The sequence below is a fragment of the Stenotrophomonas sp. 17(2023) genome, from assembly GCF_030345315.1.
GTDB lineage: Bacteria > Pseudomonadota > Gammaproteobacteria > Xanthomonadales > Xanthomonadaceae > Stenotrophomonas > Stenotrophomonas acidaminiphila.
Genome location: NZ_CP128405.1, coordinates 297,672 through 413,014, shown reverse-complemented (window position 1 = coordinate 413,014; position 115,343 = coordinate 297,672). Strand labels below are relative to the sequence as shown.

Genomic DNA, 115,343 nt, shown 5'->3' with positions numbered 1-115,343 from the left:
GGAACTGGGTGAAATTTCCGCCAAACGCTTCCTTGAAAGACTCCGGAAGTCCTGAAAGTCCGTAGTAGTGCAGCATCAGGAAGAGCGTAAGTGAAACTTCGACGACCTGCGCATCAATCGATCCGTGCCCTTGCTTCGGGAAACTCTTGGCGAAGCCTTTAATTTCCGAGAAATGCTCGACAACGTAAGGCATCTGGCGATCGATCAGCTCGTCGATGAGAAGCGCCTCTTCCCCGAGCCCGCACTGTAGGGCCAACAGAGCTCGACGGTGGATACCCAACAGACGCTCCGCGCCAGAACCGGCATGACAGGAATTCGTTGTGCCGGTTGTGCTATCCACCGGTTGCGACGACGCCGATTTGAGTGCGGTCGCCAGGCGCGAGGCGAAGAGCTGAATCGCCACTTGGTCGATCACGACAGCCTTAAAGAACTCACTACCGTTGATCATTACCCGGCTGTCCGGCCCCGAATCCACCAGTCGGATGTCCCGAAACAGCATCCGACGCGGCGTTTCGAACTTTTGCTTGCAGTAGATTGCATCGCCGGTGACCAACAGGCCTTCCTTGGCCCCGCCGAACACGGTGTCGTCCAGCAGGACAAGAACATCGCGTGGCGCGACGCTCAGCGCATACGAGGAAATCGCCCCTTCCAGCTTCTTGAGCGGAATCTTGGGTCGCGCATAGACGTTGTCGTGGAACCACTCCCACTCTGGCTTCAACAGGATGGGTGCCACATCGGGGGCAGCGGCCTCGGCAGAGGGCTGTGCCTCGGGGGGCGGAGGCGATCGACTCCCAGAATGGGATGAGGCCTTTCTTTGATCGAACTGCGCACGCGCCTGCGGCTCGTTGAGCACCCGGTAGGCCTGGTTGACCTCCTGCATCTTCCCGGTCGCCCACGCTTGGGTTTCAGCGTCGGACTGGGCGTAGCGGTCCGGGTGGTACTGACTGCGACGGCCCTTGTAGGCCAACTCGATCTCATCGCGTCCGGCGTTCGGACGGACGCCCAGAATTTCGTAAGGATCCATGCTGACTTTCTTCCTCCCTGTTTCTCATCGCCCACATGGCTACAGCCATGCGGACCTACTAGCTTGACACGACCCGAGGCCTCTATCTAGAAAATAGAGTCTGCCACACCAATAGAGGCTTCGTCATGATCCAGAGCGTACCCATACCACCTGCGCTCGGTGCCCGATTCCTCGCCCCGCTCCCTGTTCGCCGCTCGCCTAATCCAGGCGCGGCAGCTGCGTGGCCTAAGCCAACGTGCACTGGGCGATCGCATGGGCTTGGGTAAGGACAAGGGCTCCTCGCGGATCAACCGTTACGAGCACCAGGTCACAGCGATCGGCTTCGACAACCTGGGACTGCTGGCCCAGTTATTAGAAGTGCCCGTGGCCTACCTGCTAGCCGACGATGCCGCCATGGCCGATGCCATCCTGGCGTTGGCCCAGGCCGATGAAGGCCAGCGCGATGTCCTGGCCACATTGATCCCAGCACTGCTTCAAGATCCAGCCCTGTTGCCCAAGCTGGCCAAGCTGCTGCAACTGTCGAAGCGGGATCAGGCCAAAGCACTGAGCGAGTTGACCAACAAGGACTGACGGCGAGTCAGCCCCCGTTCAATCGCGGCATCCACAATTCCGCGTGGGATTCGCCAAGCTTCCGCCGACTCACCACCCCGCAGCAGATGGGTGCCGTAGGTATTTCGGAACGGCTCGGCTACCTCGTAGCACCACACGCACGGGAACTACCCCCTTCTGTGGCTCCCAGGCCTGATCCAGGTACTCGATCCGATCGATGCATGCCTGGATGAACCCCAGCTCGCCCTCGAAGCGGGAGCTATCGATGACTCCATAGTCGACGAGCGCCTGCTTGACTCCTATGGCCACATAGGCCAGATCGATCGTATCGGCCACCTCCACCATCTTTCTCTTCCAAGAAGTGCCCGGCCCGCAGGCCGGGCGCTGTGCCATACCGGATTGCAGGCCTATATAAATCCTCGGGTCGCCATCGAGATCGCCTCCCGCGCCGTCACCACGAAGTGATCCAGCAGCCGGATATCAACCAGCCCCAAAGCCGCCTTCAGCCGGGTCGTCAGGACACGATCGGCCTCGGAAGGCTCGGCTTGACCGCTGGGATGGTTGTGGGCCAGCAGGACTGCAGCGGCGTTCAAAGCCAACGCTCGCTGGACCACGATGCGCGGATGCACCTCAGCCCTATCGATGGAGCCGGAGAACAGCCGCTCCACCGCGAGCAGACAATGCCGTGTATCGAGGAAGGCGACCTCGAAGTGCTCCCGCGCCTCACCTCCCAACCGCATGCGGAAAAAGGTGCTGCAGGTGGCCACATCACTCAGGCAGGCGCCTTGGTCCAGGATCCTCCGCTCCAGTAGCCGCAGCGCGCGGACGATGGCCCGGTCCTCCAGCGCCCGGGCCCCGATTGAGGAGACCGCTCGGGCCGCGGTCGGCGCACGCACACGTGACCGGGCCTGCATCAGGCCACCAGCTTCATCACTTCACCCCAGGCCCGCTGCTTGATCTGGGCACCGGCCCCGAACCAAGCTGCATCCCGTCGATGATCGTCGCTGCGTGCGCGGCGATGGTGGTCGACGTACTCGGTCACGCTGTTGAGCAGGCCCCACGCCGTACCGCGGCTGGAGGCCATCAGAGCACCCCGTCCACCGCCCTCGTACAGCGAGCGCACATTGGCCATGGCCTGCTCGTTGACCACTATGGCTTTACCGTCCGGTGCGGCGTAGGTGAGTACCCGGCGCAGCAGTCCTTCCACCGAATCCGGATCTACCGGCCGTTCCACCAGCACCTTCATCCGGGCCACGAACTCATCCCAGGAAGACACCGTGATACCCAGCTGCCGCTTCACCACATCCGGGTCGAACTGGCTGCGGTGCGGCACCTTGATCGCCCCGGTGGCGTTGCCCAATGCGATGGACAGGGTGTTGTTGCAGACCACCCGGACCGAGGTGAACTGCGCGGTGGTAGCCAGCGTGCCATCGCAGGCGGTGGCCAGCAGCAGGTAGCCGTCCACCTTGTCCCGGCCCTTGAGCGTGGTGCTCTGTCCGGTCCGGGCCAGCGCCCAGAACTTACGACCCTCGCGCAGCACGCCGGCGGTTTCCAGCTCGAAGCCATTGCTAACGGTCAGGTCCCGATAGAACTCCAGGATCTGGCCAGGCTGCACGACCTGGAAACGCTTGGACACCACCGACAGCGGCTTGCGAGTGTCGGAGCGGTACAGCACCTTCTGCTCGGGGAAGGCATGGATGACGCCGACGGAATTGTTGCCAGCCACGTAGCGCACCTCTGCTTCCTCAATCTCCCAGTCCATGCCGGACTGCTGCTTCCAGACCTCTATGGGCTGCTGCGGCGCGAGTCGGCTACCCAGACCATGCCAGGGAGTCCGCCCGACATAGGCCATTGTCTCGACCAAATGCATTGTAGTTTCCTTAGTAGATGTGCGTCATAAATGCACAAGGCCCGGACGATGTCGGGCCTTGTGCGGGACGCTTTGAGTGGATGGAATCAGGGGATCCGGGGACCTTTGCAGGTCGAGCATTTGGCGACGCCGACCAGCATCGCCGCCGCAACCATAAGGACACAGTAGATCGTTTCGACCTTGCCTTTGCTCACATCAATTCACCTCTGGCAGGCACATCAGTGCGGAGTGCCTGGACGCGAAACCAGGCTCCACCGGCTTCAAGGAGGTGTTATAGGTCTGAGATTTCGTTCAATCGTCACTGCCACCGGCTATGAAAGTGACGGTCACGCGGGAAACGTCCACCCTCTGTCCGAGGTGTAGTCGCCCCCAAAAGGATGGCATAGCGTAAGACTTTGCCTGCATATGACTGATCTTCCGGAGCCGAAGGCCGACCTGCTTGCCCCGTATTAGGGAAGGTCTGAACAACCTACCGAACCGCCTTGGTTTCGAGCTTCTCGACTCGAAATAGGGGGACGCGAGGATCGCAGCGAGATTCGGCTCTATTCGTCACCACTCGACCGATTTCGCCATTCAGCGAACACACTCATCTTGCCGCCGGCATCAATCACCGGCGCGACAGCCACAGATTCGATAGTGCGAACAGCGTCAGCACTTGCGCCGCGATCTTCGCGATGCCGCGATGGCAAACCTTCGCGTAGCTAAACTGCCGCCTGATTACCCGGAACGGGTGTTCCACTTCCGCGCGAACGCTGGAATTCAACCACTCCAGCCTGTGCACTTGCTTCTGCTCGCACAGGCTCTTCATCGCTTTGATCACAGACGGCTTCTCCGCGATCAGGCCGCGCTCGCATTGCTCAACTCATCGCACTTGGCGATGCCTTAGTAGCCACCATCTCCGGACCCCACATCCTCTCCTGCGTGCAGAAGCCTGTGCGCCTTCGACACGTCCAACATATTTGTCGCTGTGCATTCCACGCGGCGCACCAGCCCCGATACATCGTCGACCCCGAGTGCGCCTTCATACCGAAGAGCAACTGGTTCTCCTTCCTCACCTGATGCATCTCCGGGTCGCGCTCGCCATCCGCGCTATTCGTAGAGCTCGACGCGTCGACGATCGTCCCCAACCGCTGGCCCTGGCTCTTGCGCTGCAAGTGCATGTTGACCTGCTTGAAGATCTTCTTGGCCCGGCCGTGCATCTCCAGCAGGTGGCAGAAGCTCAAGATTGTCGCCCCATCCGGGATGTCATCCATACCACCCAACTTCGCGAACCGACGTATCACCAGCGTTTCGACCAGCACCTCTTCCATCCAAGGATCCCTCGTACTGAAGGAATTGAATCCGCAGCATCGTCGCCAAGTGGTACGACTGCCGGCCAGGCCGGGCCAACTTCGGGTAAGGTAGTTGCGAACGTCATTCCGGCGGACTGGACGACGCGATTGCTTTCCAGCCCTCGTCAAAGGTAAACGATTTAGCAGTACCCGCCGGGTTCCGGATGCGCAAGATGCGGCGCTGCTGGGGGATAGTGGCAAACTCTACGACATACAGCCAATAAGCCTCGTGCTTCTGTAGAGCGTGGCGGAACTGGGTATGCGACAGCGTCACAGGACGATGCTCCAGAGCGCCAGTCATGGCCTTGACTTCGATCCAGCGTACGGGCTGGTTACCCGTATCCTTCTCCAGCAAGTCGAAGCCTGCGTTACCGGCTTCAGTCGCATACAGGTACGGTTCTGCTTCAAGGATGTGCTTTATAGCCTCCGCTTCAATGTGCATACGCTGTGTCTGAGTGAGGCCATCTGGATCCGCCTCTTCCTCGTCTGGATGAGCCCCAACATAGGAAATGAATGGGCGACCGCCCACGCTGCCTGGCGTGCGTTTTCCGTATCCAGCCGCTGCCGGAAATGAGCTGCTACCAGAGGCGCTGGTCCAGCTTCCTCCACCTCCAGCACCACCAACTCGGCCATTCACCGACGATCTGTTTCCTGATTGTGCACTAGCACCACGACCGAAGCCGCTAGCTTCGGAATCCTGCAGATCATGCGAGCCCTCCGGGATGTCAGGCATATCATCGCCGTACAAGTCCTTGTTCTCGTCGTAGACGGAGCCTACAGGCGTGGGATTGCCCCCTGCATCTATGCCGGCCGGTGCTTCTGGTACTTGAACCTTGGGTGCAGCATCTACCTCATCGAAAGGCCGCGCGACACCGAACTTCTCGGCTACCAGTGCAGCTAGATCAGATTCTGTCAGCTTAAACTTTCGCAGCAAGTCAAGAGCGGCGGGGTCAACGTCTGCTTCCTTTGCTAACTGATCGAAGGCATTTGGCTTGAAGATGATCTTGGATTGAAGGAATGGATTCGCCTTCCAGCCAAGGCTCTCAAACACGACAAGCTGGGGTGGAACTAGGTCGCCACTCGCATCAGGAACCCATGATGCTTCATTGAGATCCCGCACGAACGAAGCGGGATAGGGAGGGGAATTTCGCTTGCCGCGATGCGTCCAAGTGTACGTCCCCTCAAAAACACCCCGCCCTCGACGCTCCTCCAAGTCACCGAGGCTCTCCCAGATCAAGCGAGCACGGTCGATACGTTGTTCTACTGAAAGGTTCGGCAGGTGTTCTATCAACTTTGCGAAGCCGTAAAGCATCCAGTCTTCGACATGATCGTTCTGCCCCGAGGTTTCCGGATAGCCTGAAAGGACACGAAGCGCCTTGAGTCGATCACTCCACCAGTGCTCACGAGACGTTCTCACGGGCCGCGGGTACCGTAATGCTCCGCACGCCTCCAAAAGTTCGCGAACATCCTCGCCTCTTAGGCAGTCATAGCTGTTATCCACAATGGACACGTCTTCCACGCCATCGAACAACTTGACCAGCCGATCAGTGGCGATGTAAATCCTTCCAGGCCGCTCAAGATAGTCGTCACCATTACTGGTGGAAATTGCCATGACAAAGCAGGATTTTTTTAGTTCTTCAGTTAAGAGGAAACGCTTTGACGCAGAATCCGTCTTGAACGCCGAAAGGATTCTGGCAATGTCTTCCTCGTAGTTGGAAACGTCAATTTCACCGTCTTCCTGGTACTTCGGCAGTACTTTCCGAATGACCGCATCAACCGGATCAGGCGTATGCAGCCCTAGTGATGTCAGGAATTCGATTGCCGCCTCGGAGGTGCAAGCCGAAGGCTTTACAGTCGGAAATCCGGTTTCCTCGCCTGTCGGCAGGAAGGCATTGAGTTGGCCATCCGTCTTGGCCGCAACATGTGTTCCGTCGAGCAGGCGAACAAGCGGCGTGTTCGCCAGCAGCGGCTTGATTGCGCTCTGATCCTTCAGGAACTCGTACACGCTTTCAATCCACTCGTCGGTTTGCGATTCAAGGAAGCTCTTGGTCAACATCGGAAAGATGTCACGAGGATGGACTTCCTTGATCTCCAGCTCCTTGGTGATGAACTGTCGGATGTCATTGGCACGATCCTGCGTGATTTCGCCAGTAAGCCAATGGGTGTTTTTTACACCGTACAGTGTCGAAAGCTGATCACTGTTGAACAGCTCGTGCAGCCCGGATGTGCGACCCAACTTCGATTCTTCGGAAAGCAGGTAGCCGCCATCGTTGTCAGGCAGGAAGCGCTGATCCTTGAACGCTTTCAGTGTCGCCTCAAACAACGGCGTGAACATGCCACCTTCGGAGAACTTGGCTCTGTCCAGGGGAAGGCAACGCAAGGCGTTTATGTCCAGCCGCTTATTGTCGCGCAGCCAGGTTATGGCCTCGACCAACAACGAGGCGGCTTCGGCGACCAGGTGATGGTTCCAGGGCTCGTCACTCCGGATATTGTCGCGGCTGGGGGTGCTCTGGAATGGGCCTTGCAAATAGAACCCAAGATTGGTGGCATGGGCCGTTGGGAAGAACACCACTAGAGGCGACGACGGGAGCGGCTGCACTGACCACTTGCCTTTGTTGCCTTTCTCCGTGACGACAGAGAAGGCTAATTCAACGCGTCCCTTGCCCACGTCGCGCTGGAACACTAGCCAATCCTGGTCGACATCCACCGACCCTGAGCCCTGACCAATGACCTTGATCCGGCTGACGTTGTCACCCAAAGCTTCCGGGTCATCGCGCAGGTACAAACCGGATTCGCCGCCTTCGATACTCCAGGAAACTTCCCGAATGTGGCGGAGGAAGAGCAGGGAGCTCGCACCTAACGCTTTGAGGCCCGCACTGATGCGGCTCTTGAGCGCGCCCCCACCAGTCTTCAGCGGCAAGAAGATCTGGGTTTCATCGCCGTTACGCCGCACTTTGTCTGCAGTTCTGGGGAAGACATAGTCTTCTATGACGAAGTCTTCGTCGCCAGAATGGATCTCCGGCAAATCTGATACCTTGTACACCGACTTGAAGCCCAGTCCGAAGCGACCAATCGAGTTCTCGTCCTTGGTGCTCTCGGAGATGTCGCAGACGCTTCGTACATCACTCTCGGTGAACGGGTGGCCGTGGTGGGATACTTCCAGCCGGGCATCGCTCAGGGTGAAGCTGACCTGCCGGGATCCTTCCCAGGACTCGCCACGGCGCTTGAGCGCATCTTCTGCGTTCTGGAGCAGTTCATAGATAAAGTGGGTTTCGGCGTCATAGAGACCGGCGGCAAGGTCGCCTGACTTTCTCGCCCCCTTCTTGCCGTAGTCCTCGCGATTCTGCCGGCAAATTTCCTCGTAGTTCGACGCCACCATATCTTCCTAAAAGACCATTCCCCGTTCCGATGTTCGCAAGGGTAACGGAGCGGTGCAAATTCTCACCACTTCATGCGACTATTGAGGCCTATTTGCCCACCGAGGGCGACGCCCCTATGGATGGCGGCGGAGCCGCCGCCGGGCTTGACTTTGAAAGCCAAACGGGGGCTTTGATGTCGTGGAACGAAGAGACACTACTTAGCACGGCCAATCCACAGCAGCGCGAAGCCATTCTAGCCACGGAGGGGCCCGTACTCATCATCGCCGGTCCAGGCTCGGGAAAGTCCTTCACCCTCGTCGAGCGCATCGTCTATCTCATCACCCAAAAGGGTGTTGCGCCGGAGTCGCTGCTGGTCGTCACCTTCACCGACAAGGCGGCGCGCGAGCTGACCACCCGCATCTCCAACCGGCTGGCCGACCTGGACATCAAGTTCAACTTGAACGAGATGTACCTCGGCACCTTCCACTCCATTTGCCTGCGGCTGTTGGAAGACCACCAAGAATACACGCGGCTCAAGCGCAGCTTCACCCTGTTCGATCAATTCGATCAGCAGTATTTCCTGTATCAGCGAATCAAAGAGTTCCGCGCCATCGCGGACGCCAATCTGGTCATGGGCGATGACTCCATCGGTCGCTGGAACCAGTCCGAGAACCTGCTGCGTTGGCTCAACAAGGTCAGCGAGGAGGCACTGGACGCGAACGTGCTGGCGCACGCCCCGGAGATCGAGGTGAAGGCGCTTGGGCTGTTGTTCTTGCGCTATCAGGAACTCCTAGCCGAGCACAATGCGCTGGACTTCTCCGGCATCCAGTTCGAGGCGCTGAAGCTTCTGGAACAGCACCCTCAGGTGCTGGAGGCGATACGCGCCAGGCTGTCCTACCTGATGGTGGACGAGTACCAGGACACCAACACTATCCAGGAACGCCTGCTCCTGCTGCTGGCCGACGAGAAACAGAACCTGTGCGTGGTCGGCGACGACGATCAGGGCTTGTACCGCTTCCGTGGCGCGACCATCCGCAACATCCTCGAATTCCCCAAGCTCTTCGCCGATGGCCAGTGCAAGCAGGTCAGGCTGGCGGTCAACTACCGCTCGCACCCGGACATCATTCGCTTCTACAACGCGTGGATGCGCGAACAGGCGTGGGATGACGGGGAGCGCAGCTTCCGCTACGACAAGCAGATCCAGGCGCGCGAAGCAGAGTTTCCGGACGTTCCGGCCGTCCTCAAGCTCCGGGCCGTCGATCCCACTGACGAAAGCGCCAACTGGCACGCCGAGGTGTTGAGCTTCCTCAACACCCTGAAGGACTCCGGCAAGCTGACCGACTGGAACCAGGTCGCCTTTCTGTACCAGTCGGTGAAGAGCAACCGCGTCCAAGACTTGGCTCGCTTCCTGGAAGGGGCCGGCGTGCCGGTTTACTCACCCCGCTCCAACCTGTTCTTCGAGCGGGAAGAAGTGCGGCTGATGATCGGCGCGCTGATCTTCCTGTTTCCGCAGTTCTCCAAGGTGCGAGTATGGGCGGAGGGTGCGACTCTGCCGATCTGGGACTACTACGACCAACAGTGCTTCAAGCCTTTCGCCGACGAGCTGCGCAAGCCGGAGAACAAGGCCCTTCTGGACTGGGCGCGCCCCTTGGCGAAGCACCACGTCGTGCTGGCCCAGAGTACGGACTATGCGTTCTCCAGCCTGTTCTACCAGCTGCTGCAGTTCCCGCTGTTCTCCCGCTATCTCCATGAGGAAGCCACCCAGGGCGTGGACAAGGGCCGTGCAGCGCGCAACCTCGCCACGTTATCCAGCCTGCTGACCAAGTTCGAGTACCTACACCACGTCAACGTGTTGAACCCGGAGTGGCTGGATCGGAATCTGGTCGCCCTCTTCAATCAGTACGTGCGCTTTTTGAAGGACGGTGGCATTGGCGAATACGAGGACGTAGCGGATTACGCGCCCAAGGGCTGCGTGAGCTTCCTGACCATCCACCAGGCCAAGGGTCTGGAGTTTCCGGTGGTGGTGTGCGGATCGATGGACTCCGTGCCTCGCAAGCAGCACAAGGACATGGATGTGCTGCTGGAGGAAGGCGGCTACCTGTCCAAGGCCACCTTCGAGCCCCTAGCGCACATCAAGACCTTCGACTTCTGGCGACTGTTCTATACCGCATTCTCCCGGCCGCAGAACCTGCTGGTGCTTGCCGCACAGCAGCGCGAGGGCAAAGGCCAGCGCCGAGCGCCGTCCAAGTATTTCGAGCGCATGTTCGATGAGCTACCGCCGTGGCGCAGCGTGGACCTGGGGGCGCTCAAGTACGAGCCGGTGAAGGAGATCAACCTCAAGCGCGAGTATTCCTTCACCTCGCACATCACCGTGTTCGAGAACTGTGCCGAGCAATACCGCTTCTTCAAGGAGCTGGACTTCGCGCCTATCCGCGAGAGCCAGATCCTGTTCGGTACGCTGGTGCACCAAACCATTGAGGATATCCACAAGACAGTGTTGCGCGGCGAGGAAAGCACGCTCAATGTGGGCACGATCGAGGGCTGGTTCTCGGCCAACTACGCCACGCTCTCGAAGAAGGAGCGCGTGTACTTGGCGCCCGGCTCGCAGCGGGCGGCAATGAACCACATCCTGCGCTACTACGAGCGTGAGAAGGGGCATTGGGACAGGATCAAGGAGGCCGAGGTCGAGATTTCGCTGGTCAAGGACAGCTACATTCTCAAGGGCAGCGTGGACTTGATCCGGGGCGAGAACGACACGGTCGAGATCATCGACTTCAAGTCGGAAAAGAAGCCAGACATGGAGAAGGACAAGGAACGGCTGAAGCAGTACCAGAGCCAGTTGGAGGTGTACGCCCATCTGGTCGAAGAGCGCACCGGGCAGAAGGTCAGCCGGATGCACCTGTATTACACCGGCGAGGAAGGCGGAAACCCTTACGTCTCCTTCCCCAAGGACGACCGCGCGATCGGCAAGACTATCGCGCGGTTTGATGACATCGTGGCCCGCATCGAGCGGCAGGACTATCAGATGGCGGCGCGGCCGGCCAAGCTGTGCGTCGAGTGCGATATGCGGGCCTATTGCGACAACAAGAATTGGAAGTTTAGGAAGGACTGATGAGACTCAAGCCAAGTATTATCGCGGTCGCCAGCACCTCAACGCTTCGACAGGTCGTTGACGATTACGAATTGAGTGTTGAGGACAAGCGAAAGCGTAAGGCATTGGCCGACGCGATCTCATCTGCGCGGCGCTGTACGCCGGAGGAACTACTTAGCTACCTCGGCGAGAGCGAGGTCAAGCAACTCTGCGAGACAGTCGGAGTTGAATCCAAGGGGAGAAAAAGAGCCTTGATAGACAGGCTTTTGGACGCGACTAACCCCGCACCACCCACAATGCCAAAGCCACTGCAAAATAGCCAAGCAAGAACAGTCAACCCGCCTTACGCGAGAACTCCGATGAGTAACACAAAACCCGTGCAGAACGGCCTGCCACTGCCCACGCCCGACAACGGCACCACCAACGTCGAGAAATATGAGTTTGAGCCGATCAAGGGTTATCCGATGTTGAACTGGCGTGGCAAGCGCCCGTTCACGGCAACGCAGTTCTATCCGGCGCAGTTGAAAGAAGTCCACGGAGAGGAAATAGATGGCTGGCGCAACAAGATTTTTTGGGGCGACAACCTTCAGGTTCTAAGTCACCTATTGAAGAGCCACCGTGGAAAGGTAAATCTCATCTACATCGACCCTCCTTTTGATTCTAAGGCGACATACAAGAAGACGATTGCGCTTCGAGGAAAGTCGATCCAAGCTGAACAAACTGCATTCGAGGAGAAGCAGTACGGCGACATCTGGACGAACGATGAGTATCTCCAGTTTATGTACGAACGACTGGTCATTGCGCGTGAGTTGCTTGCAGACAATGGCATTGTTTATCTGCATTGCGATTGGCATGCAAATGCCTATCTGCGGCTGATCCTTGACGAGATTTTCGGCAAAGATGGATTCGTCAATGAGATTGTCTGGCATTACTACAACAAGATGCAAGGTAATGTGGGCCGTTTTGCCGCAAACCATGATGTATTGATTTCGTACAAGATGCCGGGAAAGTTCAACTTCACACCCATTCGTGAACTTAGAGATCAACCAAAGCGTCAGCAAAAGCGAGTCTGGGATAAAGAAACGCAATCTTTGAAGCAAGCGCGCGACGAAAATGGTGAGCTTGTCTATTACGATGAGACTCATCGCACTCTGGATGACGTTTGGCGTCTTCCATACCTGATGCCTGCCGACAGAACTGAACGACTGGACTATCCGACACAAAAGCCGGAGGCACTTCTCGAGAGGGTCATTGAATCCTCCTCAAAGCCTGGTGACTTGATTCTTGATTTCTTTATGGGGTCAGGAACAACTCAGGCTGTCGCAATGAAACTTGGACGCCGGTTCATTGGTGCGGACATCAACCTCGGCGCAATCCAGACGACGACAAAGCGCCTGCTTGGTGTCACCGATGAACTGCGTCGGTCCGTGTTGAGCGGTGACGAGAAGCACTACACCGGATTCGAGCTCTACAACGTCAACCACTACGACGTGTTCCGCAATCCGTTGCAGGCCAAGGAACTGCTGATCGAAGCACTGGAGATCCAGAAGCTCGAATTCAGCACCGTGTTCGACGGCGAGAAGGACGGCCGCATGGTCAAGATCATGCCCGTCAACCGCATTGCCACCCGTGCCGACCTCAATGAACTGATCGCCGGCTTTGACTACAAGGCCTGGGAACGCCGCAAGGCCGAAGCGCCTACGCGTCCGGTCGAAAAGGTTACGCTGGTCTGCATGGGTCACGAGCCCGATTTGGCTGCCCAGTTGGTGCTAGCCGCCAAGCCCTACCTGATCGACGTGCTGGTGGTGGACATCCTGCGCGACAAGTCCAACCTGGAGTTCAAACGCGATTCCGAGGCCCAGGTCGTCATCAAGAAGGGAGAACTGGTCATCGAACGCTTCTACCCGATGAACCTGCTGCAGAAGCTATCCTTGCAGAAGGAATCAGCGGGCGACTGGCGCGAGTTGGTCGAGTCGGTGCTGATCGACTGGAACTACGATGGCGCAGTGCTGCAACCGGCTTCGGTGGACATCCCGGACAAGAACGAGCTGGTGGCCGGCAAGTACAAAGTGCCTGCCGACGCGGGCACCATTCGCGTGAAGATCGTCGACGTGCTGTCCGAATCTTGGGAAGGAAGCATCGACAATGGCTAAAGGCACGCGCAAGGCCAAGGAAACCACGACGAGCGTAACCGCCTCGCTCGACTTCGCCTTCTTCCGCTTCCTGTGGCAGTTCTACCAGTCGAACAAGGGCAAGGTTCGCCAGAGCTACCGCGAGCTTACCCGCAAGTTCCTGGACTTCAATGACCCGGAGAGAAACCCCAAGGCCTTCCTGCGCCAGCCGCAGTTCGAGGCCCTGGAAACGTATGTCTTCCTGAAGGAGTTTCTTGGCAACGCCAAGGTCGAAGAAGTCTTCAAGGCGTGGTACGAGCGCAGCGGCAAGTTCGAGGGGCGGCAGTTCGGCTCGTTCCGAGGCACCGCCGGGCAGGAGATGTTCCAGTTCGGCGACTCCGACGAGCTGGAGCTGACCTCGTACAAGGCCCTGTTCGACCGGATGCGCAGGAACAGTCGAATGTACCCCAACTACATCTTCGCGCTGACGATGGGCACCGGCAAAACCATCCTGATGGCGACGTGCATCTTCTACGAGTTCCTGCTCGCCAACAAATTCCCGAAGGCGGCCGAGTTCTGCCACAACGCCCTGGTGTTCGCGCCGGACAAGACGGTACTGCAATCACTGAAAGAAATCGAAGGCTTCGACCTCGCATTGGTCGTCCCGCCGGAGTACGTCGCATGGATGGCGACCAACCTGCACTTCCACTACCTGGAAGAATCCGGCACCTCGCTGGACACGATGGATAGGTCCAAGTTCAACGTCATCGTCTCCAACACACAGAAGATCATTCTCAAGCGCCAACACAAGGACAAGAACGCCACCGACAAGCTGTTCGGGGCCACGGCGGAAGTCCTCACGCCTTCGAGCGTGTACGACGAGAATGCCGACCTCTATGGCTTCGACCAGCCCGAGGATGAGGCCGACCTGACCACCAACCAGCGTTTCGAGAAGCTGCGCCGGCTGGAGCAATTGGGCATCTACGTGGACGAGGCACACCACGCCTTCGGCAAGACGCTGGCAAAGGACATGGGTATCGGTCAAAAGGAGAACGACACCAGCCTGCGCACCACCATCGACGTGCTGGCCAAGAGCCTGAAGGATGCCGGCACTCATGTCGTCGCTTGCTTCAACTACACGGGCACACCTTACGTGGGTCGCGACGTGCTTCCGGAAGTTGTCTATGCCTATGGCCTATCCGAATCCATAGAGAAGGGTTTCCTGAAGAAGGTCGTTCTGCACGGCTACACCAACACACGTACGAGCGAGTTTGTCGACATCGCCATTGAGAGCTTCCTGACCGAGACCCGGGGTCTCAGGCCGGAAGGGATGCTCCCGAAAATCGCGTTCTTTGCGGCGACGGTTGACGAATTGACACAGGAACTCCGCCCTGCCGTTGAGGATTCCTTACGCAGATATGGCATCCCAGCGTCTAGAATCCTAGTCAATGTGGGTGACGACAAGGTCACCTTGAACGACGACATCCGCGAGTTCAACCGACTCGATACGACCGACTCGGAGAAGCAGTTCATTCTCCTGGTCAACAAGGGTCGGGAGGGCTGGAATTGCCGGTCCCTATTCTCTGTTGGCCTTTTCCGTGAACCAAGGTCAAAGATTTTTATCCTGCAGGCCTCCATGCGCTGCTTGCGCGCCATTGGGGAAGCGCAGCACACTGGTCACGTCTATCTGTCCGATGACAACCTGAAAATCTTGAACGACGAGCTTCAGCAGAACTTCCGCATTACGGCAGAAGAATTGCAGAAGAAGGGCAAGGACAAGGAGGCGATTCAGGTGCACGTTGTGCCTCCTCCGGTCAAGATCAAGCTTGTTCGCGTGCGTAAGCTGCACAGCATCCGGGAGTTGGAGGTTAAACCGGGCCAACCGCTGGGCCTGGACCGATCCGATAAGGACGCATGGGGTTCCCTGATCGAGAAGTACCGTCTGATCGAAACCCAGCAGGAAGGCCTGACGGCTGATGACGCAGCTCGCGTAAAAGACAGCCGCACATTCGACCTGACTGACAGACGCGTGAAGCGTGCGTTCTCGCGCCTGACTTTGGTCGCCGAAGTATCTCGCTACCTGAATCGAAGCCCCTTGGAGATCGAGGAAATCTTGGACTCTACGCAGGAAGGCACGGATGAACTCGTCGCCATGACCAACGAGTTCAACGAGCTTCTATACGACGAGATCATTCCCCGCCTGTTTCGCCTGCTGTACGAGCTGGATCCGTCCGAAGAGAAAGAAGAGCACGAGGTTGAGCTCATCAAGATTCCCGACAAGGGCTACTACGAAGTCAGTGCTGCGAAGGACAAGATCGCAAGGCGCGATGACGCGTCCTTGTCCGATGAGGAAAGAACCAAGAGCTTCCACCTTGATGCCTATTGCTTCGACTCGGGCTCCGAGCGCCAGTTGTTCTGGGATCTTCTTCGGGAGAAGAAGGTCAGAAAGCTCTACTTCACCGGCATGCTTACGCACGGCCAATCCGAGTTCTTCGTCCAGTACATCGATCCTGAGTCCCGCACGGTACGTAGCTACTACCCCGACTTCGTTCTCCAGAGGGAGGAGCCGGATGGATCACTCAAGTACGTCATCGTCGAAGTGAAGGCCGACAACCAGATCGAAGATGCGGTCGTGCAAGCCAAGAAGGACTTCGCCAGCCAGATGGCAGTCGCCAGCGGCATGGAGTACCGCATCCTACCTTCGTCTCAGGCGGATTCTCGGGAGTACAGGGTGCTCCTGTAATGACCCAGTGATTTCCTGCTCAGGTGTAACCTTTTCAAGGAGACACCGATGAGCGCAGTAATGGAAGAAGAGATCAAACGTTGGACAGCACGGCGGAAGTCGGCGCTGGTGTTGGAGATCATCCAGGGCAAGACCACTGTGTCGGAGGCGAGTCGCCAGTTCGACTTGCCGCCATCAGAGATCGAGAGCTGGGTCGATGACGGGAAGCGCGGGATGGAGAACGCGCTGCGTGCCAAGCCGGAGGACGTGCGCGAGCAGTATGAGCGGCAGCTCAAGGATCTGCAGGAGGCGTATGGCGAGGCGATGCTGGAGCTACGTGCACGAAAAAAATTGGCGTCCCTGCTGGGCAAGGACGAGACCTGATGGTCACGATCCAGCAGGGACTGCGCAATGACGGCGTGGCGGTCTCGATGTCGCAGTTGTGCCGCTGGTTCGACGTGCCGCGTCGGACGGTTTACTACGGGCCAGTGAGAACTGCACCGGCGGTGCGGCTGGAGCTGGCCGGCCCGATCAAGCAACTGATCGAGGCCGAACCTTCGTTTGGCTATCGCACGGTCGCCGGATTGCTGGGCATGAACAAGAACACGGTGCAACGGATCTTCCAGTTGATGGGCTGGCAGGTACGCAAACGCGCTGTGGGTATGCGTCCCCGCATCCAAGCACTGCCCTCGGTGGCCTCGGCGCCGAACCAGCGTTGGGCGACCGATCTGTGCCGGATCTGGGGCGGCCGTGATGGTTGGCTCACATTGGCGCTGGTGATCGACTGCCACACCCGCCAACTGCTGGGATGGCATCTGTCGCGAACCGGCCGTGCGACGACGGCGGCAGCGGCTTTGGAGCAGGCGTTGATCACGCGCTTCGGTACGCTCGGCCGCGTTCCCGAACCGTTCCTGCTGCGCTCGGATAACGGACTGGTCTTCACCAGCCGCCACTACACGCGCCTGGTGCGCAGCTACGGATTGCGGCAGGAATTCATCACCCCGCACTGTCCACAGCAGAACGGCATGGTCGAACGCGTCATCCGGACACTGAAGGAGCAATGCGCACACCGGCACCGCTTCGAAAGCCAACAGCATGCGATGCGCGTGATCGGCGACTGGATCCAGTTCTACAACCACCCGCGCCCACATCTGGCGCTGTGTGTGAAGCCCCCCGCTGAGGCATACGTTTTGGCGGCCTGACCTGTGCAGAAGCCGCTGGGTCATTACACCGTAGCCTAGAAGCTGAAGAACCTCTGATGGGCCGTGGTCAGGACATCACGATAACCAATCGTGCTGGCGCGAAGTCTTCGCGCCCCTGTTGAGGAAGTGATGACAATTTCCTTGTGCGATACCAGTTGCTCCAGTGCCATTCGGTACTTTGCGCTGTCGGCTGGAGAGCTATTGCAGTGGCTGGAAAACAATTCCCCGAAGGAAATTCCTTCGGGACGTGTATGGACCAAGGGCGATATCTGATTGACCAGGGCATTGATGCTGGCATCGCCGGCGGCATCATCAAAGCAAAAGCCCAGCTCGTTCTGACCCGTGAAGGACCGATCGTCCCTGGTGCTGTATCCCAGGGCGCGGAACATGTCCAGCCCTGCACCGCCGTAGTGGATGAAGTGGTTGTTCTTATTCCAGTGAACGGTGGTCATGACGTCACGGGCGCGCGGATGCTGCGACAGATGAACCAACCAATAGTCCCCATGTCCACTGGTGCGAATGAAGAAGACCGTAAAGAACTTCGCACCACAACGTTCGACCAGGCCTTGATAGAGGCAACTTTGAATGTAGAGCCTGAAATCCCTCTCATTCTGTTTGATGTCGTCGAAAGTTCGCCCCTTGAGGACGTCGGGAAGGTCAAGCTTCTCAAGCTGTCGCTGCGTCGCCTGGGAATCGCTGGCAAAGTTGATGAAGGCGTCCACGGCAAAGGTCATGATTACTTCGGCGGTGGGTAGCGCCTGAAAGATCGATCGAATCTGCGAGGCTGGAACCTGCGCATAGCCATACTGATCGAGCAGAAAGATGGAGCGTCCCTTTCGCGGACTCTTCTGCCTGACGAAGCACATGATCTGTTCGACGTTGTTCTCGAACGCACCGCGGATGAGATGGATATCCTTGCCGACACGGTCACCATAGCCACGCCCGGTCAATTCGGACGTCAAGAGCTTATGGGCATTACGGTTCTTTTCGACGAAGAAGCAATCCAAATTCCAATGGAGGGGCTTGTTCCGGCCCAGAGCGATCAGTGCCTGGGCTTCCTTCGCAGCTTCGAGAAATACGAAGGGTGATCCCAGGACGAGTTCACGAGTGTCTTCGTGGATGTAAATTCCACCGCCTGCGAAGCCATCAACCAGTGTGACCGTCAGAATATCTTGGGCAGGTGAGACGACAAGGGTCTGAAGGTAAGCGATCAGGTACTCTCGCAGCACCTCATGCTTGGCGATACTGTGTTGCCGGATCGTGGCAGGCTTCCCTTCATCCCAGTGATACTGAGAAATTGCCATTGTTCCTCCCTACATTGGAGCGTGCGCTGGCATCTCGTCCCAGGTGCGGCCGTTGAGCAGCCTTCCGTTCTTGGCCTTGGCTCGGCGTTTGCCATCGGCTCCCCAGCCGCCCCACTGCTTGAAGAAGAAGGCCACCCCCTGCTCCTCGCATTGGATGCGAACCGCATCGGCCCACTCTGGTTTCATTGGGCGTGCCTTAGGGCCTGATTCGCCACCCACAATGACCCAATGGATATCGTTCAAATCCAGTACACCGACATCCTCCAGCAAGGGCTCCACTGACAGGAATCGGATCCGCGCGTCGACCGAACGAAGGTGGTCAATGCGCGGAACGCCATGGCGACGGTTCTCCACCGATACCCCGAGCCACACGTTCTCGGGCACCGAGCGGGCCTTGAAGTATCTGGCCATGCGGGCCGCACGCTTGGTTAGGATCTGATAGCTGTGCCAAGTGGTGCGCGCAATCACGTCCATCACCTGATCGATGTAGTCCACGGGGACCTTTTCGTGAAAGAGGTCGGACATCGAGTTGACGAAGTAGATTGTCGGCTTCTTGCGCTTGAGCGGGTCGCTGAGGCGCTCTGGAATCAGCCGCAGGGCGAAGCCGTTCTCATAGCCCGGGGTGCCCATGGCTTGGAGGCGACGGGCCATTAGCTCGGCATAGCAGTGCTTGCACCCCGCGGATATCTTCGTGCAGCCCACAATGGGGTTCCATGTTTGCTCGGTCCATTCGATGCGGGAAGACGTAGTCATAGCTGGACTCTCCGGTTGGAGAATAGTACTAGCGGCTTGGGTACAACGGGGACCGGCACCGACCAGCACACCTTAACGGCGGGAGCAACAACGACTGCAATCCGCACCCCGAACTGACGAAAACAGATCTAGAAATCAAAGCGATGTTGCGCAGTCACATTGCTGACCTTTCCCCAGAAGGCTTGACCCAAGGTGCTTTTCGATGCCAGCACGAGCCAGTACAGCGGCTGATTTTTGGAGCCGGATACGAGCTCGACATTGTCGCTCACGTCCTGATAACCCAGCCTCTTGATCAGTCCGCACCAATGCCGAAAGACAGCCAGCACGGCAACGTCGTTCCGCACAGCAGGATTCACGTGATCACGCCAGCCGGGGGCGAACACGTCCAGCTTGCCATTCGACATTAGTTGCTTGACGTTACGCTGCATGTCCATCGCACTGAAATGAATCAAAAGATCAATTTTTGGCAACTCTGCCAAGATCCGAATGACCTCGAATGGTAATGCCTGGACACTGTAGGGATCCAAAAACGCAAAGTGCAGGCCTGAAGGCGATAGCTTTGAGACAACCTGTCGCGCTGTCTCCTCTGCCTTGCCGGTGTAAGTGGAAGTCGGCCCTAGTCCTTCGCGGTTTAGTCGGTCCAGGCAGGTGGTGACATTGACGGCGTCAAGGTCGGCGATATGAATCGCTCCAAATGAGGCGTACCGCGCTGCCTCGACACCGGCTGCGATCGCACTGCCGGGGATCACCTCCCCCGTGTCCTTGACGACGGCCCGACCCGGCCCGCAGTACAGGTCGATGAAAGTCGAATTGCGGTCAAACTTGCGCCTGGCGGCTCGACTGATATCCACGTAATGACGCAGGCGCAGGTGCTTCTCCTGCGCCCAACTACCGACGACTTCACGCCGACCGCCGTCGACCGGATCTATGTCGTAACGTTCTTCCGGCCGTTTTGTCGGCATAGACGTCCCCTTCCCCCTAAAGGCGCACGCTGGTTACGGAATCAGCCTACCGCATGTCTGGCCAAGAATGAGCTGCCTTGGGTCAGAGTTTCGCCCTGCGTTATCCAGCCTTTTGCCTGATCGAAACGACCTTTCCCGTGCTTTCTCGGAGCTGATCAAGGTAATTGGCCCACGCCTGCATCATCTTCTTTCGCTCGGCCAAGTGTGCAGTGCGGTTGTAGGCACGCCCAAGCGGATCGCGGACCGCATGCGCCAATTGATGTTCGATGTAGTCCGGGCGGAAACCCAGAACCTCATCCAGAACTGTTCTCGCCATGGCCCTAAAGCCGTGGCCCGTAATGGTGTCGCCATCGAAGCCAAGATTCCGCAACGCGGCGTTGATCGTGTTCTCACTCATCGGGCGCTTCGAACTTCTTACCCCCGGGAAGACAAATTCGCTCCGACGAGTGAGAGGCCTCAGGTCCTCGAAGACTTCTCTCGCCTGGGACGAAAGGGGCACGATGTGGGGTGTTCCTGTCTTGCTGGCAACAAAGCGCCACTCCGCCTTCTCAAGATCAACATCCTCCCAGCGAGCCTTTCGCAATTCCCCAGGCCGCACGAAGAGCATCGGTCCCAGCTTCAGTGCCGCCAAGGTCACGGGCGACCCCTGATAGGAATACATTGCCCGCAACAGATCGCTGATCTGAACTGGGTCGGTCATGCTCGCGAAGTGCTTGGTCTGGGGTTGCTCCAGCGCTCCGATCAAGCTTTCGGCTGGGTTTGATGTCGCCCGTCCAGTGGCAATCGCATAACGAAACACACGGCTAGCAAGCGAGCGCGTCCTATGTGCTGTCTCGGCAACACCGCGCTTCTCCATCTTACGCAACGCTGCCAGTAGCAACGGCGCCGTTACGTCCGTGATCGGGATATCGCCGATGCTCGCCAGGTCCTTTTCGATCAGGCGGCGCTCGCGCTTTACCGATCCGGGAGTCAGCCCCTCCTTGGTTCGCTTCTCCAGCAGTTCAACGGCGACCACACTGAAGGTGGATTCGGCTCGCTCGGCCTGCGTAGCCCGCTCGATACGAGCTACCTGGGCGGGGTTAGCACCGCCCTTGACCAATGCCCGTAGCCGGTCCCGCTCGGCTCGCGCCTCGCCGAGCGACATGATCGGGTACTCGGCCAGCGTGATCATGCTTGCTTTGCCCGAGTGGCGATAGCGATAGCGCCACACCTTCGCCCCGGACGGCCGCACCTCGATGCACAGGCCATTCGTGTCGGCGACACGGTAAGCATCTTCGCGTGGCTTCAGGGAGCGCAGCTTGGTGTCAGTCAGCATGTGAGTCAGGCGATTGTGAGTCATCGAGCATAGATCATACCCTCTGACTCACAGCCTGACTCACTTCCATTCCGGATTCAAGTGGATCAGCTTGGACCGTGCCACACAAAACCCCAACAATTATCGGGGTTTATCGGGAACCGTCGGACCAACTCGGACAACTTTGGACTGCTTTGTGGTGGGCCCACCAGGATTCGAACCTGGAACCAAAGGATTATGAGTCCTCTGCTCTAACCGTTGAGCTATAGGCCCGCTGCCGGTGCGCAAGTGTAGTGGAGGCCGCGGCAGGCGGCCACCGCCGGCGGCTCCGGCATGCGCGGCTCAGTGCGTGGACTGCGAGTACGGGCGGGCGTCGGGCCGGGTGCCCCAGTCGCGGTTGGGCGTGGCCTGCATGGTGAAGCGCAGCTCGCCGCCGGCCATGATCTCTTCGTGGCGCAGGAACGCACGGTCCAGCGGCTTGCCGTCGAGGGTGGCGCTGCCGATGTAGGGATGGGCATCGTCCAGGTTCTCGGCGATGAGGGTGAAGTGCTTGCCGTTGGGCAGGTTCAGGCGCGCACGCGGCAGGAACGGGCGGCCGATGATGTACTCGTTGCTCCCCGGCGTGACCGGGTAGAAGCCCAGTGCGGTGAACACGTACCACGCCGACATCTGCCCGAGGTCGTCGTTGCCGGCCAGGCCGTCCGGGCGCGGCGCGTACTGGGTGTCCATGATCCGCTTCAGCCGGGCCTGGGTGCGCCACGGCTGGCCGGCGTAGGCATACAGGTAGGCGACGTGGTGGCTGGGCTCGTTGCCGTGCGCGTACCAGCCGATCAGGCCGGTGATGTCTTCCATGTGCTCGAACACCGCCGGGTCCACCTTCGCATCGAACACCTCGTCGAGCCGTTGCAGCAGCCTGTCCGCACCGCCGTGCGCGGCGGCCAGCCCGGCCACGTCCTGTGGCACGTACCACGAGTACTGCCACGCATTGCCTTCGGTGTAGTCGCTGCCGTAGCCGCTGGCGGCCGGATCGAACGGCTCGCGGAAGCTGCCGTCGCGCCTGCGCGCGCGCATGAAGCCGGTGGACGGATCGAAGGCGTGTTTCCAGTTGCCGGCGCGCTTGGTGAATTCCGCGGCGATATCGTCCCGCCCCATGGCCCTGGCCATGCGCGCGATGCTCCAGTCGTCGTAGGCGTACTCCAGGGTCTTGCTCGCCGCCTCGCCTTCCTCGTCGATCGGCACCCAACCCAGTTCGCGGTACTGGGCGATGCCGTCATAGGGGCCGTAGTCGGCACTGGCGACCATCGCCTGCAGCGCCTCGTCGGCGTCGAAACCACGGATGCCCTTCATGTAGGCATCGGCGATCACCGGCACCGCGTGGTAGCCGATCATGCACCACGTCTCCAGGCCGTGGAACGACCATACCGGCAGGATCCCGTAGGGGCTTTCGCGGCGCGCGGCCAGCAGCGAGTTGACCATGTCGCTGCTGCGCCGCGGCGGCTGCAGCAGGGTCATCAGCGGGTGCAGCGCGCGATAGGTGTCCCACAGCGAGAAGGTCGAATAGTGGGTCCAGCCCTGCGCCTGGTGCACGGCGTTGTCGGGGCCGCGGTAGCGGCCATCGCTGTCCATGAACAGGGTCGGGCCGAGCATGCTGTGGTACAGCGCGGTGTAGAACGCGGTGCGCTGCGCCGGCGGTGCGTCCACCTCCACCGCCGCCAGCGCCTGCGCCCACTGCGCACGCGCGGCGGCGCGGATGCCGTCGAAATCCCACCCGGGCGCTTCGGCATCGAGGTTGGCGATCGCGCTGTCCTCGCTGACCGGCGAGATCGACACCTTGACCAGCAGTGGCTCGCGGCCGCCGGGGCCGAAGTCGAAACTGCCGACCAGTTGCCGGCCCTCGATCTGCGCACGCGCGCCCGGGTCCTTGTCCGCCGGCGGCGGGAAGCCACGGTAGACGACATCGCTTTCGGTGTCGTGGAAAGCGTGACCGCGCAGCGGCCGCGAGAAGCGCATGGCGAAGTACAGCTCCCGTCCCGGCGCCCAGCCGCGGGTCTGGCGGTAACCGGTCACGGTGCCATCCGCACGCAGCCGCAGGCGCGACCACAGGATCTTGCCCGGGTAGTCGTACATGCTGGTGCGCAGGTCGACCAGCACATGCGCCGGCCGCTCCGCGGGGAAGGTATAGCGGTGCATGCCCACGCGCGCGCTGGCGGTGAGTTCGGCGCGCACCCCGGAGTCGTCCAGGGTGACGGCGTAGTAGCCCGGCTCGGCGCGCTCGCTGCGGTGGTCGAAGCGCGAGGTGTAGCCGCTGCCCGGCCGGGCGACGTCGCCACGCTCGTACTTCACCTCGCCGCTGAGCGGCATCAGCAGCACGTCGCCCAGGTCGGAGTGGCCGGTGCCGGAGAAGTGGGTATGCGAGAAGCCGACGATGGTGGTGTCGTCATGCCGGTAGCCGGCGGCCCAGCCATAGCCGTCCCTGCGCGACCGGATCTGCGTGTCGGGGCTGAGCTGGACCATGCCGTGCGGCACCGTCGCGCCCGGATAGGTGTGGCCCTCGCCACCAGTGCCGATGAACGGGTCGACCGCCGCCAGTGCGCGCTCGCCGGCACTCTCGCCGGCCATCGCCGTGCCTGCCAGCAGCACCAGCGCGACCATCCACTTCGCCTGTCCGACTGCCATTGCCCGTCCCCTTGGATCGATCCAATTCCCATCGAAGATAACATCCGTCGCCATCGCGGTAACGGCGCGGCGCCACAAAACGAAAAGGCCCCGCGATGCGGGGCCTTCTCTTCGGTGCCGCGGCGGGGCCGCAGGCCGGTCAGTCGATGTCGAGGAAGCTGCGCAGCTGCTCGGAACGGCTGGGGTGGCGCAGCTTGCGCAGCGCCTTGGCCTCGATCTGGCGGATGCGCTCGCGGGTGACGTCGAACTGCTTGCCGACCTCTTCCAGGGTGTGGTCGGTGTTCATGTCGATGCCGAAGCGCATGCGCAGCACCTTGGCTTCCCTCGGGGTGAGGCCGGCCAGCACGTCGCGCACGGTTTCAGACAGGTTGATGTTGGTGGTGTTGTCGATCGGGGACTCCACGTTGGTGTCCTCGATGAAGTCGCCCAGATGCGAATCCTCGTCGTCGCCGATCGGGGTTTCCATCGAGATCGGCTCCTTGGCGATCTTCATCACCTTGCGGATCTTGTCTTCCGGCATGTCCATTTCCTTGGCCAGCTCCTCCGGCGTGGCCTCGCGGCCGTACTGCTGGAGCATCTGGCGGGAAATGCGGTTGAGCTTGTTGATCGTCTCGATCATGTGCACCGGGATGCGGATGGTGCGCGCCTGGTCGGCGATCGAGCGGGTGATCGCCTGGCGGATCCACCAGGTGGCATAGGTCGAGAACTTGTAGCCGCGGCGGTATTCGAACTTGTCGACCGCCTTCATCAGGCCGATGTTGCCCTCCTGGATCAGGTCCAGGAACTGCAGGCCGCGGTTGGTGTACTTCTTGGCGATGGAGATCACCAGGCGCAGGTTGGCCTCGACCATTTCCTTCTTGGCCTTGCGCGCCTTGGCCTCGCCATAGGCCATGACCCGGCTGATTTCCTTCAGCTCGTCCAGGCTCAGGTGCGATTCCTTCTCCACGTCGAGCGTGGCCTGCTGCTCGGCGACGATCTGGTCCTTGACGTCACGCAGTGCCGAGGACCACTTCTGCTTGCGCTTGATCGCGTCCTCGACCCATTCCAGGTTGGTCTGGTTGCCTTCCCAGGAGCGGATGAAGTCCTTGCGCGGCATGCGCGCGGTGACCGTGGCCAGGTGCAGCACGCGGCGTTCCTGGGCCTTGATCCGGCCCATGGTGTCGCGCAGCAGGCGCACCAGCACGTCGGTCAGCGGCAGCGGCAGCTTCAGGGTGACGAAGGTGGCCGACAGTTCCTCGCGCAGCTTGGCCTGCGTCTTGAGGTCGCCCTTGGCGTGGGCCTTCTTGAACTTGGCCAGGTCGCTGGCCAGCTGCTCCATGCGGTTGGCCACTTCCACCGGGTCCGGACCGGTCGGGCCGGTATCCTCGTCGCCGCCGACATCGTCCTCGTCCTCGTCGGCCTCGGCATCGCTGTCGTCGGACGCGTCGTCGCTGTCGGTGGCGGCCGGCGCCGGCTCTTCCTCAACCAGGTCGTTGAAGCCGACGATGATCTCGGCCAGGCGCTTCTTGCCTTCCTTGTGCAGCTCGTAGTCGGCCAGCACCGCCTCGACCGCGGGCGGGAAGGTGCCCAGCGCCGCCTGCACCTGGCCCAGGCCTTCCTCGATGCGCTTGGCGATGGCGATTTCGCCTTCGCGGGTCAGCAGCTCGACCGTGCCCATCTCGCGCATGTACATGCGCACCGGGTCGGTGGTGCGGCCACCTTCGGTGTCGAGTGCGGTAAGTGCGGCAGCGGCTTCCTCCGCGGCGGTATCATCCACCTCGCGGTTGCCGGTGTTGCCATCGCTCAGGATCAGCGTGTCGGCATCGGGCGCCACTTCATGGACATCGATGCCCATGCCGGTGATCAGGCCGATGATGTCCTCGATCTGCTCCGGATCGACCATGTCGTCGGGCAGGTGATCGTTGACTTCGGCGTAGGTCAGGTAGCCCTGTTCCAGGCCCTTGCTGATCAGTTGTTTGATATCGGACTGCTGGGCAGGACGTTCGTTGGCCATGTAGTGCTCGCGCCACCGGCTGGGGAAAGATAGAGAACCTACTATTATACCAGCGCAGCATAACGCTTGCCGGGCGGTGGTTTCACGGCGCGTCAGGGTCTGAGCAGGAAGGTCACCGGTCCATCGTTGACCAGGCTGACCACCATATGGGCCCCGAAGCGGCCGGTTTCCACCCCGCCGGCGTGTTTTTCACGGCAGATCGCCACCAATCGGTTGAATAGCCGTTCAGCCTCGGCCGGCGCCGCGGCGGTGCTGAAGCCCGGGCGCATGCCCGAACGGGTGTCGGCGGCCAGGGTGAACTGGCTGACCAGCAGCAGGCCGCCCCCGGTATCGCGCAGGGAACGGTTCATCCTGCCTGCATCGTCGGCGAAAACCCGGTATCCCAGCAGGCGCTCGGCCATCCGCGCCAATGCCGCCTCGTCGTCGCCCGGTTCCACGCCGACCAGCGCCAGCAACCCCGGGCCGATCTGCCCGACCACTTCCTCCCCGACCGTGACCGACGCCTGGGTGACGCGCTGGATGAGGGAAAGCATGCGGGCTCCTGGCAAGGGGGAGCGCGCACGATATACCGCCCGGCGCCGGCTGCGGGCAGGCGGGGCGGCGGGGCGGCCAGGTCCGCCCCCCCGGCGGGCTAAACTTGCACGGATGAAACCGGAACGCACCGCCTCGCTGTACTACCGCCTCGCCACCGGACTGACCGCGCTGCCCTGGCGCTGGCAACGCGCCCTGGCCGACAGCCTGGCCTGGCTGTGGCGGCGGCTGGATGCGCGCGAAAGCCGGGTGACGCGGCGCAATCTCGAGCTGGCCTACCCGGAGCTGTCGGCGCCGCAGCGCGCGCGCCTGCACCGCGACATCCTCAGGACCACCGCCCGCCAGGCGCTGGAGACCCTGTACCTGTGGACCCACGATCCCGCCGCCAACCTGGCCCGGCACCTGCGCGAACGCCACGGACAGGCGCTGTACGACGCGGCGCGAGCCTCCGGCAAGGGGGTGATCGTGGTCGCCCCGCACTACGGCAACTGGGAGCTGCTGAACCAGTGGCTGGCTTCGCGCGGGCCGTTCGCCTTCGTCTACGCCCCGCCCGAAAGCCCGGCCGGCAACGCCTTCCTGCAACTGGCCCGTGGCGGCGACAACGTGCGCCAGGTGCGCGCCGAAGGCCCGGCGGTGCGGCAGCTGTTCAAGGTGCTCAAGGACGGCGGCACGGTCGCCATCCTGCCCGACCAGCAGCCGAAGAACGGCGACGGCGTGTTCGTTCCGTTCTTCGGCGTGCAGGCGCTGACCATGACCCTGGTCAACCGCCTGGCCGAACGCACCGGCGCCACCGTGCTCTATGCCTGGTGCGAACGGATCGGCCCGGACATCGAGTTCGCCCTGCACGTGGAACCGGCGCCGGCTTCGATCGCCGACCCCGACCTGCAGGTCGCAGCCGGTACGCTGAGCGCGGGCATCGAAGCCATCGCCCGGCGCGATCCGGCGCAATACCAGTGGACCTACAAGCGCTACACACTGCGCCCGCCCGGCAGCGGCGAAAGCGACCCGTACGCCACCGAGCGCCACCCGCATTGAATGCGCATGCATGATGCCCCTGCAACACTGCGTCACCCCCGCGATCGATTGAATCGCCGGGTGCCGACCCCATTAGGTTGCCGATGAACGCCACATCCCCCTCCCCCGCTGCCGCCCTTCCCTGCTTCGGCGAGACCGCGGCGATCCGTTGCGAACGCGCCGCCGCCGAACTGCGTGCAGGACGGCCGCTGGTGATCGCCGAGGGCGACCGCCGCCTGGCCACGATGGCGCTGGACAGCGCCTCGCCGGCCGGCTTCGCCGCGTTCGCCCGGGCCGCGGACGACCGCCATTACCTGTTCCTGACCAGCCCGCGGGCGCGGACGCTGGGCATCGACAGCGCCCACGGCATCCGCATCGCACTGGCAGGCCAGGACTTCGACACCCTGGCGGCGCTGGCCTACCTGCGCGACACGCCCTCACCCGGCGGCCTTCCCAGCGAAGGCGACGCCCTGGATGCCGCCGCCGTCGAAGTGGCGCGCCTGGGCCTGCTGCTGCCGGCACTGGTCTCGACCACCCTGCATGCCGGCGACAGTGCATTCGACGGCTGCCTGCACCTGGCCCTGGACGACCTGCGCTGCGGCGCCGCCCAGGCCGGCCAGGACTACGAGCTGGTGACGCGCTCGCCGGTGCCGCTGCGCGATGTCGGCATGACCGAGTTCGCGGTGTTCCGCGGCGGGGTGGCCCAACGCGACCAGGTCGCGGTCATCGTCGGCAGCCCCGACCTGCAGGGGGTGGTGCCGGTACGCGTGCACTCCTCGTGCCTGACCGGCGACCTGTTCGGTTCGCTCAAGTGCGATTGCGGCGACCAGCTGCGGCGCGCCCTGCGTACGCTCAAGGAACTGGGCGGCGGCATCCTGCTGTACCTGGACCAGGAGGGCCGCGGCACCGGCATCGCCGCCAAGATGCGCGCCTACGGCTACCAGCACGAGGGCCTGGACACCATCGACGCCGACGCGCAGCTGGGCTTCGGCGCGGACGAGCGCCGCTACGGCAGCGCGATCGCCATGCTGCGGGGCCTGGGCGTACAGCGCATCCAGCTGCTGACCAACAACCCCACCAAGGTGCAGCACCTGCGCAACGCCGGCATCGAAGTGCTGGGCTGCATCCCGGTCACCGGCCAGATCACCCCCGAGAACGAGCAGTACCTGCGCACCAAGGCCGCGCGGGCCGGCCACCACCTGGATGTCGACGCGCTGATCATGTCCGCGCAGTGACCGCGGCCGTGCCGCGCGGATGACGGACCTCCCGGCGTCCCTGTATGGTCGCGCCATGATCGAACCGCCAAGCCTCCCCCCCCTGCCTTCCGCCACGGACGACTGGCAGCCGCTGCCGGCCCGCGGCGCGCCCTTCGCCGCGATCGGCGCGGGGCTGGCATCGATGGCCGTGCTGCTGCTGGCCAGCGGCGTGCTGTCGCTGGTACTGCGCAATCCCTGGTGGCTGCCGAGCATGCTGGCCGCCGCTGGCGTCGGCCTGCTGGGCGGGGCCTGGATCGGCTGGCGCCGCCATCGCCGCACGTTCTGGCGGCTGGACCCGCAGGCGCTGGGCGTGCGCCGCGGCCACCTGTGGCAGAGCGAAAGCCACGTGCCGGTGTCGCGCGTGCAGCACCTGGACCTGCGCCGCGGCCCGCTGCAGCGCGCCGCCGACCTGGCGACCCTGGTCGTGCATACCGCGGGCACCCGGATGAACACCGTCGCCATCGCCGGGCTGGCGCAGGAAGACGCCGAGCGCCTGCGCGACCGGCTCGCCCGCCAGCTCGACCACGACGACGCACTGTGAGCCTGCACGACACGCCGGACGAGACCCGGGAGCAGCGCCTGCATCCCTGGTCGTGGCTGTTCGAGCTGCAGCAGCACCTGCAGCAGTTCCTGCTGCCGCTGGTGGCGCTGCTGTTCTTCGGCAGCCGTCGCCAGGATGGCGAGTGGCCGTTCCACCTGGTCACCCTGGCAGTGCTGCTGGCCATGGCCGGCAGCGCGCTGCTGCAATACCTGACCTACCGCTACCGGATCGGCGATGACGCACTGACCGTACGCAGCGGCATCCTCGAGCGCACCCGCCGCGAGATCCCGTTCGCGCGCATCCACAACGTGGTCGTGCACCAGAACCTGCTGCACCGCCTGTTCGGCGTGGCCGAACTGCGGCTGGAGTCGGCCGCCGGCAACAAGCCCGAAGCGCAGATGCGGGTGCTGCGGCTGGAACAGGCGCTGGAACTGGAACGGCTGATCCGCCAGGGCGGCACCCGCGTGCCGCTGGCCGCGGACAGTACCCAGGCCGCTCCCGGTACGCTGCTCGAACTGCCGCTGCCGGAACTGGTGCGGCTGGGGCTGATCTCCAACCGCGCGCTGGTGGTGGCCGCCGCCGCCATCGGCGCCGTCTGGCAGATGTTCCCGCGCGAGGTCGCGGAGGATTTCGTCCGCGACCAGGGCCGGCAGGCAATGGGCTATGCCAGCCAGCTGCAGCTGGACAGCGTGCCGCTGGCCGGCACCGTCGCCGTCGTCCTGTTGCTCGGGCTGCTGCTGATGGCGGCGATGTCCATCGCCCTGGCGATCGTGCAATACCACGGCTTCCGCCTGAGCGAGGCCGAGCGCCGGCTGACCGTCGAGCGCGGCCTGCTGACCCGGCTGCGCAGCAGCGTCGCGCACCGCCGCATCCAGGCCTGGACCCTGCGCGAAGGCGTGATGCACCGCCTGTTCCGGCGTCGCCAGCTGCGCGTGGACATCGCCAGCGGCGGTGGCCAGGAGCAGGAGGGCCGGGCCCTGAAGGAGCTGGCACCGGTGGCCGCGCCCGCCGCCTGCGACGCACTGCTGCAGCATCTGCTGCCCGGCGTGCAGTGGCCGCCCGCGCAATGGCAGGCGGTGTCGATGCGCGGCTGGTGGCGGCTGTGCCTGCCGGCGCTGATCATCGTCGCGGCGGCCACGGCACTGGGCTGCCGCCAGTTCGGCGCCTGGGGCCTTCTGCCCCTGCTGTGGCTGCCCTGGTCGGCGCTCAATGCGCATCGCCAGGTCGCACGCATGGGCTACAGCATCGACCCGCAGCGGGTCGCGATACGCGGCGGATGGTGGAGCCGCTGGTGGCGCGTGGCCGAGCTGGACAAGCTGCAGGCGCTGCGCCTGGACCGCTCGCCGCTGGACCACTGCTTCGGCACCGCCACGCTCACCCTGGATACCGCCGGCGCTCTCGGCTCGCCGCCGCTGCGCCTGCATTTCCTCGAGGCCGCGCGCGCCCGCGAACTGATGGAGCATCTGGGGCGGGAGATGGCTCGACGCCGTCTGCGCTGGTAGCGGCACCCGCGTGGGCAGGGCCCGGCCCCCGCCCGGTGCGACCTGCGCGCCCGGCGGCCTATGCCCGCGAAGGCCCCCAGTAGCCCAGCTCGCGGCGGATCTGCAGGCCGCGCCAGATCGCGCCCAGCGGCTTGCGCCCGGGCTTCCCCAGGCGGCCGGCGATGAAATCCTCGGTGGCGGCGATCACCCGCTCGGACGAACGCCCGTCGCGATACGGATGGATCGAATCGGCATAGCGGGTGATTTCCGCCAGCAGCGCCGGCTCGGGCGACAGCGCGCGCGCCAGCATGTCGGGCAGGCGCCGCGGGTCGTCGAAATCGAGCATGTGCGGCTGTGGCACGCGGTTGCGGAAGGTCACCACCGGTTTGTGCTGGACGATGAACTCCGAGACGATCGACGAAGTGTCCGACACCAGCACATCGGCGGCGCGCTGCGCGGCCATCAGCTGTTCCGGTTCGATGAAGCACGCATTGGCGCCGGCCAGCGCACGGTAGCGCTCGAAAAGCTCCGGCGCGCACTTGGGGTGCAGGGTCAGCAGCCAGTAGCGTTCGCCGGCGGCGATGTCGGCGGCGATGCTGTCGTACAGGTGCGGCGCCGCACTGAGGCGCTCGGTGAAGGTGGAACCGAACAGCACCACCGCGCGTCCGCCGGCCGCCGCGCGCAGGCTGGCGGCCTGCCCGCCGTCATCGCGGAACAGCGGGTCGAGTTTCGGCCAGCCGGTTTCCTTCACCACGAAATGCCGCTCGCGCGCGGCCAGTTCCTGGAACGGCCGCGTCGTCGCCGGCCCCTGCGTGCAGTACAGGTCGAACAGGCCGCGCACCCGGAAATGGCCGCGGGCGTCCTCGCGCTTCTGCACGTTGAAGCCATGGAACAGCTGCACCTTGGCCCCGGCCACGAACGGCGGCACCCAGTTGGCGGCGCTGAGCACCGCGCGTGGCCGCATCGCCAGCGCCTGCTGCAGGCCGATGGCCGGCACGCCTGCCAGGGTCGCCCCGACCGCGCCGCCCTCGAACCAGGCCGCGACCGCGTGGCCGTCCGCGTGCAACGCCTGCGCCAGAGGCGCGAGAATAGGCAGCGCATAGCGCTCCGTCGCAAACAGCAGGTATCCGGCCATCACCATGTCCTCTTCGACCGCTCCCACCGAACGGCCTCGCATCACGGCCTGCATTATCGCGTTCAACGAAGCCGCACGCATCGGCGACTGCCTGGCCTCGCTGGCGTTCTGCGACGAGATCGTGGTGGTGGATTCGTACTCCAGCGACGCCACCGTGGCCATCGCCGAAGCAGCCGGCGCGCGGGTGCTGCAGCGCGCGTTCGACGGATTCCGCAGCCAGAAGGCGTACTGCGTGGAGCAGGCCCGCCACGACTGGGTGCTGTGCCTGGACGCCGACGAGCGTGTGGGTACCGAACTCCGGCACGCCATCGAACAGGCCCGCGACACCGGGTTCGACGGTGCGGCCGGCTACCGGTTCGCCCGCCTGTCCGAGTACTTCGGCCGGTTCCTGCGCCACGGCAACGCCTACCCGGACCGCGTGCTGCGCCTGTTCGACCGCCGTCGTGGCGGTTGGCGCGGAGCGCGCGAGATCCACGAGGCCGCCAGCGTCGATGGCCCGGTGCGCACGCTGCGCGGCGACCTGGTCCACTACCCCTATCGTTCATTCGAACAGCAGCTGGCCAAGACCCAGCGCTACGCGCGGATGATGGCCGAGCACGAGTTCGCCCGCGGCAAGCGCGCCACCCTGGGCAAACTGGTACTGGCGCCGGCCTGGCGCTTCTGGCGCGGCTGGCTGCTGCGCGGCGGCTTCCGCGACGGCTGGCACGGCCTGGTGTATGCCTACGTGCGCGCCAACTACGTGCGGCAGAAGACCATCATGCTGTGGCTGCTGCAGAACGGCCGGAACGTGGCCGATCAGCCGCGCGATCAGCCCTGATCCGGCTGCCTCAGCCGCGGACCGGCTGCCGCTGTTCGGCGGTCCGCTGCCCTGGCTGCCGCTGCTCGTTCTGCCGGCGGTAGCGCTCGGAGGCCGCCACCAGCGACAGGCCCGTAAGCACGCCCACCAGGGTGGCATAGGTGCTGACGGTTATCTGGTGGGCGAACATCGACTGGGTCGCGCCGCACAGGATGTAGGCCACCACCACCATCACCCCGGCCGCTGCCGGGCCGCGGAATCCGTCCACGCCGCTATGGCGATGCAGGTGGATGAAGAGCCACAGCGGCAGGCCGTAGATGCACAGCAGCAGCAGCAGGCCGGGGATGCCCTGGGTGGCGCCCCACTCGGCGATGTCGTTGTGCGCGTGCCCCAGGTGGCAGCGCGCCTCCACCGCCTGCGGCAGCCGGCAGTCCGGCAGGCGCTGCATGGCGATGTCGAACTTGCCGATGCCCACGCCCGTCCATGGATGCTCGCGGAACGTGTCCCAGGCCACCTGCAGCCGTTCCAGGCGTGCGCCGGCCGACGAGTCCACGTCTCCGGCCTCGATGCGCTGCACGTCGCTGTGCAGTTCGGTCAGGCGGGTAAGCTCGCGCAGTTGCGGGACCGCCAGCACCAGCGTCGCCGCAACCAGCAGCAGCCCGGCCAGCGACGCCAGGCGCAGGCGTCCGCTGCCGCGGCGTATCGACAGCGTCATCGCCACCAGCAGTGCCAGCAGCGCCGGCCATACGCCGCGGCTGCCACTGAGCAGGATCACCGTGCCACCAGCCGCCATGCCCAGCGCGATCCAGCCCCAGCGCCCCGGGGGACGACAGAACACCAGCAGGATCATGAGCACCAGGGTGACATCGGCCAACACGATGGAATTGGTCCACGCCTCCGCACGCGGCCAGCCCTGGACCACCTGGTAAGCGGCGATGGCCAGGGTCGCGAACAGGCCGAACAGCGCGCCCCACCACAGCATTTCCTGACGGGGCCGGAACGCGCATACCCACAGCAGCACCCAGGGCATGGCCAGGAACCGGGTGCGGTAGCCTTCATCCCTGAACGCCTCGGCGGACTGCCACGACGACACCAGCGACGAGGCCAGCGCCGCCACGGTCAGGGCCAACAGCAGGTAGCCGATGACGCCGGCACGCACGCGCCACAGGTCGGAAAACCCCCGCGCACTGGTCAGCAGCAGTACCAGGGCAAACGGCAGCACGTTGAAGGGCGTGCTCACCATCGCCGCCGGCAACAGGAACAGCCCTGCCGATGCCAGCATGCCCAATGCGTCTTTCCGCTCAAGACCAGTGGTCGCGGTATACGTCAGATTGCGTGCCATCCTTGCAACTCTGGGACCAACGCCATGAATCATTCCCTACCAGACACGCCACGACCGGCGTCCATGGCCCTTGCGGTCGTGGATACCACCCCGGCCTAGACAACCGGGGGACAATACCACGCCTGTATGATTGTCCTTAACAGGCGGCTTCCTCCCGGCGATATCTCCTCAATGAAACGCATCCTGGTCACCGGCGGCGCCGGCTTTCTCGGTTCGCACCTGTGCGATCGCCTGGTCGGCAGCGGCCACGATGTGCTCTGTGTCGACAATTTCTTCACCGGCAGCAAGCGCAACGTCGCGCACCTGCTGGGCAACCCCGGCTTCGAGCTGATGCGCCACGACGTGACGTTCCCGCTCTACGTCGAGGTGGACCGCATCTTCAACCTCGCCTGCCCGGCTTCGCCCATTCATTACCAGCACGACCCGGTCCAGACCACCAAGACCAGCGTGCATGGGGCGATCAACATGCTGGGCCTGGCCAAGCGCCTGGATGCGCGCATCCTGCAGGCGTCCACCAGCGAGGTGTATGGCGACCCCGAAGTGCACCCGCAGCAGGAGGGCTACTGGGGCCGGGTCAATCCGATCGGCCTGCGCAGCTGCTACGACGAGGGCAAGCGCTGCGCGGAAACGCTGTTCTTCGATTATTTCCGCCAGCACGCGCTGGACATCAAGGTGGTGCGCATCTTCAACACCTACGGCCCGCGCATGCACCCCAGCGATGGGCGGGTGGTCAGCAACTTCATCGTGCAGGCGCTCAAGGGCGAGGACATCACCATCTACGGTGACGGCAGCCAGACCCGCAGCTTCTGCTACGTGGACGACCTGGTCGATGCCATGGTCCGCATGATGGACAGCGAGCGCGGCTTCACCGGGCCGGTCAACATCGGTAATCCCAGCGAGTTCACCATGCTGGAACTGGCCGAGAAGGTGATCTCGCTGGTTGGCGGCAGCTCCAGGCTGGTGTTCCAGCCCCTGCCGCAGGACGACCCGAAGCAGCGCCAGCCGGACATCGCGCTGGCCCGCTCGGCCCTGGACTGGGAGCCGAAAGTGGCGCTGGATGACGGCCTGAGGGAGACCATCGCCTATTTCCGCCAGGTGCTGGCGGCATGAGCATCTCGGCCACCACGTTCTCGGTCGTCATCACCAGCTACAACTACCTGCAGTTCGTCGTGGAGGCGGTGGAGAGCGCGCTTGCCCAGACCCGGCCGGCCGCGCAGGTCATCGTCGTCGACGATGGCTCCAGCGATGGCTCGCCGGCCATGCTGCAACAGCGCTACGGCGCCGATCCGCGCGTGACCCTGCTGTTCGGCGAGAACGAGGGGCAACTGGCCGCGTTCCAGCGCGGCACGGCCGCCGCCAGCGGCGACGTGGTCTGCTTCCTGGATGCCGACGACCGCTGGAAACCGCAGTACCTGGAGAAGATCGGCGCGGTCTACGACGCACGGCGCGATGTCGATTTCGTGTTCAGCGACCTGCGCACCTTCGGCATCGACAACCAGGACATCCTGTACGAGGACAGCAAGGCGCCGATCGACCTGGGCTACACCGCGATCAGCACCTACTTCTTCGTCACCTGGTACGGCGCACCGACCTCGGCGCTTTCCCTGCGCCGGCGCTGGGCGGACACCGTGCTGGACCTGCCGCCCAGTTTCCGCAAGCAGTGGAAGCTGTGCGCCGATGCCTGCCTGGTCCACGGCGCCAGCATCCTGGGCGCGCGCAAGTTCTACCTGCCGACAGGCTGCGTCGAATACCGGACCCACGGCAGCAACGGCTGGTGGGCGACCCGCCAGGAGCCGGCCTCGCTGCACCTCAACGGCCTGCGCAACTACGGGATCGTCCGCCACTACGCATGGCGCAGCGGGCTGGACGACAACTGCTGCGTGCTCAGCAAGAACGAGTACCGCACCAAGCCCGCACCGACGCGCAAGGAGCGCAAACGCTATGCGTCGCTGGCCCTGCGCGGCGATGCGCCGTGGTGGAAGCGCTACGAGCGCGCGGCCAGCATCCTGTTCGGGCACAGGCGCGGCCGCTGAAAGCCGGGCCTCCAGCGCGCCAGCGCGTGCCGGCGGTCAGCGACAGGACACTGCCCGGGTGCGGAAACGCCCGGGCAGGTTGTGCAGGAACCAGCGCACGTCAAGCTTGAGGCGATAGCCCTCCCGGGCCAGCCAGCGCCACGCCCCGACCGGTTCCTTCTCCCCGGTGCGGGCCTGGATGATCGACTCGAAGCTCTCGTCGCTGCTGACCAGGCCCGGCTTCAGGCCCAGGCATTCCACGCCGTGCAGCCAGGCCAGGTCCATGTAGTCGTCGACCGCCACGACCCATTCGTCCGCATGCCGCAGGAACCGCTCCGCCGCCGCCGGCGCCAGGTAATAGCCGAACGTGCACAGCGGGCTGCGCCAGTAGCGGTGCAGGACGAACTCACCGAAACGGCACCACGGTTCGCTGGGCCTGTCGGCGGCATGCAGGCGGAAATACCCCACCTCCTCGGGCAACTGCGGCAGATCGGCCAGCAACCCCGGCAGGCGCGGGTCGATCGCGATGTCGTCTTCCAGCACCAGCATCGGCTGGCCACTTTCCACGCAGCGCTGCCAGAGCAGGTAGTGGCTGGCCCAGCAGCCCACCTCCCCCGGACGGAACGGCCTGCCCTTGCGCAGCAGCCGCTTCTTCTCGGCGACGTGGCCGAAAAGTGGATGCGGCTGGCGCCCGTTCACCGCTTCGAAGAACCGGAAGCGCAGCCCCAGCGCGGCCGCCTGGCGCTCCATCGACACCCGCCGGTCAGCCGATGCGGGCAGGTTGATGACGTAGATCGGCAGTTCGCTCGTTGACCGAGGCATGACAGACACTTCTGGTTTCAGGGAAACGACGACGATGAAGGCGGGACGCCCTGCCGGCAGGCGGGCCGGGCCTTGGCCCGGAAAAGACGCGCCCGGGCGGCCGCACATGCCCCGCCGCCGTTTTCACAAGAATTACACGGACATCGGAAAAGTTATGTGAATGGGCGTTTCGTGCTGGCGAACACATTATCCCGGGCATCATGGCCGGTTTCGACTACCGGCTTTTCACCAGCCGCGCATGGAAGAAGCCATCACCGTCGTGCTCGCCCGGCAGGCGCTGGCGCGTCCCGGCATCGTCGTGGCCGAAGCCCTCCGGCAGCCGGTCGATGCCCGCATCCTCCGTCCGCGCCAGGAAGGCGGCGATCTGCTGCTGGTTCTCGCGACGCAGGATCGAACAGGTGGCGTACACCAGCACGCCGCCCGGCGCGAGCACCTGCCACAGGGCATCGAGCAGCCGCGCCTGCTGGGCAACCAGCGCATCGATGTCGCCGGGACGCCGGTGCAGCAGCACGTCAGGCTGGCGACGGATCACGCCGGTGGCCGAACACGGCGCATCCAGCAGCACCGCGTCGAAGGGCTCGCCGTCCCACCACGCGGCGCAATCGGCCGCGTCAGCCGCCCGCACCTGCGCCGAGGCGCCCACACCGGTGCGGTTGAAGGTCTCGCGGATGCGCTGCAGGCGCCGCGCATCCACGTCCAGCGCCAGCAGCCGCAGGCCGGGATCGCGTTCCAGCAGGTGCGCCGCCTTGCCGCCAGGGGCGGCGCAGGCATCGAGCACCCGCGCACCGGGCGCCGGCGCCAGTGCGTCGGCCACCTGCTGCGCCGACAGGTCCTGTACCGACACCGCGCCCTCGCCGAAGCCCGGCAGGCTGGCGACCGGCACCGCGACCGGCAGGCGGATCGCGTCGGCGGCCAGGGCCGAGCCCTCGGCCTCGATGCCCGCCTCGTGCAGCAGCGAGAGATAGGCATCGCGCGGGTAGCGCTGGCGGTTGACCCGCAGCCACAGCGGCGCCGGCTGCAGGCTGGCGGCGAACACCGCCCCGGCCTGCGCCGGCCAGTCCCGGCGCACATGCTCCTGCAACCAGACCGGCCATGCGTCCTCGGCACGGGCGTCGGGGAAACCTTCACGCTGCGCCCGGCGCAGCACCGCGTTGACCAGCCCGGCCTGGCGCTCGCGCCCCAGCGCACGTGCCGCATCGACCGTGGCCGACAGCGCGGCATGGGCCGGCAGCTGCAGCGCATCGAGCTGGGCGAAGCCGGCCAGCAGCAGCCCCTTCAGGTCGGCCTCGCGCGCCCCCAGCGGTTTCTGCAGCCATTGCCGCAACGCCTGCTCGTAGACCGCGTGGCGGCGCAGCGCGGCGAAGCAGATCGCTTCCAGCAGGGCGCGGTCACGGCCATCGTCCAGCTTCGGCAGCACCGCCGCCAGCTCGGCCTTCAACGAACGGCCGCGGCCGGCCACTGCCGCCAACACCTTGGCCGCCAGCAGGCGCGTCTGCACGCCCGGCTGTTGTGCGGCGCCGCCCTTCCACGGCCCGGATGCCGAGACCACCATCCGCTCAGCCCTCCACCGGCAGGTCGCGGCGGGCATTGAGGTAGTCGGCGGCGGTGATCGCCTTGCCGCCCTCGCGCTGCACCACGCGCAGGCGCAGTGCGCCCTGCCCGCAGGCGATGTCGATGCCCTCGCGGGATGCGCCGATCACCGTGCCCGGTGCCTTGCCGCGGTTGTCGTCGATGGCCACCGCACCATGGATGCGCACGCGCTCGCCGGCCAGCATGGCCTCGGCCACCGGCCACGGGTTGAAGGCGCGCACCCGCCGCGCCAGCGCCGCGGCGTCCTGGCTCCAGTCCAGCCGCGCCTCGGCCTTGTCGAGCTTGTGTGCATAGGTGACGCCGGCCTCGGGCTGCGGCTGCGCGACCGGCTTGAGGCCGGCGCGCAGCAGGCCCAGGCCGTCGGACAACACCTGCGCGCCCATCTCGGCCAGGCGGTCGTGGAGCAGGCCGCCTGTATCGGTGTCGGCGATGGCCGTGCGCTGGCTCAACAGCACCGGCCCGGTATCCAGCCCGGCCTCCATCTGCATCAGGCACACCCCGGTCTCGCCGTCACCGGCCTCGATCGCGCGCTGGATCGGGGCCGCGCCGCGCCAGCGCGGCAGCAGCGAGGCATGCACGTTCCAGCAGCCGTGGGTGGGAATGGCGAGCACCGCCCTGGGCAGGATCAGGCCGTAGGCGACCACGACCATCAGGTCCGGCCGCAGGTCGCGCAGTTGCTGCTGGGCCTCGGCGCCCTTCAGGCTCTCGGGCTGGAACACCGGGATCCCGCGGGCGATGGCATCGAGCTTGACCGGCGACGGCATCAGCCCACGGCCGCGGCCGGCCGGACGGTCGGGCTGGGTGTACACCGCGACCACCTCGTGGTGGCGCGCGGCCGCACCGAGCGAGGCGACGGCGAATTCCGGCGTACCGGCAAAAACGATTCTCATGGCAATCCAACTCCCGGAAAGAACGACGGCGCCGGGGACGGCGCCGTGCGATGCGCTGGTGCACGCCCGGCCAGGCCGGGGGCGCGGCTCAGGCGACGTGCTTGCGCTGCTTGGCCAGCTTCTTGCGCACCATCTCGCGCTTGAGCGGCGAGAGGTAATCGATGAACAGCTTGCCGTCCAGATGGTCCATCTCGTGCTGGATGCAGGTGGCCAGCAGGCCTTCGGCCTCCAGCTCCCGTGCGCGGCCCTCGCGGTCGAGGAAGCGCACCACGATGCTGTCGGCACGGGTCACGTCGGCATAGATGCCGGGCACCGACAGGCAGCCTTCCTGGTAGACCCGGCCGCCTTCGCTGGCGCTGGCGATCTGCGGGTTGATGAAGACCTGCGGCGCGTCGTGCTCCTCGCTGACGTCGATCACCATGAAGCGCTTGTGCACGTCCACCTGGCTGGCGGCCAGGCCGATGCCGGGGGCGTCGTACATGGTCTGGAACATGTCGTCGAGCAGCTGCTGGAACGCCGGGGTGGTCACTTCGGCAGGGTCGACCGGGACCGCCTTGGTGCGCAGCCGCGGGTCGGGGAATTCGAGAATGGGCAGGAGGGCCATGGGGTGCACCGGATGGGAGATGCCGCACAATTCGGCAGGACGTCCCAATTCTAGCGCCTGCGCTTGCCCCGCGCCCCGGGTTCTGCACTATAGTGCGCGAACCTGTTGGGGAATCAGGCAGATCGCAGCCATGCTGAAACAAATACGTACGGTCGCCGCCGTCGCGTTGCTGACCGTGACGACCTATGCGGTGGCGGTCGAGACGGGCGCCAGCCATCCGGACACCTACGTGGTGCGCAAGGGCGACACGCTGTGGGACATCGCCGCCCGTTTCCTGAAGAAGCCGTGGCTTTGGCCGGAGATCTGGCAGGCCAACCCGCAGGTCAAGAATCCGCACCTGATCTACCCGGGCGACGTCCTGAGCCTGGCCTACCTGGACCGGGTGACGCCGCAGGGCACCGTCCAGCCGGGCAAGCGCGACGAAGCGCCGATCAACGCGATCCCGCTGGCCCAGGTTGAACCGTTCCTGAAGAACCTGACCGTCATGGACAGCTTCAAGGAACTGCCCTACGTGGTCGGCCTGGAAGACAACCGCATGCGCGCCAGTGCCGGGCAGCAGGCCTATGTCCGCGGCCTGCAGGGCGCACAGCCCGGCCAGCGCTATGCCGTGCTGCGGCCCACGGTGCGTTATGGGCAGCCCAAGCCCAGCGACGATCTGGACGAGCGCGGCAACGTGACGCCGTTCACCGGCGACCTGTGGAAGAGCTACGTGGCCAGCAGCGACCGCCACGAACTGCTGGGTTACGAACTGGCCCAGGTCGCGACCGGCACGATCACCCGCGTCGGCAGCGGCGAGCGCGAAACCAGCACCCTGCTGCTGCAGGCCAGCGGCCGCGAAGTGCGCGCCGGCGACCGCCTGGTCCCGGTCCAGGCCAACCCCTACGACCTGCAGTTCGTGCCGCACGCGCCCACCGCAGCGGTGGCCGACGGCCACCTGCGCGTCCTGGCCGTGGCCGATACCCTGACCTCGGGCGGCCCGCGCGATGTCATCGCCATTTCCGGCGGCGCCCGTGACGGCATCGACAACGGCACCGTGTTCTCGGTCTGGCGCAGCGGCCGCCATGTCACCGACCGGGTGACCGGCATGGCCACCTCGCGTACCGATGATGCGCTCAAGCCCGGCGCCGGCCGCGTGTCGCTGCCGGCCGAATATGCCGCGCACGCCATGGTGTTCCGTACCTTCGACAGGGTCAGCTATGCGCTGGTGATGGAAGGCACCAAGCCGGCGCGCGTCGGGTACGAGCTCAAGCACCCGGACGCCCAGTAAGCGACGCGGCGTAATCCCACGCAGCAACAAGACGGCGCCCGAGGGCGCCGTCGTCGTTTCCGGGCCAGCATGCGCGCATGCCAGCCCTTCCCGACCCCACCGGCGAGCGCGCAGATGAAACCCGGGCGCTGTTGGCACTGGTGCTGGCCGGCGGCCGTACCCGGCCACTGCGCGACCTGCTCGACCACTTCGGCAGCGCCAGCCATGCGCTGGCCGCCGGGCCCCGGGCCTGGCAGGCCGCCGGCCTGGACCGGCAACAGGTGCAGGCACTGGGCACCGCGGCGCCGGCGGCCAGCGAACAGGCCCGCCGCTGGCTGGAGCACCCTCGCCACCACCTGCTCGGCTGGGGCGACGACGACTACCCATCGCTCCTGCGCAGTTGCCAGAATCCACCGCTGGCCCTGTTCATCGACGGCGACCCGGCATGCCTGTGGCAGCCCGCCATCGCCGTCGTCGGCAGCCGCAATCCCAGTGCGGCAGGGTGCGAGAACGCCTACGAGTTCGCCCGCGCACTGTCGGCAAGCGGGCTGGCGATCGGCAGCGGCCTGGCCGCGGGGATCGACGCGGCCGCCCATCGCGCCGCGCTGGACGCCGGTGGCGCCACGTTCGCGGTGATCGGCACCGGTCCGGACCTGGCCTACCCGCGCCGCCATGCCCCTCTCCAGACGCTGGTCGCCGCCCGCGGCGCGGTGGTCAGCGAGTATCCGCCCGGCACACCGCCGCGCAACGGCCAGTTTCCGGCCCGCAACCGGGTGCTGGCAGCACTGTGCCTGGGTACGGTGGTGATCGAGGCCGCCGCGCGTTCCGGGGCGCTGATCACCGCCCGGCTGGCGGCCGAAGCCGGGCGCGAGGTGTTCGCGGTGCCCGGATCGATCCGCAATGCCATGGCGCGTGGCTGCCACCGCCTGATACGCGACGGTGCAATCCTGGTGACACAACCGGCCGACATTCTTGAAGGCGTGGCCAATCTGGCCGGCGAACTGGCAGGCGCCTTGCAAAACCGGTTGCTGACCCCCATTCCAGAGGCCCCGGGCAGTGCTTGCCCGGCCCCCACCCCACCGGACCCGGACTACCAGCGCTTGTGGAATGCGCTGGGCCACGACCCAACCGGTATGGATTCGTTGATCAGGCGCACTGGATTGACGGCCAGCAGGCTGTCATCCATGCTGCTGGTCATGGAACTGGAAGGGAAGGTGTCGTCCGCATACGGCTGCTACACCCGCACCTGAGGTTCCTTCACCTCCACAGCGCCGCATGGCGCAGGCCGAGGCAATGAAAGAGAGCATCCTGGACGTCCTGCTGTATCTGTTCGAACACTATTTCAGCGAGGACGCCGATCTCATCCGAGACCGCGACTCCCTGCAGAACGGCCTGATCCAGGCCGGTTTCAGCCCCACCGAGATCAGCAAGGCCTTCGACTGGCTCGACGCCCTGGCCGAGCAGCGCCCGGCCGTGGGCCAGGCCCGGGTGGACGGGCCGGTACGCATCTTCCATGGCCCGGAACTGGACAAGCTGGACGTGGAGAGCCGCGGCTTCCTGCTGTTCCTGGAGCAGCACGGCATCCTCGATGCCGACCAGCGCGAACTGGTGCTGGACCGGGCGATGGCGCTGGACCAGGACGAACTGGACCTGGACGACCTCAAATGGGTGGTGCTGATGGTGCTGTTCAACCAGCCCGGCGCCGAAGCCGCCTATGCCTGGATGGAAACGCAGATGTTCGTCGACGAACCGGAGCCGCTGCACTGAGTACCCGTGGCGCGTTGCATCGCGCCCCGGAATCGGCGTGCGGCGCGAATGGACGCATCGGCCCCCGCGCCGACCTGGACCGGGGCGCATGGCCCGGCATTTCCACCGGGCTGGGTACCGGCCGAAGCAGCACGCCCCTGCACGCCCAGGCGTGCCCTTGCCTGGACAGCCACAAGGAGTCCCCGTGAGCGAGTGGTTCTATGCCGAGGGCAACCGCGAACGCCGCGGTCCGCTGCCCGCAGCGAGCATCGTCGAGCTGTTCCATTCCCGGCGCATTGCCGGCGACACCCTGCTGTGGCGCGAAGGTGCCACCGACTGGCGGCCGCTGAGCGAGTTCGCCGACGAACTCGGCCTGGACATGCCGCCAGGCCAGCCCGTTGCGCCGCCGTTGCCGCCCCCGGTGCAGCACGCGCATACCGTCGAGCCGGCGCCGCCGCGGCCCGGACTGTCCGGGTGCGCCGTGGCCGGCGTGGTCGCCGCGGTAGTGGGCGTGGTGCTGCTGGCGATCGGCGGCATTCTCGCCGCCATCGCGATACCCGCCTACAACAGCTACCTGATGCGCGCGAAGATAACCGCGGCGTGGGCGCAGCTGCAGCCGCTCACACAGGACGTCGCCCGGTTCGCCAGCGCCGCCGGCCACTGCCCGGTCAACGGCGACAGCGGCTTCGAAAGCCCGGAAAGCTACGCCGCCGGCGATGTCGCGAGCGCGCGCGTCGGCCGTTTCGAGAACGGCCACTGCGGCGTGGAGGCGCGTTTCCGGGTACCCGGCAAACAGGCGCTTGACGGCAAGCACCTCTGGCTCGACTACGATACGCAGACCGCCACCTGGACATGCAGCTCCGACGTGGCGGACGAACATCTGCCAGCCCAGTGCCGCGGCTGAGCCGGGACGAACACCACCTTACAGGGGAATATTGATGAGTCAGTGGTATTACGCCGATGCGCAGCGCGAGCGGCATGGGCCGGTCGAAGCCGATGTCCTGCGCGACAAGTTCCGCAGGAACGAGCTGGACCTGGGCAGCCTGGTCTGGCGCGAGGGCATGTCGCAGTGGCAACCGCTCTCGGCGATGGCCGAGGAGCTGCAGCTGCTGGTGCCGGCGGCCACCGCGGCCGGCATCGACCTGCGCGCGGACTACCAGGCCATCGAGGACGGCACCGCCGTCGCCAAGGCCAGCGCGGCGGCGCCATCGCCGTATGCGGCGCCCGCCAGCGCCACCACCGGCGAAGCGGTGGTCAACGGCGGCGAGATCGTCTACGCCGGCTTCTGGAAGCGGGTGGCGGCCTATTTCATCGACAGCCTGATCGTCGGCATCGTCGGTGGCGTGGTGGCGATGGTCATCGGCATGGTGCTGGGCATCGGCATGGCCGGCGTCGGCGGCGGCAGCGATGCCATGGGCGCTGGGTTCATCGCGATCCAGCTGCTGACCAACCTCGTCTCCATCGGCCTGGCCGCCGCCTACTACGCCGGCTTCCATGCCTCGTCCGGCAAGGCCACCCTGGGCAAGATGGCGGTGGGCATCAAGGTGGTGCGCAGCAACGGCGAGCGGATCACCATCGCGCGCGGCATCGGCCGCTACTTCGCGGCCATGCTCAGCGGCCTGATCCTGTGCATCGGTTACCTGATGGCCGCCTTCACCGAGCGCAAGCAGAGCCTGCACGACATGATCTGCGACACCCTGGTGGTGGACAAATGGGCCTTCACCGACCACCCGGAATGGCAGCAGCGCGGGCTGGGCACGGTGACCATCGTGATCCTCTCGCTGTTCGGCGTAATGGTGCTGGTGGGCCTCGTCGCGCTGCTGGCGATCATCGGCATTGCCGCCTCCAGCTTCAGCTGAGTCACATGCCGCCGCTTGACAACGGCGGCCTCTCCGTGATTTCTCTGGACAAGGAAAGCTGAACGCCCGGGCCCTGCCCGGGCGTTGCGCATCTCCGTATCGGCCCCCGCGGCTTCACTATCGGGCGCGTTTGCGCCACCCTAGCGCCCCCCACCGGGCCCCCGCCCTCCCCGCAAGAACCCACTGACATGCCCAAGCACCTGCTCATCGTCGAATCGCCCGCCAAGGCCAAGACGATCAACAAATACCTCGGCAAGGACTTCACCGTCCTGGCCTCGTATGGGCACGTGCGCGACCTGGTCCCGAAGGAAGGCGCGGTCGATCCGGACCACGGTTTCGCCATGCGCTACGACCTGATCGAGAAGAACGAAAAGCACGTCGAGGCCATCGCCAAGGCCGCCAAGGGCGCCGACGACATCTTCCTGGCGACCGACCCGGACCGCGAGGGCGAGGCGATCAGCTGGCACATCGCCGAGATCCTGAAGGAACGCGGGCTGCTGAAGGACAAGTCGATGCAGCGCGTGGTCTTCACCGAGATCACCCCGCGCGCGATCAAGGAAGCGATGGCGCAGCCGCGCGCCATCGCCGACAACCTGGTCGACGCCCAGCAGGCGCGGCGCGCGCTGGATTACCTGGTCGGCTTCAACCTCTCCCCGGTGCTGTGGCGCAAGGTGCAGCGCGGCCTGTCCGCCGGCCGCGTGCAGAGCCCGGCGCTGCGCATGATCGTCGAGCGCGAGGAGGAGATCGAGGCGTTCAAGGCGCGCGAGTACTGGTCGATCCAGGCCGACTGCGCGCATCCGACCCAGCATTTCTCGGCCAAGCTGATCAGGCTGGACGGGCAGAAGTTCGAGCAGTTCACCATCACCGACGGCGACACCGCCGAGGCCGCGCGCCTGCGCATCCAGCAGGCCGCGCAGGGCCGCCTGCACGTCACCGACGTCGCCAGCAAGGAGCGCAAGCGCCGCCCGGCGCCGCCGTTCACCACCTCCACCCTGCAGCAGGAAGCCTCGCGCAAGCTCGGCTTCACCACGCGCAAGACCATGCAGGTCGCGCAGAAGCTGTACGAAGGCGTGGCGATCGGCGAGGAAGGCACCGTCGGCCTGATCTCCTACATGCGTACCGACTCGGTGAACCTGTCGCAGGACGCGCTGGTCGAGATCCGCGATGTGATCGCCCGCGACTACGGCACCGCCTCACTGCCGGACAAGCCCAACACCTACACCACCAAGAGCAAGAACGCCCAGGAGGCACACGAAGCGGTGCGCCCGACCTCGGCGCTGCGCACGCCGGCGCAGGTGGCCAGGTTCCTGACCGACGACGAGCGCCGGCTGTACGAGCTGATCTGGAAGCGCGCCGTGGCCTGCCAGATGATCCCGGCCACGCTCAATACCGTCAGTGTCGACCTGTCCGCCGGCAGCGAGCACGTGTTCCGCGCCAGCGGCACCACCGTGGTGGTACCCGGCTTCCTGGCCGTGTACGAGGAAGGCAAGGACAGCAAGAACGCCGAGGACGAGGACGAGGGCCGCAAGCTGCCGGCGATGAAGCCCGGCGACAACGTGCCGCTGGAGCGGATCGGCGCCGAACAGCATTTCACCCAGCCGCCGCCGCGCTACACCGAAGCGGCGCTGGTGAAGGCGCTCGAGGAATACGGCATCGGCCGTCCCTCGACCTACGCCTCGATCATCCAGACCCTGCTGTTCCGCAAGTACACCGAGATGGAAGGCCGCAGCTTCAAGCCCACCGACGTCGGCCGCGCGGTCAGCAAGTTCCTGTCCAGCCACTTCACCCGCTACGTCGACTACGACTTCACCGCCAAGCTCGAGGACGAGCTGGACGCGGTGTCGCGCGGCGAGGAGGAATGGGTGCCGCTGATGGAGCGCTTCTGGGGCCCGTTCAAGGAACTGGTCAGCGACAAGAGCGAATCGCTGGACCGCACCGACGCCGGCAGCGCGCGCGTGCTCGGCACCGACCCGGGCAGCGGCAAGGAAGTGAGCGCGCGCATCGGCCGCTTCGGGCCGATGGTGCAGATCGGCACCGTCGAGGACGAGGAAAAGCCGAAGTTCGCCTCGCTGCAGCCCGGCCAGAGCATCTATTCCATCTCGCTGGAAGACGCGCTGAAGCTGTTCGACATGCCGCGCAGGCTCGGCGCCGACGCCAATGGCGAGGAAGTGAGCGTGGGCATCGGCCGCTTCGGCCCGTTCGCCAAGCGCGGCAGCACCTACGCCTCGCTGAAGAAGGAGGACGATCCGTACAAGATCGACCTGGCCCGCGCGCTGTTCCTGATCGAGGAAAAGGAAGAGATCGCCCGCAACCGCATCATCAAGGAGTTCGAGGGTTCGGACATCCAGGTGCTCAACGGCCGGTTCGGTCCCTACATCAGCGACGGCACCCTCAATGGCAAGATTCCCAAGGACCGCGAGCCGGCCTCGCTGACCCTGGCCGAGGTCCAGCAGCTGATGGCCGAGACCGGCAAGCCGGCGCGCAAGGGCTTCGGCGCGAAGAAGGCCGCCACCAAGAAGGCCGCGGCGAAGAAGACCGCGGTGAAGAAGGACGCCGCGCCGAAGAAGCCGGCCGCCAAAAAGGCCCCGGCCAGGAAAGCGGCGGCCAAGAAGGCCACGACCACCAAGACCCCGGTGAAGAAGGCCGTCAAGAAAGCCGTCGTGAAGGCCGTGAAGGCACCGGTGGACGACGACACGCCGCCGTTCTGAGCGTGGCCTCCCGCTGCCGCCCCGGCAGGGGGATAATCGGTGTACCTGCTCCAGGCCGCCCACGGGCGGTCTGGTGCGTTTGGCCTCCCTGCGTTCCCGCGGCCGTCGCCGCGGCAGCCAACGGTACCCCCGATGATTGAACTCGATCTGCAGAATGTGGTCCCGGCGCTGCGCGCCGGAAGCGTCATCGCCTACCCGACCGAGGCGGTCTGGGGCCTGGGCTGCGACCCGGCCAACGAAACAGCCGTGATGAAGCTGTTGGCGCTCAAACAGCGGCCGGTCGAGAAGGGCATGATCCTGATCGCCGCCGACGTGGCGCAGCTGCAGGGCTGGGTGCGACTGGACGCACTGGCCGCGGACCGCCGCCAGGCGGTGCTGGACAGCTGGCCCGGGGCCAATACCTGGATCGTGCCAGCCGGGCCGCTCGCCCCGCGCTGGATCACCGGCGAGCACAGCGGCATCGCGGTGCGGGTCAGCGCGCATCCGCAGGTACGCGCCCTGTGCCAGGCCTGGGGCGGCCCGCTGGTCTCGACCAGCGCCAACCTCGCCGGGCAGCCGCCGGCACGCGCCCGCGACCAGCTCGACCCGGCCCTGCTGGCGCAGCTCGACGGCCTGCTCGACGGCGCCACCGGCGGGCTGGCGCAGCCCACCCGCATCCGCGTCGCCGCCACCGGGCAGGTGCTGCGCGAATAAGCCGCCCGGCGTGGGACCCGCTCCGGGGGCGGCAGGCGCCCGGCAGCGCACCGGAGACGCCCGCCTACCCGCCGTGCGCCATATGCGGCACCATGGCCGCATGCGCATCCGCCTGCTCCTGCCCGGGTTCCTGGGCCTGCTGCCCGCCATGGCGATGGCCACCGAGCCGCCGCCCGCGGGCAGCGTGCGCATCTACCGCTGCGTCGCCGGCAATGGTGCGGTCACGCTGCAGGACGCCCCCTGCAACGGCGCGCACCGCCAGCAGGTGCTGGACATGCAGCGCCCCCAGGACCCGCCGCCGCGACCGGTGGCAGCACCCACGACGCCCCCTGCACCACCGCCGCCCGAGCGCGAAGTACGCATCGTGACCGTACAGCCGCCGCAACCCCTGTACGAGTGCATCGCGCCGGACGGCGAGCGTTACACCAGCGATGACGGCGTCGGCAATCCACGCTGGGTGCCGTTGTGGGTCGGCGGCTATTACCCGCCAGGGCCCATGGGCAGCCCCGCCCCGGGCTCCGCTGGCGGCGGACTCCAGGGCGGACGGCCCGGCCACGGCCATCCCCATCCCGGCGGGGCCGCGGTCGCCACCGGCACCTGGGTCCGCGACGCCTGCCACCCGCTGCCGCAGCAGGAAGTGTGCGCGCGCCTGCACGACCGCCGCTGGGAACTGGTGCGGCGCTACAACAGCGCGCTGCAGAGCGAACGCCAGGCTCTCACCCGCGAACAGCGCGGCATCGAGGCGCGGCTGGGCCGCGACTGCGGCGGTTACTGACCCGTACCGGTACCGCTGGTGGCTGCCGGCCAGCGCAGCTCGCAACGGGCCATGCCGGCCGCCACCTGCATTTCCAGCCGCCAACCGACACGCGCGGCCAGGCGCCGGGCGATCTCCAGGCCGAGGCCGAAACCCGGCACGTCGGCCGCCGCCTGCCGGTTGCATATCGCCAACCGCCCGCCATCGGCCTCCACGCCGATGACGCCGGCGTCACCGTGCTGGATCGCGTTGAGCAGCAGGTTGGCCAGCAGCGTTTCCACCACCTCCCGGGGCACGTCCCAGTACAGCCCCGGGGCGACGCGGACGTCGAACGCCTGTGCGCGGGCGACCGCCAGCGGTTGCAGCTCGTCGACCAGTTCGTCCAGCGCCGGCCGCGCCGGGGTGGGTTGCCCACCGCACAGCACCGTATCGGCGGACAGCCACAGGATCGCGTTGCCCGCCCGCTCCAGCCGCGACAGCGCGCGCCGCAGCCGCGACAACGCCGGAGACGATGGAGTCGCCGCCGTGGCTTCTTCCAGCAGCGCCAGGCTGGTGCGTGCCGACTGCAGCGGCGTGCGCAGCTCATGGGCGAGGAAGGCGAGCGTCTGCCGCTCGCGTTCGACCGCCTGGTGGCGGCCGCGCCAGACATCGGCATGCAGGCGCAGGATCTCGGCGAACTCGTGCACCGGTTCCGCGCCGGCCAGGGCGTCAAGGCTGGCCGGGTCCGGCGCCGACCGCACCTGCGACAGCAGGCGCCGCGCATGCCGCTGCGCACGGCCGACGAAGGCATTGGCCAGCAGCCAGGCGCACAGCAGGGTCGAGCCGAACACCGCCGCGGCAGGGCCCATGCCGGCGCGCAGGCCGGCGGTCACCGTGAGCTCGCCGGTGACGTCGTACAGCAGCACCGCGCGTGTACCGTCCGCCGCGGACAGCAGCAGCGCGTGCACGTAACGCCCGTCATCGCGCCTGAACTCGGTGATCGTCCCGGCGCCGCGGTCACCCAGCCGCTGCCGTTCCGGCGCCGGAAGGCGGTCGAACGCGACCCACTGGAAATGCTCGGGCAGCGCCGGCGTGCGCATGTCCGCCGGCAGGGTCGCCGCGACCGTGCGCAGGCGCCGGTCGATGAAGCTGTCTTCCAGCACGAACAGCAACAACAGGGTGGCGCCCGCGAACAGCAGCGACAGCAGCGCGGCAAACAGCATCCAGCGCCGGACCAGCGCGTGGCGCAGGCTACGCCGGCGCATCGCCGCGCTCCGCGCTGAAGCGATAGCCGACGCCGCGCACGGTGGCGACCAGCGGCATGCCGAACACGCGCAGGCAATGCCGGCGCAACTGGTAGACATGCATGCGCAACGGATCGCTGTCCGGCGGCTCGCCCTGCCACAGCAGCTCGCACAGTGCCTGCCGCGACACGACGCCCGGGCTGGCGCGCATCAGCTCGCGCATCAGCACGAAACCGGCGGCATGCAGTGGCAGCGATTGCCCGGCGCGCTGCAGAAGATGGTGCCGCGTATCCAGCACGAAATCGCCGGCGCGCAGCGACAGTCCACCGCTGCAGGCAGCATGCGCGGTGATCGCGCGGGCGCGGGCCAGCAGTTCGGCGGGCGCGAATGGCTTGACCATGTAATCCACCGCTCCCGCCTCGAACGCCGCCAGCTTGTCGTCCAGCGCGCCACGCGCGGTGAGGAACAGCACCGGCGGGCGCAGGCCGGCGTCACGCTTGAGCTCCCGGCACAGCGCCAGCCCGTCCTGCCCCGGCAGGTTCACGTCCAGCACCAGCAGGTCGAATGCCTGCGCCTGCAGGCGCAGCCGTGCCTGCGACGCGTTGTAGGCGAAATCCACCTCCACGCCGTGGCTGTCCAGGTAGTCGCCGATACCGGCGGCGATGTCGACATCGTCCTCCACCAGCAGCAGCCGCAATGACGGTGCGCGCAGCTTCATCGCCTTTTCCGTTCGGGGCGCGCGAGTGTAGTCATCCATGCGCCAGGCGTTGCAAGTGCCAGGCATCGCGCCAGCGCTGCTGCATCGCGGCCACCAGCGCATGCATCAGCAGCAGCCGCTTGTCGGCGCCGGGCAGCGAGCGGCGGACCTCCCGTGCGGCGGCGATGCCGCCCCGGCGATAGGCCTCCATCACCCGCACCGCCTGCTCTTCGCCGGTGGCTTCGCGCGGCGCCGGCACATGGCCCAGGGTCCTGACCATCGCCTCGGCGACCGACCACGTCGACCAGGGGTTCTGGCCGGTCACCAGGCGGCCGTCGACCACGGTGTTGTCCAGGTAGAGGCCACCTTCGACGAAGCGCGCGCCGCGCTGCGCCAGCGCGTCCTGCAGCAGCGTGTCGAAGCGCTGGCGCGCATCCTTCATCAGGAACAGCTCCTCGGCATTGCTGAAGCCGGTGACGCGGCGCCCGCGCAGCAGTGGCGTGCCGTCGTCCAGGGTCACCTCGAGCAACGCCGCCGGGCCATGGCATACCGCGCCGATCACGCCGCCGGCACCATGCACATGGCGCACGAGCCGGGCGATCGCGGCATTGCCGGGAAAATCGAACATCGCGCCCTTGCCGCCGACGAAGTACACCGCGGCGTAGCGCGTGGCATCCACCTGCTCCAGCGGCAGGCTGGCCGCGAGCCTGGCCCGCGCCTGCGCGTCGTTGAGGAAGGCATGGTCAGCCACGCCCATGTCCTCGTCGTCCACGCGCATCGGCGGCGGGCCGCCGAGCGGACTGGCGATGTCCACCTCGTAGCCGTTGGCGATGAAGGTGTAATAGGCGCGCGCCAGCTCGGTCAGCTCGAAGCCGGCGCGCTTTTCGGTACCCGGGAACACCCCGGCGCTGCTGACCACGGCCAGGATCCGGCCACGCGCCGGTGGCGGTGCATCGCGCAGGAACGCCAGGTCGGCCACGCGACTGCGCGGATCGGCCGGAGGCTGGCTGCCCAGGTCCAGGCTGTACAGGTAAAGGCCCGCGCCTGCCGCCAGCACCAGCGCCGCAACCAGCCCGCCCAGCAGCAACCGCTTGATCCAACGCCGCATGTTCCACTCCCGGGCCGCGCCCATGTTCGGTATGCGGCCACGTTGCAGCGGCGATGTAGAACCAGGATCAGTCCATGCATCCCGGCGCGGCGGCTCAGAATCCGTAGCGCAGGAAGCCGCCGTCCACCGCGATGCACTCGCCGGTGACGTAGCTTGCAGCCGGCAGGCACAGGAAGCCGACCGCCGCGGCCACTTCCTCCGGCTCGCCAATGCGGCGCATCGGCGTGCGCGCGATCACTTCGTCGTAGTAGTCGGCGTCGGACAGCGGCCCGGAGGTGCGCCGGGTGCGGATGTACCACGGCGCCACCGAGTTCACCCGGATGCCGTCCTCGGCCCATTCGCAGGCGAGGTTGCGGGTCATCTGCTGCAGCGCCGCCTTGGTCATGCCGTAGACCACGCCGCTGCGCACATGGGTGATGCCGGAAACGCTGCCGACGTTGACGATGGCCGAGGCGGCGTGGCGGGTGAGCAGCGGGTAGGCGTAGCGGGACAGCTCGAATGCCGAGAACAGGTTGGTCTCGAAGATGCCGCGCCACTCGTCCTCGCTGTAGTCGTTGGCCGGCCTGGTGATGTTGCCGCCGGCGTTGTTGACCAGCAGGTTCAGCCCGCCATGGTCCTCGACCCAGTCCAGGATCGCCTGGCGGTCCTCGTCGTCGGCGACGTCGGCCGACAGCCCATGGATGGCGCGGCCGGGGAACTCGTCGGCCAGGTCGTCGCGCGCCTGCGCCAGCGCGTCGGCATCGCGCGCCACCAGCAACAGGTCGGCCCCGAAACCGAGCAGTTCGCGCGCGATCGCCAGGCCGATGCCGGCGCTGGCGCCGGTGATCAGTGCGGTCTGTCCGTCCAGCCGCCAGCGGTTCGTGTTCATGGGTGAAGGATACCGCCGCATCGGCCGCGGGTCAGGTTGCCGCCGCGGCGTTGTGTCAGGATGAGGCCAGCCTGCACAGGAGCACGCCGATGGATATCCGTCATTGCCTGTTGCCGATGGCCCTGGCCCTGCTTGCCGGTTGCGGCAGCCCGCGGCCGCCGGAGACCGAGCGCCGGCCCGATCCGCAGGCGGCGGCGCCCGCTGAAACGACAACGCCGCCCGGAGGCGGCGTTGCCAGGTCACGCGGTGGCGGCGCTCACAAGCCGCAGAAGCAGTAGGCCAGCGCCTTGACCGGCGCGCCGTTGCGATCCTTCACCGCATCCTCGACGAAGCGCAGCTGCGCATCCATTTCCGGCATCGTGCGCGCCAGCATCAACCGCGCCATGCTGGAATCGGACAGCATCCAGGCGCCGGCGCGGCTGCCGGCGAAGCCGGTCATGAACTGCGCGAACGGCGTGGCCGCCTTCTCGATGTAGTTCACCCGGTACTTGTCCGGGTCGCCGAGCTTGGCGCGCCCGGCGGCGTCGGCGATCGCGGCCTTGAGGCCACCGAACGCGTCCACCAGCCCGCGCTCCTTGGCCTGGGCACCGCTCCACACGCGGCCGCGGGCGACCTCGTCGATGGCGTCCACGTCGCGGCCGCGCGCCTGCGCCACCTTGCCGGTGAAGTCGGCATAGCCCTTGTCGATGACCGACTGCACTACCCGGCCCACCGCAGGATCCATCGGCCGGGTGACGTCGAACGCACCGGCGAAACGGGTGGTGCCCACGCCATCGGTATGCACACCGATCTTGTCCAGGCTGCGCGCGAAGTTGGGGATCATGCCGAAGATGCCGATCGAGCCGGTGATGGTCGATTCGTCGGCGTAGATGCGGTCGGCGTTCATGCTGATCCAGTAACCGCCGGACGCGGCCAAGTCGCCCATCGACACCACCACCGGCTTGCCGGCGGCCTTGAGCGCGTCGACCTCGCGACGGATCTGCTCGGAGGCGAACACTTCGCCGCCCGGGGAATCCACGCGCAGCACCACCGCCTTGACGTCGTCGTCGTCGCGCGCGGCACGCAGCAGCGCCGAGGTGGAGACGCCGCCGACGCGGCCGGCCGGCAGGTCGCCCCCGGCGATTTCGCCCTCGGCCACCACCACCGCCACCTGCGGGCGGTGGTCGATCGGCGAACGGCGCGCGTCCACCTGGGTCAGGTAGTCGCCCAGCGCGATCTGGCGGAAGCCGCCATCGGCGTCGCTGTCGGCCACGCCACGGTCGGTGAGCAGCGCTTCCACTTCCTCGCGGGTCTTGAGCCCGTCCACCAGCTTCTGCTGCAGGGCGAAGCGCGCCAGGTCGCCACCGGCGGCGGCGATGCCCTCGGGCAGCGTGTCGATGCCGGCGGCCAGCTGCGCGGCGTCGAGCTTGCGCGCCCTGGCGATGTCGCCCAGGTAGCGCTGCCACACGTCGTTCATCCAGAACAGGTCGGCTTCCTTGGCCTGCGGCGAGGCGGCGTCGAGCACGTAGGGCTCGGCGGCCGACTTGTACTCACCCACCTTGAACAGGTGCACGTCCACGCCCAGCTTGTCCTGCAGGCCACTGCGGAAGTACTGGCGGTAGCGCCCCAGGCCTTCGAGCAGCAGGCTGCCCATCGGGTCCAGGTAGACCTCGTCGGCCTGCGCGGCCAGCAGGTACTGCGACTGGCCCATGTTCTCGCTGAAGGCGACCAGCTGCTTGCCGGAGGCGCGCAGGTCCTGCAGCGCGGCGGCGACCTCGCGCATCGACGCGAAGCCCGAGGGCTGCAGCTTGTCCAGTTCCAGCACCACGCGCTCGATCTTCTTGTCGTCGCGCGCGGCCTCGATGGCGCGGATCAGGTCGCGCAGCTGGATTTCCTCGGCGTTGCTGTCGCCCACCGCCTTGGCCAGCGCACGGCTGACCGGGTCGGTGCTGTACTGCTCGACCAGCCGGCCTTCCGGCGCGATCACCAGGGTGGTGCGGTCCTGCAGGATCTTGGCCGACGACGCGCCCTTGCCCATCGCCACCATCATCACGATCAGCACCAGGAACAGCAGGCCGAAGAACACCAGGTTGAGGATCAGCCGCCGGGTGAAGTTCATCACGTCCCACAGCCCGACGAAGAAGCTGGCGATGGGGTTGCGGCGGGGCAGCGGTGGAGGATTCATGGACGCTCCGGAAGGGGCTTGTTGCAAAGCAGGATACCCATAACCGGCGAGCCGGGCATGGGCTTCAAGTCAGGGTGCCGGCTGGAGGAACAGGCGCTGGCTGCTGATCCGCAGGCGCCAGCCCATCAGCACGGCGGCCGCGGTCAGGCCCATGATCAGGCCGATCCACATGCCCTGCGGCCCCCAGCCAAGGCCCAGGCCGAGGCCGGCGCCGAGCGGCATGCCCACGCCCCAGTACGCGAACATGGCGATGAACATCGGCACGCGCGTGTCCTTGAGCCCGCGCAGCGCGCCGGCCGACAGCACCTGGATGCCATCGGGGAACTGGAAGGTAGCCGCGTACAGCAGCAGGGTGGAAGCCAGCGCGGCCACCGCCAGGTCATCGGTGTACAGGCGCACCACCGCGTCGTGGCCCAGCAGCAGCACGGTGATCGACAGCATCTGCGTGACCAGCACGATCGCGTAGCCGGCCCAGGTGGCGCGGCGCACGCCCAGCGGATCGTTGCTGCCCACTGCATGGCCGACGCGCACGGTGGTGGCCTCGGCCACGCCCATCGGGATCATGAAGCACAGCTGGGCGACATTGATCGCGATCTGGTGGGCGCTGGCCTCGACCGCGCCGATACGGCCGATCAGCAGCGCGGTGATGATGAACAGACCGCCTTCCATGAGCACGGTGATGCCGATCGGCAGGCCGGTACGCAGCAGGTCCCAGATCGCGCGCCAGCGCGGCGGCTCGAAATGCCCGAACAGCTGCAGGTGGGCGAAACGCCGGGTCTTCCACAGGTAGCCGGCGAAACACAGCGCCTGCAGCCACATCGTCACCGACGAGGCGATGCCCAGGCCTTCGGCGCCCATTTCGGGAAAGCCGAAGCGGCCGTTGCACAGCGCATAGCCCAGCGGCCCCAGCACCAGCAGCCCGCCGAACCCGAGCAGCATGGTCGGCAGCGTCCAGTGCATGCCCTCGCTCAGGTAGCGCATGCAGAAATAAAGCGTCAGCGCCGGCACGCCCCAGCGGATCGCATGCAGGAAGCCGGTGGCGCCGGGCACGATCTCCGGGGCGATGCCGAAGGCCGGCAGGAACGCCGGCACCACGCTGAGGAAAGCGAACATCAGCGCGCTCAGGCCCACGCCCAGCCACAGCGCCTGGCGGAACAGCGGGCCGATGTCGCGCTCGCGGCCGGCGCCGTGCAGCTGCGACACCGAGGCGGTCAGCGAGATCAGGGTGCCGATCGGCACCAGCATCGGCAGCCACAGCAGCGCGGTGCCGATGCTGACAGCGGCGAACGTATCGGTACCGTGGTGGCCGGCGATGGTGTTGTCGACGAAGGCGATCAGGCCAGTCGAAACATGGCCCAGTACAAGCGGCAGGGCGAGCAACCCGGTGGCGCGCACTTCCTGGCGGAAGCGCGGCGTGGCGGTGATGGACATGCGGGGAATGACGCGGACTGCGGCCGGCGCGGGACGCGCTGTTGCCGGGTCGCGGAAGCAGCGCATTGTAATGGCAATGGATGAAGCCGGGTGAAAGACGGCCGCACCACGCCTGCCGGCGCGCGCACCTCAGCGCGATTCGGTGCTTTGCCGCAGCCAGTCCGCACGCTGGGCCGGAGGCAACGCCAGCAGCCGCTCGCGCAGCGCATCGCGTTCCTGCGGCGGGGTGCGTTGCGACAGCACGCCCAGTTGCGCCAGCTGCGTGGCATCGAGCTGGTACAGCAGGGCCAGCATCGGCGCGCGCTGGTGTTCGGGCAGGTAGCCCAGCAACGGTTGCAGCTTCGGATAGTGCGCGCCCAGTTGCGGCCCCAGCCGCCAGCCATCGCGATGCAGCCGATCCAGCGCCACGAAGCGGTTGCGCAGGGCCTCGCGCTCGGCGGGAGGCAACGCCGCCATGTCGGCCGCGGCCCGGCGCACGCGCTGGCGCTCGGATTCGGGCAGCGCGCGCCATGCCGCGTAGCGCGCGCGCAGTTCGCGCTGCCGGGCCGGGGCCAGTGCCGGCCAGTGCGCCCGTGGATCGGGCCCGGGGGTGGCGGTGTCTGTTTGCGCGACAGGTACCGCAGGCAGCGCCGCCGGCGTCGCCAGCGACGGCGCGGCCGGCAGCAGCGCAAGCAGTAGCGGCAGCAATCGCTCAATCCTCGGCATCGACCGTCTCCAGTGCGCTACCGGCAGGTTCGGCGCGGCCGGGCTGCGCCTGCGATTCGTCCACCGGCACCGGGCCGCCGGCGGCATACCAGGCATGGAAGTCGGCATCCTGCGCCAGTGCCAGTTCCGGGTCGGCCAGCATCGCGGCATCGTCCGCGGCACGGCTGCCGGGGGCCGCAGGCCCGGCGGCGGTGCTGTCATCCGGCAGGGCTTCCACCTGTACCGGGCCGTTGTCCGCCACCGCGCCCTCGGCCGCCGGTGCGGCCGCGCCGGGCAGCGCCGGGCCATGTCGCGTCCACCACCAGGCCGCGACCAGCGCCAGCAGCAGCAGCGGCAGGCACAGCAACAGCCAGGTCCGCCGGCTCCAGCGCGCCCGGGTACGGCGCGGCGCGCGCGGGGTACGCGCATCGGCCTCTGCCCGGGGCACCGGCGTTGTCGTGGGTGCCGGTGCGGCAGCGGGTACGGTCGCCGCGCGCAGCTGTTCCAGCTGTTGCAGGCGAGCGGCCGGCAGGTCGCGCACCTGTGCCTGCACCTGCTCGGCCAGGCCGCGCCAGGCCAGCGCATCCGGATGGCCCTGCGCATCCAGCGGGCAGGCAGCAGCCAGCGCACGCCGGTATGCATCGGGCGTGAGCCCCAGCACGGCGGACGCGGCGTCTTCGTCCAGGCCACCACCGACGCGCAGCAGCAGCGCCAGCCGCGCGGCCGCCGGCAGCCCCTGCAGGTGGGTCAGCGCAGGTGGCCAGTGCCCGTCCGCGGACGCCGCCCGCAATTGCGGGTTGCCGCACAGCAACGCCCAGAAGCGCGCCGGCCAATCGGCCATGGGCATGTCCGTGGCGGGGCCGGCAAAGGCACGCATGGCGGCCGCCACGGCGCGGCCGGCGGCGGCCTCGTCGCCGGTCTGCAGGCTGGCAACGGCCAGGGCGCGGCGTTCGACACCTTTCAGGAAGGCGGACAGGGCGCTGGCTGCGGCCGGCGTGGGGGAGACGGGTGCAGCCATCAGGTGGACTCCTTCATCGCCGGGCATGATACCCAGCCCATCCCGCCCTGCAGCGGCCGCTGGCGGCGGCCTGCACACCGCCTTCACGCCTTTGGCAGCGGCCCTTGCCGCAACTTGTGCACAGCGTCAATAGTCCGGCCCCGATTCCTCGGAATTCCGCCCCGACACCTGCATTTCGCTTTTGTTTCACGAACAAGTTGTTGATTTTAAACGCATTGATGCCGTGGCTATTTTTTGACCAATTTGAGTGAAAGGCTTCAACCACCGCCCTGGACGCGTGGAGCACAACGCTGATGCACAGAGTTATCCACACCTTGTGTGGATAAGCCCAAATCTCCAATCGGGGCCTGCGTTTACGCGGTGTTTATGCTTCCGGCGCTGCACAAGCGCCCGCAAGTGAACGCGCCCGCCGGGGTGGGCGCGATCAGCCCGGCGCCGCCTGGCCCGGGGGTGTGCCGGGCACCGGCCGCCGCCTACACTGCCGCCCATGCCCACCTGCCCCACCCTGCGCATCGCCCTGCCGGTTCCGTTGCCGCAGACCTTCGACTACCTGCCTCCGCCCGGCAGTCCGGTGCCGGATGCCGGCGACAGCGGGCGCCGGGTGCGGGTTCCGTTCGGCAACCGCGAGCTGGTCGGCATGGTCGAGGGCATCGGCGCGGTGCAGGACCCGGCGACCCTGCGGGAGGCGCTGCAATGGCTGGATGGCCCACCGCTGCTCGGCGGCGAGCTGCATGCCTCGCTGCGCTGGCTGGCCCGCTATACCCATGCGCCGCTGGGCGAGGTGGTCGCCACCGCGCTGCCGGCACCGCTGCGGCGTGGCGAACCGCTGCCCGATACCCACGCCTGGGGCTGGGAGCTGACCGCGGCGGGACGCGAGGGCGCGGCGCGGCTGCGCGGCGGCAGCCGCCCACGCCGCCTGGCCGAACTATTGGGCGACGGTGCGCTGGGCGAGGAGGTGCTGGCCGTACGCATGGACGGTTGGCGCGAGGCCGGCCGCAGCCTGCTCAAGCGCGGCTTCGCGCGGCGCGTGGCGCTGGCCGAATCGGCGCCGGCTGCCCGGCCGCAGCCCGGTCTGGTGCCCAACGTCCAGCAACAGGCAGCGATCGAGGCGATAACCGCAGCCGACGGTTTCCAACCCTTCCTGCTGGACGGGGTCACCGGCAGCGGCAAGACCGAGGTCTACCTGCAGGCCATCGCCCGTTGCCTGGAACAGGGCCGGCAGGCGCTGGTGCTGGTACCGGAGATCGGCCTGACCCCACAGATGCTGGCCCGCTTCCGCAGCCGCCTGGGCATCGCGGTGCATGCGCTGCATTCGGGCCTGAACGACAACGAGCGCGCGCGGGTGTGGGCGGCGGCCGCGCGCGGGCAGGCGCGGGTGATCGTCGGCACCCGTTCGGCGGTGTTCACGCCGCTGCCGGAGGCCGGGTTGCTGATCGTCGACGAGGAACACGACGGCAGCTACAAGCAGCAGGATGGCATCCGCTACCACGCCCGCGACTTCGCCCTGGTGCGTGGCAAGGCGCTGGACGTGCCGGTGGTGCTGGGCAGCGCCACGCCGTCGCTGGAGTCGCTGCACAACGCGCGCGCCGGCCGCTACACCCACCTGCGCCTGCAGCAGCGCGCCGGCGACGCGCGACCGCCGGCGGTGCGGGTGTTCGACGTGCGCAAGCGGCCACTGCAGGACGGCCTGTCGCCGGAAGTGCTGGCCGGCATCGAACAGCACCTGCGTGCCGGCAACCAGGTGCTGGTGTTCAAGAACCGGCGTGGTTACGCACCCGTACTGTTGTGCCACGACTGCGGCTGGACCGCGCCGTGCAGCCGCTGCAGCACGCCGTTGCACACCACCCCGATGACCGTGCATGGCGCCGGGCGCCGCCTGCAGTGCCACCACTGCGGCGCGCGCGCGCCGGTACCGCTGGCCTGCCCGGACTGCGCCAGCCTGGCGCTGCAGCCGCAGGGCATCGGCACCGAGCGGCTGGAGGAACGGCTGCTGCAGCTGTTCCCGGATTTCCCGGTGCTGCGCATCGACCGTGGCACCACCGCCCGCCGCGATGCGCTGGAACAGACTCTGGCCACGCTCGGCGAGCAACCCGGCATCCTGGTCGGCACCCAGATCCTGGCCAAGGGCCACGACCTGCCGCGGCTGACCCTGGTGGTGGTGGTGGGAATCGACGAGGGCCTGTTCTCGGCCGACTTCCGTGCCAGCGAGAAGCTGGCCCAGCAGTTGATCCAGGTTGCCGGCCGCGCCGGCCGCGCCGACCGCCCCGGCGAGGTCTGGCTGCAGACCCACCACCCGGACAACGCACTGCTGCACACGCTGGTCAACGGCGGCTACCACGCCTTCGCCGACGCCGAACTGGCGCAGCGCGAGGCCGCCGGCTTCCCGCCGTTCGCGCATCTGGCGCTGATGCGCGCCGAGGCCAGGCAGGTGGAGCACGCCAACGCGTTCCTGGCCACGGTGAAACAGGCCATTCCCGCCGCCAGCCCGGTCGAATGCTACGGCCCGATGCCTGCGCCGATGCCGCGCCGCGCCGGTTTCCAGCGCGCCCAGCTGCTGCTGTCGGCGACGCAGCGGCGTGCGCTGCACGGCCTGCTCGACACGCTGATGCCGCAGGTCTACCCGCTGCCGCAGGCACGGCGCGTGCGCTGGTCGCTGGACGTGGACCCGATGGACCTGTACTGAGCGCGGCGGTCCGCCAACAGGGTCACACCGCCACTGCCCACCGCAGATCCGGCCAACCCGGTGCGTACGGGAGGTCCGCCTCCATCGGTGCGAAATCGATGCCCTCGCATATCCATGCCAGCAGCCTGCGGGTCTCGTCCTGGGTATCGACCCCGAGGTCGCGGCGCAGCGCCTGTTCTATGCGCGCGTAGGCATTGACCGCCTCGGCATGCATGCCATTCCCGGCATAGGCGCGCATCATGCGCCGGGCATGCGACTCGTTCCATGCGTCGCTCTGCAGCAGCACGCGCGCGATGTGCAGCGCGGCGTCCCATCGCCCGGCCGCCAGCATCCGGTCGCAATGCCGCTCGGCGACGCCTACCAGTTCGGCCTCCAGTGCAAGGCGCGTGCTTTCCAGCCACGCGCGGAAATCCACGCCGGCGACATCGTCCATGCCGGCAAGGAAAACGTGCTGCCCTTCCAGTATCGCCAGCGCTTCCGCCGGTTCCTCGGCCAGCCGGTCGATGTCGAAGAGCGCCCTCCCGACACGCCGTACCGCCACGCCGTCGCGCTCCACCCACAGCACGCCCGGCCCCAGTTCCGCACGGCAATAGTGCTTCAGGTTGCACAGCACCTGGCGCAGATTGGTCATCGCCTGCGTTTCGCCCAGCTGCGGCCACAGCAGCATGGCCAGCGTCAGCCGCGAATGGCGGCGCTCCGGCTCGGCGGCCAGGTAGCCCAGCAGCGCCCAGCCCTTCCTGTAGATGAGTTGCGGCGGCATGGCCGCGCACGCGCTCAGGAGCCGGACCCCCCCGCGTCCGGCAACCGCGCCGTCCTGTTCCCGCCCTGCTGGACGCGTCCCCATGACATCCCCCGTGCATCCCGTAGTCGGTACCGGCGACCAGCCGGGCATGCCCGACGCGGGGCGCATCATCGCGATGCGCCCGCAGTCACCGGCCCCGGCCATGCCTGCCGGAGCACATTAGCCGGCGCACAAGCAGGCCACATCCACGAAATCAGGTAACGGCTCCCGCTCAGGCAGCCAGCGGCAACTCCAGCGCCACCCGGGTACCTTGCGGGTCGCTGCGTGCGGACACGCTCAGTTCGCCCCCCAGCCGCTGCGCGCGCATGCGCATGCTGGCGAAGCCGGCACCACCGCCCCCGGTCGATGCGGTACCCGCGGCAGGCGGGCCCACGCCGTCGTCGTCCACCTGCAGGCGCAGACGGTCGCCATGCCGGCGTACATGGATGTCCACGCGCTGCGCGCGGCTGTGCTTGAACACGTTGGTCAGCGCTTCCTGCAGCAGGCGCAGCAGGTCCAGGCTGCGGGCCGCGCCCAGTTCGACGCCGCCCACGCCCTCCAGGTGCCAATGGGCGTCGATGCCGGCGGCATCGAGCAGCTGGCTGGAGCGGTGCCGCAGCGGCACGAGCAGTTCGGCCAGGTCCGCATGCTCGCGCGCCGTGCTGTCGATCACCAGGCGCAGGTCGTCGCGCATTTCCTTCAGCAGTCCGGCGATCTCCCGCCGCGGCATGTCGTCCGGCGCCTGCTCGACCCGCGCGATCGCGCCGACCAGGGTGCCGCCGAAACCGTCGTGCAGGTCGCGCACCAGCTGCAGCCGTTCACCGGCGCGGCTGTGCGCCAGTTCCAGCGCATGCTGCTGCCGCAGGGTCTCGGCCAACTGGCCGGTGGCCTGCCGCACCTCGCGGCTCAGCTCGGCGTTGAAGCCTTCCACCCGCTTCATGGTGTTGGCGAAGCGGTAGGCCAGCACGAAGCCCATGCCCAGCAGCATCAGCGGCGAAGTGAACGAGCCGAGGTAACTGACGCCGCCGTACCAGCCCATGTACACACCCAGGTCGTGCAGCGAAACCGCCACGGGCAGGATGATGCACAGGGCCAGCACCTGGCAGTCGCGGCGGTCGCTGCGCAGGGCGTAGCCCATGAACACGAACGACACCAGGTACAGGAACGCGATGACCGGCACCAGATAGACGTTGCGGTACGGCCCCATCCATTGCGGCCACAGCAGCGCCGCCGCCATCAGTGCCACCGCGATGCCCAGCAGCAGGCGCTCGAAGCGCGGCCAGCGCCGTTGGCTGAAGCGCAGCAGGAACACCGTGTGCGCCGCGGCCGCCATCACGTAGCAACCGCCGATGAAGGCCTGCCAGCCATCGGTGCTGGGGAACGGCCACGGGCTGGCGGCGAAGAAATTGGTGTCGTACAGGCGCCCGAACACCGCGCTCAGCGCGTACCAGCCATACATCGTCTCCTGCCGGCGCAGCAGCCAGAACAGACCGATCATCGCCGCCAGCACGAAGCCGATGGCGCTGTCGAGCACCTGCAGGTCGTGTCGGACAAGTACCTCCTGGCGATACCGTGCCTGCAGCACCTGCGGGTCACCTACGTCCACCACCCCGAACGACGGCTGGTAGGCGGCCAGGCCCGACACGCGCACCAGCAGTTCGTTCTCGCCCGGCTCGAGCAGCGGTGCCTGCAGCAGGAAGTAGCGCGGTATGTGCCAGCTGCGCGACAGCGGCTCGACCAGCGACGGATCGCGGTCGATCAGGCTGCCGTTGAGGTAGACCGCGGCCGCCATGCAGGTGTAGTCGAGCAGCAGGCCAGTCGGTTCTCCGGCATCGGCCTGCTGCCAGCGCAGCCGGTACCAGACCACGCCATCGTGCCCGGCCCAGCGGGTCTGCCACTGGTCCGCCAGCGTCACCGGTACCCAGCCCTGTTCGGGCGGCCGCGCCGAATCCCAGCCGGCGCGCACGGCCTCGGCGTGGACGATGCGCATGACCGGCGCCGCCCGGGCCGCACCCGCCACCATGCAGAGCAGCAGGAGCACCCAGTGCCAGCGCCTCACGGCAACAACCCGAGTACGCGTGCCTCGAACACCGCCGCCGTGCGCGAACCCACGGCCAGCTTGCGGTAGATGTTGCGCGTGTGCGCTTCCACGGTGAGCCGGGAGAGCCCGAGCAGCTCGGCGATCTCGCGGTTGCCGTAGCCCTGCGCCACCATGCCGAGGATGCCGCGCTCGCGCTCGGAGAGGTTGACCTCCGGCGGCGCCGGCACCGGCGTCGCTTCCTCCGGCAGCAGGGCAAGGATGCGCCGGGCGATCATCGGGTCGATCGGGGCACCGCCGCGTTGCAGGCTGCGCAGGGCGACGACCAGCTCGACATCATCGCGGTCCTTGAGCAGGTAGCCGACCGCGCCGGCACGCAACGCCGAGAAGATCGCTTCCTCCTCGGCGAACGCTGACACGACCACCGCCTGCACCGCAGGCACATGCGCGCGCATCCAGTGGATCAGCTCGATACCGGTGCCGTCGGGCAGCTGCATGTCCACCAGCGCCAGGTCGAATGGACCGGCCAGCAGCAGGTCGCGCGCGCCGGCCAGGTCGGCCGCGGCGCGGACGTGCGCCTGCGGACCCGGCACCACTTCGCGCAGCAGCCGCTCCAGCCTCGCGAGCGAGGCCTGCATGTCGTCAACGATCAGGATGGAAGACAACTGCATCGGCACCTGCTCCTCAGTGTTCCTCTAGGCAGCTGCAGTCTAGCGCCTGGCCCGGGACTCTCTCACTTCCTCACCGCTGGCGCATGGCAGGCCGATGCCGCGCACCGGATGGCGACGCGCGGGTCATCGCCGTTCAGTCCGGGCCCACCGGCCGGCGCCGGGCGATAGAACCCGGCGATCCCGGCAATGAAGTCCTGCGGGTCGGCACCGACCAGGTTGGTCAGCACGACCACCGCCAGGCCGTCGTCGGGATAGATGCGGAAGGCCGCGCGGGCGCCACCCATGCTGGTCACTTCGCGATGCGGGGCGGTGCCGGCCACGGGCCAGCCAGCGGCCCATTCGCCCACGCTGCCATCGTTCAATCGCTCCGGCACCCACATACGTTCGCGTACGTCCGCATCGAGCAGCCGGCCCTGCATCAGCGCGACCAGCCACTGCGCCAGTTCGTCGGCGGTGGTCTGGATCCCGCCGCCCGCCCACAGCCCGTGCGGCACGTCATAGAACCAGTGCGACAGCCGCGCGGGCATGCCCGGCGCATCGCTCCGGCGCGGCAGGAAGCTGTACACGGTAGCCGCGCCAGCGACCAGGTCGTAGCTGTCGCCGAAGCGCGAACGGCGCATCCGCAGCGGCGCGAACTGGTGTTCGGCGACGAACGCCGCGTATGGCATCGCGCCCTGCGCTTCGACGATCCGCGCCAGCAGCCCGTAGTTGGTCTGGTTGTAGGCGAAGCGCTCGCCCGCCGCGGCCTGCAGCGGCATCGCCGCCACCGCCTGCCATGCGGCTGGTTCCGGGCCCGCGCCGACCAGCCCCTGCGCATCGACGATGTCCGGAAGACCGGAGGTATGCGCGAGCAGCTGGCGCACGCGGATGGCACGCCATGCCGGCGGCAGGTCCGCCAGGTAGGTCGAGATCGGCGCCTCCAGGTCGACGCGCCCGGCCTGCACCAGCTGCATCACCGCCACGCCGGTGAAGGCCTTGGTCGCGGAGTTGATCGGGAACAGGGTCGTCGGTTCGACTGGCACGCGGTTCTCGACATTGGCCAGGCCGTGGCTTTCCGAAAGCACCACGCGACCATCGCGGACCACCGCGACCTGCAGGCCCGGTATGCCCCGCGCCTTCATCGTCGCACGGACGAAGTCGCGGGCGGCGGCATTGGCATCGGCCAGGGAAGCGGCGGTGGCCGGCGCACCGGCCAGCAGGGCAAGCAACGCCAGCAGCAACAGCCGGCGGATCGGGGTCGGCATCGAATGTTCTCCAGGGTCGGGTAGCGCGGATGCGCGCCCACGGGCGCGCGACTGGAGGTTGGATGCCGGGCAGGTGCCGCAGGGTTTAAATCGACGCGACCGCACCCGGCCCCTCCCCCGCGACGGGAGAGGGGCCGGCGCGTTCACCAGGTGCGGCGCAGCGGATGCGCTTCGGTGTTGAACACCACGCCGTCGAAGTCCAGCGCGGTGGCCGGCGCGAACAGCAGGTAGTAGTACTTGAAGGTCTCGGCGAACAGGAAGCTCTCCATCGAGTCGTCCTTCTCCTTGCTGCGCACGTCCTTCAGCGCCGAGAAGCCGTGTTCGGTGCGGGTGTATTTCACGAAGTCGTCGAAGAACTCCTTGCCCATGCCACGGTAGCGCGCATCGCCGGTGTAATGGTGCAGGTAGTAGGCCGATTCGACGATTTCCGGGCGCAGCGCATACCCGGGCGAGCGCACCTGCATCGCCGCGTAGTCCAGCGATTCCGGCTCGATGCCATGCAGCCGCCACATCTTCAGGTTGGACTCCTGCAGGCGCCTGGCGCGCTCCAGGTTGCCACCCAGCGCCAGCAGCCCGGGCATGAACGCATCCAGCGCGCCATAGGTGGTGGACGTGCGCGCACCGCTGTCCATGTCGGCATGGCCGTACCACAGCTCGCCTCCGCGCACGTCGTCGGCCAGGTACTGGTTGAGCGGGCCGATGCTGTCCTCCCACATGCGCCGGCAGTCCTCGTCGCCGAACAGCTTCCAGCACTTGAGCAGGTACTCGTAGTACGAATCGATGCCACCGGCGATGGAGGCATCCTTGTTGGTCCACTCGCCGGTCTCGACGTTGATGTTCAGGCCGACCAGGCCGATCTTCGAACGGCGCTTGTAGGTCTCCACCAGCGCGCGCTTGGCCTTGTCGTAGTACGCCTGCTTGCCGGTGAGCCTGGCCAGGGTGCCGAACTCCAGCAGCAGGGTGCCGGTCTCGGCCGGGTTGCTGATCGTGCCGCGGGTCTTGCCGGTGCGCAGGTTGACATGGGTATACGGCAGGCCGGTGGGGCTGTCGAAGACCGGCGACAGGCGCGTGCCAAGGTCGTCGGCCAGCGCGAGCAGGCGCGGGTCGTCGGTCATCTGGTAGGCCGACAGCAGGCCACCAAGCAGGCGGATGGTGACTTCGAAGTTCTGCACTTCGATGTCCTGGTCGAACGAGAGCTGGCCGACGATCAGCTCGCGCGCTTCGTTGGCCTCCTTGTCCAGGCCGAGCAGCAACAGCGTGTCCAGCGCGTCGACCGGCGACATCAGCAGCGGCACCGGGTACCAGTCGCGCGGCTGGCCACTGATCGGCTTCAGGTCATCGTGGCCCCTGGCGTACTGCATGTAGCCCTGCCATGCATGGCGGGTGGCCTCGCGCACCTGCTCGGCCATGCGCGCGGCCTCGGCGTCGTCGACCGCCGGCACATCGGCGGCCGCGGCCGGGCCTGCGGCAGGGGCGGCGTCGCCGGGTGCGGCGGTGGAAGCGGGCGGCGACGGCGTGCAGGCGGACAGCGCCAGCAGCAGGGCCGCGGCCAGGGGGGCATTGCGCAGGGCTCGGTTCATCATCGGGTCCTCGGGGTGGAAGCGGGGTCGTGCGGGGGAGCGGAAGCGGGGTGCAGGGTGTCGCCCAGGGTGCGCATGCGCAGCGCGGCACGCAGCGCATCGAGACGGGCGTTGGCGTCCACGCGCAGCTCGCGGGTTTCGCCCGGCAGCAGGTCGAAGGCGTTGTCCTCCACGCGGGCGCCGGTGTCGCCGAAATCGACCCACACCGCGCGCACAAGGCCGTCGGCGTGCAGCCGCAGGCGGTAGTCGTCGCCCTCGGCGCGCAGTTCGGCATGCAGCTGGCCGGCGCCGAGCGCCTGTTCCCGGGCCGGCACGAAATGCACCAGCCGGCGCGCGACCACCTGGCCGTCGCGCAGCAGTTCGAACACCGCCACGCTGCGCGCCGGGTCGTGACCCTTGAGCAGGTCGGCATCGACCAGCCGTGCCACGGCGGTCGCGGCCATCGGCGCCAGGGTGATGGTTTCCTGCTGACGGGCGAATTCGTGGCCGTCCACGTCCATGACCCGCACCCGCCACTGCGCGGTGAGTGGTCGTGCGCCATCGTTGAGCAGGCTGAAGCGGGTGACCCCGTCGTCGTCGCGCAGCGCCGCCACCGCGACGTCGGCGAAGAAGCGCCGCGCGTGGTAGTGCAGCGCCTTCCAGTGGCCGTAGTAGTCCAGGCTCGACCACGATGCGCCCGGCCACACGTCGTTGAGCTGCCAGTACAGCGAACCCATCGTGTAGGGGCGCGAGGCGCGGTGGTGCAGCGCGGCCAGTGCGATGCCCTCGGCCTGCATCACCTGGCTCAGGTAGACGAAATCGGCGAACGTGGCCGGCGTGCCGTACTCGCGCTCGATGTAGTGCAGCAGGCGCGCGTTGCCGTTGCCGGCCATGAATTTCTGGTGGGCGCGGATCACCGGCCCGTCGATGCGCTGCTCGTCGCGCGTGGCGAACGCATCCACCGTGGACAACTGCGGCCACGCCTGGAGGCCGTACTCGGACATGAAGCGCGGGGTCTCGTCCAGGTAGGCGGTGACCGGCAGCGCCGGATTGCCCCACACCTGCCAGTAGTGCTTGTCGCCGCGGGTGGAGTCATTGGCCTGGGCGTCGAGGTCGTTGCTCGGCGAGCTGGACCAGTACGGTACGCCCAGGCCTTCCTCGGCCACCACCGCGCGCAGGTCGGTTCCGAACAGGTCCACGTAGCCCTGCCACACCCGGGCGGCGAACGCGGGGTCGGCGTCCTTCAACTGCCTGCCATGTCCCCAGTCCTTCCACGCGGTTTCCTCCTCGTTGTTGCCGCACCACAGCACGATGCTGGGGTGGTGGCGCAGGCGGCGGATGTTGTCGCGGGCCTCGGCCACCACGCTGGCGCGGAACGCCGGGTCGTAGCCGGGCTGCATGCCGCCGCCGAACATGAAGTCCTGCCACACCAGCAGGCCCAGTTCGTCGGCGATGTCGAAGAAGTCGTCGCTCTCGTAATAGCCGCCGCCCCAGTTGCGCAGCATGTTCATGTTGGCATCGCGCGCGGCCTGCAGGTCGCGGCGCAGGCGTTCGCGCGTCACCCGCGCCGGGAACGATTCGAACGGGATGACGTTGGCGCCCTTGGCGAACACCGGTACGCCGTTGATGACGAAGGCGAAGCCCTGGCCGCCATCGGCGTCCTGCTCGCGGCGCAGCTCCACCGTGCGCAGGCCGGTGCGCAGCGTCGTCTCGCGCGCCGGATCGCCGCCGCCATCCAGGCGCGCCCGCACGGTGTAGCGGTCCTGCGCGCCATGGCCCACCGGCCACCAGCGCCGCGGCTGCGCGATCTCCAGCGGCAGCTGCAGCGCATTGTCGCCCGGCTGCAGGCGCACATCGCGTTCGAGCCGGGCAACCCTGCGCCCTTCCGGATCGAGCACGTCGACCGCGACCGCGGCCATGCCTGCGGTTTCCCCGCGCTGCACCTGCAGCAGCACGCCCAGGCGTGCGCGCTGCGCGTCCAGCGCGTCGATGCGCACGGCCAGGTCGGTGATGCGCTGCAGGTCCCAGCCATCCAGGTGCACCTGGCGCCAGACACCGGCGGTGACGTAGCGCGGGCCCCAGTCCCAGCCGAAGTGGTAGGCCGGCTTGCGCACGAAATTGCCGACCATCGCGTCGGCCGGCTCGTCGCCGTAGGGCGAAGGGTAGTTTCCGGCGATCCTGTGCGGCATCGCCTGCACCTGCGGCAACAGGGTGCGGATCGGCGAGCGGAACACGACCCGCAGCTCGTTGCCGTCCGCACGCAGGCGGCCGTCGACGCGCGCGCGCCAGGTGCGGTGCGCGTTGTCGGCCTTCAGCAACGGCTGGCCGTTGAGGCTGACCTCGGCAAACGTGTCCAGGCCGTCGAAACGCAGTTCGGCATGGCGGCGCGACAGCGTGGCCGCATCCACGTCGAAGCGCGCCCGGTACTCCCAGGCGGCCAGCCCGATCCATTGCAGGCCGGCCTCGGCCGCACCGACGTAGGGGTCGCCGATCACGCCGGCGGCGTACAGGTCGTCATGCACGCTGCCCGGCACCCGTGCCGGGCGCCAGGCGTCGAGGCCGGGGTGCGCCTGCAGCTGCGGATCACCCGGCAGCAGCCGGAAGCTCCACTGCGCCTGCAGCGGCGCCGCCGCGGCAGTGCCGGCGAGCGCGCACAGCGCATACAGCAGCAACGCGCGACAGTGGCCCGCCACACGGATTTGCATCGATCCAAAATAGGCTATCGCCTGCCGCATGATTGCTCTCCCGCTGTCGTCGCCGCTGTCGCCGGGCCTCAGCCCGGCTGACCTGCCCGCACCACGTTCAGCACTTCGTGGCAGGCGCCCATGGTGTGGTAATCGGTTTTGCCTGCCGGGCTCTTCTCGTCGTCGTACTTGCGGTTGTCGGCATCGAGAATGCGGAACCAGGCGCCGTAGTGGTGATCGACCATGTGCTGCCAGGCGTATGCCCACAGCCGCTCGTACCACTGCCAGTAGGCATCGTCGCCGGTGCGCCCGGCCAGCAGCGCCGCGGCCGCCAGCGATTCGGCCTGCACCCAGAAGTACTTGTCGTCGTCGCAGATATCCGCGGTTTCCTCCGCAAAAGCCCGGCCATCCAGGGCCGGACTGCTCGGTGCTTTCGCTTCGTTCAGCGCCTGCTGCAGCCCTGCCGGTGCGAAGCCGTAGTACAGGCCGCCACTCGTGGCGTCCCACGAACGGGTGACGGCGCTGTCGAACAGATGGCGTGCGGTCGGCAGCAGCCAGTCGGCGTCGACGTGCCGGTCCAGGATCAGCAGCAGCTTGGCCCACTCGGTCTGGTGCCCGGGCTGGAAGCCCCACGGCCGGAACAGGTGCCTGGGGTTGTCGAGGTGGTAGGTCCAGTCGACGTTCCAGTCGACGTCGTAGTGCTCCCACACCAGTCCGCCGGCCTTGGCCGCCTGGCGGCGGGTCATGGCATCGGCCAGCTGCAGCGCGCGTTCCAGGTAGCGGCGCTCGCCGCTGGCCTCGAACGCGGCCAGCATCGCCTCGCACATGTGCATGTTGGCGTTCTGGCCACGGTAGCCGGTGAAGTTCCAGTGCGCGTCGGCCTCGTCGCGGTACAGGCCGTGGCGCGGCTCCCAGAAGTGCGTTTCCAGCAGCTGCCAGGTCTCGTCCATCCACGCCCGGCCCTGCTCGATGCCGGCCTTGAGCGCGCAGCTGTAGGCCAGCAGCACGAAGGCCACGCCGTAGCAGTGGTTCATGTCGTCCTCGACCGTGCCATCGCGCAGGGTCCAGGCGTAGCCGCCGGTGGCCGGGTTGCGGTGGACCTCGCGCAGATAGCGCACGCCGTGCTCGACCGCGGCCAGGTAGTCGGGATTGCCGAACTCGCGGTAGGCCATGGCATAGTTGAAGACGAAGCGGGTGCTGCTCACCAGGTGGCGGTGGCTGGCGTCGTAGACCGTGCCGTCGTCCTTGAAGTAATGGAAGAAGCCGCCCGCCGGATCGATGCAGCGCGGGTGGTAGAAGGCCATGGTGTCGGCGATGTGCGCGCGCAGGAAGGCCGGGGAGCGGAAATCGGGGGCGGGAGTATTCATGCGATGGCGTCCTGTTGCTGCAGCAGCTGCTGCACTTCTTCGAGTTCGGGCATGGCGGCGAAGGCGCCCTTGCGGGTGACCGCCAGCGCGCCGACCGCGGCGGCGAAACGCAGGGTGGCGGTGATCGCGTCGTGGTCGCGGCAGAACGCGTCGAACGCGCCGCCGGTGCCGCCGCGCTCGGCCAGGCCGTACAGCACGCCGCCGACGAAGGCGTCGCCGGCCGCGGTGGTGTCCACGACGGGCACGCGGAAGCTGGACACCTGGCCCTGGGCCTCGCGGGTCAACCAGCGCAGCGGCGCGGCGCCGTCGGTGACGATCACCCAACGCGCCTGCGCGCCGAGCAGCCGGCGCAGCACACGCGCCTCGCCGTCCTCGCCGAACGGGGCCGCCAGGTAGTCCAGTTCCTCGCGCGAGAGCTTGACCAGGTCCGCGCGCTCCAGCGCCTGCCACAGCCACGGGGTCGGATCGACGTCGGCCGGCCACAGCGCCGGACGCAGGTTGAGGTCGAGGCTGACCACCGCGCCCGCGGCCCGCGCGCGGTCCATGCCGGCGAAGGTGGCCGCGGCGATGTCCGCTTCGGTCAGGCTGTTGGAACAGACGTGGAAGCAGCCGGTGCCGTCGAAGCAGGCCGGATGGAAATGCCCGGCGCGGAACAGCAGGTCCGCGGCCGGTGGCCGGTAGAAACTGAAACTGCGTTCGCCGTCCGCATCCAGCGCGACGAAGGCCAGCGCGGTCTTGGCCGCATCGGTGCGCACGATGCAGTCGGTGAGCACGCCGGCCTCGGCCAGGCTCTCGGCAAGGAAGTCGCCGAACATGTCGCGCCCGAGCATGCCGGCGAAATAGCTGCGTGCGCCCAGCCGCGCCGCCGCCACCGCGACGTTGGCCGGCGCCCCGCCGGCGTATTGCAGGAACGCGCGCGGCGTTTCCGGCGTGGCCGGCGGCTGCGCCAGTAGATCGATCAAAATTTCACCGAAACAAACGATCTTGCCCATCTGGCCTCAGCCTCCCTGGCCGCTGGCGGCCTGCGGTCGCGAACCGACCAGGCCGTAGAAAATGATGTAGAGGTAGCACGCCACCGGCAGCACGAAGCTCAGGTGCAGGCCGATGCGGTCGGCCAGCATGCCCTGCAGCAGCGGGATCACCGCGCCGCCGACGATGGCCATGATCAGCAGGCTCGAGGCCTTGTTGGTCAGCGGGCCCAGGCGCTCGATGGCCAGCGAGAAGATGGTCGGGAACATGATCGAGTTGAACAGCCCGGTGGCGACGATGCCGTATACCGCGACCTCGCCGCTGGCGGCCAGGATCACCCCCAGCAGCACCACGTTGGCCAGGGCGAAGCCGGCCAGCAGGCGCCGCGGCGGATACTGCGCCAGCAGCCAGGAGCCGGCGAAGCGCCCGACCATCGCGCAGCCCCAGTACGCGGACACGTACTGCGTGGCGCGCTGTTCGCTCATGCCGCCGGTTTCCGGCAGCGCCAGGTAATTCACCATCAGGCTGCTGATGGACACCTCGGCGCCGACATAGAAGAAGATCGCCAGCACCCCGAACAGCACGTGCGGGTGCTTCAGTGCGTCGAGCAGGGTGTGCTGGGCGCTGTCGGCCTTTTCGGTGGCCTCGGCCAGGCTCGGCAGGCGGAACAGGCACACGAACACCGCCAGCAACGCCAGTGCGATCGCCAGGCCCAGGTACGGCCCCTGCACCGACTGCGCTTCGGCCGCGCGGTAGGCGACCTGCTCGGCCACCGGCAGCGCCTGGATCTGCTCGCCGCTCATGACCGTGGTGCTGAGGATCAGGAACCCGCCGAACAAGGGTGCCAGGGTGGTACCCAGCGAGTTCAGCGCCTGCGCCAGGGTCAGCCGGCTGGACGCGGTCTGTTCCGGTCCCAGCAGTGCCACGTACGGGTTGGCCGCGACCTGCAGCACGGTGATGCCGGTGGCCAGCACGAACAGTGAGGCCAGGAATGCCTCATAGGTACGCAGCGCCGCCGACGGCCAGAAGCCCAGCGCGCCGACGGCGGCGATCAGCAGCCCGGTGATGATGCCCTTCTTGTAACCCAGGTGCGCGACCAGCCGGCCGGCCGGCAGCGACATCAGGAAGTACGCGCCGTAGAAGGCGAACTGCACCAGCATCGCCCGCGTGTAGTTCAGCTCGAACACCGCCTTCAGGTGCGGGATCAGCACGTCGTTGAGGCTGGTCAGGAAGCCCCACATGAAGAACAGCGTGGTGGCTACCGCCAGCGCGACCCGGGGCGTGACCACCGTGCTGGAGGTCGCGGGCGTTGACAGGGGCGTGGACGGGATCGGCATGGCGCGCCTCGGGGTGCGGTGTCGGAAGGAATCAGGTGGGGCGCGCGGCGCTGCTTTCGCGGATGCGCAGCTGCACCGGCGCGACCGTGCGCATCGGCGGCGCGTCGGGATCGTCCAGCCGCTGCAGCAGCAGCGCGGCGGCCTGGCGTCCGCGCTCGCGCGGGTCGGCGATCAGCGTGGTCAGTGGCGGCACCGCCACCGCGGCCTCGGAAATGTCATCGAAGCCGGTAACGGCGAAATCGCCGCCGGGGCGGATGCCACGCGAAGTCAGGCCCAGCATCAGGCCCAGCGCGACGGTGTCGTTGTAGCAGACCGCGGCGCTGGGACGCTGGGCGTCGGCGAACAGTTCGCCAGTGCGCGCGGCCGCCTCCAGGCGGTTGGGCGCCGACTCGATCATCCACTGCGGGCGCGCCTGCAGGCCCGCTTCAGCCAGCGCCTGCTGGTAACCGGCGCGGCGCTGGTGGCACGAGCTGGATGCGGCGTGGCCGCCGAAGAAGGCGATGTCGCGATGGCCGCGTTCGATCAGGTGGCGGGTGGCCAGGTAGGCGCCCTGCTGGTTATCCATGGTCAGGAAGTCCCAGTCGGCGCCGGGCAGTTCGCGGTTGAACAGCAGCACGTTGGCGTGCGTGCCGAGCACCTGGCGCAGCTGCGCGGCGTCGCTGCCTTCGGCCGGCGACAGGATGAAGCCGGTCGGGGTGTGCTCCATCAGCGTGCTCAGCACCGCCTGCTGCCGCTCCGGCGACTCGCCGGTGCTGCCGAGCAGGGTCACGTAGCCCTTGCCGCCCAGCGCCTCGTCCACGCCGGATGCGAACTCGGCGAAGAACGGGTTGGACAGGTCGTTGATCACCAGCGCGATCGACGACGAGGTGCGTCGCCGCAGGTTGGCGGCGGTGCGGTTGTACACGTAGCGCTGGCGGCGCAGCTCGGCCTCGACCCGGGCGCGGGTATCGACGTTGACCAGCGGGCTGCCGCGCAGCACCAGCGACACGGTCGCGCGCGACACGCCCACGGCCTGGGCGATATCGGTCACGGTGACCGCGCGCTTGCCGGTCCGGCGCGTGGATTTTCCGGCGGTGGAGGTGTCGTTGCTCATCGTCGCTCGCAGGTGGGCATGAACGTCACAGCTTAAAAGCGGCGAATGACGAAGTGGGAACCGGGATCAGTCCCCGTGGCGCGGCGCATCGCCCGGGCCGTCGCTGCATCGTCCGCAAGGCGCCCGTTCATTGCATCGCGCTGCCCGGGGTGGCGCACCAGGACACCGGCAGGTCCGCCACGTCCGTGCCCCAGCCCTGCTCGGGCGCCTGCGTGGCCAGCGCGTAGCGGATCGTGCCGCCCGCGCGCAGCCGCGCCCAGTCCAGCCACACCGCATGCTGCGGCGCGCCGTCGACCTGCACGCCCTGGATGTACTGCAGCCGGCGTCCGTCGGCACCCGGTGCCTGCAGACGCAGGGTGCGGCCGTTGCCCAGCGCGATCTCGGCGCTGGAAAAACGCGGCGCGTGCAGCAGGAACTGGCCGCTGCCCGGCACCGCCGGGTACAGGCCCAGCGCGCTGAACAGGTACCACGCCGACATCGTGCCCAGGTCGTCGTTGCCGGTGACGCCGTTGGGGGCGTTGGTGAACAGCTGCTGCGCGGCGCGCACCACGGTGGCGGTCTTCCACGGCTGGCCGATCAGCGTGTACATCCACGGCGAATGCAGGTCCGGCTCGTTGTTCGGGTTGTAGCGGTACTGGTTGTAGTAGCTGTACGGGCCGACCACCCATTCCTTGCGCGCGGCGGTCAGCGGCGCCTGCACCAGCGCGTCGTAGGCGAAGAACGCATCCAGGCGGCGCCCGGCCTGCTCGCGGCCATGCATCGCCGCCACCAGTCCCGGCACGTCCTGCTGCACCAGCCACTGGTATTGCCAGGCGGTGCCTTCGTGGAAGCCATGCTGCGAACGCGGGCTGTAGTGGCCATCGGCCGGCGTGTACCACGCACCGTTCTCGTCGCGCGGACGCGGGAAGCCGCTGAAGCCGGTCTCGGCGTCGCGCACCTGCGGGTCCCACACCTTGTGCCAGTTGCGGCCGCGCTCGCGCAGCGCCGCCGCGTCGTCGGCATGGCCCAGGCCGTCGGCCATCTGCGACAGCGCGCAGTCGGCCAGGGCGTATTCCAGCGTGGCCGAACCGCCGTGGTGCGGGTCCACGTCCATGCCCTTGGACGGGAACGCGCGGTCATAGGCGACATAGCCGTCGCGCAGGTAGCTGGCGTTGCCGGAGCGGCCGGCCGCGCGTGAGTTCAGTGGCGGCATGCCGAACGCATTGCGGCGCAGCGCGGCCCAGGCTTCGGCCTCGCGGCCCGCCAGCGCGCCGAAGCGCCACAGGTCCACCATGAACGGCGTGACCGGGTCGCCGGTCATGATGTTGGTCTCGAAGCTGGCGTAACCCCAGCGCGGCAACCAGCCGCCCTGCGCGTCGATCGCCAGCAGGCTGCGGCCGATGTCGCGCGCGACCTCGGGCCGGGTCATCGCCAGCCACTGGTTCTGCGCGCGGTAGGTATCCCACAGCGAGAAGTACTCGTAGTAGGTCCAGCCGTCGGCACGGTGGATCGCGTCGTCGTAGCCGCGGTAGCGGCCATCGGCGTCGCTGCCGGTCATCGGCTGCAGCAGCGCGTGGTACAGCGCGGTGTAGAGCACCGTGCGGTCATCGCGGCTGCCGCCCTGCACGCGCACCGCGTCCAGTTGTTCACGCCAGCCCTGCTGCGACAACGCGCGCATGCGGTCGAAGCCGAGCAGGCGACCGTCCTGCATGCCATCGGCGCGCAGGTTGGTGCGCGCGCCCTCGGCATCGACGTGGGAGATCGCGCTGGTCGCGGTAACGGCACGGCCGTCGGCCAGGTCGAAGCTCAGCCACGCACCATTGGGTTTGAGCTCGCCCTCCATGCTGTGGCGCGCGCCGGGCAGGCCGCCCTGTTCGCCCCAGGTGCCGTGCGCCTTGAACGGGCGGTCGAACTCGATGCGGAACCAGGTGGTGTACTGGTGCCCGCCGCAGAAACTCCGGGTCACCAGCTTGCCTTCCACGGCGCGGTCGCCGACCACGTCGATGACGCTGCCGATCACCGAATGCCGTTCGTTGGCCTGGCCCACGTTGACCAGTACGTGGCCCTCGGCGCCGGTGGTGAAGGTATAGCGTTCGCTCGCGGCACGGGTGCGCGCGGTGGCCTCCACGTCGATGCCGCCGTAGCCGGTCAGCCGCACCCGGTAGTAACCGGCCTGCCCCACCTCGCCGTCATGGCTGTAGGCCGAGGCGTAGCGCGTGTGGTCGAACGCCTTGGCGTCGGCGGTGTCGAAATCCCCTCCCGGGCCGATGCGGCCGGTCACCGGCAGCACCGATACCTGCCCGCCCTGCTCCCAGCAACCGGCGCCGGAGAGGAACGAATGGCCGAACCCGCGGATCTTCTCGTCGTCGTAGCGCCAACCGGCGTAATGGCTGCCGATCGGGCTGACCTGGATCAGGCCGAACGGTGCCGACGCGCCCGGGAAGGTATTGCCGTCGTCCTTGCTGCCGATGAAGGTGTTGACCTCGCGCTCCAGCGCGAGCGGCGCGGCCGGCAACGACGGGACGAAGGCCAGCGCCAGCAGGCAGGCAAGCCCGGCAGCGGAACCCGGACGGGCGGCAGGGGACGGCGATCGGCGCATGCGGTGGTTCCTCAGGGTCGATGTCGGTGCGTGGAAAAGGGGGTCCGGCCGAAGCCGGACCGGTGATACCCGACCCATCCCATGCGGGATGGGGGAGAGAGGGCCGGGATCAGAAAGCGGCAGGACGAGGCGCGGTCCAGCGCGCCGGGGATGACGGCCAGGCCGGGACAAACGGGCGATTCGATTCGGTCATGGCGTCCTCCTCTTCGATCCCGCTGCCCGGCGCCTGCGGAGACTGCCCGCAGCCGGCGATCACGAGACCTTCCATCGTTCCAAACGGAACATGCGTTGAATTTAGATCGATTCAAGTAAACCACGGTCATTCGCCGGACTGCATTCTGCGGCGCACCATCGGCGCACCCGCAGACAGCCCGGCCGGGTCGCGTGCCTCCGATGCGCCACGGCCGCCGGCGTGTCCACACCCGTGCCATGGGCAGCAGATTTCCCAGGCAGGACACCCGTGCTTTCAAGGCCGGGGCCGTGCCAGGCCGGCCCCGGCCGGAGCGCGACTTATTGCGCAGCAACATGCACCACGGGTGGCGCTGTGCTAAAAAAACCGCGTCATTTGTTTAGATCGATCCAAATAGAGATCGACTGGCGATTGCCTGCGACAAGGGGAAAACGGACCGGGTCCGTCGCTCGATCCATGCACGAAACGCCCCCGGACTCCCGGGGATGTCCGGCTTCAGAACTTAGATCGATTCAAGTCCTTTCGTAACCGTAGCGAATTCAAATCCAGGAGAGGGAGAGAGTGGAATGAAACAGAAGTCACGCATGCACGCCCGGAGCTCGCTGTCCGGGGCCATCGCCGTCGCACTGGCCACCGCCGTGCTGCCGGTCAGCGCCATCGCCCAACAGGCGGCCACGCCAACGCCCGATGCCACCACGCTGGATGCGGTCACCGTCACCGGTTACCGCTACGCCATCGAGAAGAGCCTGCAGCAGAAGCGCGATGCCAACGCGGTGGTTGAAGTCATCACCGCCGAGGACGTCGGCAAGTTCCCCGACAAGAACGTGGCCGACGCGCTGCAGCGCGTGCCGGGCGTGATCATCACCCGCAGCGGCGGCGAAGGTAAGAACGTCAGCGTGCGCGGCCTGGCCGCCGACCTGACCCTGACGCAACTGAACGGCAACTACGTCGCCAGCTCGGAAACCAACAACGAAGCCTCGCGCTCGTTCAACTACACCCTTCTGCCGTCCAACATGCTGTCGGCCGCCGAGCTGTACAAAACGCCGGAGGCACGCCTGGACGAAGGCGGCATCGGCGGCACGGTGATCCTGCGTACCCGTCGCCCGCTGGACATGGAATCCAACACCGGCTTCGCCAGCATCGAAGGCACCTCTTCGGACACCAGCAGCGGTGTCGACCCGCAGGCCTCGGCGCTGTACTCCTGGCACAGCAAGGACGAGCGCTTCGGGTTGCTGGTCGGTGCCACCAGGCAGAACCGCACCAACCGCAGCATGGATGTCACCACCGAGGACTGGCAGTGGTACAGTGATCGCCTCGATGCCAACGGCAACATCAGCCATGACTATGTCTGGAACGAGGCAGGCACCACCCGCAACCCGCCTGTCGACGCGCATGGCAACCCGATGAAGGATGTGTCGCAGTTCTGGGGCCGCTCCGGCATCTATGACCAGAACGGCCGCCACTACTCCGGTTTCTCGATGCCGACCTCGGTCAACTTCGCGGTGAAGGACGAGAAGCGCGAACGCACCGGTGGCCAGCTGACCTTCCAGTTCAAGCCGGTCGACAACGTCACCATGACCGCGAACTACTTCCGCTTCGAGCTGCAGGGCAACTACACCCAGAACATGCTCAAGATTCCGGAGTGGAACCTGGCGCGCGTGGCCGGTGACGGCAACTGGGAAGGCGGCCGCCTGCTCAACGGTTTCACCATGGACCCGAGCGGCACCATCGTCACTGGCGCCGAGTACGAAAAGCTCGCCGGCAAGACCTACATCTGCAGCGAGGACGCCGCCGCCGCCGCGGGCCTGCCAGGCGGTGGCTGGGGTCCGGATGACTGCACCATCCCCACCCCGCAGCTGACCGGCACCTACAGCCGCGAGAAGGCCTTGTCGCAGACTGCCGACCTGAGCGTGGACTGGGATATCAGCCCGCTGTGGAAGGCCAGCTTTGCCGGCGGCCGCACCTGGTCCGAGGGCGGCCCGTCGATGAGCTTCCGCATGTCAGCCAAGCCCCGCCGCAAAGTCGGCAACAGTTGGGAAGCCGGCAATCTGTACAGCGCGTGGGATCTCACCGGAACGCCGACCGCGACCTTCTCGCCCGATCTGCAGCAGAAGCTGATGTCCGGTGTCGCCGAGATCGACACAGGCTCGACCGACTCGTCGTGGATGCAGACCAGCATCGAGCAGAACCACTTCCAGGCCGATTTCACCAAGCTGTTCGAAGCCGGCGTCCTGGACTCGATACAGTTCGGCGCCAAATACAACGACACCGACGTGCACCGCAACACCGGCAATACCTACTGGGTGTGCCAGGGTGCGGACCCTGGCGATTACAGCAAGCGCTACCAGGCAGGCTGTGATTCCACCGCGGGCATCGCGCAGCCGGGCTTCTTCCTGTCGCAACCACTGGGCAACATCGCCGGTGGCTTCAACGCCAACCTGTTCCCGGGTATCAACTACCCGGCCTATATCGACTACCTCAACAACACCTACGGCCCGGCACAGAACCGCCGTGAGGACGATTTCGTCTACAACGTCGGCGAGAAGGTCTACTCCGGTTATTTCCAGGCCAACTTCCGCACCGAGCGCCTGCGCGGCAACATCGGCGTGCGCGTGGCACGCACCAGGCAGCATGCGGAATCGAGCGATTCGGTCGAGCGCTTCATCGACTACTTCGCCGACAACGCCGCCGGCAATCCCATGGCCTGTACGGATCCCGCCGCCGCGGCGCTGCTCGGCTCGAACACCGGCTATGGCTGCGAAAGCGGCTTCGTGCGCCTGCCCGACGCCATGGCCCGCGAAAAGACCTACGAGCTTGCGGCGCTGGACAAGACCTATACCGACATCCTGCCGAGCTTCAACATCGCCTGGGACATCACCGAGAGTCTGGTGTTGCGTGGAGCGGCATCCAAGGTCATCGCTCGCCCGCGTTACACCAGCATCGCCTATCCGGGTGGTCTGAGCTACTACAGCCAGGAATACAGCAACGACCGTGTCGTTGCCGGCGGCGCGGTCAATCCCGGCTGGTACGGTTCCGGCAGCAACAAGGGCCTGGATCCGTTCGAGGCCACCCAGTACGACCTGAGCCTGGAGTGGTACTTCAAGCCCGGCGCGGTGGCCGGCATCGGCCTGTTCCGCAAGGACGTGAAGAACTTCACCATCGGCGTCGAACGCGACATGCAGATGAACGTCGGCGGGCAGATGGTCACGGTGCAGAACTACAAGACCGATGCCAATGGTCGTGACGCGGTGTCGCAGGGTGTGGAGCTGTATGGCCAGTACACCTTCGACTTCGGCCTGGGCTTCCAGGCCAACTACACCTACAACGACACCAACATGGCCTCGGTCGAGATCAACGGCGAGAGCATCGGCGCCTCGCCGCTGGTCGGCAGCGCCAGGAACCAGGCCAACTTCACCGTGTTCTACGAGAATGCCCGCTTCCTGGCACGCGCCTCGTACAACCGTCGTGGCGAGGTGGTCGGCGACCTGAGCAACGGCTTCAATATCTATACCGAGCCGTACGATCAGTTGGACCTCAACACGGCTTTCAACATCCGCGAGGATCTGACGCTGACCGCCTCCGTGCTGAACGCCACCAAGTCCGAGCAGCGCGCGCACCTGGGCAATGACACCAAGGCCCGCTTCTACTCCAATGGCTACAGCGGTCGCCAGCTGTATCTGGGCCTGACCTGGAAGTTCTGATCCCTGCCTTCCGGACACCCACGACGACAGCCGCGCTGGTACAGGCGGCTGTCGTCGTTTGTAGCGTTTGCAGATGCGCGGCTCGCCCCGCATGGGCTTCACCGCAAACGCCCCGTGCGGGGCAAGCCACGTACCTACGGACTACCTGCGTGGATGCGGGGCCTGCCGCGCGTCTACGGTATTCCGGCAATTCTCAGGTCAGCGGCGTCATCACCGCGCTGCGGTACGCCGGGCGCTGTTGCAGCCGCGCATACCAGCCGCCCAGGTGCGGCAGCTCCGGGCGCTGGACCGGCATCTCGAACCAGGCATACGCGAACGCGCCGAGCGGGATGTCGCCCATCGCGAACGCGTCCCCGGACAACCACGGCTGCCGCGCCAGCTCGGCGTCGGCCAGCGCCAGCAGCTCGCCACAACGCACCAGCGCAGCGTCGATGCGCGCCGCGTCGCGGTCGGCCGGCGCGGTGCGCACCACGCCCCAGAACAGGTCGCGGAAGGCCACGGCGAAGCTGGAGATGGTCCAGTCCATCCACTTCTCGCTCTGCGCGCGCAACGCCGGATCTTCCGGATACAGCGTGCCCAGCGCATAGCGCGCCGACAGGTAACGGACGATGGCATTGGACTCCCAAACCGGCAGGCCATGATCCTCGATCACCGGCACCAGCCCGTTGGGATTCATCTGCCGGTACTCGGGCGTCTGCGTACCGCCGAACGCGCCGCCGACCTCGATCGATTCGTAGGGCAGGCCGATCTCCTCGGCGCACCACAACACCTTGCGCACGTTGCTGGAATTGCGACGTCCCCAGATCTTCAACATTGCGGTTCCCGTGGTGGGCGATGCCAGCCGCGCACGATACGCCGGCCCACGTCATGACGGCGTCCGCAGCGGTGCGCCGTCACGCCGCGCCCGGCTTGCCGGCCTTGGGCGCGGCCTTGCGCGGCAGCGCGCGCACGTAGGACGACTTGCCGTCCTTCTTCAGCTCGAACAGGCCGATCGCGGCGAGCAGGTCGGAGAGCTTGCCGTACCCGTAGTTGCGCGGGTCGAACGAGGCCTGGTTGCCGATCTGGCTGCCCACCGGCCCCAGGTGCGCCCAGCCGTCCTCGCCCTCGGCCGCGCTCACCGCGCGGCGCAGCATCTTCACCAGCCGCGTGTCGCCACGCAGTTCGGCGCCGCTCTTGCGCGGACGCGCCTCCTCGCCCACGTCCGGGCCGACTTCCGGCGTGCCCGGGTGCGACTGCCCCAGCACTTCCAGGTAGGTGAACTGCGAGCAGGCGTTGACGAACGGATCGGGCGTCTTCTTCTCGCCGAAGCCGTATACCTTCACCCCGTCGGTCAGCAGGCGCATCACCAGCGGGGTGAAGTCGGCATCGCTGGAGACGATGGCAAAGCCATCCAGGTTGCGGGCGTAGAGCAGGTCCATCGCATCGATCACCATCGCCATGTCCGACGCGTTCTTGCCCTTGGAATAGGCGAACTGCTGGATCGGCCGGATCGCGTACTCGTGCAGCACCGACTCCCAGCCCTTCAGGCGCGGGCTCTTCCAGTTGCCGTAGGCGCGGCGCACGTTGGCCACGCCGAAGCGCGCCACCTCGGACAGCACTTCGTCGATCTTCGCCGCGGGCGCGTTGTCGGCGTCGATCAGCAGGGCGATGCGCTTCTCGGAATCGGACACGGCGGTCTCTCCATGGCGGTCGGCTGGGTCCCAGTATCGATCATCGACATGCGCCTGCGCACCCCGTGCGAAAATGGTGGCCGGTTGTCACGCCCTGCACGGCCTTCCCCCGGAGTACCGCATGCCCCACGACCGCCCTCCCCGCCTGTTGATCATCGGCGGCGGCTTCGCCGGCCTCTGGGCCACCCGCGCCCTCGCCGGCGCGAACCTGCGCATCACCCTGATCGACCGCCGCAACCACCACCTGTTCCAGCCGCTGCTGTACCAGGTGGCGACCGCCGGCCTGTCGGCCCCGGACATCGCCGCGCCGCTGCGCCACATCCTCGGCCGCCAGCGCAACGTCGAAGTCCGGCTGGGCGAAGTGGAGGCGATCGACAAGCAGCACCGCCAGGTGCGGCTGAGTGATGGCGGCACCCTGGACTACGACCTGCTGCTGGTGGCCAGCGGCGCCACCCACGCCTATTTCGGCAACGACCAATGGGCGGCTGACGCGCCCGGGCTGAAGACGCTGGACGATGCGCTGGCGCTGCGGCGGCGGCTGCTGCTGGCCTTCGAGAAGGCCGAGGCCGAAGCGGACCCGGCCAGGAAGGCGGCATGGCTGAGTTTCGCCATCGTCGGCGGCGGCCCCACCGGCGTCGAGCTGGCCGGCACCCTGGCCGAGATCGCGCGCCACACCCTGCGCAACGAATTCCGCCATATCGATCCGGCGTCGGCGAAAGTGCGCCTGGTCGAGGCCGGGCCGCGGGTGTTGTCCAGCTTTCCGGAAGTGCTGTCGCTGAAGGCACGCCGGCAACTGGAGCGGCTCGGGGTGGAGGTGCACACCGGCACCCCGGTGACCGCCATCGATGCGCAGGGCTTCCGCCTGGGCGGCGACTTCATCGCCGCCCGCACCGTGGTCTGGGCCGCCGGTGTCGCCGCTTCGCCGCTGGCGCGGACGCTGGACACACCGCTGGACCACGCCGGCCGGGTGCAGGTGCAACCCGATCTCACCGTCCCCGGCCACCCGGAGATCTTCGTCGCCGGCGACCTGGCCGCGCTGGCCCAGGCCGATGGCCGGCCGGTGCCGGGCGTGGCCCCGGCCGCGAAGCAGATGGGCAAGTACGTTGCCGCCGCCATCCATGCGCGGCTGCAGCAGCGCGCCGCGCCGCCGCCGTTCCGCTATCGCGACCAGGGCAACCTAGCCACCATCGGGCGCATGGCCGCCATCGTGCACATGGGCCGGCTCAAGCTGTCCGGCCTGCTCGCCTGGTGGTTCTGGCTGGCAGCGCACGTGTTCTTCCTGATCGGCTTCCGCAACCGGCTGGTGGTGCTGCTCAACTGGGCGGTGGCGTACTGGAGCTACCAGCGCGGCGCGCGCATCATCTTCGGCGACGCCGACGCCGATGCCGAGGCCGATCCGCCCACGCGGCCGCCGGCAGACTGACCGGCAACGGGCCTAGCCGTTGCCGCCGGCGAACTGCTCGAACACCTGCTGGCCGGTCAGCGTCGGCGTCTGGTTGGCCAGCGCATAGAACGGCGGCTTCTCGTCGATGAAGATCTGGCTGGCCAGTTCGAAGGCCTGGTCCTGGAACAGCCCGGCCGAGACGTAGTACTCGCCATCGGGCACCAGCCGGTAGTAGAGCGTGCTGCCGCAGGTACCGCAGAACGCTCGCTCGGCCCACTCCGAGGAGCGGAAGGTCTTCAGCGCAGCGCCGCTGAACTGCACCTTGTCGTCACAATGCACGGCGAAGAACGGCCCGCCGGTCCAGCGCCGGCACATGCTGCAATGACACAGGCCGATCTGCGTCGCATCGCCGGCCACCACTTCAACCGCGCCGCACAGGCAGGTTCCCTTCATCGTCGTCTCCATTCGTGGATGCATCCACGCAATCTACACCGCGGCGACGCCACCGAAGCCACCCGCGGTCGCGGTTCCGCAAGGCGGTGCCGGCATGTCCGCGCCGGTACCGGCGAGCGGCAACGAAAAAGCCCGGGTTTCCCCGGGCTCTTCGCATGCCAGCCTGGCGGCGTGGCGATCAGGCGGTGAACAGCGCCTTCATCTTCTTCAGCGCGTTGGCCTCGATCTGGCGGATGCGCTCGGCCGACACGCCGTACTCGTCGGCCAGCTCCTGCAGCGTCACCTTGCTGTCGGCATCGAGCCAGCGGCGGGCGATGATGTCGCGCGAACGCTGGTCCAGGTTGGCCAGGCCCTCGCGCAGCAGCTGCAGCTGGTTTTCCTCGCTGTCCTCGCGCTCGTAGGCCTGCGACGGGTCTTCGTCGCGCGCGACCAGGTACGCCGCCGGCGACGGCGGTGCATGGTCGTCGTCCTCGTCGGACGGCGCATCGAAACCGACGTCGCGACCGGACAGGCGCGACTCCATCTCCATCACTTCGCGCTCGGAGACGTTCAGGTCCCGGGCCACCGCGCTGACCTCGGCGGCGTTCATCCAGCCCAGGCGGGTCTTGGACTTGCGCAGGTTGAAGAACAGCTTGCGCTGCGCCTTGGTCGTGGCGACCTTGACGATGCGCCAGTTCTTGAGGATGAACTCGTGCATCTCGGCACGGATCCAGTGCACAGCGAAGGAGACCAGGCGCACGCCCATGTCCGGGTCGAAGCGCTTGACCGCCTTCATCAGGCCGATGTTGCCTTCCTGGATCAGGTCGCCCAGCTGCAGGCCGTAGCCGTTGTAGCCGCGGGCCACGTGCACCACGAAACGCAGGTGCGAATGCACCAGCTCGCGCGCGGCATCCAGGTCCTGCTCGTCGCGGAAGCGGCGCGCCAGTTCCTGTTCCTCATCGACCGAGAGCACCGGGATCTGGTGCACGGCACCGATGTAGGCATCCAGCGAACCCAGCGCACTGGGAATCGGAAGATTGTTCGCCACAAGGGCAGTGGAGGTGTTCTGGCTCATAGGACCTCATCTTAGCAGTCGAACTATTGGACTGCCCGGTACAGAAAAAGTTCCAGCGTTCCATTTTTGTTGAAAAACAACCCTGGAAGCACCCCTGAAACTCCCCGGATGGATCAGCGGGGACATCGACCCAGCCTAGCAGGAAGCCGGTCACCGCCGCATGACAGGACCCCGCGACGTTCAGCCGCCGGCGAGCTGGGCGTCCAGCGCCGCCCGGGGCGGCAGGCGCCAGTCGATCGGCGCCTGGCCACGACGCACCAGGTACTCGTTGGCCTGGGAGAAATGGCGGCAGCCGAGGAAGCCGCGGTGGGCCGACAGCGGCGAGGGATGCGGCGCCTTCAGCACGCGGTGGCGGCGGGTGTCGATGACCTTGCCCTTGGCCTGCGCGTAGCTGCCCCAGAGCAGGAACACCAGCCCTTCGCGCTCGCGGTTGAGGACATCGACCACATGGTCGGTGAAACCCTCCCAGCCCTTGCCCTGGTGGGCACCGGCGCGGCCTTCCTCGACCGTCAGCACGGCGTTGAGCAGCAGCACCCCCTGCCGCGTCCAGGGCAGCAGGCAGCCGTGGTCCGGGCGCTGGAACGGCGGCGCGACGTTGCCGTCGCCTTCCAGCTCCTTGTAGATGTTCAGCAGCGACGGCGGCACCGGCACCCCCGGCATCACCGAAAAGCACAGGCCATGGGCCTGGCCGAGGCCGTGGTACGGATCCTGGCCGAGCACCACCACCTTCACCTGCTCGAACGGGGTCGCGTCGAACGCGGCGAATATCTGCGGCCCCGGCGGGAACACCCGCGCACCGGCGGCCTTGCGCTGGCGCAGGAAGGCCGACAGCTCGCGCATGTCCGGGCGCAGCAGCCAGTCGCCGATGCGTGCCTTCCAGCCCGGTTCGAGCTGGATGTTCGGTGCCGCGCTCACAGCGCCGCGGCCGGCTGTGCCAGCCGGGTCAGGCGCAGCTGGAACAGCACCTTGGTCACCAGCAGGCGCTCCTCGATCGGCTTCTGCACCAGGTCGTTGGCACCGGCCTGCAGCAACGCGGACTGGTTGTGCGGGTTGCTGTCGCCGGTCATCACCAGCACCGGCAGGCGGCGCTTGCCGTAGCCGAAGTCGATGCGCACGCGCTCGACCACGTCGCGGCCATTGAGCTCGCCCTTGAGGGTGACGTCGGTGAGCACCAGGTCGATGCGGCGCGTGGTGCGTCCCAGCGATTCGGCGGTCAGCAGCGAGAACGCGTCCTCGGCGGTGAGCACGTGCACCACGTGCAGGTCGTGGCGCTCGAGCATGCGCTTGGTGGCCTCGGCCACCACCCGGCTGTCCTCGACATACAGCACGGTCGCGCCGGGCACCGGCTCGGGCTGCACGTAGCCGCGGATGAAGGTCGCCAGCGCCTCGTGGCCCAGCGCCTTGTCGAAATAATCGGTGACGAACTCGTTGAAGCGGCGCTGCTCCAGGTGGCGCTGGGCATCGCCGGACACCACGATCACCGGCACGTAGGCCTGCCCGGCCGCCTCGCGCACGCTGCGCGCCAGCGCCAGGCCATCGCCGTCGGGCAGGGCCAGCGAAGTGGTGACCAGGTGCACCGGGCCGGTCGCCAGCGCCGTGCGCGCTTCCTCGATGCCGGCACAGCCCACCACCTCCACGTCCGGCAGCTCGCGCTGCAACACGTCGGAGATCAGCTTGCGCACCAGTTTTGAACCATCGACCACCATCACCCGGGGGGCGTCGCTGATCAGATGCTTGAGCTCGTGGGTGGACATGCGCGTGTCAGGTATCGGTCGGGCGAGTCTGCCTGAGGAAGTGCCCGGTCACCAGCCACGCGCCCAGCCAGCCCAGGATCACCGTGCCCAGCACCACCAGCCCCGAATGCAGCGCATCGAGCCCATGCAGGGTGAACGCGCTGCCGTAACTACCGGTCAACGCCGCCAGCGGCGGGCGCAGGGCCAGGCCGCAGGCGCCGATCAGCGCCAATGCCAGCGCACCCGCAGCCAGGCCGTACCAGGCGCCCAGGTAGACGAAAGGACGGCGGATGAAGCCGTCGCTGGCGCCCAGCAGCTGCAGCACGCCGATTTCCTCGCGCCGCGCCTGGATGTCCAGCCGCACGGTATTGCCGACCACCAGCACAGCCCCCAGCCCCAGCAGCAGCGACAGCACCTGCACCAGGCGCGCGCCGAACCCGAGCCAGGCGTCCAGGCGCTGGCGCCACAGGGCATCGTGCTGGACCAGGTCGGCCTGCGGCAGGGCCTGCAGCGACTCGGCCAGGGCCATGTCCTGGTCCCCTGCCGGGGTGACGATCAGCAGCGTCGGCAGCGGGTTCTCGCCGAGTGCGTCGATCGCCTCGCCCAGCCCGGCGCTCTGGCGCAGTTCGGCCAGGCCTTCGTCGGGCGTGCGCAGCACCACGCCGGCCACGTCGGCGCGCGACCGCAGGCTCGCGGCCACGTCCTGCGCGGCGGCGCTGTCGACTTCGGGCTTGAGGAACAGATTGATGTCGCGCGACTGCTGCACGCTGCCGGCGAACAGCTTGAGGTTGTCCAGCGCGATCGACAGGCCCAGCGGCAGTGCCAGGGCCAGCGCCATCACCGCCACGGTCAGCACCGTCGCCCATGGCTTGCGCAGCGCGCGGCCAAGGCTGAAGACCACACTGTGCAGGTGGTGGGCGAACCACACGCGCAGCCGCGACGGCGCGGGCGTGGCATGGGCGGCGGGCTTGTTCGCGGCCTCGGCCTTGTTCGCGTCCCTGCTCATTCGGCCAGGTCCTGCGGCGAGATGTCGTCCACCAGGCGGCCGTGGTCGAGGATCAGCACGCGCTTGCGCATGCGCTTGAGCAGCGGAAGGTCGTGGCTGACCACCAGCACGCTGGTGCCGCGGCCGGGCAGTTCGGCGAACAGGGCCATGATCTCCGCGGCGAGGGTCGGGTCGAGGTTGCCGGTCGGCTCGTCGGCCACCAGCAACCGGGGTTCGGCGACGATCGCGCGGGCGATGCCCACGCGCTGCTGCTCGCCGGCCGACAACTGCGTGGGCAGCGCCTTCTCGCGATGGCCCAGGCCCATCCGTTCGAGCACCGAGCGCACCCGCTTGCCGGTGTCGGCGCGCCGGTCGCCACGCAGGATCAGCGGCAACGCCACGTTCTCGCCGACGCTGCGGTCGATCAGCAGGCGGTGGTCCTGGTGGACCGCACCGACCTCGCGGCGGTGCAGCGCCACCTTGCCGCCGCGCACTTTGAGCAGGTTGCGCTCGCCGAACAGCACGGCGCCACGGGTCGGGCGCTCGCTGAGGTGGATCAGTTTCAGCAGGGTGCTCTTGCCGGCACCGGAGTGGCCGGTGACGAACAGCATCTCGCCGGCCGCCACCTCGAAGCTGACGTCCACCAGCGCCTGGTGGCCGCCCGCATAGTGTTTGCTGACATTGTCGAAACGCAGGACGCTCATGCCCCGATTATGCCGGAGCCGAAGCGCGGCGTGCATCGCGATGCCAGGGCCGCGAACGATGCGGGCCGACGACAGCGCCGGCCATGGGCCGGCGCATCGATCAATCGCCCGACAGCATCCGCCGGATCTTGCGGCCCAGGCGGGTCAGGAACGAATCGCTGTCATTGCCGGACGCGCGCATCGGCGTGGCCGGTACCTGCACCGGCCCGTTGCCGGATGCAGCCGCGGGCGCGGCGACGGCGGCTTCAGCACCTTCGACCGGACGCCCATGGCGACGACGGCGGCGCTTGCGCGGCGCGCGCTCGCCTTCCACCGCGGCCTCCGGTGCGCCTTCGGCGCGTGGCGGACGCGGCGGGCGCGGGGCCGCGGCCGGTTCGGCGGCGGCAGCCACCTGCTCGCCCTCGACACGCGGCTTGCGCGGGCCACGCGGCTTGCGCTCGCCGTCGCGGCGTTCGCCACGGCCAGCGCCGGAGCGACCACCGCTGCGGCCGCCACCGCGGCGCTCTTCCTCCGCGGCACGGGCTTCGCGCGCCTCGCGGAAGATCGCACCGACGCTTTCGTTCTCGTCGGCCTCGCCTTCGGCCGGCGCCGCGCGTTCCGGACGCGGCAGCGCGGTCATCAGCTCGGTGGTGACCGGCTCGACCGGGATCTTCTGCTGGATATAGGCCTCGATGTCCGGCAGGCCCATCGCGTAGCGCTCGCAGGCGAAGCTGATCGCGTCACCTTCCTCGCCCAGCCGCGCGGTGCGGCCGATGCGGTGCACGTAATCCTCGGCGTCGAACGGCAGGTCGTAGTTGTAGACGTACTTGACCCCGTCGATGTGCAGGCCGCGCGCGGCCACGTCGGTGGCCACGAGGATTTCCAGCTGGCCCTTCTGGAAGCGGTTGAGCAGGCTCTCGCGCTTCTTCTGCGGCACGTCGCCGGACAGCACGCCGACGCGGTAGCCGGCCTTCTCCAGCGAACGCGCCACGCGCTCGACGAACATCTTGGTGTTGACGAACACCATGGTGCGGGCGCCTTCGCTGCGCGAGAGCAGGCCCAGCAGCAGCGGCAGCTTCTCCTCGTCGGCCGGGAAGTAGATGCGCTGGCGCACGCGTTCGGCGGTGACGGTCTCGGTCTCCACCACCAGCTTCTGCGGCTCGTTCATGTGCTCGTAGGCCAGCTCCAGCACGCGATGGCTGAGGGTGGCCGAGAACAGCAGGGTCTGGCGGGTGGTGCGCTCGGGCATGCGCCGCAGCAGGAAGCGGATGTCCTTGATGAAGCCCAGGTCGAACATGCGGTCGGCTTCGTCCAGCACGCAGATCTCGCAGGCATGCAGCGAGACCACCTTGTGCTGCTTGACGTAGTCGATCAGGCGGCCCGGGGTGGCGATGATCACGTCCACGCCCTTCTGCAGCAGCTCGCGCTGCTTGTCGTAGTCGACGCCACCGTAGACCAGGGCGAAACGCAGGCCCGAGTCGGACGCGAACTTCATCGCGTCCTTGTGGATCTGGATGGCCAGCTCGCGGGTCGGCGCCAGGATCAGCGCGCGCGGATCCTCCGGCTTGCGGTCGGCCAGCGCCGGCCGGATCAGCAGCCGGTTGATGACCGCCACCAGGAACGCGAGCGTCTTGCCGGTGCCGGTCTGCGCCTGGCCGGCGACGTCGCCGCCAGGCAGGGCCACCGGCAGGGTCAATGCCTGGATCGGGGTACAGCGGGTGAATCCGGCTCCTTCCAACCCGGCCAACAGCGCCGGGTGCAGCTCGAAGGAGGAAAAGGTCACATCAGTCAGCGGTTTGTCGCTCATTATTTGGTCTTGGTAGTGCCAGCCGGCCAGGTTGGCCGGGCGGCTTGCATCGTATCGGGCACCGTCGCACACTGCGGCCCCTGCGCCGGGTCGCGCGACGCAAGGCCAAGCCTTTAGGTCCGCGCAATGCCCCAGTTTAGCGCAATGCGGCAGCCAACCCGGCATGGGCCGTCGCATTGCCCCAGGAGACTCCTCAAGTGAGCGATAAGGTTCTACACGTCGGCGATGCCGATTTCGACGCCGCCGTGCTGCAGTCCGACACCCCGGTGCTGGTGGACTTCTGGGCCGAATGGTGCGGCCCCTGCAAGATGATCTCGCCGGTGCTGGACGAACTGGCCGACGCCTACGACGGCAAGCTGAAGATCGCCAAGCTCAACGTCGACGACAACCGCGCGACCGCGGTCAAGTACCACGTGCGCTCGATCCCGATGCTGCTGCTGTTCAAGGATGGCCAGATCCAGGCCACCCAGATCGGCGCCGTCGGCAAGGGCCAGCTGAGCCAGATGATCGACAAGGCGCTGGCCTGATCCCTCCCGCCGGCGGCCGTGGCCGCCGGCTCCGGGCCAGCCTTACCGCGGCCCAACGGGCGTTTCCCGCCACCTTGCACCGCCGTGCGCGGCGGTGTTAGTGTCGCCGCATCCGGCAGCTTTGGCCTGCCGCACCCTCCGGCCGGGTTCTCGTCCGGATCATTCCCAACCAGTTCGCCGCCCTGTCAGGCGCTCGCACGTCAGCGAGAGGAATCAAGCACTTGTCCGAGAACACTCCTTCCGAAACCGGGAGCGCCGACGCGCCCGTCGAGAAGCGCGTGCGCAAGCCGCGTGTCGCCAAGGCCGCCGAGGCCGCCGACAGCAGCAGCCCCGCTTCCGCCCCGGCCCAGTCCGCCCTGCCGCTGCCGGCCGGCGACGCTTCCCCCGCCCCGGCCGCTCCGGCCCCGGGCAACGAAGGCCAGGCGTCCGCGCCGGCCGGCAACCCGCACGGCGGCCAGGAAGGCGGCGAGCCGCGCGACGGCAACAACAACGCCCAGCGCCATGGCCAGCAGAACCCGCAGAATCAGCAAGGTCAGGGCCAGGGCCAGGGCAATCGCCGCGACCGCTTCCGCAACCGCCGCGAGCGCAACCGTGACCGCTTCCGCGACGACGGCCTGCCCGGCGACAACGGCAACGAGACCTTCGTGCCGCGCCCGCACCCGTCGGTGCCGGAGGGTTTCCCGGTCTATTCGCTGAGCGATCTGAAGAAGATGCCGGCGCACAAGCTGCTGGAGATCGCCGAGCAGCTGCAGATCACCGACGGCGTGGCCCGCGCCCGCAAGCAGGACGTGATCTTCGCCCTGCTCAAGGTGCTGACCCGCCATGGCGAGGGCGTGGCCGCCGACGGCGTGCTGGAAATCCTGCCCGACGGCTTCGGCTTCCTGCGTGCGGCCGAGGCCAGCTACCTGGCCGGTCCCGATGACACCTACATCTCGCCCAGCCAGATCCGCCGCTTCAACCTGCGCACCGGCGACCACATCGCCGGCCGCATCCGCTTCCCGAAGGACGGCGAGCGCTACTTCGCGCTGAACATCGTCGACACCATCAACGGCGAGCCGATCGAAGCGTCGAAGAACAAGGTGCTGTTCGAGAACCTGACCCCGCTGTTCCCGCGCAAGCGCTTCACCCTGGAACGCGGCAACGGCTCCTCGGAAGACATCACCGGCCGCATCCTCGACCTGATGGCACCGCAGGGCAAGGGCCAGCGCGCGCTGATCGTCTCCCCGCCCAAGGCGGGCAAGACGATGATGATGCAGCAGATCGCCACGGCCATCACCACCAACCACCCGGAAGTGCACCTGATCGTGCTGCTGGTGGACGAGCGCCCGGAAGAAGTGACCGAGATGCAGCGCACCGTGCGCGGCGAAGTGGTCTCCTCGACCTTCGACGAGCCGGCCGCACGCCACGTGCAGGTGGCCGAAATGGTGATCGAGCGCGCCAAGCGCCTGGTCGAGCACAAGAAGGACGTGGTGATCCTGCTGGATTCGATCACCCGCCTGGCGCGTGCCTACAACAATGTCGTGCCCAGCTCCGGCAAGGTGCTGACCGGTGGCGTGGACGCCAATGCCCTGCACCGCCCGAAGCGCTTCTTCGGCGCCGCGCGCAACGTCGAGGAAGGCGGCTCGCTGACCATCATCGCCACCGCGCTGGTCGAGACCGGCTCGAAGATGGACGAGGTGATCTACGAAGAGTTCAAGGGCACCGGCAACAGCGAAGTGCACCTGAACCGCCGCATCACCGAGAAGCGCGTGTACCCGGCCATCGACATCAACCGTTCCGGCACCCGCCGCGAAGACCTGCTGATCGAGCCGGAGCTGCTGCAGAAGATCTGGATCCTGCGCAAGCTGCTGCACCCGATGGACGAAATCGCGGCGATGGAATTCCTGCTCGACAAGATGAAGAACACCAAGTCCAACGACGAGTTCTTCGGTTCGATGAAGCGCTGATTTCCCGCCGGAACCGCTGTAACGAAAAAGCCCCGCGAACGCGGGGCTTTTTCGTGGCTGGCGCAACCGGCGCGCTCAGCCCTCCAGCGGCGTCAGCAGCTTGGGCCCGCCGCCGCGGCCGGCCATGTAGACGCCACCGTCGGCCAGCGCGTCCGAACCGTTCTCCCAGTCCTCGTCGCTGATCCATGGCGCGCGTTCGCGCGGTCCGGGGATGTAGGCCTGCCACGTGCCGTACTCGTCCGGCAATGATCGGCCCTGGTCGACCATCGCATAGCGCACCGGCATGCGCACGTTCCAGTGCGGCGCGTCCGCGTCCTCGCCTTCGACCGGTACACGGAACTCCCACTTGCGCGCCGCGGCCAGTGCATTGCCACCCAGCACCTGGCGGAACCGGCGCATCTGGCCCTCGCTGGCCACCACGGTCATGTTGACCTGTTCCACGTACGCGTCCGCGACGCGGCCATCGCGCCCGACCTTGAGGACCAGGTAGACATTGCCCTGCGCCCCCACCTCGTACATCGCGCGCGGGTAGCTTGGCGGCGTCATCTTCAAGGCGGTGACCGCGCTCCGGCTTTCCGGATCGTAGGCCGCGAAGGTGGCACTGCGGATGGCCACCTGGGTGCTGCCGTCTTCCAGCTGCCTGCCGACCAGGCGCAGCATCAACGGCGAACGCGCGGCGACCGGCTTGCCGTCGCGGACCACCGGAACGAAGGCCCAGCCCATCACCGAGCTGCGCACGAAACGGGCCAGCTCCGCGCTCAGCCGGTCCTGCTGGTCCAGCCGCACCGCCTCCACGCTGCCATCGGGCGCGATATCGATCTGCCCGGACAGCTGCATGCCCATCTCGGCCTGCTTGCGCACCGCCCCCGGCCCGGCGGCCGACGCGGCAACAGTCACCAACAGCAACGCAGCCAGCACGGCCCCGCGACGCAACGAATTCAGCATGACGCTCTCCTTGCCACTCCATATCCAGGACGCGACTGTAGCGCTTCCGGCGGCGATGTTCACGCCAGCCGCAGTGCGCGTGGGTAGGGCGGGGTATCGGGGAATTCGCCGCGGGCGAAGGCGGCCTGCAGGCCGCGCCACCAGCGGGGGTCGAACAGGTCGCCGTGCGCCTCGCGCACCGCCTCCATCAGCGGGCGCGGCAGGCCCATGAACAAAGGGAAGCGCTCGGGAAACACGTCGTTGGGCGCGACATGGAACCACGGCTCCGCGGCCAGGGCTTCGGCGGCATCGCGCGGCTGCGGCCAGTCGCGGAACGTGCAGTCGCCGACCCGGCACAGTTCGTCGTAGTCGTAGAACACCACGCGGCCATGGCGCGAGACACCGAAGTTCTTCAGCAGCATGTCGCCGGGGAAGATGTCGTTGCGCGCCATGTCGGTGATGGCCTGCGCGTAGTCCAGCGCCGCCGCGCGCGCGGCCTGGGGGGTCTGTTCGCGCAGGTACAGGTTGAGCGGGCGGAACCGCCGCTGCACGTAACACAGCGATATCACCAGGTCATCGCCTTCGACCCGCACGCTGCGCGCGCAGCTGTCCAGCAGCTCCTGGCGCAGCTCGGGGGCGAAGCGGGCCAGCGGAAAGCGCAGGTGGCGGTAGGGTTGCGCGTCCAGCAGCCGGCCGATGCGATCCAGGTTGAACACCAGCGCGTAGCGGTCCTCCACGTCCTGGCGGCTGACCGTCTTGGGCCAGGCGAAGCGGTCGCGGATCAGCTTGAACACCAGCGGGTAACTGGGCAGGGTGAACACCGCCATCACCATGCCCGGGGTGCCTTCGGCCTGCACCAGCCGCTCGTCCGGGTGCTGCTGGAAATGGCGGAAGAAGGTGCGGTAGCGCTCGGTCTTGCCCTGCTTGGCGCGGCCGAGCACGGTGTAGATCTCGTCCACCGGCTTGCCCGGCAGCAGGCTGCGCAGGAACACCACCGCGTCGGCGACGGTGGGCAGGTCGGCCTGGAAATAGCTGCGCGACACGCCGAACAGGTGCGCAACGTCGCGGCGCCCGCTGAGCACTGCCTCGGCGCGCAGGCCATCGTCGCCGTCGTTGACCAGCGCGATCACGCAGGGTGAGAAGCGATGCTCGCCGAACACGCGCCCGACCAGGTAGGCGCGGCGTTCGCGGTAGAACACGGTGTCCAGCAGTTCGATGGCACGCACCGGGTTCGGGCCCCAGTGGGCGAGGTCATCGTGCAGGCGCACGGCGATGGCCGCGGCGCAGCGCAGCCGGTGCCGGTAGGGCACGTCGAAGCGGTAGTCGGCCAGCATGCGCTCGAAAGCCTCGGCCGGGCGCGCCTCGGAAACGGTATAGACGTGGCGCGCCACCGGGTGGGTGATGGCGTCCGACGGCTCGATCTCGAGCGCCATGAATTCGATGGCATCGTCCACCCCGCGGGTGGCGAACAGGCGCCGGGTCAGGGTGTTGTAGAAGGTCTTGTACAGTTCGCCGTCGATCAGCCCGGCGACCCGCGTGGCGAAGGCCGCGCGCACCTGCACCCAGGCCTCGCGGCCGGGTCGTCCGCCGGCGATGCCCTGCAGGCGCGCCATGCACTCGCCGACGCACAGGTCGTAGAGCGCGATGCGCTCGACCGCATCCTGGCGTGCCGCCACCCAGTCGCGCTGCTCGAAACGCCCGCGTGCGCGCCGGGTGATGGCGGCAAACCGGGCGTGGTAGTCCTCGAAGCCGTCGTGGATGCAGGCGGCGATGGCGTGGGCGGATTCGGTGGCAGGCATCGGCAGTGGAGGAGTCGGGGCGCCGGCCCCCACCCTACCGCACCGGACTGGCCCGCGCCCTGGCGGCGTGGACGCGCGGGCGCGGGGCGCAAAAAAACCCGCATCGCCAGGGCGATGCGGGTCCGGGGTCAAACCACCGCGGCGGGTGCGATCAGAGCGCGGCCAGCGCGGCGTTGAGGGTCGCGCTCGGGCGCATCGCCCGGCTGGTCTTGCCGAGGTCCGGGCGGTAGTAGCCGCCGATGTCCACGGCCTTGCCCTGCACCGCGACCAGTTCCTCGACGATCTTCTGCTCGTTGTCGGCCAGCGCCTTGGCCAGCGGCGCGAACTTCGCCTTCAACGCGGCGTCCTCGTCCTGCGCGGCCAGCGCCTGCGCCCAGTACATGGCCAGGTAGAAGTGGCTGCCGCGGTTGTCGATGGTGCCCAGCTTGCGGCCCGGCGAGCGGTCGTTGTCGAGGAAGGTACCGTTGGCCTGGTCCAGTGCCTTGGCGAGTACCGCGGCGGCCTTGTTGTCGTAGCGCTGGGCAAGGTGCTCCAGCGAGGCGGCCAGGGCCAGGAACTCGCCCAGCGAATCCCAGCGCAGGTAATCCTCCTCGACGAACTGCTGCACGTGCTTCGGCGCCGAACCGCCGGCGCCGGTCTCGAACAGGCCGCCACCGGCCATCAGCGGCACGATCGACAGCATCTTGGCGCTGGTGCCCAGCTCCAGGATCGGGAACAGGTCGGTGAGGTAGTCGCGCAGCACGTTGCCGGTCACCGAGATGGTGTCCTGGCCCTTGCGGATTCGCTCCAGCGAGAACTTCGTGGCCTCCACCGGCGACAGGATGCGGATGTCCAGGCCTTGGGTATCGTGGTCCTTCAGGTACTTCTCGACCTTGGCGATCATCTGCGCGTCATGCGCGCGGTTGGCGTCCAGCCAGAACACGGCCGGGGTGTTGCTCAGGCGCGCGCGGCTGACCGCCAGCTTGACCCAGTCCTGGATCGGCGCGTCCTTGGCCTGGCACATGCGCCAGATGTCGCCGGCCTCGACCTTGTGCTCGAACACCACGTTGCCGGCCTCGTCGCTGACGCGCACAGTGCCGTCGGCCGGGATCTGGAAGGTCTTGTCGTGGCTGCCGTATTCCTCGGCCTTCTGCGCCATCAGGCCGACGTTGGGCACGCTGCCCATGGTCGCCGGGTCGAACGCGCCATGCGCCTTGCAGTCCTCGATCACCGCCTGGTAGACGCCGGCGTAGCAGCGGTCGGGGATCAGCGCCTTGGTGTCCTGCAGCTTGCCTTCGGCATTCCACATGCGGCCGGAGTCGCGGATCATCGCCGGCATCGAGGCGTCGACGATCACGTCGCTGGGCACATGCAGGTTGGTGATGCCCTTGTCGGAGTTGACCATCGCCACCGCCGGGCGCTTGGCGTACTCGGCGGCGATGTCGGCCTTGATCGCTTCCTGGGTGGCCTCCGGCAGCGACGGCAGGCGCGCGTACAGGTCGCCGATGCCGTTGTTCGGGTCGAAGCCGGCCTGCTTGAGCTCGGCGGCATACTTGCCCAGCACGTCCTTGTAGAACTCCTCGACCACCACGCCGAACATGATCGGGTCGGAGACCTTCATCATGGTCGCCTTCAGGTGCAGCGAGAACAGCACGCCCTGGGCGCGGGCATCGGCGATCTGCGCGGCGACGAACGCGGCCAGCGCGCGGCGCGACATCACCGAGGCGTCGACGATCTCGCCGGCCTTGACCGCGGTCTTGTCCTTGAGCACCACGGTCCGGCCATCGTCCTGCACCAGCTCGATCTTCAGGCTGCCGGCGCCGGCCAGCGTGGCCGACTTCTCGCTGCCGTAGAAATCACCGTCGTCCATGTGCGCGACGTGCGACTTCGAGTCGCTGCTCCACGCGCCCATGCGGTGCGGGTGCTTGCGGGCGTAGTTCTTGACCGACAGCGGCGCGCGGCGATCGGAGTTGCCCTCGCGCAGCACCGGGTTGACGGCGCTGCCCTTGACCTTGTCGTAGCGCGCCTTGATGTCGCGCGCGACGTCGTCGGCCGGTGCGTCCGGGTAGTTCGGCAGCGCGTAGCCCTGGTCCTGCAGCTCCTTGATCGCGGCCTTGAGCTGCGGCACCGAGGCGCTGATGTTGGGCAGCTTGATGATGTTGGCTTCCGGACGGGTCGCCAGCTCGCCGAGCTCGGCCAGATCGTCGCTGATCTTCTGCCCGCCCTGCAGGTAGTCCGGGAACTGCGACAGGATGCGCCCGGAGAGCGAGATGTCGCGGGTCTCCACCGCGATGCCGGCGGTGGTGGCATACGCATCGATGATCGGCAGCAGCGACTGCGTCGCCAGGAACGGGGCTTCGTCGGTGAGCGTGTAGATGATCTTCGGCGTATCGGACATGGGGGATGGTTTCCGTCGGAAGTAAAGGCAGGGACTCAGCACCGCATTGTCGCGCGTCGTGACGGTTCCGGCAAAACGGGCCGGTACGGTCGCGGCAGCGCGCCGCCACGCCGGCTCATGGCATCTGCTCATGTGGCACGCATCAGCCGGGGGGCGCAGCGGCGGCCAAAGGCGCGGGCGCCGTCGTCAACCCGGGCATCGCCATCCACACGCACCAGCGGCGCTGACGCGGCAACAAAAAAAGGGCGCAGTCCTGCGACTGCGCCCATGGCCTGCACCTGTCGGGAGAGAGGGCGACAGGTGGCTGCCGCTTGCTACTTCACTTCGAACTCCTGGGTGGTGCCGGCCGGCTGGCCATCCAGGGTCACGTCCACGCGGTACTTGCCGGCGGGCCATGCGCTTGCCTTGCTGAACTCGATATTGGTGGTCTCCGCACCGCTGGTGGTGAGCGCGGCGCTCTGCTCGCCGGCCACCTGCCCGTCCTGGTAGGTGAGCTTGGCAGCCAGGGTGGCGTTGGTCGCGGCGCCGTCGGTCTTCACCGACACGATGATCTTGTCCTTGTCGCCGATCATGGCCACCGGGGTTACCGATTTGTCGGCAGCGGCGGTGGTGCCGACGGTGATCGAGGTGACGCTGACCGCAGGCGCGGCCGGCGGCGGCGGTGCCGGCTCGCTCATCGGCGCCGGCGCCGGGGTGCTTTCCATCGGCGGCGGCGCGGCCTCTTCATTCTTCTTGCAACCGGCCACGGCCAGGGTGCCGGCCAGGGTGATCATCAGGACACTGCTGAACGAAGTCTTCTTCATGGGATGCTCCGGAATGTGGGAAAAGGCGCTGGGCCTGGTGGCCTCAACCCTGGCGCGGGGGAATCTTCAGGGTCTGCCCGGGAAAGATCTTGTCGGGGTCGGAAAGGACATCGCGGTTGGCCTCGAAGATCTGCTTCCAGGCATTGGCGTCGCCCAACAGGTGCTTGGCGATCCGGGAAAGACTGTCGCCCTTCTGCACCGTGTACTGTTGTTCGCCCGCGATCTGCGCGGTGGAATCCACCCGCGCGGTCACATCGGAAAAATCGGCCTTCGGCGCGACGGCGGCGGTGCTGTCCACGGTGGACGTCACATCCGAAAAATCGGCCTTTTTGTCATTGCTCATCGGGTCGTTCCTCCTCGGCTGGCTGTCACCATTGCACCGGCCGCGTTAAGGAACCATCGCGCCGGCGTAAAGCCGGCGTATACCCACCGGGTACCCGGGCCGGATTACTGGCGTGGGTCGCGGAACGGACGGTGCCCGGCGGCGAAGTCGGCGGTCGACCGGCGCGGGTTGATGTCCAGCCCGCCGCGGCGCGTGTAGCGCGCCTCCACGTCCAGCGAATGGCAACCGCAGTGGCGTACCAGGTCGAGGAAGATGCGCTCCACGCACTGTTCGTGGAACTCGGCGTGGTCGCGGTAGCTGGCCAGGTAGCGCAGCAGGCCGCCGCGATCGATGCGCGGGCCCGCGTAGCGGATGCTCACGCTGGCCCAGTCGGGCTGGCCGGTGACCGGGCAATTGGACTTGAGCAGGGCCGAGACCAGCGTCTCGGCGACCGCCTCGCCGCCATCGGCGTGCAGGAAGCCGGCCTGCGGCGGGCCATAGTGGTCGATGTCCAGCTCCAGGCCGTCGATGCTCTCGCCTTCGGCGTCGGCCACCGGCGGCAGGCCGAACTCGACCGTGACCCCGGCCCCGGCGCAGGCGGACAGGTCGGCGGCGATGCGTGCGCGCACGTCGGCGGCGCTGGCGAAACGCGCCGCGTTGAGTGAGTTCAGGTAGAGCTTGAGCGACTTGGATTCGACCAGGTTGGGCGAGGCCGCAGGCACCCACAGCGTCGCGGTGGCCACGCACGGCTTGCCGCGCATGTCCAGCCAGCCCAGCTCATAGACATGCCAGCGGTCCTGGCCGACGAACGGCAGCGCGGCGGCGAGGCCGATCTCGGCGCGCGCGGTGGCCCGCGGGATCGGGAACAGCAGCCCCGGGTCGTACTGCGAGGGGTAGGCGACCTCGCGGCCGAGGCTGGAATCGTGGGGGGTATTCATGCGCGGATTGTAGGAGTTGTCAGGTGAGCCGTGGCTGCACCGCCTGCCGCCGCCGGCGCCCCCTCACACGCCGGCGTCGGCGTCGGCGGGCCATGCCGCCCACCGGAACCTGGAGTGGCGGCCGCGGGCCGCCGTCAGTGACCGCCCGCCAGGACGGCGGCGCGGCGAGCCGGCCGCGCGCCGTCGACAGCCCGGGCAAGGCCGGCCGGGGCTCAGCCGGCGCCGCCGTGCAGGTAGTCCAGCGACACCTGCAGCAGCGCGCGCAGCCCCACGTCCAGCGCCTTCTCGTCGAGCAGGAACTTCGGCGAGTGGTTGCTGGGTGCGGTGGCCGGGTCGATGCCGGCGCCGGTGGAGCCGACGAAGAAGAACATCGCCGGCACCTGCTGCGCGTACAGCGAGAAGTCCTCCGAGCCCATCTGCAGCGGCGGCTCGTAGACGTTGTCCTTGCCGACCACCGCCTGCAGGCTGGGCAGCATGCGCGCGGTCAGCGCCGGGTCGTTGACCGTCGCCGGGTTGCCGTCCTTCTCATAGATGTCGGTGGTGGCGGTGGCGCCGTGCGCGGCGGCGGTGTGCTCGGCGACGTTGCGCAGGTCGGCGAAGATCTGCCGGCGCATGTCCGGGTCGAAGGTGCGGATGGTGCCGACCATCTCCACCGCGTCGGGGATGATGTTGTAGCGGATGCCGCCCTTGATCGCGCCGAAGGTCAGCACCGCCGGCTGCCTGGACAGGTTGGCGCGGCGGCTGACGATGGTCTGCGCGGTCCCGATCAGGTCGGAGGCGGCGACGATCGGGTCGATGCCGTTCCATGGCGCCGAGCCATGGGTCTGGCGGCCGTTGACGGTGATGGAGAAGCGGTCGGAGGCGGCCATCAGCGGGCCGCCGCGCACGGCGATCTGCCCGGCCTGGACGCTGGAGAACACATGCAGGCCGAACACCGCCTCCGGCTTGAAGTCCTTGAACAGCCCTTCCTTGAGCATCAGCTCGGCGCCGCCCTGCTCCGGCGGCGGCGCGCCCTCCTCGGCCGGCTGGAAGATCAGCATCACCTCGCCCGGCAGCTTGTCGCGCATCGCCATCAGCGCATCGGCCACGCCGAGCAGGGTGGCGGTGTGGGCGTCGTGGCCGCAGGCATGCATCACCCCGACCTTCTCGCCGCGGTACTCGGCGGTGGCGGTGGAGGCGAACGGCAACCCGGTCTGCTCGGTCACCGGCAACGCATCCATGTCCGCGCGCAGGGCGATCTTCGGGCCCGGCAGGCCGCCCTTGATGACCGCCACCACGCCGTGCACGGCCACCCCGGTCTTCGGCTGCAGGCCCATCGCGCGCAGGCGCTCGGCGACCTTGGCGGCGGTGCGTGCCTCGCGGTTGGACAGCTCCGGATGCTGGTGGAAGTCGCGGCGCCACTCCACCACCTGGCGCTGCAGGCGCGCCGCGGCGGCCTCGACCTCCGGGCGCTGGGCGTCGGCGGCCAGCGCGGCCGCGGGGGCCAGGGCGCACGACAGCGCGGTCAACAGAACGGTCTTGCGGATCATCCAGGCATTCCTCGTCGGCAATCGAGATGTGAATGTAGGGCAAACGAACCGGGGCGACGAGTGTCAACCGATGCCGCCCGGAACCGTTCACCCCCCATGCCGGTCAGAGCGCGTGGCCCATCGGTCATGCAGCCGCTGTCATGGCCCGGCGTTATGCTCTGCGCCGTTGTGCCCGCCCCCTCGCCCATCGGTTCATCGGGAGTTTTTGCATGTCGCGTTTCTGGAAGATCGTGCTGCTCGTCATCGCCATCCTGCTGGTGGCGGGAATCGGCTACCGGATGATGGGAGGCGGCAAACAGGCCGGGGGCGCGGCACAGGCCGAGGGCGCGGGCGGCGGCCGGGGCGGCGGCGACAGGGCGCGCGACCCGGTGCCGGTCACCGCGGTGGCGGCCGAGCGCAGGAACGTGCCGGTGTATGTCACCGCGCAGGGCACGGTGGCCGCCTACAACACGGTCACGGTCAGCCCGCAGGTCGGTGGCGAGCTGTTGAGCGTCGATTTCAAGGAAGGGCAGTCGGTGAAGAAGGGCGACCTGCTCGCCCGGATCGACCCGCGTACCTTCCAGGCCCAGTACGACCAGGCCCTCGCCAGCCAGCGCCAGAACCAGGCCCTGCTGGCCACCGCCCAGTCCAACTACGAACGTTCCAATTCCGAGGCCTACCGCCAGTACGTGGCGCAGACCGATCTGACCACCCTCCGCAACCAGGTGGCCCAGTACCAGGCGGCGGTGGCCGCCGCCCAGGCCACGGCCAACCAGAGCAGGGTGCAGCTGGGCTACACCCGCATCGTCTCGCCCATCGACGGCGTGGCCGGCATCCGCGCGGTCGACCCGGGCAACGTCGTCGGCGCCGGCACGGCGATCGTCACCCTCACCCAGCTGCAGCCGATCTACGTGTTGTTCAACCTGCCCGAACAGCAGTTGGACGCGGTGCGCGCGGCGCAGGGCAAGGGGCCACTGGAAGCGGCGACGCTGGACCGCGCCGGCGGCAGCGTGGTCAACGCCGACGGCAAGCTGCAGGTGGTGGACAACCAGATCAGCGCCACCAGCGGCACCTTCCGCCTGCGCGCCGAGTTCCCCAACGCCGACAAGGCGCTGTGGCCGGGCCAGTTCGTCAACGTGCGCATGAAGCTCGACGAGCTGCCCGGCGCGGTGGTGGTGCCGGCCGAAGCGGTGCAGCGCAGCAGCACCGGCGATTTCGTCTACCTGGTCAAGCCCGACAACACCGTCACCCTGCGCGACGTGGTGCAGGGTGGCCAGGTCGACGACAGCCACGTGGTCATCAGCAAGGGCCTGCAGCCGGGCGACAAGGTGGTCACCGAGGGCCAGTTCCGGCTCAAGGAAGGCGTCAAGGTCATTCCGCTGCAACCGGGCCAGGCACCGCCGGAGCCGACCGAGGCGCAGTTGAAGGCCGCCAGCGAGAAGCGCGGCGGCGGCCGGGGTGGTCGTGGCCCGCGCTGAGGCCGCGCGCGCGCCACGGCCGCTGGCGCGCGATACCACGGTGCAGGCACCGGGCATGTACGCATGCGTGAGCACCCCGCGCGGGCCACGCGACGCGCGCGGCGGGAGCGTGGGCAGGTCCTGACCGCCCCGCACCGCGCACACTCTCACCACAGGAATCGACCGTGGGCTTCTCGACTCTCTTCATCCGCCGCCCCATCGCCACCTCGCTGCTGATGGTCGGGCTGATGCTGCTCGGCATCCTCGGCTACCAGCGCCTGCCGGTTTCGGCCCTGCCCGAGATCGAGGCACCCAGCCTGGTGGTCACCACGCAGTACCCCGGCGCCAGTGCGCAGACCATGGCCTCGCTGGTGACCACGCCGCTGGAGCGGCAGCTGGGCCAGATTTCCGGCCTGGACCTGATGACCTCCGACTCCTCGGCCGGCCTGTCCAGCATCGTGCTGCAGTTCTCGATGGAGCGCGACATCGACACCGCCGCGCAGGACGTGCAGGCGGCGATCCGCCAGGCCACCCTGCCCGGCTCGCTGCCGTACCAGCCGGTCTACAACCGGGTGAACCCGGCCGATGCGCCGATCCTGACCCTGAAGCTGGCCTCGGACACGCGCCCGCTGCGCGAGGTCAACGACCTGGCCGATTCGGTGCTGGCCCAGCGCCTGTCGCAGGTGGACGGCGTCGGCCTGGTGTCGATCGCCGGCAACGTGCGCCCGGCCGTGCGCATCCAGGCCAACCCGGCGCAGCTGGCCAACATGGGCATGACCCTGGAAGACCTGCGCAGCGCGCTGACCCAGGCCAACGTCAACGCACCCAAGGGCTCGCTCAACGGCAAGACCCAGAGCTACACACTGTCCACCAACGACCAGCTCAGCGACGCGGCCGACTACAACGACATCATCGTGCGCTACCGCAACGGCGCGCCGGTGCGTCTGCGCGACGTGGCCAGCGTGGTCGACGGGGTGGAGAACGACCAGATCGCGGCCTGGGCCGACGGCAAGCCGGCGGTGCTGCTGGAAGTGCGGCGCCAGCCCGGCGCCAACATCGTCAAGACCGTGCAGAACATCCGCCAGATCCTCCCCGGCCTGCAGGGCATGCTGCCGGCGGACGTGACGCTGGACGTGTTCTCCGACCGCACCGTGACCATCCGCGCCTCGGTGCACGACGTGCAGTTCACCCTGGTGCTCACCATCTGCCTGGTGGTGGCGGTGATCTTCGTGTTCCTGCGCCGGCTGTGGGCCACGGTGATCCCGTCGGTGGCGGTGCCGCTGTCGCTGCTGGGCACCTTCGGGGTGATGGCCTTCGCCGGCATGTCGCTGGACAACCTGTCGCTGATGGCGCTGACCGTGGCCACCGGCTTCGTGGTCGACGACGCGATCGTGATGATCGAGAACATCGTGCGCTACATCGAGCAGGGCAAGGACGGCCAGGATGCCGCCGAGACCGGCGCGAAGGAGATCGGCTTCACCGTGCTGTCGCTGACGGTGTCGCTGATCGCGGTGTTCCTGCCGCTGATCCTGATGCCGGGCGTCACCGGCCGCCTGTTCCACGAGTTCGCCTGGGTGCTGTCGATCGCGGTGGCGATCTCGATGCTCATCTCGCTGACTCTCACCCCGATGATGTGCGCCTACCTGCTCAAGCCCGACGCGCTGCCCGAGGGCGACGATGCCCACGAGCGCGCCGCCGCGCAGGGCAAGGTGACGGCGTGGTCGCGGCTGGTGCACCTGTACGAATCCAGCCTGGACTGGGTGCTGCGCCACCAGCGCATGACCCTGGGGATCGCCCTGGGCTCGGTGGTGCTGACCGTGCTGCTGTACATCGCCATTCCCAAGGGCCTGCTGCCCGACCAGGACACCGGCATGGTCACCGGCGTGGTGATCGCCGACCAGAACGTGGCCTTCGAGCAGATGCAGCAGCGCACCCGGGCCGTGGCCGAGGCGTTGCGCCAGGACGAGGCGGTCACCGGCGTGGCCGCCTACATCGGCGCCGGCTCGATGAACCCCACGCTCAACCAGGGCCAGCTGAACATCGTGCTCAAGGATCGCGGCGAGCGCGGCAGCCTGGACACGATCCTGCCGCGGCTGCAGGCCGCCGCCGCGCACATCCCCGGCGTCGCGCTGTACCTCAAGCCGGTGCAGGACGTGACCCTGGACACGCGCGTGGCCGCCACCGCCTACCAGTTCTCGCTGTCGGACATGGACAGCCGGGAGCTGGCCGAGCAGGCCGCGCGCGTCACCGACGCGCTGCGCCGCCTGCCGGAGCTGGCCGACGTCGACAACAACCTGGCCGACCACGGCCGCGCCCTGCACGTGGAAGTGGACCGCGACAAGGCCAGCCGCTACGGCGTGCCGATGCAGACCATCGACGACACCCTGTACGACGCCTACGGCCAGCGCCAGATCTCCACCATCTTCACCCAGCTCAACCAGTACCGCGTGGTGCTGGAGGTGGCGCCGGAGTTCCGCACCGCCGACGCGCTGATGAACCAGCTGGCGATCGGCAGCAACGGCAGCGGCGCGCTGACCGGCAGCAACGCCACCACCCTGGGCCAGGTCAGCTCCAGCAACTCCTCCACCGCCACCGGCATCGGCAACAGCAACACCGGCATCGCGCTGGGCGCCGGCGGCAGCATCCCGCTGTCGGCCATCGCCACCGCCACCCCGGGGACCGCGCCGCTGATCGTCAGCCACCAGCAGCAGCTGCCGTCGGCGACGATCTCGTTCAACCTGGCCCCGGGCTACTCGCTGTCCGAAGGCGTGGCGGCGATCAACAAGGCCGTGGCAGCGTTGCAGCTGCCGTCGCAGACGCAGGCGCAGTTCGTCGGCACCGCCGCCGAGTTCTCCAGCAGCCAGACCGACGTGGTGTTGCTGCTGCTGGCCGCCATCGCGGTGATCTACATCGTGCTGGGCGTGCTCTACGAGAGCTGGATCCACCCGCTGACCATCATCTCCACCCTGCCCCCGGCCGGCGTCGGCGCGCTGCTGGCGTTGTACCTGTGCGGGATGAGCCTGTCGGTGGACGGCATCGTCGGCATCGTGCTGCTGATCGGCATCGTCAAGAAGAACGCGATCATGATGATCGACTTCGCGCTGGACGCGCAGCGTGCCGGCATGAACGCGTTCGACGCGATCCGCCGCGCCTGCCTGCTGCGCTTCCGCCCGATCATGATGACCACCGCCGCGGCCATGCTCGGCGCGCTGCCGCTGGCGCTGGGTACCGGCATCGGCTCGGAACTGCGGCGCCCGCTGGGCGTGGCCATCGTCGGCGGCCTGCTGCTCTCGCAGCTGGTCACGCTGTACACCACGCCGGTGATCTACCTGTACTTCGAGCGGTTCTCCGAGTGGGCCGCGCGGCGCCGCGAGCGTCGCGCCGCCGCACGCCTGCAGGCGGCCGGCAAGCGCACGGCATGAACATCTCCGCGCCCTTCATCAAGCGCCCGATCGGCATCAGCCTGCTGGCCATCGGCCTGTTCTTCGCCGGGCTGCTGTGCTACCTGCGGCTGGGCGTTGCGGCGCTGCCGAACCTGTCGATCCCGGTGATCTTCGTGCAGGCCAGCAACATCGGCGCCGACGCCGACACCATGGCCGCCACCGTCACCGCGCCGCTGGAGCGCCACCTCGGCCAGGTGCCGGGCATCAGCACCATGCGCTCGAGCAGCAGCGACGGCCGCAGCATGGTGTTCCTGATGTTCGACACCAGCCGCGACATCGACGCGGCGGCGCAGGACGTGCAGGCGGCGATCAATGCCGCCATGGCCGACCTGCCGGCCGGCATCAACACGCCCACCTACCAGAAGGCCAACCCCAACGACGACCCGGTGATCGCGCTGTCGCTGACCTCGGACACGCAGTCGGTCGCGCAGCTCTACAACCTGGCCGACTCGCTGCTGGCGCAACGCCTGCGGCAGCTGCCGGGGGTATCGCAGGTGGACATCGCCGGCGCCTCGACCCCGGCGGTGCGGGTGGACCTCAACCTGCGCGCGATGAACGCGCTGGGGCTGAGCCCGGACGACCTGCGCAACGCCATGCGCGCGGCCAACGTGGCCTCGCCGCTGGGCTTCCTCGACGACGGCCGCAGCCAGACCGCCATCGTCCTCAACGACCAGGTACGCAAGGCGGCCGATTTCGCCAACATCGCCATCGCCAGCCACGACGGCGCGGTGGTGCGGCTGAAGGACATCGCCACCGTCTATGACGGCCAGCAGGACGCGTTCCAGGCGGCCTGGTTCAACGGCAGGCGCGGCGTGCTGATGTACGTGTACCTGCGCAGCGGCGCCAACCTGGTGGCGACCGTGGACCGGGTCAAGGCGGAGATGCCGGCACTGTCCAGCCATCTCGATGCCGGCACCACGCTCACCCCCTACTTCGACCGCACCCCGACCATCCGCGCGTCGCTGGCCGAGGTGCAGATCACCCTGATGATCAGCCTGGCGATGGTGGTGCTGACCATGGCGCTGTTCCTGCGCCGGCTGGCGCCGACGCTGATCGCCGCGGTCACCGTGCCGCTGTCGCTGGCCGGCGCGGCGGTGGTGATGATGACGCTGGGCTTCACCCTCAACAACCTGACCCTGCTGGCGCTGGTCATCGCCATCGGCTTCGTCGTCGACGACGCCATCGTGGTCATCGAGAACATCATGCGCCACCTGGACGCCGGCATGCCGCGCATGCAGGCGGCGATGGCCGGCGCGCGCGAGATCGGCTTCACCATCGTCTCCATAACCGCCTCGCTGGTGGCGGTGTTCCTGCCGATCATCTTCGCCCAGGGCATGCTCGGCGCGTTCTTCCGCGAGTTCACCCTGACCCTGGTGGCGGCGATCATGGTGTCGGCACTGGTGTCGCTGACCCTGACCCCGGCGCTGTGCGCACGCTTCCTGCAGCCGCACGAGGCGCACGTGCGCGAGTCGCGCACCCACCGCCTGCTCGACCGCGTGCACGGCGGCATGCTGAAGGTGTACACGGTGGCGCTGGATTTCTCGCTGCGCCATGCGCTGCTGCTGGCGCTCACCCCGCTGCTGCTGATCGTGGCCACGTTCTACCTGGCCGGCGCGGTCGGCAAGGGCAACTTCCCCGAGCAGGACACCGGCCTGATCTGGGGCCGCGCCAGCTCCAGCGCCACGGTGTCCTTCAACGAGATGAGCCAGCGCCAGCGGCGCCTGAGCGACATGTTCCTGGCCGACCCGGCGGTGAAGATGGTCGGCTCGCGGCTGGGTTCCAGCCGCCAGGGCAGCAGCGCGCAGTTCAACATCGAGCTCAGGACGATGGCCGAGGGGCGGCGCGAGCCGACCAGCCTGGTCGTGGCCCGGCTCAGCGCCAAGGCGGCGCAGTTCCCGGACCTGGACGTGCGCCTGCGCGCCATCCAGGACCTGCCTTCCGACGGCGGCGGCGGGGGTGGCCAGGGCGCGCAGAACCGGGTCACCCTGCAGGGCAACGATGCCGCGCAGCTGGCCGAATGGCTGCCGAAGCTGGTCGAGGTGCTGAAGCAGAACCCGAAGCTGCGCGACGTCGGCTCGGACGTGGACAAGGGCGGGCTGATGCAGAAGATCGTCATCGACCGCGAGAAGGCCTCGCGCCTGGGCGTGAGCATCGGCGCCATCGACGGTGCGCTGTACGGCGCCTTCGGCCAGCGCCAGATCTCCACCATCTATGCCGATCTCAACCAGTACGGCGTGGTGGTGAACGCGCTGCCGGAACAGACCGGCAGTCCGGCGGCGATCGACGACGTGTACGTGGCCTCCAGCAGTGGCCAGATGATCCCGCTCACCGCCTTCGCCCACCAGGAACCCGGGCTGGCGCCGTCGCAGGTGACCCACCAGAACCAATACACGGTGATGGACCTGAGCTACAACCTGGCGCCCGGCGTCAGCAGCGGCGAAGGCGATGCCATCGTCAAGGCCGCCATCGACGGCCTGCGCATGCCCGGCGACATCCGCCAGGCCGAACCCGGTGGCTTCCGCCAGGCGCTGGACCCGGCCGCGATGCTGATGCTGATCATCGCCGCCATCGCCACGGTCTACATCGTGCTGGGCATGCTGTACGAGAACCTGGTGCACCCGGTGACGATCCTGTCCACCCTGCCGGCTGCCGGCATGGGCGCGCTGCTGGCGCTGTGGGTGACCAGCACCGACCTGTCGGTGATCTCGACCATCGCCCTGGTGCTGCTGATCGGCATCGTCAAGAAGAACGCGATCATGATGATCGACTTCGCCCTGGTGGCGCAGCGCGAACACGGCATGTCGCCGGCCGAGGCGGTGCGCGAAGCCAGCATCGTGCGCTTCCGCCCGATCATGATGACCACGATGGTGGCGATCCTGGCGGCGCTGCCGCTGGCGATCGGCCTGGGCGAAGGCTCGGAACTGCGCCGCCCGCTGGGCATCGCGATGATCGGCGGCCTGCTGATCTCGCAGAGCCTGACCCTGCTCAGCACCCCGGCGCTGTACGTGATCTTCTCCTGCCTGCAGCAGCACTGGCGCGGCTGGCGTGCGCGCCGCCGCGAGCGCAGAAGCCAGCGGCGGATCGCGCGGGCCTGATCGTCTCCCGCACGCGGCTACGTTCCGCTGGAGCGTAGCCGGGATGGTCTCTGCCGGGCATTGCACGGCACGACGGAAATCTCCATCGCGGCGGCGCAGCCGTCACCCCGGCCAACGGCTGCGTGCGGTTTGTACGCGCGGGTTCCCGTCCGCAGCGACGTGGCCGGCGGACGGAGGCCGCAAGCGGAAGGGGCTAGGACAGCCGCGCCGGCAGCCGGCGTGTCCAGCGCCGGCCCCGTCGCCACGGATCAGGCCACCAACTGCGCCAGCGACTCCGCCTGCAGGCGCTCGTAGATCGCGAACTCGTCGGCCACCGTCGCCCCCAGCGCCTGCTCGAACGCCTCGCGGTTGGCGCGCGCCGCATAGGCGCGCTGCTCCTCGCCGCCCAGGTTGGACTGGAAGATGCCCGCGGCGCTGACCGGCAGGAAGTCCTCGTAGACGATGGGTTCGGCGACCGCCAGGCCACGCTCGATCAGCACCTCGGCCGGCAACCCGCGCTCGGCCGCCGGCAGCGCGCGGCCGGCATCGGTCAGCACGTAGCGGTAGTAGCCCAGGCCCTCGCGGCGCAGGGTGGCGTGGTCGTCGGGGAAGCCGGCGAATGCCGCCTGCAGGCGCTGCATGTAGTCGCCACCGGTGCTGCCGGCGCCGCCGTTGTCGCGCGCCTGGGCCAGCAGCGCGTCGTACAGCGCGCGCCCCTTGGGGGTCAGCGCCAGGCCGCGCTGTTCGATCTCGCCGAAGCGCGCGGTATGCGTGCCGGCGGCGTTGTCCTCGCCCGACGGGAAGTGCACCAGTTCCTCCAGCGCCTTGAAGCTGGTCTGGCGCAGCAGGATCGGGCACGCGCGGCGCGGCGGGCCTTCGATGACCGCCTTGGCGGCAAGGCCACGCGCCTGCATCGCCGCCTGCGCGGCATCGATGTCGAGGGTGCGCGGGGTCAGGTGGTTGATGTGCGGTCCGCGGAAGCTGACCACGTCGGCCACCAGCCGGTGCGCAGCATGCAGGGCGTGGTAGGTCTGCAGCGACACGGTGGCCTCGTTGTGCCAGCGGAAGGTTTCCAGCGCCTCGACCACGAAGCGCCAGGCGTCCTCGCCGGACAGGCCGCCATCGCGCTCGCACTGCTCGATGAGCTGCAGCACGCCCGGGGTGAAGATCGTGCGCCGCGATAGGATCCCGGCCGCCTGCGCGCGCAGTGCCTCGTCCTCGATCAGCTCCAGCCGCAGCAGCGAGGTGAACACGCGGAACGGATTGCGGTTGAGCGATTCACCATCGACCGGGCGGAACGCGGTGGAGTGCACCGGCACGCCGGCCACCGACAGATCGTAGTAACCCACCGGCTGCATGCCCATCACCGCGAACAGACGACGCAGCGTGGACAGCTCCTGCGCGGTACCGACCCGGATCGCGCCGTGGCGCTCCACGTCCAGGCGCTCGCGCTCGCCGCTGCGCTGCATCTGCGCGGCCAGGTCCGGCTGCGCGTCCAGCACGCCGGCATTGACCTCGCCGACCAGTTCCACGAGGGTGCCGTACAGCGGCACCTCGGTGCGGTACATGTGCGACATCGCCTGCGAGAACAGGCTGCGGATGTGGTCGGTCGAGACGAAACGGTCGGCGGTCATGGCGGGGCGCGCGGCGCGGCAGGGGAAACCGCCATTTTCGCCCGGATGGGGCCGCGGGGTCATCCATTGCATCGGTTACTTTCGCGGTACCGCCGGGGCATCCGCCGTGACGTGCCCCCGGCCGCTCAGTCCGGTGCGCGGGCGGCCGCGTCGCGCCGCGCGCGGTCGCCGAGCTGGCGCTGCAGCAGCGCATCCAGCCGGACCGGGCGGTCCCAATGGTCGTAGCTGGCGACCAGGGCGTGGCGCACCGCGCGCCAGTGCAGGTTCTCCGGTGCCACCGCCAGGCTTTCCACCACGGCTCTCCAGCCTTCGCCCGGGAGCCGGGTGCGCGCCTGCACCGGCTCGCGGCAGCTGGCACCGATGGCCTGGCCCCAGAAGCAGGCGAACCAGATGTCGCCGGCCGCCCAGCCATGCTGCTGCATCAGCGCCTGGACGTAGCCGCGGCGCGCGCCGCCATAGCGCACCAGCTCGTCGATGAAGGCGTCGGGGTAGCGCTCGGCATAGCGGTTGACGTCGGCCAGCTGGCGGTCGAGCCAGGCATCGCCGGTACCCGGGTCGTAGGCAGGCGCGGTCGCGGCCGGGGCCGCCGCGGCTTCCTGCGCCACAGCCACCCCGGGAAAGGCGGACGCCGCGGAAACACACACGAGCAACGCGGGCAGGCAACCACGCAGCCACGCCACCCGCGGCCCGGCCTGCGCGCGCCGCGCGTTGCGGTTCATCGCCCGACCGCTTCGATCGCGGCCACCGCCTGCGGCCACTGCCAGGCGGTATCGGCCAGGCGCAGGCGCGGTTCGTCGCTGGACACGCCGTGCTCGGCCTCGTGCGCCCAGGTCACCGCATACGGGGTGTGCACGCCCCAGCCGCCGAGCGCCAGCACCGGCTCGATGTCCGAGCGCAGCGAATTGCCGACCATCACGAAGCGCTCGGCCGGCAGGTTGAACTCGGCCAGCACCCGGGCATAGGTGGACGGGTCCTTTTCCGAGACGATCTCGATGCGCGGGAACAGGTCGCGCAACCCGGAACGTTCGATCTTCTGTTCCTGGTGGAACAGGTCGCCCTTGGTGATGAGTACCACCGGCCAGCGTGCGGCGATGGCGGATACCGCCTCGCGCACGCCGTCGATCACCTCCACCGGGTGCTGCAGGGTGCGGCGGCCGATCTCGACGATCTGGCGCAGGTGCGCGGCGGAAATGCGCTCGTCGGTCAATTCGATGGCCGCTTCGATCATCGACAGGGTCATGCCCTTGGCGCCGTAGCCGAACACCGCCAGGTTGCGCCGCTCCACCTTGAGCAGGTGCTGCGCGGTACCGGCATCGTGCAGGTCGACGTAGTGGCCGAGGATGGACTCGAATTCCTGTTCGGCCTGGCGGTAGAAGTCCTCGCTCTTCCAGAGCGTGTCGTCACCGTCGAAGCCGACCAGGCCGATGCCGGGGGGATGTGCCGAAGCGTGGGATGCGGAAGTCATGCCGCACAGGATAGCAACCGGCCCATGCGGAAGGAGCGGCCTGCGGCCGCTCCTCCGGGGACATGGCGGTACCGCCGCCGCTGCGTTACTTCTGCTGTGAGGCGCTGTAGGTGCGGTATTCGTCCGGGGTCAGCTTGCCGTCCTTGTCGGCATCGGCGGCGTCGAACACCTGCGCCAGCCCGGCATGGGCCTGCGATTCGGCGCGGCTGATGCTGCCGTCGCCGTCGGTGTCCAGGCTGGCCCACGACTGGCCATTGCCGCCGGCCGCCGCGTCGGCGGCGGTGGCCTGCCCGGCCTGTGCCGCCTGCCCGTGGGCCTGGTGTTCCTGCTCGGCCTTGGGGTCCTGGGCCATGGCCGGCATGGCCAGCACGGCACCGGCGACGGCGACGAGGGCGAACAGCGGGTTGCGGTTGCGAATGGTCATCAGGGGGTTCCTCCTGCGGTTCTGGAAAGCGCGGTGATTCCGCACGCCGCCACCCTCGCAGGCCCGTCCTGAATCGCGCACGCCCCACGGAACGGCCACAGACACGGTGTTAACCAACGCACGCGCGCAAGCCGCTACCGCCCTGGTTAGCGATGCGTGAGCCGCAGGTAAGCCATGCATTCGGGCGTTCCATCCGCGGCACGCCCGCGTGGATCGGGCGGCGTCAGTCGCCGCGGGTGTCGCCTTCCGCGGCGGCGCGCGGGCTGAACGCCCGCCATCCGAGCCCCACGCCGACCAGCGCACCGGCGACTTCCAGCACCACCCGCGTCCCCAACTGGTCGGGATCGTGGATACCGGCCAGCGCCAGCCGCGCATACAGCGGCGACTCCAGCTGCACCATGCCGAGGTAGAACAGGTTCCAGCCGTCCACGCCGGCACCGATGGCAACCGCGGCCAGGCACGGCCAGGCGATGGCATGGCCCGCCGACAGGCCGGTGCGACGGCACACCTGCCACCACAGGAAGAACACCACGAAACCGACCGCCAATGCGATCAGGGCTGCTTCCAGCGAGCCCAGCAGGCCGTAGTGGAGTTCCAGGTTCATCGTTTTCCGGTCATGGCAACGGGGAGACCGCAGTGTAGCCGGCCGCATCCTGCCCGCAGGCGCGGCGGCCGCGACGCGGCTTTCGTGGCGACGCCAGCGCCGCGTGGTGCGGCGCTGGTCGCGCTAGCGCACCGGGAAGTCGTAGGCGGTATCGGGGGTCGGCTCGGGCCGGAACGTGTAGTGCCACCATTCCATGGGGTAGTTGGCGAAGCCTTCGGCGCCCATCGCGTCGAGCAGCAGCCGGCGATTGTCGCGCTGCCGGGCAGTGATGTCCGGGCTGTCGGTATGCGCCAGCGGATCGAACCGGTCGAAGCCGGTGCCCATGTCCAGTTCCACGCAGTCGCCCTGGCGGCAGTCGAGCAGGCCCAGGTCCACGGTGGCGCCGCGGCTGTGGCCGGAATGCTCGGCGATGTAGCCGTCCAGCAACCGGCTCTTGTCGATGTTCGGGTAGTAGCGGGCCTTGGCCTGCTGGTCGGCCGGGTCGTGCGCCCAGGCGACGAACGACTGCACCGAGCGTACCGGGCGGTAGCAGTCGTACAGGCGCAGCGCGTGGCCCTGCGCCTGCAGCGCGCGCTGCACGCGCGCCAGCGCCTGCGCGACCGGCGCGAGCAGGTAGCAGCGCGGCGCGTCGTAACCGGGCACCGGCCGGCCGGTGAAGTTGTCGCTGCCGGCATAGCGCATGTCCAGCGAGAACCCGGGCGCCAGGGTGGCGACATCCAGCATGCCGGCCTGCGCCGGCGTGGCGGCCGGGGACACCGCCGGCACCGCCGCCTGCGCCGCGGCGCAGGCGGCCAGCGCAGGCAACGCGATCCAACACCGGAGATTCATGGCAATGGCTCTGCGCATGGCTCAGGTGCGCTCGCGCAGATAGCCGTTCAGGCCCTTGGCACGCAGCAGCTGCGCGGCGCCGGCCCAGTCCAGCGGCCTGCCGCTGTCCAGGCGCTCGAGCACGGCGACGATCGCCAGTTCCACCTCGGGCA

At 67.6% G+C, this 115,343-nt stretch carries 90 protein-coding genes, 1 tRNA gene and 1 pseudogene (2 of these 92 cut by a window edge); 30 read left to right on the top strand and 62 right to left on the bottom strand.

Annotation, left to right across the window (positions count from 1 at the left end):
* Window positions 1-1,024: the 5' portion of a DnaJ domain-containing protein gene (locus QQA12_RS01725; protein ID WP_226050529.1), read on the bottom strand. It extends 764 nt beyond the left edge of the window; 1,024 of the gene's 1,788 nt are visible here — the first part of the coding sequence; its start codon is at window positions 1,022-1,024; its stop codon lies beyond the left edge, outside the window.
* 159 nt (window positions 1,025-1,183) lie between these two features.
* Here QQA12_RS01725 and QQA12_RS01720 point away from each other — a divergent pair, with 159 nt between their 5' ends.
* Window positions 1,184-1,594: a helix-turn-helix transcriptional regulator gene (locus QQA12_RS01720; RefSeq protein WP_226050530.1), complete on the top strand. Its 411-nt coding sequence runs from the start codon at window positions 1,184-1,186 to the stop codon at window positions 1,592-1,594.
* A gap of 386 nt (window positions 1,595-1,980) precedes the next feature.
* Here QQA12_RS01720 and QQA12_RS01715 read toward each other — a convergent pair whose 3' ends face one another.
* The 5 genes and pseudogenes from QQA12_RS01715 to QQA12_RS01695 form a co-directional block, all read right to left on the bottom strand.
* A complete protein-coding gene (locus QQA12_RS01715; protein ID WP_226050531.1) occupies window positions 1,981-2,487 on the bottom strand; it encodes a JAB domain-containing protein in 507 nt (168 codons plus the stop codon).
* Window positions 2,487-3,443 (bottom strand): DUF932 domain-containing protein, encoded by a 957-nt coding sequence (locus QQA12_RS01710; protein WP_226050532.1) that lies wholly within the window; start codon window positions 3,441-3,443, stop codon window positions 2,487-2,489. Before QQA12_RS01710 ends, QQA12_RS01715 begins: the two co-directional genes overlap by 1 nt.
* A gap of 607 nt (window positions 3,444-4,050) precedes the next feature.
* Window positions 4,051-4,200 (bottom strand): annotated as a pseudogene (locus tag QQA12_RS01705) (transposase); the annotation flags it as partial.
* A gap of 100 nt (window positions 4,201-4,300) precedes the next feature.
* The gene (locus tag QQA12_RS01700; protein WP_226050533.1) at window positions 4,301-4,753 is read right to left on the bottom strand and encodes a hypothetical protein; all 453 of its coding nucleotides are present in this window, start codon (window positions 4,751-4,753) and stop codon (window positions 4,301-4,303) included.
* A gap of 103 nt (window positions 4,754-4,856) precedes the next feature.
* Window positions 4,857-8,150 carry a DUF3883 domain-containing protein gene (locus QQA12_RS01695; RefSeq protein ID WP_226050534.1) on the bottom strand — a complete coding sequence of 1,098 codons (3,294 nt, stop codon included), beginning with the start codon at window positions 8,148-8,150 and terminating at the stop codon, window positions 4,857-4,859.
* A 95-nt stretch (window positions 8,151-8,245) separates the two neighbouring features.
* Here QQA12_RS01695 and QQA12_RS01690 point away from each other — a divergent pair, with 95 nt between their 5' ends.
* From QQA12_RS01690 to QQA12_RS01670, 5 genes are read left to right on the top strand one after another with little or no spacing between them, the layout of a single operon-like run.
* Window positions 8,246-11,245: an ATP-dependent DNA helicase gene (locus QQA12_RS01690; protein ID WP_226050535.1), complete on the top strand. Its 3,000-nt coding sequence runs from the start codon at window positions 8,246-8,248 to the stop codon at window positions 11,243-11,245.
* Window positions 11,245-13,377, top strand: a complete 2,133-nt coding sequence (locus tag QQA12_RS01685; protein WP_289211195.1) for a site-specific DNA-methyltransferase — start codon at window positions 11,245-11,247, stop codon at window positions 13,375-13,377. Before QQA12_RS01690 ends, QQA12_RS01685 begins: the two co-directional genes overlap by 1 nt.
* Window positions 13,370-16,078, top strand: coding sequence for a TnsA endonuclease N-terminal domain-containing protein (locus QQA12_RS01680; protein ID WP_226050536.1), 2,709 nt, complete (start codon window positions 13,370-13,372; stop codon window positions 16,076-16,078). The genes QQA12_RS01685 and QQA12_RS01680 overlap by 8 nt, the downstream gene beginning before the upstream one ends.
* A gap of 48 nt (window positions 16,079-16,126) precedes the next feature.
* A complete protein-coding gene (locus QQA12_RS01675) occupies window positions 16,127-16,441 on the top strand; it encodes a DUF1153 domain-containing protein (protein WP_104937861.1) in 315 nt (104 codons plus the stop codon).
* A complete protein-coding gene (locus tag QQA12_RS01670; protein WP_226050537.1) occupies window positions 16,441-17,259 on the top strand; it encodes an IS3 family transposase in 819 nt (272 codons plus the stop codon). Before QQA12_RS01675 ends, QQA12_RS01670 begins: the two co-directional genes overlap by 1 nt.
* Window positions 17,260-17,294: 35 nt before the next feature.
* On the opposite strand, the gene tcmP (QQA12_RS01665) is transcribed toward QQA12_RS01670, so the two are convergent.
* From tcmP (QQA12_RS01665) to dtd, 8 genes are all read right to left on the bottom strand, one after another.
* Window positions 17,295-18,563, bottom strand: a complete 1,269-nt coding sequence (gene tcmP, locus QQA12_RS01665) for a three-Cys-motif partner protein TcmP (protein WP_226050538.1) — start codon at window positions 18,561-18,563, stop codon at window positions 17,295-17,297.
* 9 nt (window positions 18,564-18,572) lie between these two features.
* Window positions 18,573-19,316 carry a phage Gp37/Gp68 family protein gene (locus QQA12_RS01660; RefSeq protein WP_226050539.1) on the bottom strand — a complete coding sequence of 248 codons (744 nt, stop codon included), beginning with the start codon at window positions 19,314-19,316 and terminating at the stop codon, window positions 18,573-18,575.
* A gap of 128 nt (window positions 19,317-19,444) precedes the next feature.
* On the bottom strand, window positions 19,445-20,278 hold the full coding sequence (gene tcmP, locus QQA12_RS01655; RefSeq protein ID WP_226050540.1) for a three-Cys-motif partner protein TcmP: 834 nt from the start codon (window positions 20,276-20,278) through the stop codon (window positions 19,445-19,447).
* 100 nt (window positions 20,279-20,378) lie between these two features.
* Window positions 20,379-21,593 carry an integrase arm-type DNA-binding domain-containing protein gene (locus QQA12_RS01650; RefSeq protein WP_226050541.1) on the bottom strand — a complete coding sequence of 405 codons (1,215 nt, stop codon included), beginning with the start codon at window positions 21,591-21,593 and terminating at the stop codon, window positions 20,379-20,381.
* Between the two features lie 176 nt (window positions 21,594-21,769).
* Window positions 21,770-21,845: transfer RNA gene (locus QQA12_RS01645), tRNA-Ile, on the bottom strand.
* Window positions 21,846-21,914: 69 nt separating this feature from the next.
* Window positions 21,915-24,248 carry a GH92 family glycosyl hydrolase gene (locus QQA12_RS01640; RefSeq protein WP_226050542.1) on the bottom strand — a complete coding sequence of 778 codons (2,334 nt, stop codon included), beginning with the start codon at window positions 24,246-24,248 and terminating at the stop codon, window positions 21,915-21,917.
* A 139-nt stretch (window positions 24,249-24,387) separates the two neighbouring features.
* Window positions 24,388-26,241: an RNA polymerase sigma factor RpoD gene (gene rpoD, locus QQA12_RS01635; RefSeq protein ID WP_054661650.1), complete on the bottom strand. Its 1,854-nt coding sequence runs from the start codon at window positions 26,239-26,241 to the stop codon at window positions 24,388-24,390.
* 92 nt (window positions 26,242-26,333) lie between these two features.
* The gene (gene dtd / locus QQA12_RS01630) at window positions 26,334-26,774 is read right to left on the bottom strand and encodes a D-aminoacyl-tRNA deacylase (RefSeq protein WP_226050543.1); all 441 of its coding nucleotides are present in this window, start codon (window positions 26,772-26,774) and stop codon (window positions 26,334-26,336) included.
* A 112-nt stretch (window positions 26,775-26,886) separates the two neighbouring features.
* Here dtd and QQA12_RS01625 point away from each other — a divergent pair, with 112 nt between their 5' ends.
* The 4 genes from QQA12_RS01625 to QQA12_RS01610 all read left to right on the top strand — a co-directional run bounded on the left by QQA12_RS01625 (window position 26,887) and on the right by QQA12_RS01610 (window position 31,085).
* The gene (locus QQA12_RS01625) at window positions 26,887-27,807 is read left to right on the top strand and encodes a lauroyl acyltransferase (RefSeq protein WP_226050544.1); all 921 of its coding nucleotides are present in this window, start codon (window positions 26,887-26,889) and stop codon (window positions 27,805-27,807) included.
* 83 nt (window positions 27,808-27,890) lie between these two features.
* Window positions 27,891-29,021 (top strand): GTP cyclohydrolase II RibA, encoded by a 1,131-nt coding sequence (ribA, locus tag QQA12_RS01620; RefSeq protein ID WP_056930730.1) that lies wholly within the window; start codon window positions 27,891-27,893, stop codon window positions 29,019-29,021.
* 55 nt (window positions 29,022-29,076) lie between these two features.
* A complete protein-coding gene (locus tag QQA12_RS01615; RefSeq protein WP_226050545.1) occupies window positions 29,077-29,583 on the top strand; it encodes a PH domain-containing protein in 507 nt (168 codons plus the stop codon).
* 2 nt (window positions 29,584-29,585) lie between these two features.
* Window positions 29,586-31,085 carry a PH domain-containing protein gene (locus QQA12_RS01610; protein ID WP_226050613.1) on the top strand — a complete coding sequence of 500 codons (1,500 nt, stop codon included), beginning with the start codon at window positions 29,586-29,588 and terminating at the stop codon, window positions 31,083-31,085.
* A gap of 58 nt (window positions 31,086-31,143) precedes the next feature.
* On the opposite strand, the gene QQA12_RS01605 is transcribed toward QQA12_RS01610, so the two are convergent.
* Window positions 31,144-32,202, bottom strand: coding sequence for a CDP-glycerol glycerophosphotransferase family protein (locus QQA12_RS01605; protein ID WP_226050614.1), 1,059 nt, complete (start codon window positions 32,200-32,202; stop codon window positions 31,144-31,146).
* 1 nt (window position 32,203) lies between these two features.
* Here QQA12_RS01605 and QQA12_RS01600 point away from each other — a divergent pair, with 1 nt between their 5' ends.
* Window positions 32,204-33,016, top strand: a complete 813-nt coding sequence (locus tag QQA12_RS01600) for a glycosyltransferase family 2 protein (protein WP_226050546.1) — start codon at window positions 32,204-32,206, stop codon at window positions 33,014-33,016.
* 10 nt (window positions 33,017-33,026) lie between these two features.
* Here the strand turns inward: QQA12_RS01600 and QQA12_RS01595 are convergent, their stop codons facing one another.
* Window positions 33,027-34,277 (bottom strand): O-antigen ligase, encoded by a 1,251-nt coding sequence (locus QQA12_RS01595; RefSeq protein WP_226050547.1) that lies wholly within the window; start codon window positions 34,275-34,277, stop codon window positions 33,027-33,029.
* 231 nt (window positions 34,278-34,508) lie between these two features.
* Here QQA12_RS01595 and QQA12_RS01590 point away from each other — a divergent pair, with 231 nt between their 5' ends.
* Together QQA12_RS01590 and QQA12_RS01585 are read left to right on the top strand one after the other, a co-directional pair.
* Entirely contained in the window at window positions 34,509-35,447 is a 939-nt protein-coding gene (locus tag QQA12_RS01590; RefSeq protein ID WP_226050548.1) for a UDP-glucuronic acid decarboxylase family protein, read from the top strand.
* Window positions 35,444-36,370, top strand: coding sequence for a glycosyltransferase family 2 protein (locus QQA12_RS01585; protein ID WP_226050549.1), 927 nt, complete (start codon window positions 35,444-35,446; stop codon window positions 36,368-36,370). The genes QQA12_RS01590 and QQA12_RS01585 overlap by 4 nt, the downstream gene beginning before the upstream one ends.
* 36 nt (window positions 36,371-36,406) lie before the next feature.
* Here the strand turns inward: QQA12_RS01585 and QQA12_RS01580 are convergent, their stop codons facing one another.
* The 4 genes from QQA12_RS01580 to def all read right to left on the bottom strand — a co-directional run bounded on the left by QQA12_RS01580 (window position 36,407) and on the right by def (window position 40,255).
* Window positions 36,407-37,171, bottom strand: a complete 765-nt coding sequence (locus QQA12_RS01580) for a glycosyltransferase family 25 protein (RefSeq protein ID WP_226050550.1) — start codon at window positions 37,169-37,171, stop codon at window positions 36,407-36,409.
* A 214-nt stretch (window positions 37,172-37,385) separates the two neighbouring features.
* Window positions 37,386-38,723, bottom strand: coding sequence for a 16S rRNA (cytosine(967)-C(5))-methyltransferase RsmB (rsmB, locus tag QQA12_RS01575; protein ID WP_226050551.1), 1,338 nt, complete (start codon window positions 38,721-38,723; stop codon window positions 37,386-37,388).
* Window positions 38,724-38,727: 4 nt separating this feature from the next.
* Window positions 38,728-39,651, bottom strand: a complete 924-nt coding sequence (gene fmt, locus QQA12_RS01570; RefSeq protein WP_226050552.1) for a methionyl-tRNA formyltransferase — start codon at window positions 39,649-39,651, stop codon at window positions 38,728-38,730.
* Between the two features lie 88 nt (window positions 39,652-39,739).
* On the bottom strand, window positions 39,740-40,255 hold the full coding sequence (gene def / locus QQA12_RS01565) for a peptide deformylase (RefSeq protein WP_054661616.1): 516 nt from the start codon (window positions 40,253-40,255) through the stop codon (window positions 39,740-39,742).
* Window positions 40,256-40,385: 130 nt separating this feature from the next.
* On the opposite strand from def, the gene QQA12_RS01560 reads away from it, so the two are divergent.
* The 8 genes from QQA12_RS01560 (at window position 40,386) to QQA12_RS01525 (ending at window position 49,282) form a co-directional block, all read left to right on the top strand.
* Entirely contained in the window at window positions 40,386-41,522 is a 1,137-nt protein-coding gene (locus QQA12_RS01560; protein WP_226050553.1) for a LysM peptidoglycan-binding domain-containing protein, read from the top strand.
* A gap of 77 nt (window positions 41,523-41,599) precedes the next feature.
* The gene (gene dprA / locus QQA12_RS01555; protein WP_226050554.1) at window positions 41,600-42,751 is read left to right on the top strand and encodes a DNA-processing protein DprA; all 1,152 of its coding nucleotides are present in this window, start codon (window positions 41,600-41,602) and stop codon (window positions 42,749-42,751) included.
* 43 nt (window positions 42,752-42,794) lie between these two features.
* Window positions 42,795-43,268: a DUF494 family protein gene (locus tag QQA12_RS01550; protein WP_054668528.1), complete on the top strand. Its 474-nt coding sequence runs from the start codon at window positions 42,795-42,797 to the stop codon at window positions 43,266-43,268.
* 184 nt (window positions 43,269-43,452) lie between these two features.
* Window positions 43,453-44,151, top strand: coding sequence for a pilin (locus QQA12_RS01545; protein WP_226050555.1), 699 nt, complete (start codon window positions 43,453-43,455; stop codon window positions 44,149-44,151).
* A 34-nt stretch (window positions 44,152-44,185) separates the two neighbouring features.
* Window positions 44,186-45,106, top strand: coding sequence for an RDD family protein (locus tag QQA12_RS01540; protein ID WP_226050556.1), 921 nt, complete (start codon window positions 44,186-44,188; stop codon window positions 45,104-45,106).
* Between the two features lie 188 nt (window positions 45,107-45,294).
* The gene (locus QQA12_RS01535; protein ID WP_226050557.1) at window positions 45,295-47,814 is read left to right on the top strand and encodes a DNA topoisomerase I; all 2,520 of its coding nucleotides are present in this window, start codon (window positions 45,295-45,297) and stop codon (window positions 47,812-47,814) included.
* 132 nt (window positions 47,815-47,946) lie between these two features.
* Complete coding sequence (locus QQA12_RS01530; protein WP_226050558.1) at window positions 47,947-48,507, top strand: Sua5/YciO/YrdC/YwlC family protein; 561 nt, start codon at window positions 47,947-47,949, stop codon at window positions 48,505-48,507.
* 148 nt (window positions 48,508-48,655) lie between these two features.
* Window positions 48,656-49,282: a DUF4124 domain-containing protein gene (locus QQA12_RS01525; RefSeq protein ID WP_226050615.1), complete on the top strand. Its 627-nt coding sequence runs from the start codon at window positions 48,656-48,658 to the stop codon at window positions 49,280-49,282.
* Here the strand turns inward: QQA12_RS01525 and QQA12_RS01520 are convergent.
* From QQA12_RS01520 to QQA12_RS01505, 4 genes are all read right to left on the bottom strand, one after another.
* Entirely contained in the window at window positions 49,276-50,505 is a 1,230-nt protein-coding gene (locus QQA12_RS01520; protein WP_226050559.1) for a HAMP domain-containing sensor histidine kinase, read from the bottom strand. The genes QQA12_RS01525 and QQA12_RS01520 overlap by 7 nt on opposite strands.
* Window positions 50,492-51,202, bottom strand: coding sequence for a response regulator transcription factor (locus QQA12_RS01515; RefSeq protein ID WP_056930742.1), 711 nt, complete (start codon window positions 51,200-51,202; stop codon window positions 50,492-50,494). The genes QQA12_RS01520 and QQA12_RS01515 overlap by 14 nt, the downstream gene beginning before the upstream one ends.
* Window positions 51,203-51,233: 31 nt before the next feature.
* Window positions 51,234-52,289, bottom strand: coding sequence for a type 1 glutamine amidotransferase domain-containing protein (locus tag QQA12_RS01510; protein WP_161809390.1), 1,056 nt, complete (start codon window positions 52,287-52,289; stop codon window positions 51,234-51,236).
* Window positions 52,290-52,383: 94 nt separating this feature from the next.
* On the bottom strand, window positions 52,384-53,157 hold the full coding sequence (locus tag QQA12_RS01505; protein ID WP_226050560.1) for an SDR family oxidoreductase: 774 nt from the start codon (window positions 53,155-53,157) through the stop codon (window positions 52,384-52,386).
* Between the two features lie 2 nt (window positions 53,158-53,159).
* Here QQA12_RS01505 and QQA12_RS01500 point away from each other — a divergent pair, with 2 nt between their 5' ends.
* Window positions 53,160-53,435, top strand: a complete 276-nt coding sequence (locus QQA12_RS01500) for a hypothetical protein (RefSeq protein ID WP_226050561.1) — start codon at window positions 53,160-53,162, stop codon at window positions 53,433-53,435.
* On the opposite strand, the gene sppA is transcribed toward QQA12_RS01500, so the two are convergent.
* From sppA to QQA12_RS01480, 4 genes are all read right to left on the bottom strand, one after another.
* The gene (sppA, locus tag QQA12_RS01495; RefSeq protein ID WP_056930744.1) at window positions 53,414-55,321 is read right to left on the bottom strand and encodes a signal peptide peptidase SppA; all 1,908 of its coding nucleotides are present in this window, start codon (window positions 55,319-55,321) and stop codon (window positions 53,414-53,416) included. The two genes, QQA12_RS01500 and sppA, sit on opposite strands and share 22 nt — an antisense overlap.
* Before the next feature lie 69 nt (window positions 55,322-55,390).
* On the bottom strand, window positions 55,391-56,752 hold the full coding sequence (locus QQA12_RS01490) for an MATE family efflux transporter (RefSeq protein WP_054661573.1): 1,362 nt from the start codon (window positions 56,750-56,752) through the stop codon (window positions 55,391-55,393).
* Window positions 56,753-56,881: 129 nt separating this feature from the next.
* Window positions 56,882-57,457 carry a DUF3106 domain-containing protein gene (locus QQA12_RS01485; RefSeq protein ID WP_226050562.1) on the bottom strand — a complete coding sequence of 192 codons (576 nt, stop codon included), beginning with the start codon at window positions 57,455-57,457 and terminating at the stop codon, window positions 56,882-56,884.
* Window positions 57,444-58,454 carry a hypothetical protein gene (locus tag QQA12_RS01480; protein WP_226050563.1) on the bottom strand — a complete coding sequence of 337 codons (1,011 nt, stop codon included), beginning with the start codon at window positions 58,452-58,454 and terminating at the stop codon, window positions 57,444-57,446. Before QQA12_RS01480 ends, QQA12_RS01485 begins: the two co-directional genes overlap by 14 nt.
* A 487-nt stretch (window positions 58,455-58,941) precedes the next feature.
* Here QQA12_RS01480 and QQA12_RS01475 point away from each other — a divergent pair, with 487 nt between their 5' ends.
* On the top strand, window positions 58,942-61,137 hold the full coding sequence (locus QQA12_RS01475; RefSeq protein ID WP_226050564.1) for a primosomal protein N': 2,196 nt from the start codon (window positions 58,942-58,944) through the stop codon (window positions 61,135-61,137).
* Window positions 61,138-61,159: 22 nt separating this feature from the next.
* On the opposite strand, the gene QQA12_RS01470 is transcribed toward QQA12_RS01475, so the two are convergent.
* From QQA12_RS01470 to QQA12_RS01420, 11 genes are all read right to left on the bottom strand, one after another.
* Window positions 61,160-61,897 (bottom strand): BTAD domain-containing putative transcriptional regulator, encoded by a 738-nt coding sequence (locus QQA12_RS01470; protein ID WP_226050565.1) that lies wholly within the window; start codon window positions 61,895-61,897, stop codon window positions 61,160-61,162.
* A 253-nt stretch (window positions 61,898-62,150) separates the two neighbouring features.
* Window positions 62,151-63,908 (bottom strand): ATP-binding protein, encoded by a 1,758-nt coding sequence (locus QQA12_RS01465; protein ID WP_226050566.1) that lies wholly within the window; start codon window positions 63,906-63,908, stop codon window positions 62,151-62,153.
* A gap of 65 nt (window positions 63,909-63,973) precedes the next feature.
* Window positions 63,974-64,627 (bottom strand): response regulator transcription factor, encoded by a 654-nt coding sequence (locus tag QQA12_RS01460; protein ID WP_226050567.1) that lies wholly within the window; start codon window positions 64,625-64,627, stop codon window positions 63,974-63,976.
* Between the two features lie 62 nt (window positions 64,628-64,689).
* Window positions 64,690-65,871 (bottom strand): serine hydrolase domain-containing protein, encoded by a 1,182-nt coding sequence (locus QQA12_RS01455; protein ID WP_226050568.1) that lies wholly within the window; start codon window positions 65,869-65,871, stop codon window positions 64,690-64,692.
* A gap of 143 nt (window positions 65,872-66,014) precedes the next feature.
* Window positions 66,015-67,451 (bottom strand): glycoside hydrolase family 47 protein, encoded by a 1,437-nt coding sequence (locus QQA12_RS01450; RefSeq protein WP_226050569.1) that lies wholly within the window; start codon window positions 67,449-67,451, stop codon window positions 66,015-66,017.
* Entirely contained in the window at window positions 67,451-70,135 is a 2,685-nt protein-coding gene (locus tag QQA12_RS01445) for a glycoside hydrolase family 2 protein (protein ID WP_226050570.1), read from the bottom strand. The genes QQA12_RS01450 and QQA12_RS01445 overlap by 1 nt, the downstream gene beginning before the upstream one ends.
* Window positions 70,136-70,203: 68 nt before the next feature.
* A complete protein-coding gene (locus QQA12_RS01440) occupies window positions 70,204-71,481 on the bottom strand; it encodes an AGE family epimerase/isomerase (RefSeq protein WP_226050571.1) in 1,278 nt (425 codons plus the stop codon).
* Window positions 71,478-72,473 carry a carbohydrate kinase gene (locus QQA12_RS01435; RefSeq protein WP_226050572.1) on the bottom strand — a complete coding sequence of 332 codons (996 nt, stop codon included), beginning with the start codon at window positions 72,471-72,473 and terminating at the stop codon, window positions 71,478-71,480. The genes QQA12_RS01440 and QQA12_RS01435 overlap by 4 nt, the downstream gene beginning before the upstream one ends.
* A gap of 6 nt (window positions 72,474-72,479) precedes the next feature.
* Window positions 72,480-73,787: an L-fucose:H+ symporter permease gene (fucP, locus tag QQA12_RS01430; protein WP_226050573.1), complete on the bottom strand. Its 1,308-nt coding sequence runs from the start codon at window positions 73,785-73,787 to the stop codon at window positions 72,480-72,482.
* A 31-nt stretch (window positions 73,788-73,818) separates the two neighbouring features.
* Window positions 73,819-74,880 (bottom strand): LacI family DNA-binding transcriptional regulator, encoded by a 1,062-nt coding sequence (locus QQA12_RS01425; RefSeq protein ID WP_226050574.1) that lies wholly within the window; start codon window positions 74,878-74,880, stop codon window positions 73,819-73,821.
* A gap of 127 nt (window positions 74,881-75,007) precedes the next feature.
* Window positions 75,008-77,458: a GH92 family glycosyl hydrolase gene (locus tag QQA12_RS01420; RefSeq protein ID WP_226050575.1), complete on the bottom strand. Its 2,451-nt coding sequence runs from the start codon at window positions 77,456-77,458 to the stop codon at window positions 75,008-75,010.
* 756 nt (window positions 77,459-78,214) lie between these two features.
* On the opposite strand from QQA12_RS01420, the gene QQA12_RS01415 reads away from it, so the two are divergent.
* Window positions 78,215-81,349: a TonB-dependent receptor gene (locus tag QQA12_RS01415; protein ID WP_054661533.1), complete on the top strand. Its 3,135-nt coding sequence runs from the start codon at window positions 78,215-78,217 to the stop codon at window positions 81,347-81,349.
* Window positions 81,350-81,542: 193 nt separating this feature from the next.
* Here the strand turns inward: QQA12_RS01415 and QQA12_RS01410 are convergent, their stop codons facing one another.
* Together QQA12_RS01410 and QQA12_RS01405 are read right to left on the bottom strand one after the other, a co-directional pair.
* Window positions 81,543-82,163 carry a glutathione S-transferase gene (locus QQA12_RS01410; RefSeq protein ID WP_054661530.1) on the bottom strand — a complete coding sequence of 207 codons (621 nt, stop codon included), beginning with the start codon at window positions 82,161-82,163 and terminating at the stop codon, window positions 81,543-81,545.
* A 79-nt stretch (window positions 82,164-82,242) separates the two neighbouring features.
* Entirely contained in the window at window positions 82,243-83,019 is a 777-nt protein-coding gene (locus QQA12_RS01405) for an NYN domain-containing protein (RefSeq protein ID WP_056931533.1), read from the bottom strand.
* A gap of 121 nt (window positions 83,020-83,140) precedes the next feature.
* Here QQA12_RS01405 and QQA12_RS01400 point away from each other — a divergent pair, with 121 nt between their 5' ends.
* Window positions 83,141-84,442 (top strand): NAD(P)/FAD-dependent oxidoreductase, encoded by a 1,302-nt coding sequence (locus QQA12_RS01400; RefSeq protein ID WP_226050576.1) that lies wholly within the window; start codon window positions 83,141-83,143, stop codon window positions 84,440-84,442.
* Between the two features lie 12 nt (window positions 84,443-84,454).
* On the opposite strand, the gene QQA12_RS01395 is transcribed toward QQA12_RS01400, so the two are convergent.
* The 7 genes from QQA12_RS01395 to rhlB form a co-directional block, all read right to left on the bottom strand.
* On the bottom strand, window positions 84,455-84,856 hold the full coding sequence (locus QQA12_RS01395) for a GFA family protein (protein ID WP_054661521.1): 402 nt from the start codon (window positions 84,854-84,856) through the stop codon (window positions 84,455-84,457).
* 178 nt (window positions 84,857-85,034) lie between these two features.
* Window positions 85,035-85,910, bottom strand: coding sequence for an RNA polymerase sigma factor RpoH (rpoH, locus tag QQA12_RS01390; RefSeq protein WP_054661518.1), 876 nt, complete (start codon window positions 85,908-85,910; stop codon window positions 85,035-85,037).
* 180 nt (window positions 85,911-86,090) lie between these two features.
* Window positions 86,091-86,825: a uracil-DNA glycosylase gene (gene ung / locus QQA12_RS01385; protein ID WP_054661515.1), complete on the bottom strand. Its 735-nt coding sequence runs from the start codon at window positions 86,823-86,825 to the stop codon at window positions 86,091-86,093.
* The gene (locus QQA12_RS01380) at window positions 86,822-87,664 is read right to left on the bottom strand and encodes a response regulator (RefSeq protein WP_054661512.1); all 843 of its coding nucleotides are present in this window, start codon (window positions 87,662-87,664) and stop codon (window positions 86,822-86,824) included. Before QQA12_RS01380 ends, ung begins: the two co-directional genes overlap by 4 nt.
* Window positions 87,665-87,671: 7 nt before the next feature.
* Window positions 87,672-88,649 carry a permease-like cell division protein FtsX gene (gene ftsX, locus QQA12_RS01375; protein WP_054661509.1) on the bottom strand — a complete coding sequence of 326 codons (978 nt, stop codon included), beginning with the start codon at window positions 88,647-88,649 and terminating at the stop codon, window positions 87,672-87,674.
* Window positions 88,646-89,332, bottom strand: coding sequence for an ATP-binding cassette domain-containing protein (locus tag QQA12_RS01370; protein ID WP_054661506.1), 687 nt, complete (start codon window positions 89,330-89,332; stop codon window positions 88,646-88,648). Before QQA12_RS01370 ends, ftsX begins: the two co-directional genes overlap by 4 nt.
* A gap of 100 nt (window positions 89,333-89,432) precedes the next feature.
* The gene (gene rhlB / locus QQA12_RS01365) at window positions 89,433-91,118 is read right to left on the bottom strand and encodes an ATP-dependent RNA helicase RhlB (protein ID WP_054661503.1); all 1,686 of its coding nucleotides are present in this window, start codon (window positions 91,116-91,118) and stop codon (window positions 89,433-89,435) included.
* Window positions 91,119-91,315: 197 nt separating this feature from the next.
* Here rhlB and trxA point away from each other — a divergent pair, with 197 nt between their 5' ends.
* Complete coding sequence (gene trxA, locus QQA12_RS01360) at window positions 91,316-91,645, top strand: thioredoxin TrxA (protein WP_054661500.1); 330 nt, start codon at window positions 91,316-91,318, stop codon at window positions 91,643-91,645.
* Window positions 91,646-91,866: 221 nt separating this feature from the next.
* Window positions 91,867-93,591, top strand: coding sequence for a transcription termination factor Rho (gene rho / locus QQA12_RS01355; protein WP_056931537.1), 1,725 nt, complete (start codon window positions 91,867-91,869; stop codon window positions 93,589-93,591).
* Window positions 93,592-93,666: 75 nt separating this feature from the next.
* On the opposite strand, the gene QQA12_RS01350 is transcribed toward rho, so the two are convergent.
* From QQA12_RS01350 to QQA12_RS01320, 7 genes are all read right to left on the bottom strand, one after another.
* Window positions 93,667-94,536, bottom strand: a complete 870-nt coding sequence (locus QQA12_RS01350; protein WP_226050577.1) for an energy transducer TonB — start codon at window positions 94,534-94,536, stop codon at window positions 93,667-93,669.
* Between the two features lie 59 nt (window positions 94,537-94,595).
* Window positions 94,596-96,314, bottom strand: a complete 1,719-nt coding sequence (gene aceK, locus QQA12_RS01345; protein WP_226050578.1) for a bifunctional isocitrate dehydrogenase kinase/phosphatase — start codon at window positions 96,312-96,314, stop codon at window positions 94,596-94,598.
* Between the two features lie 151 nt (window positions 96,315-96,465).
* The gene (locus QQA12_RS01340) at window positions 96,466-98,691 is read right to left on the bottom strand and encodes an NADP-dependent isocitrate dehydrogenase (protein WP_226050579.1); all 2,226 of its coding nucleotides are present in this window, start codon (window positions 98,689-98,691) and stop codon (window positions 96,466-96,468) included.
* 314 nt (window positions 98,692-99,005) lie between these two features.
* Window positions 99,006-99,494 (bottom strand): hypothetical protein, encoded by a 489-nt coding sequence (locus QQA12_RS01335; protein ID WP_226050580.1) that lies wholly within the window; start codon window positions 99,492-99,494, stop codon window positions 99,006-99,008.
* 43 nt (window positions 99,495-99,537) lie between these two features.
* The gene (locus tag QQA12_RS01330) at window positions 99,538-99,837 is read right to left on the bottom strand and encodes a LysM peptidoglycan-binding domain-containing protein (protein WP_054661482.1); all 300 of its coding nucleotides are present in this window, start codon (window positions 99,835-99,837) and stop codon (window positions 99,538-99,540) included.
* A gap of 104 nt (window positions 99,838-99,941) precedes the next feature.
* Entirely contained in the window at window positions 99,942-100,754 is an 813-nt protein-coding gene (gene queF / locus QQA12_RS01325; protein ID WP_054661479.1) for an NADPH-dependent 7-cyano-7-deazaguanine reductase QueF, read from the bottom strand.
* Between the two features lie 212 nt (window positions 100,755-100,966).
* Window positions 100,967-102,283 (bottom strand): amidohydrolase, encoded by a 1,317-nt coding sequence (locus QQA12_RS01320; protein WP_226050581.1) that lies wholly within the window; start codon window positions 102,281-102,283, stop codon window positions 100,967-100,969.
* Window positions 102,284-102,492: 209 nt separating this feature from the next.
* Here QQA12_RS01320 and QQA12_RS01315 point away from each other — a divergent pair, with 209 nt between their 5' ends.
* The 3 genes from QQA12_RS01315 (at window position 102,493) to QQA12_RS01305 (ending at window position 110,257) form a co-directional block, all read left to right on the top strand.
* Window positions 102,493-103,740 carry an efflux RND transporter periplasmic adaptor subunit gene (locus tag QQA12_RS01315; RefSeq protein WP_226050582.1) on the top strand — a complete coding sequence of 416 codons (1,248 nt, stop codon included), beginning with the start codon at window positions 102,493-102,495 and terminating at the stop codon, window positions 103,738-103,740.
* Window positions 103,741-103,904: 164 nt separating this feature from the next.
* Entirely contained in the window at window positions 103,905-107,141 is a 3,237-nt protein-coding gene (locus QQA12_RS01310) for an efflux RND transporter permease subunit (RefSeq protein ID WP_226050583.1), read from the top strand.
* Window positions 107,138-110,257, top strand: coding sequence for an efflux RND transporter permease subunit (locus QQA12_RS01305; RefSeq protein WP_054668526.1), 3,120 nt, complete (start codon window positions 107,138-107,140; stop codon window positions 110,255-110,257). Before QQA12_RS01310 ends, QQA12_RS01305 begins: the two co-directional genes overlap by 4 nt.
* 248 nt (window positions 110,258-110,505) lie before the next feature.
* Here QQA12_RS01305 and QQA12_RS01300 read toward each other — a convergent pair whose 3' ends face one another.
* From QQA12_RS01300 to QQA12_RS01270, 7 genes are all read right to left on the bottom strand, one after another.
* Window positions 110,506-111,870, bottom strand: a complete 1,365-nt coding sequence (locus tag QQA12_RS01300) for a VOC family protein (protein ID WP_226050584.1) — start codon at window positions 111,868-111,870, stop codon at window positions 110,506-110,508.
* A 125-nt stretch (window positions 111,871-111,995) separates the two neighbouring features.
* Window positions 111,996-112,589: a hypothetical protein gene (locus QQA12_RS01295; RefSeq protein ID WP_226050585.1), complete on the bottom strand. Its 594-nt coding sequence runs from the start codon at window positions 112,587-112,589 to the stop codon at window positions 111,996-111,998.
* The gene (locus QQA12_RS01290; protein WP_226050586.1) at window positions 112,586-113,335 is read right to left on the bottom strand and encodes an HAD family hydrolase; all 750 of its coding nucleotides are present in this window, start codon (window positions 113,333-113,335) and stop codon (window positions 112,586-112,588) included. Before QQA12_RS01290 ends, QQA12_RS01295 begins: the two co-directional genes overlap by 4 nt.
* Before the next feature lie 85 nt (window positions 113,336-113,420).
* The gene (locus tag QQA12_RS01285; protein ID WP_226050587.1) at window positions 113,421-113,759 is read right to left on the bottom strand and encodes an EF-hand domain-containing protein; all 339 of its coding nucleotides are present in this window, start codon (window positions 113,757-113,759) and stop codon (window positions 113,421-113,423) included.
* Window positions 113,760-113,982: 223 nt separating this feature from the next.
* Entirely contained in the window at window positions 113,983-114,363 is a 381-nt protein-coding gene (locus tag QQA12_RS01280) for a hypothetical protein (RefSeq protein WP_054661461.1), read from the bottom strand.
* Between the two features lie 123 nt (window positions 114,364-114,486).
* A complete protein-coding gene (locus QQA12_RS01275; RefSeq protein ID WP_054661458.1) occupies window positions 114,487-115,191 on the bottom strand; it encodes a M15 family metallopeptidase in 705 nt (234 codons plus the stop codon).
* Between the two features lie 21 nt (window positions 115,192-115,212).
* On the bottom strand, window positions 115,213-115,343 hold the 3' end of the coding sequence (locus QQA12_RS01270; RefSeq protein WP_226050588.1) for a hypothetical protein. 1,909 nt of this gene lie beyond the right edge of the window; the window shows 131 of its 2,040 coding nt (coding positions 1,910-2,040); the start codon falls outside the window, past its right edge; it ends in the stop codon at window positions 115,213-115,215.

Bases quoted from the DNA above. Each gene is read 5' to 3' on its own strand.
- QQA12_RS01715 (WP_226050531.1), bottom strand. From the start codon at position 2,487: ATGCAGGCCCGGTCACGTGTGCGTGCGCCGACCGCGGCCCGAGCGGTC.
- QQA12_RS01710 (WP_226050532.1), bottom strand. From the start codon at position 3,443: ATGCATTTGGTCGAGACAATGGCCTATGTCGGGCGGACTCCCTGGCAT.
- QQA12_RS01700 (WP_226050533.1), bottom strand. From the start codon at position 4,753: ATGGAAGAGGTGCTGGTCGAAACGCTGGTGATACGTCGGTTCGCGAAG.
- QQA12_RS01685 (WP_289211195.1), top strand. From the start codon at position 11,245: ATGAGACTCAAGCCAAGTATTATCGCGGTCGCCAGCACCTCAACGCTT.
- QQA12_RS01680 (WP_226050536.1), top strand. From the start codon at position 13,370: ATGGCTAAAGGCACGCGCAAGGCCAAGGAAACCACGACGAGCGTAACC.
- QQA12_RS01675 (WP_104937861.1), top strand. From the start codon at position 16,127: ATGAGCGCAGTAATGGAAGAAGAGATCAAACGTTGGACAGCACGGCGG.
- QQA12_RS01670 (WP_226050537.1), top strand. From the start codon at position 16,441: ATGGTCACGATCCAGCAGGGACTGCGCAATGACGGCGTGGCGGTCTCG.
- tcmP (WP_226050538.1), bottom strand. From the start codon at position 18,563: ATGGCAATTTCTCAGTATCACTGGGATGAAGGGAAGCCTGCCACGATC.
- QQA12_RS01660 (WP_226050539.1), bottom strand. From the start codon at position 19,316: ATGACTACGTCTTCCCGCATCGAATGGACCGAGCAAACATGGAACCCC.
- tcmP (WP_226050540.1), bottom strand. From the start codon at position 20,278: ATGCCGACAAAACGGCCGGAAGAACGTTACGACATAGATCCGGTCGAC.
- QQA12_RS01650 (WP_226050541.1), bottom strand. From the start codon at position 21,593: ATGCTGACTGACACCAAGCTGCGCTCCCTGAAGCCACGCGAAGATGCT.
- QQA12_RS01640 (WP_226050542.1), bottom strand. From the start codon at position 24,248: ATGGCAGTCGGACAGGCGAAGTGGATGGTCGCGCTGGTGCTGCTGGCA.
- rpoD (WP_054661650.1), bottom strand. From the start codon at position 26,241: ATGGCCAACGAACGTCCTGCCCAGCAGTCCGATATCAAACAACTGATC.
- dtd (WP_226050543.1), bottom strand. From the start codon at position 26,774: ATGCTTTCCCTCATCCAGCGCGTCACCCAGGCGTCGGTCACGGTCGGG.
- QQA12_RS01625 (WP_226050544.1), top strand. From the start codon at position 26,887: ATGAAACCGGAACGCACCGCCTCGCTGTACTACCGCCTCGCCACCGGA.
- ribA (WP_056930730.1), top strand. From the start codon at position 27,891: ATGAACGCCACATCCCCCTCCCCCGCTGCCGCCCTTCCCTGCTTCGGC.
- QQA12_RS01615 (WP_226050545.1), top strand. From the start codon at position 29,077: ATGATCGAACCGCCAAGCCTCCCCCCCCTGCCTTCCGCCACGGACGAC.
- QQA12_RS01600 (WP_226050546.1), top strand. From the start codon at position 32,204: ATGTCCTCTTCGACCGCTCCCACCGAACGGCCTCGCATCACGGCCTGC.
- QQA12_RS01595 (WP_226050547.1), bottom strand. From the start codon at position 34,277: ATGCTGGCATCGGCAGGGCTGTTCCTGTTGCCGGCGGCGATGGTGAGC.
- QQA12_RS01590 (WP_226050548.1), top strand. From the start codon at position 34,509: ATGAAACGCATCCTGGTCACCGGCGGCGCCGGCTTTCTCGGTTCGCAC.
- QQA12_RS01585 (WP_226050549.1), top strand. From the start codon at position 35,444: ATGAGCATCTCGGCCACCACGTTCTCGGTCGTCATCACCAGCTACAAC.
- QQA12_RS01580 (WP_226050550.1), bottom strand. From the start codon at position 37,171: ATGCCTCGGTCAACGAGCGAACTGCCGATCTACGTCATCAACCTGCCC.
- rsmB (WP_226050551.1), bottom strand. From the start codon at position 38,723: ATGGTGGTCTCGGCATCCGGGCCGTGGAAGGGCGGCGCCGCACAACAG.
- fmt (WP_226050552.1), bottom strand. From the start codon at position 39,651: ATGAGAATCGTTTTTGCCGGTACGCCGGAATTCGCCGTCGCCTCGCTC.
- def (WP_054661616.1), bottom strand. From the start codon at position 40,255: ATGGCCCTCCTGCCCATTCTCGAATTCCCCGACCCGCGGCTGCGCACC.
- QQA12_RS01560 (WP_226050553.1), top strand. From the start codon at position 40,386: ATGCTGAAACAAATACGTACGGTCGCCGCCGTCGCGTTGCTGACCGTG.
- dprA (WP_226050554.1), top strand. From the start codon at position 41,600: ATGCCAGCCCTTCCCGACCCCACCGGCGAGCGCGCAGATGAAACCCGG.
- QQA12_RS01550 (WP_054668528.1), top strand. From the start codon at position 42,795: ATGAAAGAGAGCATCCTGGACGTCCTGCTGTATCTGTTCGAACACTAT.
- QQA12_RS01540 (WP_226050556.1), top strand. From the start codon at position 44,186: ATGAGTCAGTGGTATTACGCCGATGCGCAGCGCGAGCGGCATGGGCCG.
- QQA12_RS01535 (WP_226050557.1), top strand. From the start codon at position 45,295: ATGCCCAAGCACCTGCTCATCGTCGAATCGCCCGCCAAGGCCAAGACG.
- QQA12_RS01530 (WP_226050558.1), top strand. From the start codon at position 47,947: ATGATTGAACTCGATCTGCAGAATGTGGTCCCGGCGCTGCGCGCCGGA.
- QQA12_RS01525 (WP_226050615.1), top strand. From the start codon at position 48,656: ATGGCGATGGCCACCGAGCCGCCGCCCGCGGGCAGCGTGCGCATCTAC.
- QQA12_RS01520 (WP_226050559.1), bottom strand. From the start codon at position 50,505: ATGCGCCGGCGTAGCCTGCGCCACGCGCTGGTCCGGCGCTGGATGCTG.
- QQA12_RS01515 (WP_056930742.1), bottom strand. From the start codon at position 51,202: ATGAAGCTGCGCGCACCGTCATTGCGGCTGCTGCTGGTGGAGGACGAT.
- QQA12_RS01510 (WP_161809390.1), bottom strand. From the start codon at position 52,289: ATGCGGCGTTGGATCAAGCGGTTGCTGCTGGGCGGGCTGGTTGCGGCG.
- QQA12_RS01505 (WP_226050560.1), bottom strand. From the start codon at position 53,157: ATGAACACGAACCGCTGGCGGCTGGACGGACAGACCGCACTGATCACC.
- sppA (WP_056930744.1), bottom strand. From the start codon at position 55,321: ATGAATCCTCCACCGCTGCCCCGCCGCAACCCCATCGCCAGCTTCTTC.
- QQA12_RS01490 (WP_054661573.1), bottom strand. From the start codon at position 56,752: ATGTCCATCACCGCCACGCCGCGCTTCCGCCAGGAAGTGCGCGCCACC.
- QQA12_RS01485 (WP_226050562.1), bottom strand. From the start codon at position 57,457: ATGCCGAGGATTGAGCGATTGCTGCCGCTACTGCTTGCGCTGCTGCCG.
- QQA12_RS01480 (WP_226050563.1), bottom strand. From the start codon at position 58,454: ATGGCTGCACCCGTCTCCCCCACGCCGGCCGCAGCCAGCGCCCTGTCC.
- QQA12_RS01475 (WP_226050564.1), top strand. From the start codon at position 58,942: ATGCCCACCTGCCCCACCCTGCGCATCGCCCTGCCGGTTCCGTTGCCG.
- QQA12_RS01470 (WP_226050565.1), bottom strand. From the start codon at position 61,897: ATGCCGCCGCAACTCATCTACAGGAAGGGCTGGGCGCTGCTGGGCTAC.
- QQA12_RS01465 (WP_226050566.1), bottom strand. From the start codon at position 63,908: ATGCGCATCGTCCACGCCGAGGCCGTGCGCGCCGGCTGGGATTCGGCG.
- QQA12_RS01460 (WP_226050567.1), bottom strand. From the start codon at position 64,627: ATGCAGTTGTCTTCCATCCTGATCGTTGACGACATGCAGGCCTCGCTC.
- QQA12_RS01455 (WP_226050568.1), bottom strand. From the start codon at position 65,871: ATGCCGACCCCGATCCGCCGGCTGTTGCTGCTGGCGTTGCTTGCCCTG.
- QQA12_RS01450 (WP_226050569.1), bottom strand. From the start codon at position 67,451: ATGAACCGAGCCCTGCGCAATGCCCCCCTGGCCGCGGCCCTGCTGCTG.
- QQA12_RS01445 (WP_226050570.1), bottom strand. From the start codon at position 70,135: ATGCAAATCCGTGTGGCGGGCCACTGTCGCGCGTTGCTGCTGTATGCG.
- QQA12_RS01440 (WP_226050571.1), bottom strand. From the start codon at position 71,481: ATGAATACTCCCGCCCCCGATTTCCGCTCCCCGGCCTTCCTGCGCGCG.
- QQA12_RS01435 (WP_226050572.1), bottom strand. From the start codon at position 72,473: ATGGGCAAGATCGTTTGTTTCGGTGAAATTTTGATCGATCTACTGGCG.
- fucP (WP_226050573.1), bottom strand. From the start codon at position 73,787: ATGCCGATCCCGTCCACGCCCCTGTCAACGCCCGCGACCTCCAGCACG.
- QQA12_RS01425 (WP_226050574.1), bottom strand. From the start codon at position 74,880: ATGAGCAACGACACCTCCACCGCCGGAAAATCCACGCGCCGGACCGGC.
- QQA12_RS01420 (WP_226050575.1), bottom strand. From the start codon at position 77,458: ATGCGCCGATCGCCGTCCCCTGCCGCCCGTCCGGGTTCCGCTGCCGGG.
- QQA12_RS01415 (WP_054661533.1), top strand. From the start codon at position 78,215: ATGAAACAGAAGTCACGCATGCACGCCCGGAGCTCGCTGTCCGGGGCC.
- QQA12_RS01410 (WP_054661530.1), bottom strand. From the start codon at position 82,163: ATGTTGAAGATCTGGGGACGTCGCAATTCCAGCAACGTGCGCAAGGTG.
- QQA12_RS01400 (WP_226050576.1), top strand. From the start codon at position 83,141: ATGCCCCACGACCGCCCTCCCCGCCTGTTGATCATCGGCGGCGGCTTC.
- QQA12_RS01395 (WP_054661521.1), bottom strand. From the start codon at position 84,856: ATGAAGGGAACCTGCCTGTGCGGCGCGGTTGAAGTGGTGGCCGGCGAT.
- rpoH (WP_054661518.1), bottom strand. From the start codon at position 85,910: ATGAGCCAGAACACCTCCACTGCCCTTGTGGCGAACAATCTTCCGATT.
- QQA12_RS01380 (WP_054661512.1), bottom strand. From the start codon at position 87,664: ATGTCCACCCACGAGCTCAAGCATCTGATCAGCGACGCCCCCCGGGTG.
- ftsX (WP_054661509.1), bottom strand. From the start codon at position 88,649: ATGAGCAGGGACGCGAACAAGGCCGAGGCCGCGAACAAGCCCGCCGCC.
- QQA12_RS01370 (WP_054661506.1), bottom strand. From the start codon at position 89,332: ATGAGCGTCCTGCGTTTCGACAATGTCAGCAAACACTATGCGGGCGGC.
- rhlB (WP_054661503.1), bottom strand. From the start codon at position 91,118: ATGAGCGACAAACCGCTGACTGATGTGACCTTTTCCTCCTTCGAGCTG.
- QQA12_RS01350 (WP_226050577.1), bottom strand. From the start codon at position 94,536: ATGCTGAATTCGTTGCGTCGCGGGGCCGTGCTGGCTGCGTTGCTGTTG.
- aceK (WP_226050578.1), bottom strand. From the start codon at position 96,314: ATGCCTGCCACCGAATCCGCCCACGCCATCGCCGCCTGCATCCACGAC.
- QQA12_RS01340 (WP_226050579.1), bottom strand. From the start codon at position 98,691: ATGTCCGATACGCCGAAGATCATCTACACGCTCACCGACGAAGCCCCG.
- QQA12_RS01335 (WP_226050580.1), bottom strand. From the start codon at position 99,494: ATGAAGAAGACTTCGTTCAGCAGTGTCCTGATGATCACCCTGGCCGGC.
- QQA12_RS01330 (WP_054661482.1), bottom strand. From the start codon at position 99,837: ATGAGCAATGACAAAAAGGCCGATTTTTCGGATGTGACGTCCACCGTG.
- queF (WP_054661479.1), bottom strand. From the start codon at position 100,754: ATGAATACCCCCCACGATTCCAGCCTCGGCCGCGAGGTCGCCTACCCC.
- QQA12_RS01320 (WP_226050581.1), bottom strand. From the start codon at position 102,283: ATGATCCGCAAGACCGTTCTGTTGACCGCGCTGTCGTGCGCCCTGGCC.
- QQA12_RS01315 (WP_226050582.1), top strand. From the start codon at position 102,493: ATGTCGCGTTTCTGGAAGATCGTGCTGCTCGTCATCGCCATCCTGCTG.
- QQA12_RS01305 (WP_054668526.1), top strand. From the start codon at position 107,138: ATGAACATCTCCGCGCCCTTCATCAAGCGCCCGATCGGCATCAGCCTG.
- QQA12_RS01300 (WP_226050584.1), bottom strand. From the start codon at position 111,870: ATGACCGCCGACCGTTTCGTCTCGACCGACCACATCCGCAGCCTGTTC.
- QQA12_RS01295 (WP_226050585.1), bottom strand. From the start codon at position 112,589: ATGAACCGCAACGCGCGGCGCGCGCAGGCCGGGCCGCGGGTGGCGTGG.
- QQA12_RS01290 (WP_226050586.1), bottom strand. From the start codon at position 113,335: ATGACTTCCGCATCCCACGCTTCGGCACATCCCCCCGGCATCGGCCTG.
- QQA12_RS01285 (WP_226050587.1), bottom strand. From the start codon at position 113,759: ATGACCATTCGCAACCGCAACCCGCTGTTCGCCCTCGTCGCCGTCGCC.
- QQA12_RS01280 (WP_054661461.1), bottom strand. From the start codon at position 114,363: ATGAACCTGGAACTCCACTACGGCCTGCTGGGCTCGCTGGAAGCAGCC.
- QQA12_RS01275 (WP_054661458.1), bottom strand. From the start codon at position 115,191: ATGAATCTCCGGTGTTGGATCGCGTTGCCTGCGCTGGCCGCCTGCGCC.